Genomic DNA, 115343 nt, shown 5'->3' on the forward strand with positions numbered 1-115343 from the left:
AGAGTTGCCCCATCCCGCCATTTTGTGCCGTATCCACGCCAGGCAGGCGACGCATAACATCCAGGACCGAGGTTGACTGCCAGCGGTCAATATCGGCACGCGTAACCACCGACGTTGCTGCCAGAATAGTTTTTTCAGGTTGTTCAAAACGATTTGCCGTCACCACCAACGAGTCAGCGCTATCCTGCGCCCAGCCCGAAAATGCCGTGACGGACAGCGCCGTCAACAGCGATACTTTTTTAATCATTGTTAAAGCATCCACAATATAAGAAGGATGCCGCAGGCCTCATCTATAGCACGCGATGATGAAACCAAATGCGACGTGATCCCGGCAGGTCTTCGGGCTAGGTGGCGTTATACGGATGAAGACTTCCCATTTTCACAGTGTCTACAACGTTCATCCCGCCAGTCTTTACCGCTGCGCGTCAGCTCCAGATTTTCACTGGATTCCCTTTTCACTCTCAGGAGACCGGAAACAGAATGCTACAATTAGACACGTATAGATGTCCAGACAGCTATTGGCCATTAAATCTGGACATCCCCTGAACAATCCCTACAATCCCCGCGTAATTCTTTATCACTCAGGACGCATCATGACCCCAGAACACCTCCCGACAGAACAGTACGACGCGCAGCTGGCAGAGAAAGTTGTCCGCCTGCAAAGTATGATGACGCCGTTCAACGCGCCCGTTCCCGAGGTGTTCCGCTCCCCTGTCAGCCACTACCGCATGCGCGCTGAGTTCCGCATCTGGCATGACGGTGACGACCTGTACCACATCATTTTCGATCAGCAGACAAAATCCCGCATTCGCGTCGACAGTTTCCCGGCAGCGAGCGAGCTTATCAACCAGCTGATGACGCTGATCATTGAAGGCGTGCGTAATAATCCGGTGCTGCGCCACAAGCTGTTCCAGATTGACTATCTGACCACCCAAAGCAATCAGGCGATTGTCTCTCTGCTGTACCACAAAGCGCTGACCGACGAATGGCGCGAGCAGGCCGAAGCCCTGCGCGATGCGCTGCGTGGGCAGAACATCAACGTGCACCTGATTGGCCGCGCGACCAAAACCAAAATCATGCTGGATCAGGATTACGTCGACGAGCGTCTGCCGGTGGCGGGTAAAGAGATGGTTTATCGTCAGGTGGAAAATAGCTTCACCCAGCCGAACGCCGCGATGAACGTGCAGATGCTGGAATGGGCGCTGAAGGCGACGGAAGGGTCAACGGGCGACCTGCTGGAGCTGTACTGTGGTAACGGCAACTTCTCGCTGGCGCTGGCGCGTAACTTCGATCGCGTCCTGGCAACGGAAATCGCCAAGCCGTCGGTGGCTGCGGCGCAGTACAACATCGCCGCTAACCATATCGATAACGTGCAGATCATTCGCATGGCAGCAGAAGAGTTCACCCAGGCCATGAACGGTGTACGCCAGTTTAACCGCCTGGAAGGGATCGATTTGAAGAGCTATCAGTGTGAGACGATTTTTGTCGACCCGCCGCGTAGCGGCCTGGACAGCGAAACCGAGAAGATGGTGCAGGCGTACCCGCGCATTTTGTACATCTCCTGTAACCCGGAGACGCTGTGCAAGAATCTGGAAACATTAAGCCAGACGCACAAGGTTGAACGTCTGGCGCTGTTCGATCAGTTCCCGTATACGCACCATATGGAGTGCGGTGTACTACTTACCGCGAAATAATGTGGACTTGTAGGGCAGGTAAGCGAAGCGCCACCTGCCAAAAAAGCCGGATGGCGCTTCGCTTATCCGGCCTACAATGACAAAACCCTTTATTCTGGTAACTGGCTCTTACGGCTGCGCATGCGCGAGCCAATCCAGAACACCAGCGCCACAGACAAAACAGCCGGGAAGAAGTTAGACCCGATATCCGGATACTCCGCGCGCACCACCGTGCTATACAGCAATACACCCAGAATAAAGCAGGCAGCGGCCAGCCCCGGTAACCCCACCGGCATGGTGCGGTTCAGGTAACGTTGATGCAGGCAGTAGACCGTCAGCACCAGCGCAATAAGCGGGAAAATCGAAAATGGCACGATGGAGCTAAAAATAGCGGCAAACGTGCCATTAATGGATAAGCCAGCGATCAATGCCAGCAACAGCGTCCCTTTATCCTGACCTGACTGTTTCATTACTCACCTTCACTCTTCGGTTTGATGTGCCAGTTTCTCTTGTTCACGGCGATACCAGTAATACGCGCCTTTGGAGATCATCCTGAGCTGCAATACCAGTCGCTCTTCGAGCTGCTTGCGTTGTTCAATGCTGACATCCAGCGCTTCGGCACCCGCGCTGAATACAATCGTCACCATCGCCTCGGCCTGTGCTTCGGTAAACGCACGCGGCATATGGTTTTCGAGTTCAAGATAGTCGGCAAGTTCCGCGATGAAATGCTGAATTTCCCGCGCGACGGCGGCACGAAACGCTGCCGACGTGCCCGAACGCTCGCGCAGAAGAAGACGAAACGCGTTTGGGTTATTGCCGATAAATTCCATAAAGGTCGACACGGAGGTGCGGATCACGCTGCCCCCTTTGGCGATACGCTGACGCGCCTGGCGCATCAGCTGGCGCAGCATAAGCCCGCTCTCATCGACCATGGTCAGGCCCAGTTCATCCACATCACGGAAGTGACGATAGAAGGACGTTGGGGCAATCCCGGCCTCGCGTGCGACTTCGCGCAGGCTCAAACTGGCAAAACTCCGCTCAGCACTCAGTTGACTGAATGCGGCTTCCACCAGCGAACGCCGGGTTTTCTCTTTTTGTTGTGCTCTTACGCCCATCACGATAGTTGAATCCTTCCAAAGGCCTGATGGCACTATACCAGAGAATAAAATTAATCTGTTTGCCTGGCTTTGTGAATGATTGTTTACGTGCGGTTTGTGCTCCATTGCCGGAAAAAAGCACAACGATAATTGGGTTACTTCTGCAATGATGTTATGATTCTGTTGCTTTTATGTATAAGAACAGGTAAGCCTTGCCATGCCACATTCCTACGATTACGACGCAATAGTTATTGGTTCCGGCCCCGGCGGCGAAGGTGCTGCTATGGGTCTGGTGAAACAGGGAGCCAGAGTAGCGGTCATTGAGCGCTACCATAACGTCGGCGGCGGTTGCACCCACTGGGGCACCATCCCTTCGAAAGCCCTCCGCCACGCCGTTAGCCGCATTATCGAATTCAACCAGAACCCTCTTTACAGCGACCACTCCCGACTTCTTCGTTCCTCCTTTGCCGACATCCTGAATCACGCGGATACCGTCATTAACCAGCAGACGCGCATGCGTCAGGGTTTTTATGAGCGTAACCACTGTGAGATCCTGCAGGGCAACGCGCATTTTGTGGATGAACACACCCTGGCACTCGAATGCCACGACGGGTCGGTTGAGACGATCACCGCTGAAAAATTTGTTATCGCCTGCGGTTCACGCCCGTACCATCCGGCCGACGTCGACTTCTCGCACCCGCGCGTCTACGACAGCGACTCGATTCTGAGCCTGCACCATGAACCCCGCCACGTCATTATCTATGGTGCAGGGGTCATCGGCTGCGAATACGCGTCGATCTTCCGCGGCATGGACGTCAAAGTTGACCTGATCAACACCCGCGACCGCCTGCTGGCATTCCTCGATCAGGAGATGTCAGACTCCCTCTCCTACCACTTCTGGAACAGCGGCGTGGTGATTCGCCACAACGAAGAGTACGAGAAGATCGAAGGCTGCGACGACGGGGTGATCATGCACCTGAAATCTGGTAAGAAGCTGAAAGCCGACTGCCTGCTGTACGCCAACGGTCGTACCGGCAACACCGATTCACTGCAGCTGGAAAATATCGGGCTTGAAACCGATAGCCGCGGCCAGCTCAAGGTCAACAGCATGTACCAGACCGCGCTGCCGCACGTTTACGCGGTCGGCGACGTGATTGGCTACCCGAGCCTGGCCTCCGCCGCTTACGATCAGGGCCGCATTGCCGCTCAGGCGCTGGTGAAAGGCGAAGCAACGGCGCACCTGATTGAAGATATCCCGACGGGGATCTACACCATTCCGGAAATCAGTTCCGTGGGGAAAACCGAGCAGCAGCTGACGTCAATGAAGGTGCCGTACGAGGTGGGTCGTGCGCAGTTTAAACATCTGGCGCGAGCGCAGATCGTGGGGATGAGCGTAGGTACGCTGAAAATCCTGTTCCATCGCGAGACGAAAGAGATCCTCGGCATTCACTGCTTTGGTGAACGCGCGGCGGAAATCATTCATATCGGCCAGGCGATAATGGAGCAGAAAGGGGGTGGTAACACCATTGAGTACTTCGTTAACACCACCTTTAACTACCCGACCATGGCGGAAGCCTATCGGGTAGCCGCGCTGAATGGCTTAAACCGCCTGTTTTAACGCGCTGTCGAAATGGCCATCCATCGAACCACGGATGGCCTCTGCCAGCTGCTCATAGCGGCTGCGCAGCGGTGACCCCGGACGATACACCAGGCCGATCGTGCGACGCGGCTCCGGCTTGATGCACGGCAGGTACACCACGCCATCACGCTTACGCTCGCGCGGCACGGCCAGCGCAGGCAGCAGCGTAATACCGCTTCCCGCCGCCACCATGTTACGCAGCGTTTCCAGGCTGGTTGCGCGGAAATGGGTATCTTCATCGGCACCCGCTTCGAAGCAGAAGCCCATTGCCTGATCGCGCAGGCAGTGGCCATCTTCCAGCATCAGCAGCTTTTCCCCGGCCAGATCGGCCATCGGCACGCGATCGCGGTTCGCCCACGGGTGATCTTCATAGATCGCCAGCATCATCGGCTCGTCAAACAGCGGCACTTCGATAAAAGCCTCGCTCTCTTTCACCAGCGCCAGAATAGCGCAGTCGAGCTTGCCGCTGTCCAGTTGCGCCAACAGCTGATGGGTTTGCGCTTCATGCAGGTACATTTCGAGTTTCGGGAACGTCTGGTGCAGCATCGGAATGATGTGCGGCAACAGGTACGGGCCAACGGTTGGGATCAGGCCAATATGCAGCGGGCCGGACATCGCCTCCCCCTGCTGGCTTGCCATTTCCTTGAGCACTTTGACCTCGCGCAGCACGGTGCGCGCCTGATCCACCAGCAGCAGACCGGCCTGGGTGAACAGCACCTTACGGCTGGTGCGCTCCAGCAGCATCACGCCCAGCTCGTCTTCCAGCTTGCGGATCTGGCCGCTCAGCGTGGGCTGACTGACGTGGCAGGAATCTGCCGCGCGGCGAAAGTGACGATGCTCGGCTAACGCTACCAGGTATTCAAGATCACGAATATTCATTATTCATCCTCCGTCGCCACGATAGTTCATGGCGATAGATAGCATAGCAACGAACGATTATCCCTATCAAGCTTTCTGTTGAATAATACACCACATAGACGAGGCGGCACGTGTTTGACCCTTGACGTCCCCGCACCGTCAGCGAGTTTCTCTCAAAACTCGAACAACTAAAGCCAACGTGAACTTTTGCGGACCCCGTGGTCCGCTTTTTTTTTGCATAAAAAAGCCCAACTCAGGGTTGGGCTGGGGTGTTGTAGGTCGGGTAAGGCGAAGCCGCCACCCGACATTTCAGGCATCAAACCAACCGGTTTTTCGCGTCCGCAATCGCCTGCGCCACCTGCTTCGGCGACACGCCGCCCTTCGCGGCACGCTTATCCAGACAGGACTGCAGCGCCAGAATCGGATACACATCCTCCCCGATAACTGCACTGAATTTCTGCAGGTCGGCCAGCGCCAGATCTTCCAGCGGTTTGCCCTGACGAATGGCCTCCACCACCGCTTCGCCCACAATGTGGTGCGCTTCACGGAACGGTACGCCCTTCGCGACAAGGTAGTCCGCCAGTTCGGTAGAGTTGGCATAGCCCTGCTGCGCCGCTTCCTGGCAGCGCGGGCGTTTCACCTGAATGCCGTCCAGCACCAGCGCGCCCATATGCAGACAGTCCAGCCAGGTGTCGAGCGCGTCGAACAGCCCTTCCTTGTCTTCCTGCATATCTTTGTTGTACGCCAGCGGCAGCCCTTTCAGGGTCATCATCATGCCGGTCAGCGCGCCCTGCACGCGGCCACATTTGCCGCGGATCAGCTCCAGCGCGTCCGGGTTTTTCTTCTGCGGCATCAGGGATGAGCCGGAGGTCACGCGGTCGGACAGCTCCACAAATCCGGCTTCGCCAGAGTTAAAGAAGATCAGGTCTTCGGCAAAGCGTGACAGGTGGACCATCCCGATAGAAGCATTCGACAGCAGTTCCAGCACGTGGTCACGGTCAGAGACGCTGTCCAGACTGTTACGGGTGGCAGACGCAAAGCCCAGCCAGCCTGCCAGCTGCTCGCGGTCAATTTCATATGCCGTACCCGCCAGCGCACCGCTGCCCAGCGGGCTGACGTCCAGACGCTTCAGGGTATCCTGTAGACGGCTTTCGTCACGCGCCAGCATCTCAACGTAGGCCAGACACCAGTGCGCAAAGGTCACCGGCTGCGCGCGCTGCAGGTGGGTATAACCCGGCATCACCGCGTCCTGATTGTTCTGCGCCGTTTCCACCAGCGCGCCCTGAAGCTGACGGTTGGCCGCCAGCAGTTCGCCGACGGTCTCTTTACACCACAGCTTCAGGTCGGTGGCGACCTGGTCGTTACGGCTGCGCCCGGTGTGCAGCTTTTTACCCAGCTGGCCGACTTTGTCGATCAGTTTGCCTTCCACCCAGCTGTGAATATCTTCGGCATCGCTCTGCAGGATTTGCTGCGGATCCAGACGCACCTCTTCCAGCAGGTTGTTCAGCGCTTCTTCCAGCTGTAATTGTTCGTCTGCGGTCAGTACGCCCACCGTCACCAGCGCTTTGGACCAGGCCACAGAGCCGACAATATCCTGTTCGGCCAGGCGGTAGTCGAAGCGCAAAGAGTCGTTGAACTGTTTGAACCGCTGATCCGCTGCCTGTGTAAAACGCCCACCCCAAAGTGCCATAACATCGTTCCTTTATTCGTTAGTTCTGCCGGGTGGCGCTTCGCTTACCCGGCCTACGGTCATTCAATAAAAACTTACGCTAAAATACGCGTGCCAATCGGCGTGCCGTTAAACAGCGCCGGGAGTTGCTCCGCGTGACGCCAGGAGGCGATATCCACCGGGCGGCCCAGCGTGCGCGCCGCATCCAGCGCGGCGTTCACTTTGACAATCATGCCGTCGGTAATAATGCCCTGAGCGATCAGTTGCTCGGCTTTGGCGGCGGTCATTTCTGCAATGCGCTGGCCTTTACCGTCCAGAATGCCGCTCACGTCGGAGAGCAGAATCAGATCCGCACCCAGCGTGGCCGCCAGCGCGGTCGCCGCCTGGTCCGCGTTAACGTTCATCAGCGCGCCCTCTTCGGTCACGCCGATAGAGCTCACCACCGGCAGGAAACCGCCTTCCAGCAGAGTGTTAATCAGCTTAGGCGAACCTGGCTGCGCCAGTCCAACATGGCCGAGCTCTTCGTCGAGCTGGGTCACTTTTACGCTGTCGCCGTCGCCCAGGTAGAGGCCAACGGACGCAATATGGTGTTTCTTCGCCCACGCCAGCAGCGTCTTGTTCGCCGTACCCGCCAGCGCGCCGGTGATGATGTCAATCTGGTCAGCAGGCGTGACGCGCAGGCCGTTCTTCTTTTTCACCGGCAGGTTGAGCCCTTTCATCAGCTCGTCCACCACGCAGCCGCCACCGTGCACAATCACCAGCGGACGCTGGTGTGATTCGCGATAGTTCACCAGCGCGGTAAACAGACGCTCCAGCGCTTCTTCGCTGTCCAGCAGTACACCACCGAGTTTGATAATTAATGGGTTCATCATCACACCTTAAATAAGAGCCTGCGTTTCAGGGAAGCCGAAACGAATATTTGCACATTGCATTGCCTGGGCGGCAGCGCCTTTGAGTAAATTATCTTCCGCGGCGACCACAATCAGATGCTCGCCCTGTACGGCAAAGCCGATATCGCAGAACGGCAGTCCGACCACGTTTTTCAGCGCCGGCACGCCTTTGTCGTACAGACGCACCAGCGGTTTATCCGCATACGCCTGCGTGAAGGCCTCGCTTACCTGCTCTTTGGTCACGCCCGGCTTCAGGCGGCAGGTGATGGTTTCGAGGATCCCGCGCGGGAAGCTGCCCAGGTGCGGGGTAAAAATCACCTCCGCGCCCAGATGGGTGGTGATTTCAGGGTGATGACGGTGATTAAACACGCCATACGGCTGAAGGCTCACTTCGCAGAAGCTGTTGGAGATAGCGGCCTTGCGCCCTGCACCGCTCACGCCGCTGGTGGCGTTGATCACCGGCCACTGGCTCAGATCCAGCAGGTCCGCGTCGATCAGCGGCTTCAGGGAAAGCTGCGCCGCCGTCGGGTAGCAGCCCGGCACGGCAATCAGGTTCGCTTCTTTCAGTTTATCCGCACTCCACTCCGCCAGGCCGTACACCGCTTTTTCAAGCAGATCCGGGTGCTGATGGGTGAAACCGTAATATTTTTCGTAGAACGCGCCGTCGTTAACGCGGAACGCGCCGGAGAGATCGAACACCACGCAGCCGGCCGCCAGGAACTGCGGCGCCAGGTCGTGGCTGACCTCGTGCGCGGTGGCTAAAAACACCACATCGACGCCGTCGGTAAACTCGTTGATGTCAGACATCGGCTGCAGCGGCAGATCGACAATGCCTTTAAGCTGTGGATGCAAATCGGAAATTAACTTTCCGGCATCATTGCTTTGCGCTGACACGGTCAAAGCGGTTATGGTCATATGAGGGTGGCGATTTACGTAGCTTACAAGCTCTGCGCCCGCATAACCGCTAGCGCCTACAATCAGCGTATTCAACATCGGGTTCCTTTATGCTCAACGTTAATGTATTTTTATTCACATTTATTGCATGAATATTGATACTATCACGACCTAAGGTGTGTCAACAATGAAAATGAACTTACCGCCATTTATCGAGATCTACCGCGCCCTGATTGCCACACCGTCCATCAGTGCGACCGAAGAAGCGCTGGATCAGAGCAATGAGTCTTTAATCAATCTGCTGGCGGGTTGGTTTAGCGATCTTGGGTTTAACGTTGAGGTTCAGCCCGTTCCCGGAACCCGCCACAAATTTAACCTGCTCGCGAGCACCGGAACCGGCGCGGGCGGCCTGCTGCTGGCTGGTCACACCGACACCGTGCCGTTTGACGATGGCCGCTGGACGCGCGATCCGTTCACTCTGACCGAGCATGACAATAAGCTCTACGGACTGGGCACCGCCGACATGAAAGGCTTCTTCGCCTTTATCCTTGACGCGCTGCGTGACGTGGACGTGACGAAGCTGAAAAAACCGCTCTACATTCTGGCGACCGCCGATGAAGAAACCAGCATGGCGGGCGCGCGCTACTTCTCTGAAAACACGTCGATTCGCCCGGACTGCGCGATCATCGGCGAGCCAACCTCCCTGCAGCCGATACGCGCGCACAAAGGCCATATTTCTACCGCCGTGCGCGTGCTGGGCCAGTCCGGCCACTCCAGCGATCCGGCGCGCGGCGTGAACGCCATCGAGCTGATGCATGACGCTATCGGCCGCATCATGACCCTGCGCGACGACCTGAAAGAGCGCTATCACTACGAGGCGTTCACCGTGCCGTATCCGACGCTGAACCTCGGTAGCCTGCACGGCGGCGATGCCTCCAACCGTATCTGCGCCTGCTGCGAACTGCATATGGACATCCGCCCGCTGCCGGGCATGACGCTGAGCGATCTCGATGGCCTGCTTAACGAAGCGCTGGCCCCGGTGAGCGAGCGCTGGCCGGGTCGTCTGACGGTCTCCGAACTGCATCCGCCGATCCCGGGCTACGAATGCCCGCCGGACCACCAGCTGGTCGAAGTGGTGGAAAAGCTGCTCGGTGAGAAAACCGACGTGGTGAACTACTGCACCGAAGCGCCGTTTATTCAGACGCTTTGCCCGACGCTGGTCCTCGGTCCTGGTTCTATCAATCAGGCGCACCAGCCGGATGAATATCTGGAAACCCGCTTCATCAAGCCCACCCGCGAACTGATCACCCAGGTTGTGCATCACTTCTGCTGGCATTAAAAAACTGCCCCCTCACCCTAACCCTCTCCCCTCTGGGGTGTACGGTCCGGGGACATGGTAGACAGGTGTTCGGGGACATGGTGAACACTTTTTAACATCCTTTACCCATGGTGATCGACTTTTTCTTCAGGTCGATCACCCCCACTTTCGTGCTGTACCACCACACTTCATAGCTGCCGTCTTCCTGCGTCTCCTTCAGCCCCACCCGTTCTCCCCTGAACGCCTTGCCTGCACTCAGGCTTACCCCTTTCACGCTCAGCTTTCCGCTGATATCCACTTTCCTGACCATCACGCCTTCATCATATTCCGGCGGCGTTACGCTCCCGCTGTACTGCCGGGCAGACGGCTGATACCGCGAGGCCGGTACCGCCATATCCAGCCCCTCATGCGGGCGTTCAAGGTTGTAGACCGTCCGCCAGTGGTCGAAGGCGCGCTGCAGCTCTCCGCTGTCCGCGAACCATTTTCCCTGCAGCACTTCCGACTTCAGGCTGCGGTGAAAACGCTCCAGCTTGCCCTGCGTCTGCGGATGGTAAGGCCGGGAATGCCCCACCCGGATACCGTGGCGCATCAGCCACAGCTCCAGCGCCGTCCAGGTACCGGTGGTGTCGCCCCACGGTGAGCCGTTGTCCATCGTCATCCGGTCCGGCAGGCCGTAGCGTTCAAACACGCTGACCAGCTGCTGCTGCACGGTCTCACGCCGTTCATCGGTACAGGGCGCCAGGCACAGGGAAAAACGGGAGTGGTCGTCCAGCAGGGTGAGCGGATGGCAGCGGCCACCGCCAAAGGGAAAGTGGCCCTTAAAATCCATCTGCCAGAGGCGGTTCGGCGCGTCGTGTTCGAAGCGTCCCGTGGCCGGAATGCCCGGTGAAACGCCCGGCAGCAGGCCATGACGGGCCATCAGGTGATGGACGGTGCTGAAGGCGGGCATGGTGTGCCCCTGGTCCTCGAGCCAGCGCTTAATCTTGCGTGCGCCCCAGCGTTCATGACGGTCATGCGCCATGCGCAGCAGGGCCGTGGTGTCGTCTGACGAGCGGTTCGGGGAGTGATGAGGTGCGCGGGAGCGGTCCTGAAGGCCGGATACGCCTTCCTGAACCCAGCGCTGAAGCCACTTGTAGCCGGTGGCAGGAGAAATGCCGTACTGACGGCAGAGGAAACGGATGTTCGCCCCGTCCTGCGAGGCGAACAAAACAAACTCGGTACGTAATGACATGGTATCTCTCGCATCCCAGGGCATAAGCGACTCCATAAACGGGTTCTTATGCATCAGTTGTAAGTGTCTACCATGTCCCCGAACAAGTGTTCACTATGTCCCCGGACCGTACATGGGGAGAGAGCAGGGTGAGGGGGGTAAATCCCGCGATCTCCGTCACATTCCCATAAGCATCTCTTATCTGACGCAATGCGAATTAAATTTCGTAAATTGCGCGCATTTATTCGTTTGCTGAACCGTTTTCGCAGCAATTGACGACGGGGGTTTTACGTGGCTTTATAAAGGGAGATGACAAAATAATGTCCAGAAGATTCTCGCCTGGGCATAAACAAAAATGATGGGGTGACTGGGTTTTTATGAACGAACAATATTCCGCGTTGCGTAGTAATGTCAGTATGCTCGGCAAAGTGCTTGGAGATACCATCAAAGATGCGTTGGGTGAGAACATCCTCGACCGCGTTGAAACCATCCGCAAGCTGTCTAAATCTTCCCGTGCCGGTAACGAGGCTAGTCGTCAGGAGCTGCTCACCACCTTGCAGAACCTCTCAAACGATGAGCTGCTGCCCGTTGCCCGCGCCTTCAGCCAGTTCCTGAACCTGGCCAACACCGCTGAGCAATACCACAGCATTTCGCCAAACGGCGAAGCGGCCAGCAACCCGGAAGTCATTGCCCGCACCCTTCGTAAACTGAAAGATCAGCCCGACCTCAACGAAGCCACCATCAAAAAAGCGGTGGAGTCGCTTTCGCTGGAACTGGTGCTGACCGCACACCCCACCGAAATTACTCGTCGCACCCTGATCCACAAAATGGTGGAAGTGAACACCTGTCTGAAACAGTTGGATAACAAAGATATTGCCGACTACGAACGCAACCAACTGATGCGCCGTCTGCGCCAGCTGATTGCCCAGTCCTGGCATACCGATGAAATTCGTAAGCATCGCCCAAGCCCGGTCGACGAAGCCAAATGGGGCTTTGCGGTGGTGGAAAACAGCCTGTGGGAAGGCGTGCCTAACTACCTGCGCGAGCTAAACGAACAGCTGGAAGAGAACCTGGGCTACCGCCTGCCGGTCGACTTTGTTCCAGTGCGTTTCACCTCCTGGATGGGCGGCGACCGCGACGGTAACCCGAACGTGACCGCGGAAATCACCCGCCACGTCCTGCTGCTGAGCCGCTGGAAAGCGACCGACCTGTTCCTGAAGGATATTCAGGTGCTGATTTCCGAGCTGTCGATGGTTGAAGCGACGCCGGAACTGCGCGCGCTGGCAGGTGAAGAAGGTGCCAGCGAGCCGTACCGTTTCCTGATGAAAAAACTGCGCGGTCAGCTGATGGCCACTCAGGCCTGGCTGGAAGCGCGCCTGAAAGGCCAGCGCCTGCCAAAACCAGAAGGCCTGCTCAGCCAGAACGAACAGCTCTGGGAGCCGCTCTACGCCTGCTATAAATCACTGCAGGCCTGTGGCATGGGCATCATCGCTAACGGCGAACTGCTCGACACCCTGCGCCGCGTGAAGTGTTTCGGCGTGCCGCTGGTGCGTATCGACGTGCGTCAGGAAAGTACCCGTCATACAGAAGCTCTTGGCGAACTGACCCGCTATCTCGGCATCGGCGACTATGAAAGCTGGTCCGAAGCCGACAAACAGGCCTTCCTGATCCGCGAGTTGAACTCCAAGCGCCCTCTGCTGCCGCGCAACTGGGAGCCAAGCAACGACACCCGCGAGGTGCTCAACACCTGTAAAGCGATCGTTGACGCGCCGAAAGGATCGGTGGCCGCCTATGTGATCTCCATGGCGAAAACCCCGTCCGACGTGCTGGGCGTTCACCTGCTGCTGAAAGAAGCGGGAATCGACTACGCTCTGCCGGTCGCCCCGCTGTTTGAGACCCTCGACGACCTGAACAACGCCAACGACGTCATGACCCAGCTGCTGAACATCGACTGGTATCGCGGCTTTATTCAGGGCAAACAGATGGTGATGATTGGCTATTCTGACTCCGCTAAAGACGCGGGCGTGATGGCGGCATCCTGGGCGCAGTATCAGGCGCAGGACGCACTGATCAAAACCTGCGAGAAAGCCGGTATTGAGCTGACCCTGTTCCATGGGCGCGGCGGCTCCATTGGCCGCGGCGGTGCGCCTGCTCACGCGGCGCTGCTCTCTCAACCACCTGGAAGCCTGAAAGGCGGCCTGCGCGTGACCGAGCAGGGCGAGATGATCCGCTTCAAGTATGGCCTGCCGGAAGTGACCATCAGCAGCCTGTCGCTCTATACCAGCGCGATCCTGGAAGCAAACCTGCTGCCACCGCCGGAGCCAAAAGAGTCCTGGTGCCGCATCATGGACGAGCTGTCAGATATCTCCTGCGATCTGTACCGCGGTTACGTGCGTGAAAACAAAGACTTCGTCCCTTACTTCCGTTCAGCCACGCCTGAGCAGGAGCTGGGTAAACTGCCGCTGGGCTCACGTCCTGCAAAGCGTCGCCCAACCGGTGGCGTCGAGTCCCTGCGTGCGATTCCGTGGATCTTCGCCTGGACGCAGAACCGCCTGATGCTGCCCGCCTGGCTGGGTGCCGGTGCCGCGCTGCAAAAAGTGGTGGAAGACGGCAAGCAAAACGAACTGGAAACCATGTGCCGCGACTGGCCGTTCTTCTCTACCCGTCTGGGGATGCTGGAGATGGTCTTCTCGAAAGCCGACCTCTGGCTGGCGGAATACTACGATCAGCGCCTGGTGAAACCGGAGCTGTGGACGCTGGGTAAAGAGCTGCGCGAGCTGCTGGAAGACGACATCAAAGTGGTGCTGGACATCGCCAACGACTCGCACCTGATGGCGGATCTGCCGTGGATCGCCGAGTCTATCCAGCTGCGTAACATCTACACCGACCCGCTGAACGTTTTGCAGGCTGAACTGCTGCACCGTTCCCGTCTGGCGGAAGAGGAAGGTAAAGAGCCTGATCCGCGCGTTGAACAGGCGCTGATGGTGACGATTGCAGGCGTTGCGGCGGGTATGCGTAACACCGGTTAATGCTTTATGCCGGGCAGGCGTTGTTAGCGCCGCCCGGCACGTTTCGGTAGTCTTCTTATGTATTCCGATATCACCCGAATTTTGGCTGACCTGGTGAACCGTACGTTACCGCTGGGTCAGATTCATTTCTCCGCGCTGGCTGAGCAGCACCCCCGGACATCTCCCTGCCTCGTCATTACCCTGGATAACCCCTGTGAGGCGATATTTTCATCTATTGGACACATCACGCTTCCACCGCCTAACGCCCTGAGCATACATTTCGGTAAGCAGCAGCTGGCTCTCGATTTACAGCGTGACAATGCGCTTTTGCAGCAGCTACAGGTTCCCCGGCGTGGCCCGCGAACGGGTGCTTTTCTTCTGCAAGCGCTCGCCGAATTACAGATGCAGCCAGACGAGCAAGACACAGCCATGCTGGTGGTATTAAGCTTGCTCAGCCACTGCCGGGATCTGCTTGGCAGTGACATCCACACCGCTCACCGCAGCCGGGCGCTATTCGAAGCCGTTCGTAGCTATATCGAAGAAAATTATGCCTCTTCGTTAACGCGCGAATCCGTGGCGCAGGCGTTCTACATCTCACCGAACTATCTTTCCCATCTTTTCCAGAACGTCGGCAGCGTCGGATACAATGAATATTTGACAAAAACGCGCCTGGAACATGCGCGCCAGCTGCTGAAAGGCTACGATCTCAAAATTAAAGATATCGCCGCACGCTGCGGATTTCCGGACAGCAACTACTTCTGCCGCCTCTTTCGCAAGCACACCGAGCGCTCTCCTTCCGAATATCGTCGCCAGTATCACAGCCAGCTTATCGCCAAAAAATAGCATTGTGATCGCTATCGCACTTCGCTAAGGACATTACATTTGTCCAGTATTTGGCAAAATTGACCTGTATCCGACGCACTCAGCCGGGCCTTATCCTTTATTCAACCTTTCTGACTTAAGGAAAAATAATGGAACTGTACCTGGATACCGCGAACGTGGCAGAAGTGGAACGTCTTACGCGCGTCTTCCCCATTGCGGGCGTCACCACCAACCCAAGCATCATTGCCGCCAGCCGTGAATCCATCTGGGATGTGCTGCCGCGCCTGCAAAAAGCCATCGGGCCGGACGGCACGCTGTTTGCCCAGACCATGAGTCGGGATGCAGAAGGCATGGTGGCGGAGGCCAAACGCCTGAGCAATGCCATTCCGGACATCGTGGTGAAAATCCCGGTGACGGCTCAGGGGCTTATCGCGATTAAGGCACTGAAAAAAGAAGGCATTACCACGCTGGGCACCGCCGTTTACAGCGCCGCGCAGGGTTTACTGGCCGCGCTGGCAGGCGCGAAATATGTCGCGCCGTACGTCAACCGCGTCGACGCACAGGGCGGCGACGGTATTCGCATGGTGCAGGAGCTGCAATCCCTGCTTGAACTGCACGCCCCGGAGAGCATGGTGCTGGCCGCCAGCTTTAAAACCCCGCGTCAGGCGCTGGACTGCCTGCTTGCCGGGTGCGAGGCGATCACGCTTCCCTTAGACGTAGCGCAACAAATGCTCGGCACGCCAGCGGTAGAGTCAGCCATAGAGAAGTTCGAGCAGGACTGGAAAAACGCGTTTGGTAACCTCAACCTCTAAGGGAGAAATGTTATGGACCGTATTATTCAATCGCCGGGGAAATACATCCAGGGCGCTGATGTGCTCACCCGTCTCGGCGACTACCTGAAGCCGCTGGCAAATCGCTGGCTGGTTGTGGGCGATAAATTTGTGCTGGGTTTTGCCGAAGAAACTCTGCGTCAGAGTTTTAAACAAGCCGAACTGCATGCCGAAATCGCGCCGTTTGGCGGCGAATGTTCGCAAAATGAAATCGATCGCCTGAAAAAGCTGGCCGATAGTGCCGACTGCCTCGCGGTGCTGGGTATCGGCGGCGGTAAAACGCTGGATACCGCCAAAGCGCTGGCCCACTTTATGGACGTGCCGGTCGCCATTGCACCAACAATTGCCTCCACCGATGCACCGTGTAGCGCCCTCTCCGTGATTTACACCGACAGCGGCGAGTTCGACCGCTATCTGATGCTGCCACACAACCCGAACATGGTTATCGTCGACACCAAAGTGGTGGCGGGTGCGCCGGCACGTCTGCTGGCCGCCGGGATTGGCGATGCGCTGGCAACCTGGTTTGAAGCACGCGCCTGCTCGCGCAGCGGTGCCACCACCATGGCGGGCGGCAAGTGCACGCAGGCGGCGTTAGCGCTGGCGGAACTGTGCTACAACACGCTGGTTGAAGAGGGTGAGAAGGCGATGCTCGCAGCGGAACAGCACGTGGTGACGCCTGCTCTTGAACGCATTATCGAAGCCAACACTTATCTGAGCGGCGTTGGCTTTGAAAGCGGCGGGCTGGCGGCGGCTCACGCCATTCACAACGGCATGACGGCGGTGCCGGATGCGCATCACTTCTACCACGGTGAAAAAGTGGCATTCGGTACGCTGACGCAGCTGGTGCTGGAAAATGCACCGGTTGAGGAGATCGAAACCGTCGCGGCGCTTTGCCACAGCGTTGGTCTGCCAATCACGCTGGCACAGCTGAATATCAAAGAGGATATTCCGGCCAAAATGCGTCTGATCGCGGAAGCCTCCTGCGCCGAAGGGGAAACCATTCACAACATGCCGGGCGGCGTGACGCCGGATCAGGTCTATGCGGCGCTGCTGGTGGCTGACCAGTATGGGCAACGCTTCCTGCAGGAATGGGAGTAAATAGCGTGAATAAAAATCCCCGCATCAGCGGGGATTTTTTTGCCCGTAGGCCGGATAAGCGTTAGCGCCACCCGCCACAATGGTTACTGCAGGTCAAACCGATCCAAATCCATCACCTTCGCCCATGCGGCAACGAAGTCACGGACAAACTTCTCGTGTGCGTCGCTGCTGGCGTAAACTTCGGCCAGCGCGCGCAGGACGGCGTTCGAGCCGAACACCAGATCGGCGCGGGTGGCGGTGTATTTCACTTCACCGCTGGCGCGATCGCTACCGGCAAACAGCTCGTTTGAATCGTCGGTCGCTTTCCACTGGGTGTTCATATCCAGCAGGTTCACGAAGAAATCGTTGCTCAGCACGCCCTCGCGGTCGGTGAACACGCCATTCTTACCGCCATCAAAGTTTGCACCCAGCACGCGCAGACCGCCAATCAGCACCGTCAGCTCAGGCGCGGTCAGAGTCAGCTGCTGGGCCTTATCAATCAGCAGTGACTCGGTGGTGGACACATCCACCTGCGCACGGTAGTTGCGGAAGCCGTCGGCAATCGGCTCGAGCAGGTTAAACATCTCGATATCCGTCTGGTCCTGACGCGCATCGACGCGGCCCGGGGTGAACGGCACGTTGACGTAAACGCCCGCCGCTTTCGCCGCCTGCTCAACGCCCACAACGCCCGCCAGCACGATGATATCGGCCAGTGAGGCTTTATTAGTGGTGCGCTGAATAGCTTCCAGAGCCGGTAACGCACGAACCGCCGCAGCGTTCACATCCCAGTCGCGCTGAGGTGCCAGCGCCAGACGCGCGCCGTTGGCACCGCCGCGCTTGTCGCCGCCGCGGAAGGTTGACGCAGACGCCCAGGCAACGGAAACCAGTTCGCTCACGGAGAGGCCAGAGGCCGCAATTTCCGCTTTCAGGCTTTCAATATCTTCTTTCGTCGGATTGAATACCGCCTGCGGCAGCGGGTCCTGCCAGATCAGATCTTCTTTCGGCACTTCCGGGCCAATGTAACGGGATTTCGGCCCCATATCGCGGTGGGTCAGTTTGAACCAGGCGCGCGCGAAGGCTTCGTTGAAGGCCTGCGGATCGTTCAGGAAGCGGCGAGAAATTTTCTCGAATTCCGGGTCAAAACGCAGCGTCAGGTCGGTGACCAGCATGGTTGGTTTGCGTTTTTTCGACGGGTCGAACGGGTCAGGCATGATTTCCGGTGCATCCACGGCTTCAAACTGAATCGCACCTGCCGGGCTGCGGGTCTGCACCCATTCGTATTTGAACAGGTTCTCGAAGAAGTAGTTGCTCCACTGAGTCGGGGTTTGCGACCAGATGACTTCCAGACCGGAGGTGATGGCGTCAGCGCCAATACCGGTGCCGTGCGTACTTGCCCAGCCCAGGCCCTGCGCTTCAATCGGCGAGGCTTCCGGATCGGTGCCTACGTGCGTGGCTTCACCCGCACCGTGAGTTTTACCGAGCGTGTGACCACCTGCAATCAGCGCGACGGTCTCTTCATCGTTCATGCCCATGTTGCCAAAGGTGGCGCGGATCGCCGCCGCCGCAGACAGCGGTTCACCGCTGGCGTTTGGCCCTTCCGGGTTCACGTAAATCAGGCCCATTTCGGTGGCCGCCAGCGGGCGCTTCGCCAGCGCTTCCGGGTCACGGTGGGTCAGCCAGGCTTTTTCATCACCCCAGTTCACGTCCAGATCCGGTTCCCAGACGTCTTCACGCCCGGCGCCAAAACCAAAGGTGCGGAAGCCGGAGTTTTCCAGCGCCACGTTACCCGCGAGGATAAACAGGTCGGCCCAGGAAATTTTTTGTCCGTATTTTTGCTTGATTGGCCACAGCAGGCGGCGCGCTTTATCCAGGCTGACGTTATCAGGCCAGGAGTTCAGCGGCGCAAAGCGCTGTTGGCCTCGTCCGGCACCGCCGCGTCCGTCCACGGAGCGGTAAGTACCGGCACCGTGCCAGGCCATGCGAATAAACAGACCCGCGTAGCTACCCCAGTCGGCTGGCCACCACGGTTGAGAGTCGGTTAACAGGGCTTTGAGATCGCCCTTGAGGGCGGAATAGTCGAGCTTGCTGAATTCTTTGCGGTAGTCGAAGTCTTCACCCAGAGGGTTCGAACGGTTGGAATGTTGATTTAGAAGATCGATGCGGAGCTGTTTAGGCCACCACTCTTTGCTGCCGGTACCTGCGCCCGCGCTGTGATCGACGCCGCCCTGATGGAACGGACATTTGCCGGCGGATGCCGCGTTATTGGTCTCGTCTGACGTGCTCATCGCTATGCTCCCTTTACAGTGATACCGTTACGATATACACCACTAGCAATAAGATATAGTTGAATTAATCCACAGATTCGATAGTTAATACCTTTTAACTTTTTATCTGATTAAAAAGCCCTCACTTTGTAAGGGCTTTTTGCTGATTACGCCGGACGAACGCCCAGCGTATGACAGATGGCGTAGCTCATCTCCGCGCGGTTGAGCGTGTAGAAGTGGAAATCTTTCACCCCTTCGCGGCTTAAGATCTTCACCATGTCCATCGCGATGTTGGCCCCCACCAGCTTGCGGGTTTCCGCATCGTCGTCCAGCCCTTCGTACATTTTGGACATCCACAGCGGAATGCGTACGTTGGTCATATCGGCAAATTTCTTCGCCTGTTTGAAGTTAGAGACCGGCAGAATGCCCGGGATAATTTCAACGTCGATACCGGCGGAGACGCAGCGGTCGCGAAAGCGCAGGTAGCTTTCCACGTCAAAGAAGAACTGGGTAATAGCGCGGTTGGCACCGGCGTCCACCTTACGCTTCAGGTTAAGCAGATCCGCCTGGGCGCTTTTCGCTTCCGGATGAACTTCAGGGTAGGCGGCCACGGAGATATCAAAGTCGGCCACCTCCTTCAGCAGCCCGACCAGATCGGCCGCATACATTTCTGGCTTGCCGCTGCCGGGAGGGAGGTCGCCGCGCAGGGCAACGATATGGCGAATCCCGTTGTTCCAGTAGTCCTGGGCAATGGCGCGCAGCTCATCACGGGTGGCGTCGATACAGGTCAGGTGCGGTGCCGCTTCCAGACCGGTTCTGTCCTTAATACCTTTAATAATGCTGTGCGTACGGTCACGCTCGCCGGAGTTCGCACCGTAGGTCACGGAGACAAACTTCGGTTTCAGGCTGCTCAGGCGATCGATAGAGCTCCACAGGGTTTGCTCCATTTCACTGGTGCGCGGCGGGAAAAATTCAAAAGAGACGTTAATCTGGCCGTTTACTTCGGCCAGGCTCTGATTCAGTGCTTCCCGCTGGTTGGCGTGAAAAAAGCTCATACCTTACCTCTATCTTTCGCGTGTCGTTGTCTGTTTTGTCGTGAACTTCTATACGTTTAGACGTCCAGATGTAAAAATGACGGAAAAGCGGCGTGACGTCAACAGAAATAATCACATTAACGGTGAGGTTTGCTCAGGAAAGATGAAGAGAGTTCATGATGGGATGAGGAGGCCCCTCACCCCGGCCCTCTCCCCTTTGGGGAGAGGGTTAGGGTGAGGGGGAGAGATTACAGCAGCTTAGCCAGACGGTTAATATCAGACTGGATCGCCCCGGCGGTGACGTCGCGCCCCGCGCCCGGACCGCGGATCACCAGCGGGTTATCGCGGTACCAGCGGCTTTCAATGGCGAAGACGTTATCGCACGGCAGCAGCGCCGCCAGCGGATGGTCAGGACGTACCGCCTCGACACCCACGCGCGCCTTACCGTTCGCCTCGAAACGCGCCACGTAGCGTAGCACCAGCCCCATCTCGTTTGCCGCTTCCAGACGCTGCACCATCTGATCATTCAGCTCGTCGCCGTTTTCAAAGAAGTGATCAACGGACCCTTCCTCGCAGCCCGCAGGCACCAGCGACTCGACGCGTACGGAATCCGGCTCGATGTCATAACCGGCTTCGCGCGCCAGGATCACCAGCTTGCGCATCACGTCTTTACCGGAGAGGTCAACGCGCGGATCGGGCTCGGTTAAGCCCTGCTGCCACGCCTGATCCACCAGGTCGGTGAACGGTACGGTACCGTCAAACTGCAGGAACAGCCAGGAGAGCGTGCCGGAGAAGATACCGCTCAGCGCCAGAATGCTGTCGCCGCTTTCAATCAGGTCGCGCACGGTGTGGTTTACCGGCAGGCCCGCACCAACGGTGGCGTTATAGAGCCAGTGGCGACCCGTTTTTTCAAACGCGTCGTGGATCTGACGGTATTTATCGGTGCTGCTCGCCCCCGCCAGCTTGTTGGCGCTGATGACGTGGAAACCGTGGCTGGCGAAATCCAGATACTGATCGGCAAGCTGTTCGCTGGCGGTGACGTCCAGCACGACCAGATCGTCATACGGGTGCGCGCGCATCCACAGGAACAGCGACTCTTCATCCTGCTCGACCGCTTCATCGTTGAAGAAGGCCAGCGCCCGACTGGCGTCCAGCCCTTCGTAGTTCAGCAGGCTGCGGCGGCTGTCCACCACGCCCGCAAGAATAAATTCAAACCCGGTACGCGCCGAAAGCGTCACCTGCTCACGGGCAAACAGCTCCAGCCAGCGGGAACCGATGTTGCCTTTACCAAACAGCACCAGGCCGATACGTTTTTCCGCTCGGAACAGCGAGGTGTGCAGACCCTGAATCAGGCTTTCGGTTGGGCCTTTACGCAGTACGGCGACCAGGCTGATACCCTCTTCCGACTGCCAGGTGAACTCAACCGGCTGGCCTTTCAGCTGCTGCCAGAAGCGGTGGCAGTGGAGCGGGTTACGGGTGACGCCCGCGCCCACCATCGCCACCAGCGCCAGACCCTGACGCAGGCGAAGCTCGCCCGGCAGACCCGCTTCATCGAGAATTTTCAGCGCGCTGTCCGCCACTTCAGCGGTATAGCAGAACTGCAGCAGCTGACGGTCATTGTGAACGCCAACGGCCAGCGGACGCACCTGGGCGCGTTTCAGAATCGTGTCGATATCTTTATGTGCCAGTTTGAAGTCCTGACCCGCAGGAACCTGGAACTCAATCAGGCAGATGTCGTCGTGGCTGGTGACAATACGCGCGCCCGTGCCGGATGCCAGCACGCGCTCGATGCGGGTGGAACCCTGATCCGGCGTGTAGCTACAGCGCAGCTGCAGGTCGATATCGCTGCCGGAAACCGGCTGCAGCGTGCGGGCGTGCAGCACCGGTGCCGCCAGACGCGCCAGCTCGCTGGCTTCGTCGAGACGCAGCAGCGGCAGAAGGCAGGCATCTTTCACCTTACGCGGGTCCGCGCTGTAGACACCGGCCACGTCGCTCCAGATGGTGACGCGGGATACGCCCGCCAGGGCACCAATTTGCGTAGCCGAGTAGTCCGAGCCGTTACGGCCCAGCAGCACGGTTTCGCCCGCATTGCTACGGCTGATAAAGCCGGTGACGACGATACGTTTACCGGGGTGCTGCACCAGCAGTTGTTGCAGCAGCGGATAGGACAACCCTTCGTCCACCTGCGGCTGCGCGGCACGTTCGGCACGCAGGAAATCACGCGCGTCGAGCCAGGCCGCATCCACCCCGAGATGTTGCAGCACGGCGGCCATCAGGCGCGCGGACCACACTTCACCATGGCCCACCACTTCGGCATAGACCGCGTCGGTAATGCCGCTGTCCAGCAGGGCGGCCAGACGCTCAAGGTCATGCGTGAAGGCGCTGATCAGCCCGTCCGCCACGTCCGCAGGCAGCAGGCCGGCAATCAGCTCGCTCTGGTAACGACGCAGTGACTGTTGCACCTGGTGCGCAGAAAGGCGATCGGTCTGGCTCAGTTTCAGCCAGCTGATCAACTGGTTGGTGGTGCTGCCCGCCGCCGAGACAACCATCATGTCACCCGGCTGTGAATACTCGGTCATGATCCCTGCAACGCGCAGGTAACACTTCACATCAGCAAGACTACTACCACCAAACTTGTGCAGCTGACGACCCTTCGCCCCTGCCTGCGCTATCACACTCATGATTACCCCTTGGCTGCGACCCGGAAGCCATTTTCCAGATCGGCAATTAAATCTTCAGAATCTTCAATACCGGTCGAGATACGCAGCAGCGTCTCGGAAATCCCGGCGGCGGCACGTGCTTCCGGTGCCATACCTGCGTGCGTCATGGTTGCGGCGTGGGAGATCAAGCTTTCAACCCCACCTAATGATTCCGCCAGCGTAAACAATGACAGCCCGCTCAGGAAGCGACGCAGCGTTTGCTCGTCACCGTCCAGTTCAAAACTTAACATCGCGCCAAATCCTTTCTGCTGACGCGCGGCAATCTCGTGCCCCTGATTTTCCGGCAGCGACGGGTGATAAAGCTTCTTCACCAGCGGCTGGGTTTTCAGGAAATCGACAATCGCCTGGGCATTACGCTGCGCTACTTCCATACGCGGCGACAGCGTGCGGATGCCGCGCAACAGCAGATAGCTGTCGAACGCGCCCGCGGTGACGCCAATGTTATTGGCCCACCATGCCAGTTCCGTGACAACGTCGGGATCTTTAGCAATCACCACGCCCGCCACCACGTCAGAATGGCCGTTCAGATATTTAGTACATGAATGCAATACCAGATCCGCACCCAGTGCTAACGGGTTCTGAAGGGCCGGACTGAGGAAGGTATTATCCACTACACTTATCGCTCCCGCATCCCTTGCGAGCTGACAAATTTTCGCAATGTCGACAACGCGCAACAATGGGTTGCTTGGACTTTCCACCAGAACCAGCTTCGGCTTCTCGGCCAGCGCCTGTTTTAGCGCCTGCTCGTCGTTTTGGTCGACAAACAACACGCGGTAACAGCCGCGCTTTGCCAGGCTGTCAAACAGACGGTAGCTGCCGCCGTAGCAGTCGTGCGGCGCAACCAGCAGATCGCCCGGTTTCAGGAATACCGTCGTCACCAGGTGGATGGCAGACATGCCCGTATTGGTTAATACTGCCCCTGCGCCCCCTTCCAGCTCCGCCAGCGCACGCTGGGTCACGTCACGCGTAGGGTTGCCACGACGCGAGTAGTCATGCGCGCGGGGTTCATTAAATCCGGTGAAATTGTAAGTACTGGAAAGATGAATCGGCGGGACAACGCAGCCGTACTGCTCGTCATCGTTCAATCCGCTACGCACTGCGATGGTGGCCTGTTTACGCGTCATGGTGAGGGCTTCCTGGCGAATAAGGTGAAATGTCAGGCACCAGAGTAAACATTGATGATATGGACGTCAATACATCTGGACATCTAAACTTCTTTGCGTATAGATTGAGCAATGCGCAAATAGCCGTTAAAATTATATGCTTTAGGACACGCTGCAGCGGCAATATCCGTGCCACGGTATCGTCTCTACGGTAAACTATGCAGGTTTGCGGTTCAAAATCGGTGGTTACAGGTTTTGCACCTTTAGATTAATGACTGAGAGGATTAAAGGTATCTCATGGCTGAATGGAGCGGCGAATATATCAGCCCATACGCTGAGCACGGTAAGAAGAGTGAGCAAGTAAAGAAAATTACGGTTTCCATTCCTCTGAAGGTGTTGAAGATCCTCACCGATGAACGTACGCGTCGTCAGGTGAACAACCTGCGTCACGCAACCAACAGTGAACTGCTTTGCGAAGCGTTTCTGCATGCGTTTACCGGCCAACCGTTGCCGAACGATGACGATCTGCGCAAAGAGCGCAGTGACGAAATCCCGGAAGAGGCGAAGGTGATCATGCGTGAACTGGGTATTGACCCGGAGACGTGGGAATACTGAGTTGCGGATACAAAAAAGGCACCTTGCGGTGCCTTTTTTTCGGGAAACTTATTTAGCGCCCGGGATGCTGAAACGCTTGTTGAAGCGGTCAACACGGCCACCGGTTGCAACATCACGCTGCTTACCAGTGTAGAACGGGTGGCATTTGCCGCACACGTCCAGGTTCAGATCGTGACCCACGGTGGAGCGGATCTGGATAGAGTTACCGCAAGAGCAGTTTGCAGTAATCATTTCGTATTTCGGGTGAATATCTTTTTTCATGGGAGAACCTCAGTTAAGGCCGCGTCGCTCTTCCAGCCCTAACGCCAGACACCACGCGATGTTGAATGTAATTTCTCTGGCGTAATATACACCAAAGGCGGCGAATCATACAGAATTTGACCTGCGTATGCAAACTGATCCGCACGCCGCTTTCACTAATGTGTATACTAACGCGCCACTTTTCAAGTCAGGAAGATTCGATGCCCGTCGCTCACGTTGCCCTGCCCGTTCCGCTTCCCCGCACCTTTGACTACCTGCTGCCCGACAGCATGAACGCCAAAGCGGGCTGTCGCGTGACCGTGCCGTTTGGCAAACAGCAGCGCGTGGGGATCGTCGTCTCCGTCAGCGACAAGAGCGAACTGCCACTTAACGAACTGAAGTCGGTCGTTGAGGTACTGGACAGCGAGCCGGTTTACTCCACCAGCACCTGGCGACTGCTGCTGTGGGCGGCGGATTATTATCATCACCCGATTGGCGATGTTCTGTTCCACGCCCTGCCGATTATGCTGCGCCAGGGCAAGAGCGCCAGCCATGCGCCGATGTGGTACTGGTTTGCCACCGAGCAGGGTCAGGCCGTGGACATCAACAGCCTGAAACGATCGCAGAAACAGCAGCAGGCGCTGGCCGCACTACGTCAGGGGAAAATCTGGCGGCACCAGGTCGACGAGCTTGAGGTCAGCGAAACCGCGCTACAGGCCTTAAGAAAGAAAGGGCTGAGCGAGCTGGCCAGCGAAGCGCCCGCACTTTACGACTGGCGCGACGGCTTCTCCGTCTCGGGCGATCGCCTGCGCCTGAACACCGAGCAGGCTACCGCCGTAGGGGCGATTCACAGCGCCTCGGACCATTTTTCCGCCTGGCTGCTGGCGGGCGTGACGGGCTCGGGCAAGACGGAAGTCTACCTGAGCGTCCTGGAAAACGTACTCGCGCAGGGTAAACAGGCGCTGGTGATGGTGCCGGAAATCGGCCTGACGCCGCAGACCATTGCCCGCTTCCGCGAACGCTTTAACGCGCCGGTTGAGGTACTGCACTCCGGGCTGAACGACAGCGAGCGCCTTAGCGCCTGGCTGAAAGCGAAAAACGGCGAAGCGGCGATTGTGATTGGCACCCGCTCGTCGCTGTTTACGCCGTTTAAAAATCTTGGCGTTATCGTGATCGACGAAGAGCACGACAGCTCCTATAAACAGCAGGAAGGCTGGCGCTATCACGCTCGCGACCTGGCGGTCTACCGCGCGCACAGCGAGCAGATCCCTATTATTCTCGGATCCGCCACGCCTGCGCTCGAAACGCTGTACAACGTGCGCCAGCGTAAATACCACATGCTGCGCCTGACGCGTCGCGCGGGGAATGCCCGCCCGGCCATTCAGCACGTGCTGGATCTCAAAGGTCAGCAGGTCCAGGCCGGGCTCGCGCCTGCCTTAATTACCCGCATGCGTCAGCATTTGCAGGCGGGGAACCAGGTGATCCTGTTCCTGAACCGTCGCGGATTTGCCCCCGCCCTGCTGTGCCACGACTGCGGCTGGATTGCCGAATGCCCGCGCTGCGACCACTACTACACCTTCCACCAGGCCCAGCGTCATCTGCGCTGCCACCACTGCGACAGCCAGCGCCCGGTGCCGCGCCAGTGCCCGTCGTGCGGTTCCACGCATATCGTGCCGGTCGGTCTGGGCACGGAACAGCTGGAGCAGGCCCTTGCACCCTTCTTCCCGGACGTGCCCCTGTCCCGAATCGACCGGGATACCACCAGCCGCAAAGGCGCGCTGGAACAGCAGCTGGCGGAGGTACATCGCGGCGGCGCGCGCATTTTGATTGGCACCCAGATGCTGGCCAAAGGGCACCACTTCCCGGACGTGACGCTGGTCGCTCTGCTGGACGTTGACGGCGCGCTGTTCTCGGCAGATTTCCGCTCCGCCGAGCGTTTTGCCCAGCTTTATACCCAGGTGGCAGGGCGTGCCGGTCGCGCGGGGAAACAGGGAGAAGTGGTGCTGCAAACGCACCACCCTGAACATCCGCTGCTGCAAACGCTGCTGCACAAAGGCTATGACGCCTTTGCCGAGCAGGCGCTGGCAGAGCGCCAGACCATGCAGCTGCCGCCGTGGACCAGCCATGTCATCATCCGCGCGGAAGACCATAACAACCAGCAGGCGCCGCTTTTCCTGCAGCAGCTGAGAAACCTCCTGCAGGCCAGCCCGCTGGTGGATAATCAGCTGTGGATCCTGGGCCCGGTGCCGGCGCTGGCGCCGAAGCGCGGCGGACGTTTCCGCTGGCAAATCTTGCTTCAGCACCCCTCGCGCATTCGCCTGCAGCACATCGTCAGCGGTACGCTGGCGCTCATCAATACCCTGCCGGAAGCGCGCAAAGTGAAGTGGGTGCTGGACGTCGATCCCATCGAAGGCTGAAGACGGATCGAAAAATTTAACGCGCCTCACACTTTTTATGAAAATTCTGTAACCGATTCCATTAACTATCTGTAAAAATGGTGATGTCCGCAGTTCGGTGTTCAGGCGAGGAGAAGACGTTGAAGTCCAGGAAAGAGGTTGCCACGGCGACCATGAAAGACGTTGCCGAGAAAGCACAAGTCTCAACGGCAACCGTGTCCCGCGCATTAATGAACCCGGATAAAGTCTCCCAGGCGACCCGCAACAAGGTCGAGCAGGCGGCCCTGGAAGTGGGTTATTTCCCGCAGGCTATGGGGCGGAACGTCAAGCGCAATGAGTCGCGGACGATTCTGGTGATTGTGCCGGATATCTGCGATCCCTTCTTCAGCGAGATCATTCGCGGCATCGAAGTAACGGCGGCAGAGAAAGGCTATCTGGTACTGATTGGCGACTGCGCCCACCAGAACCAGCAGGAAAAAACCTTTATCGACCTCATTATTACCAAGCAGATTGACGGCATGCTGCTGCTTGGCTCGCGCCTGCCGTTTGATGCCAGCATCGAAGAGCAGCGCAATTTACCGCCGATGGTGATGGCCAACGAATTTGCACCCGAGCTGGAGCTGCCGACGGTGCATATCGATAACCTGACGGCCGCGTTCAATGCGGTGAACTATCTTCAGGAGCTGGGGCATAAGCGGATTGGCTGCATTGCCGGGCCGGAAGAGATGCCGCTCTGTCACTATCGCCTGCAGGGCTATGTTCAGGCGCTGCGCCGGACCGGTGCGATTGTCGATCCGCACTACATCGCGCGCGGCGATTTTACTTTCGAAGCGGGCGGACAGGCGCTGGAGAAACTGCTGGCGCTGCCGGAACCGCCGACAGCAGTGTTCTGCCACAGCGACGTGATGGCGCTGGGCGCTCTGTCCCATGCTAAACGCCGTGGCTTACGCGTGCCAAAAGACCTGTCGATTATCGGCTTCGATAATATTTCGCTTTCAGAGTTTTGCGATCCGCCTCTCTCTACCGTTTCACAACCGCGCTATCAGATTGGCCGTGAAGCGATGCTGCTTTTGCTGGATCAGCTGCAGGGTCAAACGGTTAGCAGCGGCTCGCGGTTACTGGACTGCGAGCTGATTGTTCGCGGCTCTACCCAGGCATTGACTTAAAGTAAACGCCTTTCGGACACCCTTATCTGGTCAAAGCCCCGCCGCTTAAGTAACATGGCGGGCTGACGAACGAATAAATACAGCGAAACGATAGTGGCACAACGAGATTATGTACGTCGCGGCCAGCCGGCACCTTCGCGACGCAAAAAGAGCAGTTCAAAAAGCAAGCAGCGTAATCTGCCTGCGGTCTCGCCAGCAATGGTCGCTATTGCTGCGGCCGTGCTGGTGGCCTTTATTGGTGGCCTCTACTTCATCACGCACCATAAAAAAGAAGAGTCCGAGGCCCTTCAGGGCAACAAAGTGGTGGGAAATGGTCTGCCGCCGAAACCTGAAGAGCGCTGGCGCTACATTAAAGAGCTGGAAAGTCGTCAGCCTGGCGTGCGTGCACCTACCGAGCCTTCAGCCGGTGGCGAAGTGAAGAATGCCGATCAGCTGACGGATGAACAGCGCCAGCTGCTGGCACAGATGCAGGCCGATATGCGCCAGCAGCCTACGCAGCTGAATGAAGTGCCGTGGAATGAACAAACGCCAGCGCAGCGTCAGCAAACGTTGCAGCTGCAGCGCCAGCGCCAGGCACAAATTCAGCAGCAGCAACAACAGCAGTGGACGCAAAATCAGCCGGTACAGCAGCCGAAGGCCCAGCCATACCAGCAGCCGCAGCAGCAGACGCGCACGGTGCAGTCGCAGCCGGTACAACAGCCAAAAGCGCAGCCGCAAAAACAAGCGGCGCAGCCGTATCAGGATCTGCTCCAGACGCCAGCGCATACCACCGCGCAGCAGCCGAAAACACAGCAGGCCGCACCGGTGACCAAAGAAACCGAAGCGCCGAAGCAGACGGCTGAGAAAAAAGACGAGCGCCGCTGGATGGTGCAGTGCGGTTCGTTTAAAGGTGCCGAGCAGGCGGAAACGGTACGTGCTCAGCTGGCCTTTGAAGGATTTGACTCACGCATTACCACCAACAACGGCTGGAACCGCGTGGTGATTGGCCCTGTCAAAGGCAAAGAAAATGCCGACGGCACTATCTCCCGTTTGAAAGTGGCGGGTCACACAAACTGCATTCGACTCGCCTCCGGGGGTTGAAACCCCCAAATTCCCCCCCATCTATCATTTAATTCAGCCCTGAGCACAGGCTCAGGGCTTCTGTTTCCCGAATTTGTAACCAGGGGGTCTGCTCGTGACAACAATAGTAAGTGTACGCCGTAACGGCCAGGTGGTAATTGCCGGTGATGGCCAGGCCACGCTGGGTAATACCGTCATGAAAGGCAACGTGAAGAAAGTCCGTCGTCTTTATAACGACAAAGTGATCGCCGGTTTCGCAGGCGGCACGGCGGATGCCTTCACGCTGTTTGAACTGTTTGAACGCAAACTGGAAATGCACCAGGGTCATCTGGTGAAAGCCGCCGTTGAGCTGGCAAAAGACTGGCGTACCGACCGCATGCTGCGCAAGCTCGAAGCGCTGCTGGCCGTGGCCGATGAAACCGCCTCGCTGATCATCACCGGTAACGGTGACGTGATTCAGCCGGAAAACGACCTGATTGCCATCGGCTCTGGCGGCCCTTATGCCCAGGCTGCAGCCCGCGCGCTGTTGGAGAATACCGACATGAACGCGCGTGATATCGCGGTGAAGGCGTTGGATATTGCAGGTGATATCTGCATTTATACCAACCACAACCACACCATCGAAGAATTGACCTCCAAAGCGTAAGGATCTCCCATGTCTGAAATGACCCCACGCGAAATTGTCAGCGAACTGAACAAACATATCATCGGCCAGGATAACGCCAAGCGTTCCGTGGCTATCGCCCTGCGTAACCGTTGGCGCCGCATGCAGCTCGACGAAGAGCTGCGCCACGAAGTCACACCGAAAAACATTCTGATGATCGGCCCGACCGGCGTTGGTAAAACCGAAATCGCTCGTCGCCTGGCGAAGCTGGCGAACGCGCCGTTCATCAAAGTGGAAGCCACCAAGTTCACCGAAGTGGGCTATGTGGGTAAAGAAGTGGACTCCATCATCCGCGATCTGACCGACTCGGCGATCAAGATGGTGCGCGTCCAGGCGATTGAGAAAAACCGCTACCGCGCGGAAGAAATGGCGGAAGAGCGCATTCTCGACGTGCTGATCCCACCGGCAAAAAACAACTGGGGGCAGGCTGAACAGCAGGCTGAGCCTTCAGCCGCGCGTCAGGCGTTCCGCAAAAAACTGCGTGAAGGCCAGCTGGACGACAAAGAGATTGAGATCGACCTCGCGGCTGCGCCGATGGGTGTGGAAATCATGGCGCCTCCGGGCATGGAAGAGATGACCAGCCAGCTGCAGTCCATGTTCCAGAACCTGGGCGGTCAGAAACAGAAAGCGCGTAAGCTGAAAATCAAAGACGCGATGAAGCTGCTGATTGAAGAAGAAGCGGCGAAGCTGGTGAACCCGGAAGAGCTGAAGCAGGACGCCATCGACGCGGTTGAGCAGCACGGTATCGTATTTATCGATGAAATCGACAAAATTTGTAAGCGCGGCGGCAACAGCTCCGGCCCGGACGTGTCCCGCGAAGGCGTTCAGCGCGACCTGCTGCCGCTGGTTGAAGGCTGCACCGTCTCTACCAAGCACGGTATGGTGAAAACGGACCACATTCTGTTTATCGCTTCAGGGGCGTTCCAGGTTGCCAGCCCGTCAGATCTGATCCCGGAACTGCAGGGTCGTCTGCCAATCCGCGTTGAGCTGCAGGCGCTGACCACCGAAGATTTCGAACGTATCCTGACCGAGCCAAACGCCTCTGCCACCGTGCAGTACAAAGCGCTGATGGCGACCGAAGGCGTGAACCTCGAGTTCACCGAAGACGGTATCAAACGTATCGCCCAGGCCGCATGGCAGGTCAACGAAACCACCGAGAACATCGGTGCGCGTCGTCTGCATACCGTGCTGGAACGCCTGGTGGAAGATATCTCTTATGATGCGAGCGACCTCAACGGTCAAACCATTACCATTGACGCAGATTATGTGAGCAAACATCTGGATGCGTTAGTGGCAGATGAAGATCTGAGCCGTTTTATCCTATAATCGCGGTTATTGCATTCTCATCACTGTTAATGGGGGCTAAGGCCCCCATTTTTATTGGCTAAATTACTATGACTGATATCAGCCGTACTCAGGCGTGGCTCGAAAGTCTGCGCCCTAAAACGCTTCCTCTGGCCTTTGCCGCGATTATCGTCGGCACCGCCCTTGCCTGGTGGCAGGGTTATTTTGATCCGCTGGTCGCCGCGCTGGCATTGATTACTGCCGGCCTGCTGCAAATTCTCTCCAATCTTGCTAACGACTACGGCGATGCGGTGAAAGGCAGCGATAAGCCCGATCGTATCGGGCCGCTGCGCGGGATGCAGAAAGGGGTGATTACCCAGGCACAGATGAAACGCGCGCTGATTATCACCGTGGTGCTGATTTGCTTATCCGGCCTGGCGCTGGTGACGGTCGCCTCGAAAACCACCAGCGATTTCATTGGCTTCCTGGTGCTGGGCCTGCTCGCCATTATCGCGGCGATTACATACACCGTTGGCACGCGGCCTTACGGGTATATTGGCCTCGGTGATATCTCCGTGCTGGTGTTCTTCGGCTGGCTGAGCGTGATGGGAAGCTGGTACCTGCAGGCGCATACCGTTATCCCTGCCCTGTTCCTGCCCGCCACCGCCTGCGGCCTGCTGGCGACGGCGGTGCTCAATATTAACAACCTGCGCGACATCGACAGCGATCGTGAGAACGGTAAAAACACGCTGGCGGTACGTCTGGGGCCGGTCAATGCGCGCCGCTATCATGCCTGCCTGCTCATCGGCGCGCTGGTGTGTCTGGCGCTGTTTAACCTGATCTCCTTGCAGAGTTTGTGGGGCTGGCTGTTTGTCCTTGCCGCACCGCTGCTGATTAAGCAGGCCCGCTTTGTGATGCGTGAACTCAGCCCATCCGCCATGCCGCCGATGCTTGAACGTACGGTAAAAGGCGCGTTGCTGACTAACCTGTTGTTCGTCATCGGGATTGTCTTAAGCCAGACGCTGCGTTAACTGACAAATATCAATTAACAATTGATGATTTTGCCAACAACGCATTTCGCACGATATACTGAACACATTCGCAGCAACTGAGCGTTAAACCTATGAAATACGATACCTCCGAGCTATGTGACATCTATCAGGAAGATGTCAACGTCGTTGAACCGCTGTTCTCCAACTTTGGTGGACGGTCGTCGTTTGGCGGACAAATCATCACGGTGAAATGTTTCGAGGATAACGGGTTGCTGTACGATCTGCTCGAACAGAACGGCCGTGGCCGCGTTCTGGTGGTCGACGGCGGCGGTTCCGTGCGTCGCGCATTGATTGACGCGGAACTGGCCGGAATTGCCGCCCAGAACGAGTGGGAAGGCATTGTGGTATACGGCTCCGTGCGCCAGGTAGACGATCTCGAAGACCTGGATATCGGAATTCAGGCCATCGCGGCCATTCCGGTAGGCGCTGCGGGTGACGGCATCGGCGAAAGCGACGTGCGCGTTAATTTCGGCGGCGTGACCTTCTTCTCCGGAGATCATCTCTACGCTGATAATACCGGCATTATCCTGTCCGAAGATGCGCTGGATATCGAGTAGCAAGACAGTCAGCGTGAACCATAAAAAAACCGCCATCAGCAATGTGGCGGTTTTTTTGTCCCTCGGGATTCGCGGTCCGTTGGGAAGTCTTGCAACCTTTAACCAGGATTTTTATCTTACCCTGGTTCAAACCTCAGGTAACCCCATCGACCCTTTATAAATTCCTAATTATCTGTGAGGACCTTAACTATGCAGCTATTGCTCATTATGATGCTGCTGCGTCCCTTTCCGCCATCTCGCAAATGGGCATCGGTCCAGGGAAAGGTATATTCACAACCGTATAGCAACCTTTAACCGGGCTTGTGTCCACCGACTTATCACCGGTGGTGAACGGTGGAGCGGTTAGCTGCAGGGACCGCATAATGAAACGCTATTTATGTATCGCGTTCATTGTCGCCAGCGTACTCGTGGTAAAGAGCGATGAACCGAGTGGATTTGTTGCTTTTGTTATGACAGCGCAGGACAAGTAGCGTTAAGGCCGCCTTTGGCGGCCTTTTTTATGGTTGTCGCCGACTGACATCAAACCATAAAAAAAGCCGGGTGGCGGCTTCGCCTTACCCGGCCTGTTCAGTTCATCCCAATGGGAATTAAACCTCTTCCATACGTCCCAGCAGCGCCTGCAGGCGATCCTGCCAGCCGTTCTGCTGTTCGCGCAGCTGGTTGTTTTCGCGCTCCAGTTCTTCACGGCCGTGCTGAGCGTTCTGAACTTCCTGCGCCAGGCTGTTGTTCTTCTCTTTCAGCTCTTCAATTTCCATCTGCAGCAGCGTGATGGTGTCAATCGCCTGCTGTACTTTCGATTCCAGTTTCTCAAACACTTCTAAAGACATGATCCTACCTCTCCTGAATTGCAAGGCGACGCTTTAACGTAAACGCGCACAACATATGTTCCGATTGTATGGAGCCCTGCCGCGCCTGTCCAGCGGCATGCCACGCAGATCGCGGTTTGCAACACTTTTCGGCCTCGTCCTGGTGCGTTCGCGGCATATACCTCTAAGTTGTTAACTCATTCGTTAAAGAAATGATTCAGCTCACGGTTCGTAACTGACGTAAAAACGCGCTTTATGGCGCGAAAACGCTCATTTTATTGACGCAGACCACACATTTTGATTTCGATATTTCTCGTTTTTGCTCGTTAACGATAAATTAACACTATGTCTACAGGACATCGTGGCTGTCACGGGCGGCCACGCTAACAACAAACATCAATTTCTTCAGGATTCCGATTATGAGTCAGACATCAACCTTAAAAGGCCAGTGCATTGCCGAGTTCCTTGGTACCGGGTTGTTGATATTCTTCGGAGTGGGTTGTGTCGCTGCACTAAAAGTGGCGGGTGCCAGTTTTGGTCAGTGGGAAATCAGTATCATCTGGGGTCTGGGCGTGGCGATGGCTATCTACCTGACTGCAGGGGTCTCTGGTGCACATCTTAACCCGGCGGTGACAATCGCACTGTGGCTGTTCGCGTGCTTCGACGGACGCAAAGTTGTTCCTTTCATTATTTCTCAATTTGCCGGCGCGTTTTGCGCAGCGGCGTTAGTTTACGGGCTTTATTACAATCTTTTCATCGACTTCGAACAGACGCATCATATGGTTCGCGGCAGCGTCGAAAGTCTGGATCTGGCAGGCATCTTCTCAACCTACCCTAACCCGCATATCAATTTTGTGCAGGCGTTCGCAGTTGAAATGGTGATTACCGCTATTCTGATGGGCGTTATCCTGGCGCTGACCGACGACGGAAACGGCATTCCGCGCGGCCCGCTGGCACCCCTTCTGATTGGCCTGCTGATTGCGGTGATTGGCGCATCCATGGGCCCGCTGACCGGCTTCGCGATGAACCCGGCGCGTGATATCGGACCCAAAGCGTTTGCCTTTATCGCAGGCTGGGGCGACGTGGCCTTCACCGGCGGCAAAGACATTCCTTACTTCCTGGTTCCGCTGTTTGCGCCGGTTGTCGGGGCTGCGCTGGGCGCATTTAGCTACCGCAAATTAATTGGTCGCCACTTACCGTGCGACACCTGTGTGGACGAGGAGAAGGAGACGACTTCTACCACACAACAAAAAGCTTCGCTGTAATCTGACTACGGGACACATACCATGACCGAAAAAAAATATATTGTTGCGCTCGACCAGGGCACTACCAGCTCCCGCGCTGTCGTAATGGATCATGACGCGAACATTGTCAGCGTGTCTCAACGTGAATTTGAGCAAATTTATCCCCGTCCAGGCTGGGTAGAACACGACCCGATGGAGATCTGGGCGTCACAAAGCTCCACGCTGGTCGAAGTGCTGGCGAAAGCCGACATCAGCTCCGACGAGATTGCCGCGATTGGTATTACCAACCAGCGTGAAACCACGGTGGTGTGGGAACGCGAAACCGGTAAGCCTATTTACAACGCCATCGTCTGGCAGTGCCGCCGTACTTCAGAGATCTGCGAACAGCTTAAGCGCGACGGAATGGAAGAGTACGTGCGTAGCGCCACCGGCCTGGTGGTTGACCCGTACTTCTCCGGCACCAAAGTGAAGTGGATCCTCGACCACGTGGAAGGTTCACGCGAGCGTGCAAAACGCGGCGAGCTGCTGTTCGGGACCGTCGACACATGGCTTATCTGGAAGATGACCCAGGGACGCGTTCACGTTACCGACTACACCAACGCCTCGCGTACCATGCTGTTCAACATCAATACCCTGGAGTGGGATGACAAGATGCTGGACGCGCTGGACATTCCGCGCGCGATGCTGCCTGAAGTGCGTAAGTCTTCAGAAGTGTACGGCCAGACCAACATCGGCGGTAAAGGCGGCACCCGTATTCCTATCGCCGGTATTGCCGGTGACCAGCAGGCGGCACTGTTCGGCCAGCTGTGCGTCAAGGAAGGGATGGCGAAGAACACCTACGGTACCGGCTGCTTTATGCTGATGAACACTGGCGAGAAAGCGGTGAAATCAGAAAACGGTCTGCTGACGACCATCGCCTGCGGCCCGCGCGGTGAAGTGAACTATGCGCTGGAAGGTGCGGTGTTCATGGCGGGTGCATCCATCCAGTGGCTGCGCGACGAGATGAAGCTTATCAGCGATGCGTTCGACTCCGAGTACTTCGCCACCAAAGTGAAGGATACCAACGGCGTGTACGTGGTACCTGCGTTTACCGGTCTGGGCGCACCATACTGGGATCCGTATGCCCGCGGCGCGATTTTCGGTCTGACGCGTGGTGTGAATTCTAACCACATTATTCGCGCCACCCTGGAATCTATCGCCTACCAGACGCGCGACGTACTGGAAGCGATGCAGGCTGACTCCGGCATCCGTCTGCACGCCCTGCGCGTGGACGGCGGCGCGGTGGCTAACAACTTCCTGATGCAGTTCCAGTCCGACATTCTGGGCACCCGCGTTGAGCGCCCTGAAGTGCGTGAAGTGACGGCGCTGGGCGCGGCGTACCTTGCCGGTCTGGCGGTTGGCTTCTGGCAGAACCTGGACGAGCTGCAGGAAAAAGCGGTCATCGAGCGCGAATTCCGCCCGGGCATCGAAACCACCGAGCGTAACTTCCGCTACAGCGGCTGGAAGAAAGCGGTGAAACGCGCCCTGGCGTGGGAAGAGCACGAAGAGTAAGACAAAACACTCACCCCTCACCCCGGCCCTCTCCCCAAAGGGGAGAGGGTTAGGGTGAGGGGCTCCGACCGCACCGGTCCCTCCCCCCTCCCCACTCTGTGATAAACTTCGTGCAATTCCTTTTGACTGTACGAGTCCCTCATGAAACGTGAACTTGCTATCGAGTTTTCCCGCGTCACCGAAGCGGCCGCCCTCGCAGGCTATAAATGGCTGGGTCGTGGCGACAAAAATACCGCAGACGGCGCGGCCGTCCATGCCATGCGCATTGTGCTTAACCAGGTCAACATCGACGGCACCATCGTCATCGGCGAAGGCGAGATCGACGAAGCGCCAATGCTCTACATCGGTGAAAAAGTCGGTACCGGCAAAGGCGATGCCGTGGATATCGCGGTGGACCCGATCGAAGGTACCCGCATGACGGCGATGGGCCAGGCCAACGCGCTGGCGGTGCTGGCCGTGGGCGATAAAGGCTGCTTCCTCAACGCGCCGGATATGTATATGGAAAAGCTGATAGTCGGTCCTGGTGCGAAAGGTGCAATCGACCTCAGCCTGCCGCTGGATGCTAATCTGCGCAATATCGCGGCGGCGCTGGGTAAACCGCTCAACGAACTCACTGTGACTATTCTGGCAAAACCGCGCCACGACGCCACCATCGCGTACCTGCAGGCACTCGGCGTGCGCGTGTTTGCTATCCCTGATGGTGACGTTGCCGCCTCCATTCTGACATGCATGCCGGACAGCGAAGTCGACGTGCTTTACGGTATCGGCGGCGCGCCGGAAGGCGTGGTCTCTGCGGCGGTGATCCGCGCCCTGGACGGCGATATGCAGGCGCGCCTGCTGCCGCGTCATGAGGTGAAAGGTGACAGCGACGAGAACCGTCGTATCGGTGAGGACGAGCTGGCACGCTGCGCAGCGATGGGCATCGAAGCCAATAAAGTGCTGGCGCTGAACGACATGGCGCGCAGCGATAACGTGGTCTTCTCCGCAACCGGCATCACCAAAGGCGACCTACTGGACGGCATCACCCGCAAGGGCAACATGGCGACCACTGAAACCCTGCTGATCCGCGGTAAATCGCGCACCATTCGCCGCATTCAGTCTATCCACTATCTCGACCGCAAAGACCAGAATGTGCAGACGCACATTCTGTAAAACCGTTTGACCGATAGAGCTTTCCGGCCCGAAGGGGCTGGAAATGTTTCCCACAAGTACGGAAGATAGAACAGAGAAACAGCACAGGAGAAGATCATGGCGGACTGGGTAACAGGTAAAGTCACAAAGATAGAATTCTGGACCGATGCGCTATTTAGTCTCACCCTGCATGCTCCCGTGCACCCGTTTAAGGCCGGGCAATTTGCCAAGCTGGGGCTGGATGTCGACGGCGAGCGCGTGCAGCGCGCCTATTCTTACGTTAACGCGCCGGATAACCCGGACCTCGAGTACTATCTGGTCACCGTCCCGGACGGCAAGTTGAGCCCGCGTCTTGCCGCCCTTAAGCCCGGCGACGATGTGCAAATTGTGAGTGAAGCGGCAGGTTTCTTTGTGCTCGAAGAGATCCCGGATTGCGATACCCTCTGGATGCTGGCGACCGGCACGGCCATCGGCCCGTATCTCTCTATCTTGCAGTACGGTAAGGATCTGGAGCGCTTTAAAAACATCGTGCTGGTTCACGCCGCGCGCTATGCCGCAGATTTAAGCTATCTCCCGCAGATGCAGGCGCTGGAACAGCAGTACGGCGGAAAGTTAAAGATTCAGACGGTAGTCAGCCGCGAAACCGTAGCAGGAACGCTTACCGGTCGCGTACCGGCGTTAATTGAGAGTGGCGCACTGGAAGAAGCGGTGGGCTTACCGATGACAGCCGAGACCAGCCACGTCATGCTGTGCGGTAACCCGCAGATGGTCCGAGACACGCAGCAGCTTCTGAAGGATACCCGGCAGATGACGAAACATCTTCGCCGCCGACCGGGCCATATGACCGCCGAACACTACTGGTGATCAGCGGTATTTCACCTCGACGGTGTCTTTACCGTATTTGTTTTCGCTCTGGGTGCCGATAAACGCGCCCAGATCGACAATCATCATCACGAAGATGACCGACGGCAGCAGCCTGCCCACGACCCACGGCAGGATGGACGGCAACATCGACCAGTTCCCTGCCACCAGCATCCACGCCAGTACGATCAGAAATGCCCACGCGCCGGAACGTCCGCGATCGTGCAGGCGCTTCACCACGACAGCCGCCGTTGGCCATAGCAGGCAAACCAGCGCGAAGGCCGCCGTTTGCGTGCTCAGCCAGGCGTTGTAAGCAACGAAAAACAGAAGCAGCATGGCGACGACCCACGTTACCATCCATACCCAGAAATCACGGCGTCCAATACGCCCTTTGAATGAAAACAGCCACTGCTGTATGGTCATGTAAGGTTCCTTATTATCATTTAGCCCGCATTTTACCCTGGAGTTGTGACCTTTTGACAAGCCGACCAGATATCGTTTTAATCATGAGCACTTACGGCCAGGGGCAATGTTGATGAAAAGTTCGGCACACTCTCTTTTCCTGTGTTTAGCGATGCTCGGCGCGGGTTTTCCGCTGCACGCCGCCGACACCGCGGCCCCCACCACCGCGCCGTATTTGCTGGCGGGCGCGCCGTCCTTCGATCAATCCATCAGCCAGTTCCGTGAAGCCTTCAATCAGGCCAACCCAACGCTGCCGCTGGATGAATTTCGCGCCATTGATAGCTCCCGCGATGCCCCTACACTGACCCGTGCTGCGAGCAAGATTAACGAGAATTTGTATGCCTCCACGGCGCTCGAACGCGGTACGTTAAAAATCAAAAGCATGCAGATCACCTGGCTACCGATTCAGGGGCCAGAGCAGAAAGCCGCTAAATCGAAGGCGCTTGATTACATGAGCGCGGTGCTGCAGGCATTTACGCCTGCGCTGACGAAAAAGCAGAGCCAGCAAAAGCTGCAAAAACTGCTGGCCGCCGGTAAAAACAAGCGGTACTACGCCACGACCGAAGGCGCGATCCGCTATGTGGTGGCGGATAACGGCGAAAAAGGACTGACCTTCGCTGTTGAACCGATTAAGCTGGCACTATCTGACACCCTTGGCGGGGCGAATTAATGACAAAAAGCAAAGCCTTTCAGGGGAAAATCTCTATACTGATTCACAGACCATGCTGCCCGACAGGGCGGCCATATTCCTTAATTCGCTTATTTAGCGTGGAGAATTGAAATGCGACATCCTTTAGTGATGGGTAACTGGAAACTGAACGGCAGCCGCCACATGGTAAACGAACTGGTTGCGAACCTGCGTAAAGAGCTGGCTGGCGTGACCGGCTGCGCGGTTGCTATCGCTCCGCCGGATATGTACCTGGATCTGGCTAAACGTGCCGCTGACGGCAGCCACATCGTGCTGGGCGCGCAGAACGTTGACGTTAACCTGTCTGGCGCGTTCACCGGTGAAACTTCCGCTGAAATGCTGAAAGATATCGGCGCGAAATACATCATCATCGGCCACTCCGAGCGTCGCACCTACCACAAAGAATCTGACGAGTTCATCGCGAAGAAATTCGCCGTGCTGAAAGAGCAGGGTCTGATCCCGGTTCTGTGCATCGGTGAAACCGAAGCGGAAAACGAAGCGGGCAAAACCGAAGAAGTGTGCGCACGTCAGATCGACGCCGTGCTGAAAACGCAGGGCGCGGCAGCGTTCGAAGGCGCGGTTATCGCTTACGAGCCAGTCTGGGCGATCGGTACCGGCAAATCTGCTACCCCTGCGCAGGCTCAGGCGGTGCACAAATTCATCCGTGACCACATTGCTAAAGCTGACGCGAAAGTGGCTGAGCAAGTGATCATCCAGTACGGCGGCTCCGTAAACGCGTCCAACGCTGCTGAGCTGTTCACCCAGCCAGACATCGATGGCGCGCTGGTTGGCGGTGCATCCCTGAAAGCTGACGCTTTCGCGGTGATCGTTAAAGCGGCAGAAGCGGCTAAACAGTCGTAATGGCCTTTGTGGCGGGTGGCGCTTGCGCTTACCCGCCGCTACAAACGACCTAATACACTAAACCACAGATAATCCAGCGGCAGCAGCACCAGATACGTCGCTATCGCCAGCGCCAGACAGAGCAGCATCCCCGCCTTCGCAGGCACTTTCCCTAACCCCATCGCTACCACAATCGGCGACGCCTGATACGGCAGCAGCGGCGTGGAATAGCCCAGCACCTGAATCATAATCACCGACAGCAGCGGGAAACCGGTCGCGTCCGAGAAGCTCTGCGCCAGCGTGGTATACAGCGCCGGAACGCCGTTGGCGGTCATAATGAAGTTGAGCGCCGTGGTGATGCCGGTCAGGGCCAGGAAACTGGTTAACGGTTTGTCCGCATCCAGCGGCATAATGCGCAGCAGCGCCTCGCCCACGGCCGTCCCGATACCCGTTTGCGTCACGACGATCGCCAGCCCAAGAATGCCCGCGACGTAGATACAGGTGCGCATGTTCACCCCGGCAGAAAATTCGTCCCCGGTAATGAAACCCACGCGCGGCAGCATGACGATGATCGACGCCGCCAGCCCCGTCCACGCGGGCCCTACGCCGTGCCAGCTCTCCGTCACCCACATCACTAACACCACCGCCAGCAGCCAGGCAAGACGCTTTTCGTCCCGCCCCATGGGTTCAGACGGCATGAGTTCCTTCGGCGGTTTTGGGCTACCGGGAAATAGCCAGCAGATGAGGCCAATCAAAATCAGGCCTTTGAGAATACCGAGCACCGGCGTGTGCAGCAGCAGATACGGAACATAGTTCAGATGAATGCCGTACGAGCCTTCTGCCGCGCCGCTCATCACCAGGTTGGGCACATTAGCGGGCAGAATAGTGGCCGAGAGCTGGAAGGTGCCGAACCCGACGGCCAGCGCAAGTCCGAACCAGGCGCGGGAGCCGTCGGCGATACCGGCGCGCTTTGCCATCGCCGCGACAATGGGCATCAGCAGCGCAATACGCCCCATGTTCGACGGCATCACAAACGCCAGCGCGTAGCTGAGCAATACCACGCTCGCCACCATCATCACCCAGGAGTCGGTGAGCTTTGCCGACAGCGCCCGGGCGGCCCTGTCCGCCAGGCCGGTTTTACGGATCGCCACGCCGAGCACAAAGCCGCTGAAGACCAGCCAGAAAGCCGACGAGGCAAAACCACCAAAAATCACCTCTGGCGGGGCGATTCTGGCAGCCATTGCCGCCGTGAAGAACAGCAGCGCGGTGATAAATTCCGGCAACAGCGACGTCGCCCACAGCACGATGGTGACGCCCACAATCAATGAAGGCAGCAGCAGAGGATGCGTTAACCAGAGCGACATACCTGTCTCCTGTAGAATTTTTCAGCAAGTCTACGGTGACAGGCAGCCCGAGTAAACGCGATTTATGGTGGGGTTACTTCAGGATAGCGCATTGATGATCCTGCAATTGTTCTGCTGACGCGCGGTTAAGCGTGAGCAGGTTACGCTCGGTCGCCAGCAAAACAAACGAACCATCCGACTGCTGGGCCATGGCCAGCGCGAAACGTCCCATATGGTCGCGCGCTTCCGGCAACTCTTCCGCCAGCATCATAAACGGACTGCGCTGGACCAGCTCATTTTCCGTCACCCGACGGGCAAGATACTCATGCCCTTCCAGCCCGCCCGGGAACGGTAGCCACTGGGTGCTGATTTCTCCCTGCGCCGCGTTGAGCTTCTCGCGTACATCCGGGCGCAGGCAGGAGATATGGATATGGAAATGGTTCTGCGTGCGGCCTGTCGGTGAGTTAATCGTCAGCGAAATGGCGCTGTCCGGGACCTCGGAGCCGCGCTTCAGGGTCATAAAGCTGCGCGACTGCCACGCCAGCCAGAAGAAGTTCGGCGTGTGAGACTCGGTCAGGAGCGGGCTTTCAGTGCCGTTGATGCGATACGTTGGCATCAGCAGATACTGCAGCGGCCCGTTGCGGTCCTTAAATACCACATAGCCCGCGTCAGGCTTCACCTGCGCGCAGGGTGCCGGGTTACGATGTTGCTGCTGGTTAGGCAGACACTGGTCGAGAACGATATGACGCAATGCATTCGGATTACCCGCTTTTATCCAGTACACGCCGCCTGCGGCCAGGGCGATGACAATCAGGATCAATAAGATAATTTTTTTCACAACGCGTTCCCTGTTTTTAATAGAGGCAAAAGAGTAACGCAAAATGATGACCAAATAAAAAACCCGGTGGATTTCTCACACCGGGTTGCCGTGTCGTTTGCTAACCTTTAGCGCTGGCTAATCTGGTCGAAGGTGCCGCCATTAGAGAAGTGCTCTTTCTGCGCTTTCGTCCAGCCGCCGAACACATCATCGATGGTGAAGAGCTTCAGTTTCGGGAATTCGCTATCGTATTTCTTCGCGACAGCCGCATCGCGTGGACGATAGAAGTTCTTCGCGGCGATTTCCTGGCCCTCCGGCGAGTAGAGATACTTCAGGTAGGCTTCCGCCACCGCTTTGGTTCCTTTCTTATCAACGACCTTATCGACCACGGAAACGGTCGGCTCGGCGAGGATGGATTCGCTCGGAGTCACGATCTCAAACTTGTCTTTACCCAGTTCGTTGGTCGCCAGCAGGGCTTCGTTTTCCCAGGCAATCAGCACATCGCCAATTCCGCGCTCGACGAAGGTGTTGGTTGCGCCACGCGCGCCGGAGTCCAGCACTTCAACATTTTTGTAGAGGGATTTGACGAACTCCTGTGCTTTCGCCTGATCGCCGTTGTTGTGGTGCAGCGCGTAGCCCCAGGCTGCCAGGTAGTTCCAGCGTGCGCCGCCGGAGCTTTTCGGGTTCGGGGTAATCACAGAAACGCCCGGTTTGATCAGGTCGTTCCAGTCCTTAATCTGTTTCGGGTTGCCTTTACGCACCAGGAAAACGATGGTCGAGGTGTATGGCGCAGAGTTGTCCGGCAGGCGTTTGATCCAGTTTTTGTCGATACGGCCACGCTCGGCGATAGCGTCGACATCGTAGGCCAGCGCCAGCGTAACCACATCGGCTTCAATACCGTTGATGACGGACGTCGCCTGCTTACCGGAGCCACCGTGCGACTGACGAACCACCACGTTATCGCCGGTTTCCTGCTTCCAGTGGGCCGCAAACGCTTTGTTGTACTGCTCGTACAGCTCACGCGTCGGGTCGTACGACACGTTCAGTAACTGGATGTCCTTTGCCAGAACGCTGGTCGATGCCAGCAATAATGTTAACCCCACGCCCCATTTATTCATCGCCCAGCTCTCTTGTGTAGTGTTTTGATGAATGCAGCGTGCCAGAAAGAGAACCAATGATTAAAGAATAAAAAAAGATTGGCTATAACGTGCAGGAATAAAAAGGGGGGTTATGCGCACAAAAAAAGCCCGGTGGCGCTTCGCTTACCGGGCCTACGGATCGTGTTTTTGTAGGCCGGGTAAGGCGAAGCCGCCACCCGGCACGATACCAACGCCGATCAGTACAGTTTTTTCGCGCAGTCCAGCCAGTCACCTTTGAACGGACGCTTCATGTTTTCAATCGCGTCGATGATGTCATGGTGTACCAGCTGTTCGTTCTGAATACCGACGCAACGGCCGCCGTGACCCTGCAGCAGCAGCTCGATAGCGTACGCGCCCATACGGGAGGCCAGGATACGGTCGTACGGGCCCGGGGAACCGCCGCGCTGGATGTGACCCAGTACGGTCGCACGGGTTTCGCGTTTGGTTTCAGTTTCGATGTACTTCGCCAGCTCGTCAACGTCACAGATGTGCTCGGTGATCGCCACAATCGCGTGTTTCTTACCCTTCGCGATACCGGCTTTGATTTCAGCAACCAGATCTTCGCGGCTGAACTCCACTTCAGGAACCACCACGAACTCACAGCCACCGGCGATAGCCGCCGCCAGGGTCAGGTCACCGCAGTAACGGCCCATCACTTCAACGATAGAGATACGCTGGTGAGAAGAAGAGGTGTCACGCAGGCGGTCAATGGCTTCCACAACGGTGCCCAGCGCGGTGAAGTAACCGATGGTGTAGTCAGTGCCTTTGATGTCGTTGTCGATGGTGCCCGGCAGGCCGATGCACGGGAAGCCCATTTCGGTCAGACGTTTTGCACCCATGTACGAGCCGTCACCGCCGATGACCACCAGCGCGTCCAGGCCACGTTTTTTCATGTTCTCAATAGCCACTTCACGGATGTGTTCATCACGGAATTCCGGGAAGCGCGCAGACCCAAGGAAGGTACCGCCACGGTTGATCATGTCAGACACGCTGTAACGGTCGAGCTGAACCATACGGTCTTCGTACAGACCCAGGTAACCATCATAGATACCAAAAACTTCCAGACCTTCCGTCAGCGCTGCACGGACAACCCCACGAATTGCCGCGTTCATGCCCGGCGCATCACCGCCGCTTGTCAACACACCGATTTTCTTAATCATGACTACCTCTGAACTTAGGAATGCAAAATTGAAATCTGTTGCCGGAAGAAACTTATCGACCAACGAATACTGCAAATAGTATATCAATCCCTTCTGGCTGAATTGATTCAGGTCAGACCAAATGGCGGTAATTTATACACAAAATGCTGGTCTGGCTCACTTTTTTACAACGAATTACGAAAGCCCAATATGTCCGGGTACAACCGAGCAGGGATCCTGGTGAATGATGACGTCGGAACCAGGAAAACGCTGCAAAATCGCCTGCTCGACCTGCTCAGCAATCACGTGAGCCTGTACCAGTGGCAGGTTGTCTTCCATTTCAATGTGAATCTGAATAAAGCGGGTCGGCCCTGACTGCCGCGTTCGAAGATCGTGTGCACCGCTGACGCCGGGCCAGGAGGTCACGATAGAAAAAATTTCATTGCGTTCTGAGTCCGGGAGGGCGCGATCGAGCAGTGACTGCACCGCTTCATACCCCATCCGTAAGGCGCTATATAAAATATAGATACCAATCCCTAACGCAAACAACGCATCGGCCCGATGCCAGCCATACCAGGCCAGACCGAGCGCAATAAGAATAGCCCCATTCATCATAACATCAGATTGATAATGAAGCATATCCGCCCGTACGGCCTGGCTTTGCGTTTTGCGAACCACCCAGCGCTGGAACGTTACCAGAACAAGTGTGCTTATAAGTGCAATAACCGTGACGACCACGCCAACGCCGGGATTGTTCATCGGCGAAGGCGAAATAAGGTGCTGAATACCAGTCAAAAACAGGAACAGCGCGGAGCCAGAAATGAACATACTTTGCGCCAGCGCTGCGAGCGACTCCGCTTTGCCGTGACCAAACGTATGCTCTTCATCCGCCGGTTGCAGCGAGTAGCGCACCACCAGCAGGTTGGTCAGCGAGGCGGCAATATCCACCAGTGAATCCACCAGCGCCGCCAGAATACTGACCGAGCCGGTATACCACCAGGCAAAGATTTTAATCAGCAGCAGGCCAGTGGCCATGACGGTCGCCGCAATGGCGGCCCGGCTTACCAGCCTTCCATAGGATTGATTCATAAACGCTCCTGTCATGTCATGCCGCTAGTATAACGGAAGCATGGGGAGGCAAAGGATGAATAAACGGTTAACGAATCAGAATGCGGGACAAAAAAAAACCCCACATCATGTGGGGGAAGACAGGGATGGTGTCTATGGCAAGGAAAACAGGGTTTACTGGTTACTACGGGTACTGCTATTGCTACTGAAAAAAGTCGTTTCTGAGCTTCGCTGCATCCGTGCAACCTCACGCAGCTGGTCCATACGCTGCTGATGTCTGGCATTCAAAACCGCTTGCTGCTCGGGCGTTAGCAGGTGGAACATCTGGTTGCGGACCTTCGCCATCTCTACCTGGCGGGCAACCTGTTCCTGTGCCATTTTTTCGGCCTGAGCGCGCACAGCGCTTTCGTCAAAATTTTCTGCGGTGACAAGGCGATGCATTGTCTCCATTTCGCTAACATTAACAGGGGGCTGGTCGTGTCGTGCCCTCTGCATCAGATCTCGCATCTGTTGACGCTGATGTTCGGTTAAACTTATGCCGTCAAACATATGGCTTTGGCTGCTGTGCTGCGTTGCGCCCTCTTGCGAGGAACCGTTATCGCCGATGATAGCTACAGCAGCCTGGCTAAACGCACTGAACGCCAGCGTTGAGGCCATGACGGCAGCGGTAACTTTGCGCATCACTTGCTCCCAAAATCTTTCGTGTCGCGATTCAACGAGAGACAGTCTACGATTCAGGCTGCAAACATGCGTCAGGGGGTGTAAAACAACGTAAAGTCATGGATTAGATAGCCTTGATGTCGTAATTTCTGCCTCGGAGGTATTTAAACAATGAATAAAATCCTGTTAGTTGATGATGACCGAGAGCTCACATCCCTTTTAAAGGAGTTGCTCGACATGGAAGGTTTCAACGTCCTGGTTGCCCATGATGGCGAGCAGGCGCTGAGTCTCCTTGACGACAGCATCGATCTACTTTTGCTCGACGTAATGATGCCAAAGAAAAACGGTATTGATACGCTGAAAGAGCTTCGCCAGACACACCAGACCCCCGTTATCATGCTGACCGCTCGCGGCAGCGAACTTGACCGCGTTCTCGGCCTTGAGCTGGGTGCGGATGACTATTTACCGAAGCCGTTCAACGACCGTGAACTGGTGGCCCGTATTCGCGCGATCCTGCGTCGTTCCCACTGGAGCGAGCAGCAGCAGAATACCGACAACAGCTCACCAACGCTGGAAGTGGACTCCCTGAGCCTGAACCCGGGCCGTCAGGAAGCGAGCTTTGACGGCCAGACGCTGGAACTGACCGGCACCGAGTTCACCCTGCTGTATCTGCTGGCGCAGCATCTCGGCCAGGTCGTTTCGCGTGAACATTTAAGCCAGGAAGTGCTGGGCAAACGTCTTACCCCGTTTGACCGCGCCATCGACATGCACATCTCTAACCTGCGCCGTAAGCTGCCGGAGCGTAAAGACGGTCACCCATGGTTTAAAACCCTGCGTGGACGCGGTTATCTGATGGTTTCCGCTTCATGATAGGCAGCTTAACCGCCCGCATCTTCGCCATCTTCTGGCTAACGCTGGCACTGGTTTTAATGCTCGTTTTGATGTTGCCAAAACTCGACTCACGCCAGATGACGGAGCTGCTCGACAGTGAGCAACGTCAGGGCGTGATGATCGAGCAGCACGTGGAAGCGGAGCTGGCAAACGATCCGCCGAACGATTTAATGTGGTGGCGCAGGCTGTTTCGCGCTATCGACAAGTGGGCGCCGCCCGGACAACGCCTGCTGCTGGTGACCAGCGAAGGCCGCGTGATTGGGGCCGATCGCAATGAAATGCAGATTATCCGCAACTTTATTGGCCAGGCGGATAACGCCGATCACCCACAGAAGAAGAAATATGGTCGGGTAGAGATGGTCGGTCCTTTCTCGGTACGGGATGGGGAAGATAATTACCAGCTCTATCTGATTCGCCCTGCGAGCAGTTCCCAGTCCGACTTCATCAACCTGCTGTTTGACCGTCCGCTTCTGCTGCTGATTGTCACGATGCTGGTCAGTTCCCCGCTGCTGTTATGGCTGGCGTGGAGCCTGGCGAAACCAGCGCGTAAGCTGAAGAATGCCGCCGATGAAGTGGCGCAGGGTAATTTGCGACAACACCCGGAACTGGAAGCTGGACCGCAGGAGTTCCTTGCCGCAGGGACGAGTTTTAACCAGATGGTGAGCGCGCTGGATCGGATGATGACTGCCCAGCAACGCCTGCTGTCGGACATCTCCCACGAACTGCGCACTCCGCTCACGCGCTTGCAGCTGGGCACCGCCCTGCTGCGTCGCCGCAGCGGGGAAAGCAAAGAGCTGGAGCGTATTGAAACGGAAGCGCACCGTCTGGACAGCATGATTAACGATCTGCTGGTGATGTCGCGCAATCAGCAGAAAAACGCGCTGGTGAGCGAAACGGTGAAAGCCAATCACCTGTGGCACGAGGTGCTGGACAACGCGGCGTTCGAAGCGGAACAGATGGGTAAATCGTTCACCGTCAACTTCCCGCCGGGCCCGTGGCCGCTGTACGGTAACCCCAACACGCTGGAAAGCGCGCTGGAGAATATCGTGCGTAACGCCCTGCGCTACTCGCATACGAAGATTGAGGTGGCATTCTCGGTGGATAAAGACGGGATCACCGTCATTGTCGATGACGACGGCCCGGGCGTGAGTCCGGAAGACCGCGAGCAGATTTTCCGTCCGTTCTACCGTACCGACGAAGCGCGCGATCGCGAGTCTGGCGGCACGGGGCTGGGTCTGGCGATTGTTGAAACCGCCATGCAGCAGCACCGTGGCTGGGTGAAAGCCGACGACAGCCCGCTGGGTGGACTACGGTTAACGCTGTGGCTGCCGTTGTATAAGCGTTCGTAACCCTTCCTTACCCCTCACCCTAACCCTCTCCCCATAGGGGAGAGGGGACGGCTCGGTGCAGTCTTTTCACCCTCGCCCCTTTGGGGAGAGGGCCGGGGTGCGGGGAAGTTACTTCCCCCACAATCGCCGCGAATTATCCTCGATTTTGCCGCTTAAACGCCGCTTCTGCATCGTTCTGGTCCAGCTTGTCGATAACCCCGCCGCAGACAGCAGGCGGTGATACTGCTCGTCGTCAAACGGCATATGCCAGGCAATGGCGCAGGCGTCATAAACAGAGACATCGCTCAGGCGCGACGCCAGCTCAAGCGGCGCGTCCGCTGACACCTGTCCTGCCAGCACCACGCGGTACAGCCAGCCGGTTTTACCCGCGTTTTGCATCTGAGCCGACATGTCATGAATGCCGAAATGGTAGTTAAGCTTGAAGCACGGCGAGCGCGGCTGGGTTACCTGAATCAGGGCATCGCCCCAGCGGTAGATATCACCGATAAACACGTTCTTTTCGATGAGCCCTTCGGTGGAAAGATTCTCGCCAAACGCGGGGGCAACGAAGAGTTCCGCCTGCTCAGGAAACTCGGCTTTCCAGTGCTGATAGTGCTCGCGAGGATAGTGGCACAGCGCGCGCTCGGGCCCGCCGTGGATTTTCTTTTCGGCCTGCTGGTCACCCGCCAGCCCAAGGTCGGTTAACGTCAGCTCCCCGTCGACCTGAATTTTAGCGATGGCGCTCGGTCGGCTGCCGTCGTACTCCCTTACCTTGCCTGTAAACACATTCACCGGGTAATGCATCTCTACTCCTTCAGATACAAAAAAAGCGAGTCATCAGACTCGCTTCTCACAGGCGTCAATGCAACCTTATTTTTTAGCGGCGAAACGCGCTGCTGCTTCGTCCCAGTTCACCACATCCCAGAACGCTTTGATGTAGTCAGGGCGACGGTTTTGGAACTTCAGGTAGTAAGCGTGTTCCCACACGTCCAGACCCAGGATTGGGAAACCGGATGCGCCAGAGATCGCTTCACCCATCAGCGGGGAGTCCTGGTTAGCGGTAGAAACGACCGCCAGCTTTTCGCCTTTCAGAACCAGCCACGCCCAGCCAGAGCCGAAACGGGTTGCAGCGGCTTTTTCGAATTCCGCTTTGAAGTTGTCAACAGAACCGAAGTCACGCTCGATAGCCGCTTTCAGGTCGCCCTGCAGGGTGGTGCCGGTTTTCAGGCCTTTCCAGAACAGGCTGTGGTTAGCGTGACCGCCCGCGTTGTTACGCAGCACGGTTTTCTTATCTGCTGGCAGCTGGTCCAGTTTGGTGATCAGCTCTTCAACAGGCAGGTTAGCGAACTCTGGCAGGCTTTCCAGCGCGGCGTTCGCGTTGTTCACATAGGTCTGGTGGTGTTTAGTGTGATGGATTTCCATCGTCTGCTTGTCGAAATGCGGTTCCAGTGCGTCGTAGGCATACGGCAGGGATGGCAGTGTATAACTCATAATCCTCTCCATTATTGTCGGGCGGCACAGCTGTTAATGCCGCGTAAGCAGTTGGTTCATTATAGTTAATTAAATGATATTGAAAATGATTATCAATGCCGTAGTTTTTATAAGGTTATTAGGATTCTGATAAATGATAAAATTGTGAGTCTGCTCACCCGCTTAACGTGCTGATTGCCATCCTGAACAAAAGTGCGGCAACCTTCTGAAGGTTCCTGAACCGCCTAATTTTTACACTCATCAAGTCGGGGGGAAGCCTCCGGCTATAAAAACGATGAGGACGTAAAAATGAATCATGCGATTACGATGGGTATCTTCTGGCATTTAATAGGCGCAGCCAGTGCAGCCTGTTTCTATGCCCCGTTCAAAAAGGTGAAAGGCTGGTCATGGGAAACCATGTGGTCCGTTGGCGGTACCGTCTCCTGGCTGATTTTGCCGTGGACAATCAGCGCCATGCTGCTGCCCGATTTCTGGGGCTACTTCTCCTCCTTCAACGCCTCCACCCTGCTGCCGGTATTCCTGTTCGGCGCGATGTGGGGCATCGGCAATATCAACTACGGCCTGACCATGCGCTATCTCGGCATGTCGATGGGTATTGGTATCGCGATTGGCATTACGCTGATCGTCGGCACCCTGATGACGCCAATCCTCAACGGCAACTTCGACGTGCTGATCAACACCCGGGGCGGGCGAATGACGCTGCTGGGCGTGCTGGTGGCGGTGATCGGCGTGGGGATCGTCACCCGCGCAGGCCAGCTAAAAGAGCGCAAGATGGGCATCAAAGCCGAGGACTTTAATCTGAAGAAAGGGCTGCTGCTGGCAGTGATGTGCGGCATCTTCTCGGCGGGCATGTCGTTCGCGATGAACGCTGCAAAACCCATGCACGACGCCGCTGCGGCGCTGGGCGTCGACCCGCTGTATGTTGCCCTGCCAAGCTACGTGGTGATCATGGGCGGCGGCGCGCTGGTTAACCTCGGCTTCTGCTTCATTCGTCTGGCAAAAGTGAAAGATTTGTCGGTAAAAGCCGATTTCTCACTGGCAAAATCCTTGATCATCACCAATGTGCTGTTGTCGATGCTAGGTGGCCTGATGTGGTATCTGCAATTCTTTTTCTACGCCTGGGGCCACGCCAGCATTCCGCCGCAGTATGACTATATGAGCTGGATGCTGCACATGAGCTTCTACGTGCTGTGCGGCGGGCTGGTTGGGTTGGTGCTGAAGGAGTGGAACAATGCCGGGCGCCGTCCGGTTGGCGTATTGAGCCTGGGCTGCGTGGTGATTATCATTGCGGCCAATATCGTCGGCCTCGGCATGGCGAACTGATTACGCTGCTTTTCGACTGCGATGACGCCACTGAACCGGCGTCATCGCCACCTCGCGGTTAAACACCACCGAAAAGTAGTTACTGTCCTCAAAGCCGCAGCGCATCGCCACTTCACTTACCATCAGCTCCGTGTGCTGTAACAGATACTGGGCGTGGCAGATGCGCAGCTGGCGCAGATACTGGTTTACCGTCATCCCCGTTTGAGTGCGGAACTGCTGGCGCAGCGCGCGCTCGCTGCACTGCTCCTGCTCGCAGAATTTCTCCAGCACAAAGCTTTTATTCAGGCTGCCCGCAAGCCGGGCGATCAGCTTATCCAGCAGCGCTTCCTGCGTGGTGGCGGAGGGATTATCCGTGGCGTAACGATGACGTTTGAGGGTCATAACCAGCTGGGCGAAAAGCAGCTCCGACATCTGGTTTGCCACCGGATCGCTCTTCTGGCTCTCCTGCTCCAGCTGGGAAATGGTCTGGCGCACCTGAGCCATACCACTGCTGCTTAAACGCCAGTGCGGTTCGCCTCTGGTACCAGGAAAGCCCGAGATGTTGCCCGCCCAGTCGACATTCAGCTTGAGCCTGTCAGGGCAGTAGATGACGTTCTGCAACACCAGATCGTTAACCGAGGCGTAGGAGTGCTTGTCTTCAGCACGAATGTAAAACAGGTCTCCACGCGTGATGCGGTAGGGCCGGTCGTTGAGGATGTGTAAGCCATTGCCGCGCCACACCAGCACCAGCTCGCAGAACTCGTGGGTATGCTCGGCAAAGACATTTTGCGGGTAACGGTCGGCCACCGCGACGGCCTGACTCGCGGAGGAAAAAAAATCATCTTTGCGAAGAATTAACTGAGCGGCCACACCACAACCTCTACGGCGGATAACCGGACATTATTAGCTTTTTTGCGGCCTGAAAACGGTGATTGCCCTCGCGTTACTGAAGCAACGCGTCCTTGCCCTGACGGATATCGCGCGGCGACCAGCTAAACTCCCGGCGAAACAGCGTCGAAAAGTGGTTACTGTCGCCGAAACCGCAGCGATAGGCGATATCCGTAACGCTTTCGTCGGTATGCCGTAAAAGGTGTCGCGCTTTGATCAGACGCAGACGATTGAGGTAACGTTGCGGCGTGAGCCCGGTATGCTGCTTGAGCTGACGATGCAGCGTGCGCAGCGAGAGCGAAAAGTCGTCCGCCAGCGTTTCCCAGCAGACATCTTCAGCGAAATGATCTTCCAGCCAGGCCATCAGCTGATTCAGACGCGCGTCGTTATTTTTCAGCCCTTCCACCAGGCTGCTGCGGCGCAGCAGTACCAGCAGCTGCATAAACAGCAGCTCGCGGGTGGCAATAGCGTGCGTCTCCTGCCCGTCCTCGCTCTGCTCCATCTGGCTCACCAGCTGACGCACCTGCTGCAACGTGGATTGATTCACCCGCCAGTGCGACGGGTAGTGGCCGTCCTTCTCCTGCGGCAACAGCTGATTCAGCCCGGAGAGAAACTGGAACGCATCCGGGGAACGATAGAGCACATTGGTCAGACACAGGTTGTCGGTATGTTCATACAGGTGCCTGTCGTGATCGCGCACGAAGCACACCGTACCGCCGCTGATGGTATACGGCTGACCGTTAAACACGTGGATGCCCGTTCCGTGCTCAACAATCACAATTTCATGAAAATCATGATGATGCTCCGGGAACGCAGCCTGAGGAAGCCGTGGCTCAATCGCGACCGGAGAAGCTCCCGAAGGAAAAAAATCGACGCTGTGCAGTACGGTCATAACGGCCCCCACCAATGAGAAAAGTTCTCAAAATAGTAATTAAGGCCTTCCACGCTCACCTTAAATTTTTGACAGCAAACCGCGCAAAATCTGTCGGTTTTTCAAGAAACAGGCGGAAAGATCGGGAAATGCGGTCAGCGTCACACTGCCTGCAAACCCTGCCATTACTGGAAACTGTGAACTCCCTCACGTTCACCTTTGCTTTCTTGCCAGCGCGAGATTTGGGCTGTCAGTGGCGAGAAGGTGGCTATTTCTTCCCTTTCTTACACTCCTCGCTAATGACTTAAGAAAGGACCCGACCATGACTTTTCGCCATTGTGTGGCTGTCGATTTAGGCGCATCCAGCGGCCGTGTAATGCTCGCCACCTGGGATTGTGACCAGCACACCCTTACGCTTCGCGAAATGCACCGTTTCGCCAATTGTCTGCAAAAACAGGACGGTTTTGTGACCTGGGATATCGATGCGCTGGAGGCGGAGATCCGCACCGGACTTCACAACGTCTGCGAAGACGGTATCCGCATCGACAGTATCGGCATTGATACCTGGGGCGTGGATTACGTGCTGCTGGACAGTCACGGCGAACGCGTAGGCCTGCCCGTCTCCTACCGCGACAGCCGCACCGATGGGCTGATGGCGCACGCCATCGCGCAGCTTGGCAAAGAGAATATCTATGGTCGCAGCGGCATTCAGTTTCTGCCGTTTAACACGCTGTACCAGCTGCGCGCGCTGGTGGAGCAACAGCCAGAACTGATTGAAAAGGTGGCGCATGCGCTACTGATCCCGGACTACTTAGGCTATCGTCTGACCGGCAACATGAACTGGGAATACACCAACGCCACCACCACGCAGCTGGTCAATATCAACACCGATAACTGGGATGAACACCTGCTGGCATGGACGGGCGCCTCGCCGTCCTGGTTCGGCGCGCCAACCCATCCGGGCAATGTCATCGGCCAGTGGGTTTGCCCGCAGGGGAATGAAATTCCCGTTGTCGCCGTCGCCAGTCACGACACCGCAAGCGCGGTCATTGCCTCGCCGCTCGCCAGCAAAGACGCGGCCTATCTCTCCTCCGGCACCTGGTCGCTGATGGGTTTTGAGAGCAAAACGCCTTACACCAGCGACGCCGCGCTGGCCGCCAATATCACCAACGAAGGCGGTGCCGAAGGACGCTACCGCGTGCTGAAGAACATCATGGGCCTGTGGCTGCTCCAGCGGGTGCTGAAAGAGCAGAACGTCACCGACCTGCCCGCACTTATTGCGGAAACCGAAAAGCTGAAGGCCTGCACCTTCCTGATTAACCCGAACGACGACCGCTTTATTAACCCGGTGCACATGAGCGCTGAGATCCAGGCCGCCTGTTTTGACGCGGGGCAGCCGGTACCTTCCCGCCCCGCCGAGCTGGCGCGCTGTATTTTTGACAGCCTCGCCCTTCTCTATGCCGACATCCTGAGCGAGCTGGCGAGCCTTCGCGGTAAACCGTTCACCCAGCTGCACATCGTGGGCGGCGGCTGCCAGAACCAGCTGCTGAACCAGCTCTGCGCCGATGCCTGCGGCATTACCGTGGTGGCAGGCCCCGTAGAGGCTTCCACGCTCGGCAACATCGGCATTCAGCTGATGACGCTGGATGAACTATCAAACGTTGACGATTTCCGTTCGGTGGTGACGGCGAATAACAGCCTGACCACCTTCACCCCCAATCCCTGCCATGACATTGCCCGCTACCGGGCGCAGTTTCAGCAAAAACGACTGACTAAGGAGCTTTGCGCATGACCACTCAACTTGAACAAGCCTGGGACCTGGCTAAACAGCGTTTCGCCGCCGTCGGCGTGGATGTCGAAGAGGCGCTGCGCCAGCTCGACCGTCTGCCCGTCTCCATGCACTGCTGGCAGGGTGATGACGTCGCCGGTTTCGAGAATCCGGGCGGTTCCCTGACGGGTGGCATTCAGGCAACGGGTAACTACCCGGGCAAAGCGCGCAACGCCACCGAACTGCGTGCGGATCTGGAACTGGCGCTGAGCCTGATCCCGGGGCCAAAACGCCTGAACCTGCACGCGATCTATCTGGAGTCCGACGAGCCGGTGGCGCGTAACGCAATCAAACCGGAGCACTTTAAAAACTGGGTGGAGTGGGCGAAAGCCAACAGGCTGGGTCTGGATTTTAACCCGTCCTGCTTCTCGCACCCGCTGAGCGCCGACGGGTTTACCCTTGCGCACGCCAACGACGAAATCCGCCAGTTCTGGATCGACCATGTCAAAGCCAGCCGCCGCGTCTCGGCGTATTTCGGCGAGCAGCTCGGCACGCCGTCGGTGATGAATATCTGGATCCCGGACGGCATGAAGGACATCACCGTTGACCGTCTGGCCCCGCGCCAGCGCCTGCTGGCCGCGCTGGATGAAGCCATCAGCGAGAAGCTGGACCCGACGCACCACATCGACGCGGTGGAGAGCAAGCTGTTCGGCATTGGCGCAGAAAGCTACACCGTCGGCTCGAACGAGTTCTACATGGGTTATGCCACCAGCCGCCAGACCGCGCTGTGCCTGGATGCAGGCCACTTCCACCCAACGGAAGTTATCTCCGACAAAATTTCCGCCGCCATGCTCTACGTGCCGCGTCTGCTGCTGCACGTCAGCCGTCCGGTGCGCTGGGACAGCGACCACGTGGTGCTGCTGGATGACGAAACCCAGGCGATTGCCAGCGAGATCGTCCGTCACGATCTGTTTGACCGCGTGCACATCGGTCTCGACTTCTTTGACGCCTCCATCAACCGCATCGCGGCGTGGGTTATCGGCACCCGCAACATGAAGAAAGCGCTGCTGCGCGCGCTGCTGGAGCCTGTCGCCGCGCTGAAACAGCTGGAGGCTAACGGTGACTACACCGCGCGTCTGGCGTTGCTGGAGGAGCAAAAATCCCTGCCGTGGCAGGCGGTATGGGAGATGTACTGCCAGCGTCACGATGCGCCTGCGGGCAGCCAGTGGCTAGACAACGTGCGGGCGTATGAGAAAGACGTGTTAAGCAAACGCGGGTAACTGGCCCCTCACCCTAACCCTCACCACGATAACTGGAAAAGAAAATTATGCAGACCATCACCACCTCCTGGTTCGTCCAGGGCATGATCAAAGCCACCTCTGACGCCTGGCTGAAGGGCTGGGACGAGCGCAACGGCGGTAACCTGACGCTGCGCCTGGACGACGCGGATATCGAACCGTTCGCCGCCGATTTCCACCAGAAGCCGCGCTATATCGCGCTGAGCCAGCCGATGCCGCTGCTCGCCAACACACCGTTTATTGTCACCGGCTCCGGGAAGTTTTTCCGCAACGTCCAGCTCGACCCGCAGGCCAATCTCGGCGTCGTGAGGGTAGACAGCGACGGCGCGGGCTACCACATCCTTTGGGGACTAACGGATGAAGCGGTTCCCACCTCTGAACTGCCGGCGCACTTCCTCTCCCACTGCGAACGTATCAAGGCGACTGACGGCAAAGACCGCGTCATCATGCACTGCCACGCCACTAACCTGATCGCCCTGACCTACGTGCTGGAAAATAATTCTGATTTCTTTACCCGCAAGCTGTGGGAAGGCAGTACCGAATGCCTGGTGGTCTTCCCGGACGGCGTCGGCATTCTGCCGTGGATGGTGCCGGGTACGGACGAGATCGGCCAGGCGACCGCCAAAGATATGCAAAAACATTCGCTGGTACTTTGGCCGTTCCACGGCGTCTTCGGCAGCGGTCCGACGCTGGATGAAACCTTCGGCCTGATCGACACCGCCGAGAAATCCGCGGAAGTGCTGGTGAAGGTCTACTCCATGGGCCGCATGAAGCAGACCATCACCCGGGAAGAGCTGATCGCGCTGGGCAAACGTTTTGGTGTTACCCCGATGCAGTCGGCCCTGGATTTATACGCGTAACGCCACAGGCGATAGTTAAGGAGAATTATCATGAGCTTTATGTTGGCACTTCCCAAAATTAGCCTGCATGGTGCGGGCGCAATCGGCGATATGGTCAGCCTGGTGGCGACCAGGCAGTGGGGCAGAGCGCTGATTGTCACCGACGGCCAACTGGTGAAACTGGGCCTGCTCGACAGTCTGTTTTTCGCGCTGGACGCCCATCAAATATCGTATCACCTGTTCGATGAGGTGTTTCCGAACCCGACGGAAGCGCTGGTGCAAAAAGGATTTGCGGCTTACCGGGACGCGGAGTGTGATTACGTGATTGCCTTTGGCGGCGGCAGCCCGATTGATACCGCCAAGGCGATCAAAATTCTCACTGCTAATCCAGGCCCGTCTACCGATTACTCCGGCGTCGGTAAGGTGAAAAACGCGGGCGTGCCGCTGGTGGCGATCAACACTACCGCAGGCACGGCGGCGGAGATGACCAGCAACGCGGTCATCATCGACGCCGCGCGTCAGGTGAAAGAGGTGATTATCGACCCGAATATCATCCCGGATATTGCCGTGGACGATGCCAGCGTGATGCTCGATATTCCCGCCCCGGTGACCGCCGCGACCGGTATGGATGCGTTAACCCACGCCATTGAAGCCTACGTGTCCGTTGGCGCGCACCCGCTGACCGACGCCAACGCGCTGGAAGCGATTCGCCTGATTAACCTCTGGCTGCCGAAAGCGGTCGACGACGGCCATAATCTGGAAGCGCGCGAGCAGATGGCGTTTGGTCAGTATCTGGCGGGCATGGCGTTCAACAGCGCCGGACTCGGCCTTGTGCACGCTCTGGCGCACCAGCCGGGTGCGACGCACAACCTGCCGCACGGCGTGTGCAACGCCATCCTGCTGCCGATCATCGAAAACTTTAACCGCCCGAACGCGGTCGCGCGTTTTGCCCGTGTGGCACAGGCGATGGGCGTCGATACGCGCGGGATGAGCGACGAGGCCGCCAGCATGTCAGCGATTCAGGCGATTCGCGACCTGAGCGCTCGCGTCGGCATTCCGTCCGGCTTTAGCCAGCTCGGCGTGACCAAAGCGGACATCGAGGGCTGGCTGGATAAAGCCCTCGCCGATCCGTGCGCGCCATGCAACCCGCGCACCGCCAGCCGCGATGAGGTCCGCGAGCTCTATCTGGAGGCATTATGATCCGCAAAGCGTTTGTTATGCAGGTCAACCCGGATGCCCACGAGGAGTATACGCGCCGCCACAATCCGATCTGGCCCGAGCTGGAAACGGTGCTGAAAGACCACGGCGCGCACCGCTACGCCATTTATCTCGACAAAGAGCGCAACCTGCTGTTTGCAACGGTGGAGATTGAATCGGAGGAGCGCTGGAAAGCCGTGGCGAACACCGACGTTTGCCAACGCTGGTGGAAACACATGCGGGATGTCATGCCGTCGAACCTGGATAATAGCCCAGTGAGTACCGAGCTGAACGAGGTGTTTTACCTGGCGTGAAGACGTTGCCAGCGTCCTCCTGCAGCAAGGATGCCGGATCCCTGTTAGTTTTGTTCCGCCACCAGCAGCGCATACGTGTCTGGCTCCAGGGCCTTAAAGATGTGCGGCTGGTCGGCCGGGTAGCAGATGTAATCCCCGGCGGCCAGCTCTTCCGCCGCGTCGAGCAGGCCGACCAAGGCCCGCCCCTGCGTCACAATAATATGCTCTACTGCGCCAGGCGAATGCGGCTGAGATATGCGATCGGCGCCTGGCTGGGTCATCAGAAGATAGACATCACGGCGCGCGCCCGGTGGGCATGCGGCGAGCAAAATGGCTTCGTAGTTTGCCTGCCCGGCAACCACTTTCGTGCCTTCGCCACGGCGGATCACCTGCGTGGTCGTCAGCTGCGGCTCCAGCAAGCGGGCGAAGGGAATATCCAGCGCCACGCAAAGCGACCATAGCGTTTCCAGGCTCGGGTTCCCGTTGCCGGATTCCAGCTGGGAAAGGGTAGATTTAGCGATCCCGGCACGGCGGGCAATCTCCGCCAGTGAAAGTCCGGTTCGCGTGCGTTCTCGCACCAGACTTTTGGCGATTACGCTAATTGGCTGCGTCATAAAACGGCCTCTTTGTTCTATAAATCGAACGAATCGTTCATCTTGAAAAACAGTTCTGTTGCGTTCATTATAATGGATACCCGTTCGATATGGCTAAAAATGTATGACGCATCATCTCTCCTGCCTGAAAGGCGACACGATAAAAGCAATCATCCTGGTTTGCCTCGCCGTTGGGGTCGTCGGGATGTCCTATGGCTCACTGGCGATGGCCTACGGCTTCCCGCTGTGGGTGCCGTTTGTCCTCTCCCTCACCGTGCTGGCGGGCGCGTCCGAATTTATGTTTATCGGCATCGTAGCAAGCGGCGGCAACCCGCTGGCGGCAGCCGCGGCCGGTTTGCTGGTCAACGCGCGCCATGTGCCGTTCGGCGTGACGGTGCGTGAACTGGTGGGCAAGCGTGGGTTGAGCTATCTGGGCTGTCACATCATGAACGATGAAAGCGTGGTGTTTGGCCTGTCGCAAAAAACGCCCGAGCAGCGTAAAGCGGCTTACTGGCTGTGCGGTTTAGGCGTGGCGATTATCTGGCCGGTGGGCGCGCTGCTGGGTGCCATGGTCGGCAAACTGCTGCCGGACCCGGAAACCATCGGGCTGGATGCGGTATTCCCGGCGATTTTACTGGCGTTAGTGGTACCTGCGTTTAAAAACCGTACCACGCTGATCCGCGCCTGCAGCGGCGCCGCGCTATCACTGGCCGCCGTACCGTTTGCCCCGGTGGGCTTACCGGTGCTGCTCTCATTACTCGGTCTCGCTGCGAGGAAAAAATAATGGGGAACTTGACGGTCTTTATTCTCGGCATCGCTATTTTGTCTGCAGGAACCTATCTGATGCGGCTCGGCGGAGCGAAACTGGGGAGTCGGCTTGCGCTGTCAGAACGCTCTCAGGCGCTGCTTTCGGACGCGGCAACGGTCTTGCTGTTTTCCGTCGCGCTGGCGACAACGTTCTATGAAGGGGAACACTTCGCCGGCATGGCGCGCGTGCTGGGCGTAGCGTTTGCTGTGTTTCTCGCCTGGCGCAAAATGCCATTAATTGTGGTGATCGTGGCGGCGGCGGTGGTAACGGCGCTGCTGCGCCTGGCGGGGATCCACTAGGAGAAATGCCCGACAGAGCGCGTCTGCCGGGCATCAGAGGGTTTATTGCGCAGAAAGGGTGTCCGCGTTTAGCGTCAGCGTCTCGGTAAAGTCCGTGGCGTTGGTCACGCTGAACGCTTTTTCTGAAAGATAGGTCGTGACCATCATGGTCGCGGTGAACTGCTGGCCCGCCACTTCCGTGCCGTTAACAGCCGCCAGCGCTTTCTCCGGCGGCAGCGTCACCTGGGATGCCCCACCCTGAACGGCAACCGCCCCGATATCGACCGCGGCCAGCTGCACCGCGTTGCCGTCTACCCGTCCATCCTTAAACGCGATCTTCATCGCACCGCTATCCGTAAACCGATACGCCAGATTCTGCCGGGCTGCCCCGCTGATGGAGACACGCATTTTGCGCGTATCCGGACACAGTACCGAGACCTGAAACTCCCGCGTGACCGAGCCATAGCCGTTATAGACTTTGCCGACATGCTCGGCCGATCCCTTTTGCATATCCTCTTTACGGTAGCGGCCATAGTCGACCGTCTTTACCGCAGACATCATTTCACACTGACCATCATCGGCGTGCGCTAGCGTCGGTATCCCTGATACCCCGCAGAGTAACGCGATCGTCAGCGCGTACTTCTGAATGTTATTTAGAGACATTTCCCTGTCACCTCTTCATAGAATTTATTCGGCTCCGCTTCTGGCAGGGTATACGTCAGCTTACAACGCCCCTTATCCAGCTTCGCGTACAGCTGCTGGTTGGCGGAGATATCGTTAAGGAAGATCACGCCATCTTCTGGTGCCGTCGTGACGTACTCACCCGTTTCGTCCACAATGGAGACACCTTCCGGCAGCGGCGTACCGTCCGGGCGGCTGATAGCCAACAGCACGCGACGCTGGCTTAACGTTGCAAACTCCCACTTCGCCACGGCACCGTGAGAAGCCTTGATCGCCGTTCTACCGTTTCTCACATCGAGGTTGCCTGGCAGACTTTCCGTGTTGATCTCGATTGTGCTTTCGCGGAACGGTGACAGCGCGGGGATCACCGCCTGGCCCCATTTATCCGTCCATACCGGGCCACGCGTCGTGCCAATCTCAATGTCTGCCACCGGTTTATCCAGTTTGGCGATGGCATAGGTGTCCGCCACGCGGTAAGGCGAGAAGGTCACGCCATCGCTATGCGCCACAATCCCGCCGCTCAGTGCCGCAGAATAGTTCGTGTTGCTGTCGTTATCGCCACCTGCCGCCAGCGCCAGGTTGGTGTAATGCAGGTTGCTGTTCAGCGAGCTATCCCAGCTGGTGGTGTTCTCGTCATGATCCTGAGTCACGCCAACTGTGTACTGGTTCGCATCGTTGAGCGATCCCATCGCACGGGTGCCGTAGGAGCTCTTACCTTCACTTTCACGATACCAGGAGCTGGTGTTGACGCCCGTACGTCCGAGTGGGATCGAGACGTTCACATAGAACATGTCGTTGTCGCTGTCCTCGTTACGGCTGACGTCAGACTCCCAGTTCACGCTCACGTTGAAGTATTTAAAGGTCTGTGACCATGACGTAATAAAGCGGCGGCTGTCGTATTCGCTGTTCCAGCTCTCATTGCGGTAGTAGCTCAGGGAGAAGCGGCCAAGGGCAGGGCTGGACCAGTTGATGCCGACGTTAGTGTCGTATTTGGTCTGCGATATATCGTCTTCGTCACCGTAAAGCTCCGTCATCTCGCGATAATCCGGCGTGCCGTAGCTGCCGCCCATCGAAATACCGATGCCCCATGGCAGAGAATACCCCAGGTCGAGCGTCGTTTTGTTGCCGTCCGTTTGCGTCTGGTTGTCTATTGACGCCAGAAAACCGAGTGAGGCGTACAGGTTCTGCATCGGGACGGTATCCAGGTTGCCGGAGAAACCGTAATAGTGGTTATCCGCCATCACCATACCGGCGAGGAAGTTCATGCGCTTGTTGATGGACCAACCGTTGTTGGCAGACACCACCCACGGATTTTCAAAACGCGATTCCATGTCGTCTTCAACGCGTCCTACCGCCATCGTGAAGCCTGGCGCGCGGCCCACGTGGTTGCTGCGGAAGGTGCTCGCCGCGACGGTAAAGCGGTTTTCGCTACCGTCGGTCTCGGTCACCGTCACGTTCAGGTCGGTGTTGAGGTTAGCCAGCGGCACATCGTCCAGATTAAACGGCCCGGCCGGTACCAGCGTTGAATAGATCAGTTGTCCGCCCTGGCGGATATCCACGCGCGCCTGCGGGTTACGGGCGATACCGGAGACTTCCACACCGGTCCCTGCCTGAGGCAAAAGTGCGGTATCCGGCATCATCTGTACTCCGTAGATAGACGGAATGCTGAAGCGGCTGTTGGCCACGTTAATCTGGCCACCCTGCACCATCACGCCATAATCGGTGAACGTGCGCTGAGCGTAGGTATAAAGGGATTCAACGTCAAAGCTCTGGTCGCTGCCGTCGCTGATGAATTGTGTGCTGCGTACAATCCAGTCCCCGGCGTTAAAGCCCAGTTCAAAGGTAGACTGGAAACGATCTGCGTTATCATCGTCATACTGGTTATGGGTGCCGAACATGGAGTAATTCAGCATCGCCGCACGCCCGCCACGGACTTCCGCGAACTGACGCCCAAAATTGGGATCCAATGCTTCCGGCGGGACCACAACCGATATTTCTTCGATATCCGGCGAAGACTGGATCGTCGAGCCGGACCAGTACTGATGAATTTTTGGGCAGTTGCCTCGTCTGGTTTTTTTAATCAGACCCGCGTTTTCCAGAAAGTCCTCATCAATACAGGGCGTACCTTCTTCATCAAATTTCACCGGCATAAGGGTACGCTGCTTACCGTTAATATTCACGGTCACGTTATGATAGCCGGGAGCAAAACGAGGTGCCATGGAATAGTATTCAGCAATCGCCGGGTCTAACCCTTGGTTTTTTAATGCATCGGTATCAAATATCGCTCTCGCCAATTCTATAGATTCATTTTCTATAGGGGTTACTTCAGCCCGAATACTGAAAGCTAGCGCCGAAAGGCAAAACGCAAGCATTCCCTTTTTACAGGAAACGTTTAACATAACTACTCCATGTGATGTTTGCTTTTTTATTTGAAATCGGCGATATAATTCTTAGCCTTATAGCCGTAACGGGTTGCCGGATATATTTCAATTTTCTTTTCTAATGATGAAAATTTTACATCCGCATTGGCTGTCATTGTTTCACCCGGCAATATATAGGTTTTAGGGAATTTCGCTGCTGTACCGGAGGGTAATAATTTCACTTGTTGCTCCATACGAACAACATAAGGCGTCTTATTCTCGACAGTGACAACGCCATTTTTAACCTGCCAGGTTAAGTCCTTCCAGGGCTCAAGATTAACCGCCAGCCCAGCTGGACGAATAATAACAGGAAGATTCTGGCTAAAGGTGACCTTAACTTTATTCTTTTCCCGCTGCGGAATAGCGCTAAAAACCACACGTTTAAGGTGCTCAACCTTCAAAGGTTCGTTACTGCCTTTCAACACAAAGCGTACACGCTGAGTTTTACCTGCATCCACACGTACCACAGGCTGTGTAACAATCAGTCCAGGTTTTTGATCATCAGCTAAATCGATGACTTTTGTGTAGAGCAATTGTGCATCAGCATCGGTGTTTTTCACATCCATACTGGCGCCCTGTTCATCTTCGTTAACAATCAGCAATGATGTATCTGGCACCATCCCGGCAGCCATCGTGTTGAACGAAGCTAACAGGCAGGCGCAAATGAGCGTTCTTTTCAGACTCAGCATAATATTAATCCATTAATATTAATAAATAACACTCCACGAACATGGAGTGTTTCATTTTCCGGCGGAAAAATTACAGATAAACTAACTCAACGTTTGTTAAGCCATCCAGAGTGGCTTCATCAGTAATACTCAAATCGTTGGTAGGGTTAATCATCGCTGCTACGCCGACATTAAAGTTAACATTAGTCTGCGGAACAGGGTCACCGCCTAAGGTGTCACTGAAAGAGTACATCTCGCTCTTATCAGTCGTTACCTGCAAATAACGAACACCAGATTTATTACCCCAATCCATGTTACCGCCGCTTGCCATGGTATAAGTTGGATACAGTACGTCTCCAGCTTCGTTTGTCACTGCACCACTCGTTTGTTGAATACCAAGTGAGTAAGCGCCAATTTTTTTACCGTTATACATACCCAGACCCGCAGTATACTTCGGCTCGAGAGCAAAATCTAAATCAACAAATGATGTGGGTAAATCTTCTGTAGGTGCAGAATCAGCGTGTGCATCGTTAAAGGTTACGGCAATACGCGTAGCATCTTCACAGGTAATATTGACAGGAACAATTTTAACATCGGCTAATGGGGTTACGGCGGTTGAATTTAACGATGCCACTTTCATCGTGCCAAAATCTGCGATTCCTCCGCCGCTGGTGAATGTCGGCGTGCATGAAGAAGGCAGAATTTTACCCGTAACCTGAATATCAATACTGGATGCCGCCATTGCTGAGGACGCCGCTACAGCCAGCACGGATGCCAGCATCCCTTTTTTAAACATCGCGTTCATTTTATTTCCTTATATAAGTGAAATACAAAATAAACCAGATAATGAATATCTGGCCTGGGGTTATTACTTAAAACAGTTTGTTTTTGGAAAGTAGCATTACAGATAAATTCGATCAATGCTTCAAAAGTCTTTTAGGATTTACGCCTGAGGAATTCCTTAAAACTCAGGATTAATTATATTTTCACTGAATATGAAACCGGTAATATAGCATCAAAAAAACACAATGCATTCTTTTGATAAATACATACAGAAGGCTGGTCTGACCTTATATTTGAAATGTGTATGGAATTGCTTAATTTCAAACAAAAGTGACCAAAGAGGTGAAACATTTACATTTATTGTTTCATTAATCAGGAATAGCTTAGAAGATATGCGAGGAGATAGCGGGAAGGAATAGCAAAAAGTAAACCTGTCCCGGCTCCGAAGAGCAGGGACAGCGGCAACATAGCTTACTTGTTCAGTTCAGCGGTCATATGCACGCGGTTACCGGAAAATGCCTGGGTAATCTTGTAAGAAGACGCGCCCGCTTCCTGAGCCTGAGCAGCGATTTTCGCTTCTGCGCCATCAATGGTAGACGCGGTTGCGGTCACCGTCTGTGCAGCGAAAGAACCGAAAGAAGTAGCCAGAGCGATTACAGCGACAAAAGTTTTGATGCTTTTCATAATATAAACCCTTTCATTAAGTTGTTTAGGTAAGGCACCGTGCCTTGATGAGATAAATATTAGCCCTCATCCTGAACAACTAAAAGCGGAAGGATTTGCTATTATCATTCAAAATTATTGATTAATCATTAATCGCTGTGGATGGGTATAAATCGTCGCCCTTCCCGGCTTGCAGAAGCCCACCAGCGTCAGGTTGCAGCGCTCCGCGACTTCTACCGCCAGCGTGGTTGCCGCCGACACCGCAAACAGAATTTCCACGCCGCACATCGCGGACTTCTGCACCATCTCATAGCTTGCACGGCTGGAAACAAGCGCCGCGCCCTGCTGCCAGAGATCGCTTTCCTGCGCACGACGGCCTAATAGCTTGTCGAGCGCGACGTGGCGGCCTACGTCCTCATGCCCCCCGGCAATATCTCCTGACGGCAATACCCACGCCGCCGCGTGCGTGCAGCCACTCAATTGGCCGATGGGCTGTACGTCGTTGAGATGTTCCAGCGCATAGTCAAGATGCGCCAGATTAAAGGTCTGGGTAAAAGGCAGTGGCGCAACGGGCTTGCCAATATCGTTAAGCTGCTCAACACCACAAACGCCGCACCCGGTACGCCCGGCCAGCGCGCGACGGCGCTCTTTCAGCCCCATAAAGCGGCGGCTGGAGAGTTCAATTTGCACTTCCAGACCGTTACACGCCTGAACCACGTCCATGCCGTAGATCTCCTGCGGATGCGCAATGATGCCTTCCGAGAGGGAAAACCCGATGGCGAACAGTTCGAGATCTTTGGGTGAGGCCATCATCACCACATGAGAAATACCGTTGTAAACGAGGGCAACGGGCACTTCTTCCGCCAGAAAATCGGGCGTGGTATGGGTAATATGGGGCGGTCTGCGTACCGACAGTTCCACAATGCCCGCAGGCAGTGGCGATGAGCGGGTAGCACGGTTTTGTTTAGACACAGCGGTATTCCTGAACAACCACGGAAGTAAGCCTGCTATTGCAGCATAAACCACAGGCCTTACGCATAGTATGGATCAACTTTTCGACACTCATTCTCCTACTCATTAAGAAGGGGTGCAAGCCGACCCCTGCTACACCCTTTTAACATGCAGAGCAGATAACGTGATCAATGTCACACTTTATAATCAACACAGTGATAATACGTTCACTTTGTATTAACGCCGTTGGAACAGGTATACCGACATTGTGGTATTCTGATGATATCCCTCGGAGAAATGAGGGATTAACGCAAATTTTTCTCCTTTGCGGTCAATTCTCAACCGCGAAGTTAAAACTACATATGTAAGCAATGTCGAAACAAGGAGTGACCCATGCAGGTCAGCAGAAGGCAGTTCTTTAAGATCTGCGCTGGCGGTATGGCAGGCACCACGGCAGCGGCACTGGGCTTTGCGCCCGGCGTAGCGCTGGCGGAAACGCGGCAGTATAAACTGCTGCGTACCCGTGAAACCCGTAATACCTGTACGTACTGCTCTGTCGGTTGCGGGCTGTTAATGTATAGCCTCGGCGACGGTGCTAAAAACGCCAAAGCGTCTATTTTCCATATCGAAGGCGACCCGGACCATCCGGTCAACCGTGGTGCGCTGTGCCCGAAAGGGGCCGGTCTGGTGGACTTTATCCACTCCGAAAGCCGCCTGAAATTCCCGGAATACCGCGCGCCAGGCTCCGATAAATGGCAGCAAATCAGCTGGGAAGAGGCGTTTGACCGCATCGCAAAACATATTAAAGAAGACCGCGATGCCAACTTTATTGAGAAGAACGCCGACGGCGTCACGGTTAACCGCTGGCTCTCCACCGGGATGCTGTGTGCTTCTGCCTCCAGCAACGAAACCGGCTATTTAACTCAGAAATTTACGCGCGCACTCGGTATGCTCGCGGTCGACAACCAGGCGCGTGTCTGACACGGACCAACGGTAGCAAGTCTTGCTCCAACATTTGGTCGCGGTGCGATGACCAACCACTGGGTCGACATCAAGAACGCCAACCTTATTGTGGTAATGGGCGGTAACGCCGCTGAAGCGCACCCTGTCGGGTTCCGCTGGGCGATGGAAGCCAAAATCCACAACGGTGCGAAACTGATTGTGATCGATCCCCGCTTTACGCGTACTGCGTCAGTGGCGGATTTCTACACCCCTATTCGTTCAGGTACTGACATCACTTTCCTGTCAGGCGTACTGCTGTACCTGATGACTAACGAAAAATATAACCGCGAGTACACCGAAGCCTATACCAACGCCAGCCTGATCGTGCGTGAGGATTACCACTTCGAAGATGGCCTGTTCAGCGGTTATGACGCGGAAAAACGCAAGTACGACAAAACCAGCTGGAACTACGAGCTGGATGAGAAAGGCTTTGCGAAGCGCGATACCACCCTGCAACACCCGCGCTGCGTGTGGAACCTGCTGAAAGAGCACGTTTCCCGCTACACGCCGGACGTTGTTGAGAACATCTGCGGCACGCCGAAGGCGGACTTCCTTAAGGTGTGCGAGCTTATTGCGGAAACCAGCGCGAAAGACAAAACCGCGTCGTTCCTGTATGCACTCGGCTGGACGCAGCACTCTATCGGCGCGCAGAACATCCGTACCATGGCAATGGTGCAGCTGCTGCTCGGCAACATGGGGATGGCAGGCGGCGGCGTGAACGCCCTGCGCGGCCACTCCAACATTCAGGGTCTGACCGACCTCGGCCTGCTGTCGCAGAGCCTGACGGGTTACATGAACCTGCCAAGCGAGAAACAGCCCGACCTGCAAACCTACCTGACGGCCAGCACGCCAAAACCGCTGCTCGAAGGCCAGGTGAACTACTGGGGCAACTATCCGAAGTTCTTCGTCTCACTGATGAAAGCCTTCTACGGCGACAAAGCGACGGCGGAAAACAGCTGGGGCTTTGACTGGCTGCCGAAGTGGGACAAAGGTTACGACGTTCTGCAGTACTTCGAGATGATGCACCAGGGCCAGGTCAACGGCTATATCTGCCAGGGCTTTAACCCGGTAGCGTCGTTCCCGAACAAGAACAAGGTTGTTGAGTCTCTGTCGAAGCTGAAGTTCCTGGTCACGATTGACCCGCTCAACACCGAGACCTCGACCTTCTGGCAGAACCACGGTGAATCAAACGACGTCGATCCGTCGAAGATTCAGACCGAAGTGTTCCGTCTGCCGTCCACCTGTTTCGCGGAAGAGAACGGCTCTATCGTTAACTCCGGCCGCTGGCTGCAGTGGCACTGGAAAGGCGCGGACGCCCCGGGCATCGCCATGAACGACGGCGAGATCCTGGCCGGTATCTTCTTACGCCTGCGTAAGATGTATGCGGCAGAAGGCGGCGCGAACCCTGAGCCGGTGCTGAACATGACCTGGAACTACTCGACGCCGGAAAATCCTTCCCCGGAAGAAGTGGCGATGGAGAGCAACGGTAAGGCGCTGGCGGACGTTATCGACCCGGCAACCGGTGCGGTTCTGGCGAAGAAAGGCGATCAGCTCAGTACCTTCGCTCACCTGCGTGATGACGGTACCACGTCAAGCGGCTGCTGGATCTTTGCCGGTAGCTGGACGCCGAAAGGCAACCAGATGGCCAACCGCGACAACGCCGACCCGTCGGGCCTTGGCAATACGCTGGGCTGGGCATGGTCGTGGCCGCTTAACCGCCGCATCCTCTATAACCGTGCCTCCGCTGACCCGCAGGGTAACCCGTGGGATCCGAAGCGTCAGCTTCTGAAATGGGACGGCGCGAAATGGGGCGGCGTGGATATTCCGGACTACAGCACTGCCGCACCAGGCAGCGACGTCGGGCCGTTTATCATGCAGCCTGAAGGGATGGGGCGCCTGTTTGCTATTGATAAAATGGCGGAAGGGCCGTTCCCGGAACACTACGAGCCGTTTGAGACGCCGCTGGGCACCAACCCGCTGCACCCGAACGTGGTCTCTAACCCGGCAGCCCGTATCTTCAAGGGCGACTTTGAAGCGCTGGGTAAAAAGGACAAGTTCCCGTACGTGGGCACCACTTACCGTCTGACCGAACACTTCCACTACTGGACCAAGCACGCGCTGCTTAACGCCATCGCGCAGCCGGAACAGTTTGTGGAGATCGGCGAGAAGCTGGCGAACAAGCTCGGCATTGCCCATGGCGATACCGTGAAGGTCTCCTCCAACCGCGGCTACATTAAAGCCAAGGCGGTGGTGACCAAGCGTATTCGCACGCTGAACGTTCACGGTCAGCAGGTGGATACCATCGGCATCCCAATTCACTGGGGTTATGAGGGCGTGGCGAAGAAAGGGTTCATTGCGAACACCCTGACGCCGTTCGTCGGCGATGCGAACACGCAGACGCCGGAGTTTAAGGCCTTCCTCGTGAACGTGGAAAAGGTGTAACGGAGACGACTTATGGCTTATCAATCTCAAGACATTATCCGTCGTTCCGCGACTAACGGTTTCACGCCCGCGCCTCAGGCGCGGGACCACCAGCAGGAAGTGGCGAAGCTTATCGACGTGACCACCTGTATCGGCTGTAAAGCCTGTCAGGTGGCCTGCTCTGAGTGGAACGACATCCGTGACGAAGTGGGTCACAACGTCGGGGTGTACGACAACCCGGCGGACCTGACCGCCAAGTCCTGGACGGTGATGCGTTTCTCGGAAGTGGAGCAGAACGACAAACTGGAATGGCTGATCCGCAAAGATGGATGTATGCACTGTGCGGATCCGGGCTGCCTGAAGGCGTGTCCGTCAGAAGGGGCTATCATTCAGTATGCCAACGGCATCGTCGACTTCCAGTCCGAGCAGTGCATCGGCTGCGGCTACTGCATCGCCGGCTGTCCGTTCGACGTGCCGCGCATGAACCCGGAAGACAACCGCGTCTACAAATGTACGCTGTGCGTTGACCGCGTTAACGTGGGCCAGGAGCCTGCATGCGTGAAGACTTGCCCAACCGGCGCTATCCACTTTGGCTCCAAAGAGGATATGAAAACGCTGGCGGCAGAGCGCGTGGGCGAGCTGAAAACCCGCGGTTACGACAACGCGGGCCTGTACGATCCGGCCGGGGTTGGCGGTACGCACGTAATGTACGTGCTGCACCACGCCGACAAGCCGAACCTGTATCACGGCCTGCCGGAGAACCCTGAAATCAGCGCTACCGTTAAGTTCTGGAAAGGCATCTGGAAACCGCTGGCAGCGGTCGGTTTTGCTGCTACCTTCGCAGCGAGCATCTTCCACTACGTCGGCGTTGGTCCGAACCGCGCGGAAGAGGAAGACGACAACCTGCATGAAGAGAAAGACGAGGTGCGCAAATGAGAAAACGTGACACCATCGTGCGCTACACCGCGCCGGAACGCATCAACCACTGGGTCACCGCCTTCTGCTTCATGCTGGCGGCGATAAGCGGGCTGGGGTTCTTCTTCCCCTCCTTCAACTGGCTGATGCAGGTACTGGGAACGCCGCAGCTGGCGCGCATCCTTCACCCGTTCGTGGGTGTGGTGATGTTTGCCTCGTTTATCATCATGTTTTTCCGCTACTGGCACCATAACCTAATCAATCGGGATGATATCTTTTGGGCGAAGAATATTCGTAAGATCGTCGTCAACGAGGAAGTGGGTGATACCGGGCGTTATAACTTCGGCCAGAAATGCGTATTCTGGGCGGCGATTATCTTCCTGGTCCTGTTGCTGGTGAGCGGCGTGATCATCTGGCGTCCGTACTTTGCGCCTGCTTTCTCAATCCCGGTGATCCGATTTGCGCTGATGCTGCATTCATTTGCCGCAGTGGCGTTAATTGTGGTTATCATGGTGCATATCTACGCCGCCCTCTGGGTGAAAGGCACCATTACCGCGATGGTGGAAGGATGGGTAACCAGTACGTGGGCGAAGAAACATCACCCGCGCTGGTACCGTGAAGTCCGCCAGAAACAGGAAAAGTCATCTGAATGAGTATTCGCATAATCCCGCAAGATGAGCTGGGGTCGAGCGAGAAACGCACGGCGGATTATATTCCGCCGTTGTTATTCCCCAGACTCAAGAACCTCTACAACCGCCGCGCAGAGCGTCTGCGCGAGCTGGCAGAGAACAACCCGCTGGGTGATTTTCTGCGCTTTGCCGCGCTGGTCGCCCACGCGCAGGAAGTGGTGCTGTACGACCACCCGCTGCAAATGGACCTGACCGCGCGCATCAAAGAAGCCAACGCGCAGGGTAAGCCGCCGCTGGACATTCACGTCCTGTCGCGCGATAAGCACTGGCATAAGCTGCTGCATTCGCTGATTGCCGAGCTGAAGCCGGAGATGAGCGGCACCGCGCTGGCGGTCATTGAGAACCTGGAAAAAGCCTCCGATCAGGAGCTGGAAGAGATGGCGAGCGCGCTGTTCGCCTCCGACTTCTCGCTGGTAAGCAGCGATAAAGCACCGTTCATCTGGGCTGCGCTGTCGCTCTACTGGGCGCAAATGGCGAGTCTGATCCCCGGTAAAGCCCGCGCTGAATACGGCGAAGCGCGTCAGTTCTGCCCAGTCTGCGGCTCAATGCCCGTCTCCAGCATGGTGCAGATTGGCACCACGCAGGGGCTGCGCTACCTGCACTGCAACCTGTGTGAAACCGAGTGGCACGTGGTGCGCATCAAGTGCAGCAACTGCGAGCAGACCCGCGATCTGAACTACTGGTCGCTGGAAAATGAAGACGCGGCGGTGAAAGCCGAAAGCTGCGGCGACTGCGGCACTTACCTGAAGATTCTGTATCAGGAAAAAGACCCGAAAGTCGAAGCCGTGGCCGACGATCTCGCCTCGCTGATTCTGGATGCGAAGATGGAGCAGGAGGGCTTTGCCCGCAGTTCGATTAACCCGTTCCTGTTCCCGGGTGAAGGGGAGTAGTCTCCATTTAGCCCGGTAAGCCTCTTTGCTGCCGGGCTACTTATGACTGCGAAAGTGCAGGGATAACATGCTGAGGATCGTTGGCAATAGCCCGCAGTAGCGCTTTAGCCGGTCCTGTTGGTGAGCGCCTGCCTTGTTCCCAGTTACGCAGTGTATCGACACTAACAGAAATTAAATTCGCAAATTTACTCTGCGATAGCCCGGAAGCCTGACGAATTTCTTTAATTTTCATCGCATCGATCTGAAAGGTGCGCGACGGTTCGCGTTTGCCCTCGGCAATTTCGTTCATTTGCGCCATGCTTTGGGTTAAACGCTCAAACAGGGCCTTATCCATTTACCACCTCTCAATCATCTTTTTCAGAATAGCTTTCTCACTCGCGGACAGGTCATCTTTAACTCCTTTGCGATAGATGAGCAGCAACCTGATTTCAAACTCACGCGTACGGTAAAAATAGATAACTCTGACTCCGCCACGCTTTCCCTTTCCGCCAGCAAGCCAGCGAACTTTTCGCAAGCCTCCCGTATTCTGAATAAGATCACCGTGCTCCGGTTGCGTCGCCAGGAATATCTGGAACCTATGATATTCGTCGTCATCCAGTAACGTTTTGACGTCTTCTGTGAAAATGTCCGTTTCAATGAATAGCATTAAACATACGCCATTGGCTTATAGTAACAAATGTCCAATGTACGTCAATGACGTACCCCTTACTGATTACGTTAATGGGATACGCCGAATAAAGCGAAGGATACGTCCTGCTACGTTGTGTATTTGCGAGCCGCCTTCCAGAAGACCCTTACTCCTCCTCGTTCCCCCCCTCTTCATACGCGCCATACGGCTTCGCAGGAAGAACGATGTAAGTTCCTTCAAACACCGCGCCCGGCGTTTCATCGCCGAAAAGCTCAACTTGCATCTGCACGCGCGCTTTGCGGCCACGTGCCAGACGATCAAGGTCACCACCGAGCGCGCCAAGGTCCGCCACCGCGCTCGGCTTACCGCTGATCGGTGCGCTATAGCGAATATGGGCATCGGCCAGAATGATGGTGCCGCCCAGATGGCGCTCGCGCAGCATGAGCCAGATCAGCCCCCAGCCGGTGAGCGTCGCCAGGGAAAACAGACTGCCGGCAAACAGGGTGTGGTGCGGATTTTGATTGCCGGTTTCCGGCATGGTGGTAATGAATTTTTGCCCGGTGTACTGCTGGATGCGCACGCCCATCTTTTCACTTAGCGGGATGTGTTCATACCAGGCCTGCTGCAGTTGCCCGCACCAGTCCGCGCGATGCAAAATATCGTCCAGCGTGGCGATGGGTTTGATCATCAGGAAGTGGCGAATCGGCGTGGTTTGCGGAGCGGTGATTTCGCCCTGGTTAACGAAACCGAGTTTGGCAAAGAACTCCACGGCATCTTCCCGGGCGCTACAGGTGACGCGCTTGACGCCTTCCTGACGGGCGACGGACTCCAGCGTCATCGCCATCAGGGTGCCGAGGCCTTTGTCCTGTACTGACGGGTGAACCGCCATAAAGCGAATAGACGCTTCGTTATCGGCGTTGATATACAGTCGCCCGACGGCGACGAGGTTGCCCTCTTCGTCCATCACCATCTGATGGTGGGCCATCGCGTCCCAGGCGTCGCGTTCAGAGCCTTTTGGCTGATGCAGTGGCTTGCGCAGCATTTCCCAGCGGAACTGGTAATACGCGTTTAACTCTTCTTCCGTTTGCGGTACTCGAAGGTGATACATAGCTGTACTCTCTCTTGTTACCCGCGGCCACGCCGCCAGTTGGCTCATACCTGGAGCCAGAATGTGACGGGGCCATCGTTCACCAGCGAGACCTGCATATCTGCAGCGAATCGTCCGGTTTGCGTATTCATTTCCTGTTGGCGAAAACGCTCAACAAAGTACTCGTAAAGTGCTTCTGCACGATCCGGCGCGGCGCCTTTAGAGAAGCTCGGGCGCATGCCGCGCTCGGTATCCGCTGCCAGCGTAAACTGGGAAACCACCAGCACGCTGCCGCCCGCCTGCTGGACGTTCAGGTTCATCTTGCCTTCCGCATCGCTGAATATGCGGTAGCCCAGCACTCGCTCGCATAAGCGGTTAGCTTTTTGTTCGTCATCATCCTTTTCGACACCTAACAACACCAAAAGTCCTGGGCCAATTTCACCCGTCACCTCTCCCTCCACGGTGACGCTGGCACGGGTTACGCGCTGTATCAATGCAATCATGGTTGGTCTGCTTCTAATTGTTTTTCAGCTTCTGCTGTTTTTTTAAGTTCGCGGTATACGCCGAGAGTGACAGTTATTTCGGCGCCAAGCAAGACGATACACCAGGTCCAGTAAACCCAGACAAACAAAATGGGGATCACCGCCAGCACGCCGTAAATCAGCTGATAAGAGGGGAACATGGTGATGTAGAGGGCAAACCCTTTTTTACCCAGTTCGAAAAGCACTGCCGCCACCAGCGCCCCAACTACCGCATCGCGGTTGGGCACGCGCGTGGTCGGTACAACGCTATAGAGCAGCCAGAATGAGAGCCACGACAGGATCAGCGGAAAAATACGCAACACGTTATCGATAACGCTGTTTAAATCACTCGCCCAGCGCAAGGAGAGAAGATACGAACTGATTGCCAGACTCGCCCCGGCCAGCAACGGCCCCAGCGTTAAAATCATCCAGTAGACGGCGAAGGAATAGACCTTAGGACGGATTTTTTTGCTTCGCCAGATGGTGTTAAGCGCGCTGTCGATGGAGTACATCAGCAGCAGCGCGGTGACGATAAGGCCGCAGGCCCCCACCGCCGTCATCTTGCTGGAGTTGGCAACAAACTGCTCGATGTAGTTCTGGATAACATCCCCGGTGGCAGGAATGAAGTTCGCAAAGACGAAATGGCGAAGCTGCAGGCTAACGTCCGCAAACATCGGGAAAGCGGAAAAGAGCGCAAAGATAACCGCCACCAGCGGTACTAATGAGAGCAACGACACGTAGGCGAGGTTACCCGCCAGCGTGGTCATGTTGTCCTCATCAATGCGATGCCAGAGCAGCTTCAGCCAGGCCCTAAGTGGGCGAGTATGATGCGTGGCTTTTTGATGAACGGTTTTTAGCATAACTGCTTCGCAAAGTAGTTCGGTATCGTCTCTTTTCCGGTCACCAGAATTGACGTGATACCCAACAGGTTAGCTCCCTCTATATTATCGGCGTTGTCGTCGAAAAAGACCGCATCGGCCGCGGTGAATCCCTCTGCCTGCAAAACAGCCTGATAAATTCTTGCTTCAGGCTTACGCATACCCATCTCTTGCGAAAGATAAATCTTATCTGCCGCCGCCTTAACTTCAGGGTATTCCTCTGGCCAGAAGGTCGTGTGCAGACGGTTGGTGTTCGACAGCACAACCACCCGGTGCCCCTGCTCGCGCAGCTTGTGCATAATGTCGATCACTTCCGGACGGATCGCGACGAACACCGCCTGCCAGCCGTGGGAAAACTGTTCATAGCTTAACGAAAGCCCCATCTCCTGGCAGAAGCGTTCAGCAAACTCTTCATCGCTAATCTCCCCGCGCTCGTGCTGATGGAAGGTCTCCCCCATCTCGAAATCCTGCTTTAACGTCGCCAGCGGCACACGGCTAAAGTCGCTCCAGGCCCCCAGCACCCGGTTAAAATCGATATCGACGATTACGTTTCCTAAGTCAAAGATATAAAGCATGTTTATCTCCTTTCGCCGTGGAGAGATAACTGTAGCGGGAATCACGAGATTTGACTATGCGTGCCATCTAAGGTGTGCGATCGATTTTTACGGCGCGTTTTTACGACAGTACAGCGAAGGGACATTCGACGCGGCAAAAAGCCACGCTCCACGGTACTCATCAATCATCAGGCTCAAATCTCTTCCCGGCGTACGATAAAAGCCCGGTAGCGTTGCATTGATATCAGCCTCATCCGCACTATCGGCAAAGGTTTTAACAATACGATCGTTATTTAATACGCGCGCGTTCTGATGATCGCTGTAGTGAAAATAGATGGTACGGTTGACTTCAGAAATCACGTGACCAAACAGTTTACCGTTAATGACAGCGGTCCCTTCCCGATGCTGCATTCGCCAGGAAACCGTACCGACAAACCGGTTTTTACTAATCGTCCACTCCACATCACCTGTACAGCGTATCGGCGCGCTCGAAAAATGCGAATACGCTAACCAGCCGCTGGTAATAGCAGCCCCCAGAAACGCCGCCAGCAAAATAATACGATTTCCGAGTGTCGTCATTGCTCATGCGCCCAAAAATAATGCGTGGTACATAACGCTGCCGCGTCATGTCGCGCATCGTTATTACAGACAAACGCCGCGATTCGCTCCGTTTTACTATAGCCGATAAGAAAAACGTATCGGTTTGCGGCACACAGGCTGGGGTAATTTTTTAACAAGCGCAGGTAATGGTCCTGCATGTGTTCATTAGGTGCATAAAAGAGTTGGCAGGCGTTGGCCGTACTGCCCGTTGAAAGTGGAATGTAGTGACTAAACGGCATGTTATAGTGATGTTTATATAATATGCCTCCGTTAATAAGCGCGATCAGAAAAAGCGTAGCAGTGGCTATTATTAACCACACCGGCTTCTTCATCACGATGCCCTCAGCTATTGCTGCGTCCTTATTGGCAATTACCGGCTCTGCGGTGGGAGTAAATACTTCAACCTGGGTGGCTTCGGAAAGCGTCAGCCCGCGACGTGAGATCGTTTTTACCGTATCGCGCGGTAACCCCACCTCAGCCAGCGCATTGCGCAATGTCAAAATGGCCTGGTAAAAGGTATTCGGTGTCGTTACGTCGTTACGTTCACCCCATCCCACCACCATTAACTGATTTTGCGAAATTATTTCGCCAGGATGGGTGACGAGATAAAGAAAGCAGAGGTTGGCAGGAAGCTGCAATTGTATCGTGCGCCCGGTAATAGGATTCACCAGGGTTTTGTTTTCCGGGTCATACTCGACCAGCTTGTTAATGAGATACAATTTTATTTTCCTCTACAATAACAATATTTAACTCCACACACCCAAAGAACATACGTATATTTAACAACAGTATAGGTCAGAAGGATTAGAGCGCGACACCTCCCTACCTAAGATTAGAAACATCACATTACTTTTCAATTCGTTACAAGGCGTTTTTCTTAGGTGAGCCTCAGCTAAAAGGACATAATGAGATTTCATTACACTTCGCCAGGTCAAATAATTATATTGAGCCACACGTTGAGAAAAGACTGACGTTCAGGCAGATCGAGGGGATGAATCTTTAGCTATTAGTGCTATTTCGTCAATTTCCCTCCGGCGTTGTTTTTGCCGAATAATCTTAATGGTTTGACGAATATTCCTGGGTAACGTCTGGCAACCGATGTTCTGTCGCTATGCCTACGGCCCGCAAGAATAGATACCGCCAGGAATTTATATTCTCTGCCGTTATTTCTCATAAATACGTCAGGATCGCTGGATATGTTTCAAGATTGACACATTTGAAAGGCAGTGAAATATTGATAATGAAAATAAGACAGGAGTGGACTGGATGATAACATCGTCGCAAAAGGTTGTCCGCTGTATAAGCTGCGAACTGTCCTGTCAGTTATTCCCGGATAACACAGTGCGCTCACAATACTGTGGCAGCGCCTCCTTCGCAGTTTGGCCGGTGGGAAATCATTTCCTGCAACTTGCAGTAGAAAATAAAATATTGTCCGGGAACAAGAATCACTTATTACGCGGATTTATTTTTGTAGATTTTTCGATATATAACCTACGCCTGCTTGTCGATCCGCAATGGATTGAACATCTGGCAATGACTAACATGCACATCGTGCTTATCACAGACCGTAAACTGGAGGCGTTGGCCCATTACTTTTTCGCTCACCGCAGCGAAATAAAGGGAATTATTTATTCAGATGACGATGATGCTTTATTGCAGGAAAAAATTAACCATCTTTTTTCCGGCAGGCGAGTGAGTAGCAGGCGAGGAAATACCCTGAACACTGTTGAATTCACTTTACTTAACAGGCTTATTTCAGGGGTGTGCCTCCAGGAGATAATAAAAACAACCAGCATTGATGTAAAAAAAATTTATGTTCATAAAATACGATTAGAGAGGAAGCTAGGCACCAGCATTCATAAAATACTCGTTTCTATTTTGTAATTTTCAAATTCTTAACATACCCACATTTAATGGTGTGGAGGATGTTTTACGCCTGAAATAAAGGGGGCAGTTATGCCATATTTATTGAAACATTCACCTGTCGCCGTTGCGATTTCGCTGGCACTCTCGTCAGCGCTATTTACCGCAAATGCAGCAGTTATCGATTTTGCTAATTTACCTGCCACCGGAGCAGTAACGGATTTGCCTGCAGAAATACAGGCGCTGATTCCTGCAACGGCAAACGCGAGCTTTAGCAAAAATACCAGCGATCCTAACTATGTCTACCAGTACAGCCCGGGCAATATCCCTGTCTACGGAGATGGAATCACTCTCGACGGACCAGGGGCGGAAGCCTTTGAGCATTCGGTCACCGTTATCCAGAATTCCACGTCCGGCAGCCCAGGGGTGATATTTGGTGACGATCTGACTATTCGTACCCAGTCAAAAGTCGCTGCCAATAATGGTAAAGATGTCGACGGTATTCGTACCCATGGTATGAACACGCCGAATAACCCGGTGTTTATCATTACCGGCGACCGTACCCACATTTACGTTAATGGCCAAAGCGGCGATGGCATTAATGCCGGGTACAGCTCCTTCAGTCAGGGCTCTCTCGGCTCCGCCAATATTTATGTGGGTGATGATCTCTATATCGAAACCACCGGCAGTACCGGTCGCGGCATTAGCGCCTATGCACTGAATGATGCCTCGAAGGCCAAAAATAACATCGTCGTCGGCGATCGTGCGCATATTGTGACGCGGGGTACCTACGCCGAGGGGATTCGTACCAACCAGAGCGGCTCATCCGTCAGCCTGGGGGATGAGGCCACCATCGAAACGTACGGCACATCGGCCCACGGCCTGTATACGGGTTCTGCCTCCAGAATCGAGCTGGGAAAAAAAGCGACCATTACCACCGACGCGGCCAGTGCCTCCGGGGTTTATTCTACCGGCTCGTCAACCATCACCCTTGATGAAGGCGCGACCATCACCACCAACGGTGCCAGCGCGCATGGTGTCTATGCGTACACAGGCGCGGTGAATCTTGGAGATAACGTCACCATTGCACTCAACAGCAGCGAGAAAACCAGCAGCTCCGCGCAAGCGCCGCACGGCATGTATGCCTGGTCACGCGGCGTGATAACGCTCGAGGGTGGCGCAACCATTACCACCGCAGGCCAGCGCGACAGCGGAAGCTATGCCCTGAACGCCAGCAACGGTGGAGTGATTGATGCCTCCACGGGCGGCAAATTCATCCTCAACGGCGATATCCTCTCCGCTGGCGGCGTCGCGGCCACCAGCACCCTTCCGGCACAAAACAGCACCATTACGCTGACAATGAATGGCAACTCACTGTGGAACGGAGCGTCCTACATTGAGAGCAATGCCGCAGGCAGCGGTGCCATCGCACTTACGATGAATGATGCCGTGTGGAATATGCGTGACAGCTCCACGCTGACCAGCCTGACCCTGAATGCGGGCGGCACGGTTAATTTCCAGCATGCCGGGGATGCGACGTGGCAAACCCTGACCATCAATGAGGATTACATCGGCAATGGCGGCAAGCTGGTTTTCAATACCGTGCTGTTTGACGATACTTCGGAAACGGACAAGCTGATTGTCGAAGGAAACACATCCGGCCATACCGGCGTGGAAGTGAACAACATTGGCGGTACCGGCGCACAAACCGTAGAAGGAATTGAAATTGTCAGTGTAGGCGGCAACTCTGACGGGACGTTTGAGAAAGCCAGCCGTATCGTGGCGGGGGGTTATGACTATAACGTTGTGCAGAAAGGAAAGAACTGGTTCCTGACCAGCCTGGCTGAACCCGTTGACCCACCTGTCGACCCGGTAGATCCCCCTGTTGACCCTGTCGACCCGCCTGTTGACCCGGTTGACCCCCCTGTAGATCCCGTCGACCCTGTGGACCCGCCAGTTGACCCGGTGATCCCGCCGCAGGAACCGGTACCGCCTGCTGCGCCGCCGAAAAGCGAGCACCAGTACCGCCCGGAATTTGGCAGCTATCAGGCGAACAGCTATGCGGCAAATACGCTATTTATGACCCGCCTGCACGATCGTCTGGGTGAAACGCAGTACACCGACCTGCTTACCGGCGAGAAAAAAGTGACGAGCCTGTGGATGCGTAACGTCGGCGGGCATACGCGTTTCAACGACGGCAGCGGCCAGCTAAAAACGACCGCCAATCGCTACGTGCTGCAGCTGGGCGGCGATGTTGCCCAGTGGAGCACTGATGGCCTGGACCGCTGGCATCTTGGCCTGATGGCAGGCTACGGCAACAGCCAGAGCCGGAGCGCTTCCAGCCTGACCGGATACCACTCACGTGGCGAAGTGAATGGCTATAGCGTTGGTCTGTACGGTACCTGGTACGCAAACGAAGCCGATAAAAGCGGCACCTACGTTGATAGCTGGGTGCTGTATAACTGGTTCGATAATAAGGTGATGGGGCAGGACCAGGCGACTGAGCGTTATCACTCCAGCGGCCTGACCGCCTCTGTAGAAGCGGGTTATAGCGTTAAGGTGGGTGAAAGCGGCCGCAACAGCTACTGGCTCCAGCCGAAGGCGCAGGCCGTCTGGATGGACGTGAAGGCTGACGACCATCGCGAGCGCAACGGCACGCGGGTGAAAGATGAAACTAAAGGGAACCTGATGACGCGTCTCGGCGTGAAGGCCTACATCAGCGGACATAACGCGATGGATGACGGTAAATCCCGTACCTTCCAGCCGTTTATCGAGGCAAACTGGATCCACAATACCCAGACCACGCGCATTCGCATGGATGACGTCAGCAATGAGATGCGCGGTACGCGCAATATTGGTGAGCTAAAGACGGGCGTCGAGGGGCAAATTACGCCGCAGCTTAGCGTCTGGGGCAATGTGGCACAGCAGATTGGCGACAAAGGCTACAGCGATACGCAAGGGATGCTGGGGGTGAAATACAGCTTCAAATAGCAACAAAAAAGCCGCTGAGAAATCAGCGGCTTTTTTTACTACGGATTGACCGTATTAGTCTTCTTTCGCACCGCGCATAGCACGTTTACGATCGTTCTCGGTCAGGTGACGTTTACGGATACGAATTGACTGTGGAGTCACTTCTACCAGTTCGTCATCATCGATGAACTCCAGAGCCTGCTCCAGCGTCATCTTGATCGGTGGAACCAGAACCGTTGCTTCGTCAGTACCGGACGCACGCATGTTGGTCAGTTTCTTACCGGTCAGGCAGTTTACGGTCAGGTCGTTAGAACGACTGTGAATACCGATGATCTGGCCTTCGTAAACTTCAGCACCGTGACCCAGGAACAGCTTGCCGCGATCCTGCAGACCGAACAGCGCAAACGCAACCGCTTTACCCTGACCGTTGGAGATCAGTACGCCGTTGTTACGCTGGCCCACTTCGCCCGGACGAACGTCGTCGTAGTGGCTGAAGGTGGAGTACAGCAGGCCGGTACCGGAGGTCATGGTCATGAACTCAGAACGGAAGCCGATCAGGCCACGGCTTGGGATCACGTAGTCGAGACGTACGCGGCCTTTGCCGTCTGGATTCATGTTTTTCAGGTCGCCTTTACGCTCGCCCAGCGCCTGCATCACAGAACCCTGGTGCTGCTCTTCTACGTCCAGCGTTACGTTTTCGAACGGCTCTTGTTTACGGCCATCGATTTCGCGGAAGATAACTTTCGGACGGGAAACCGCCATCTCGAAACCTTCACGACGCATGTTTTCGATCAGAACAGACAGGTGCAGCTCACCACGACCGGAAACGCGGAATGCATCAGCGTCTTCGGTTTCTTCAACGCGCAGCGCAACGTTGTGCACCAGCTCTTTGTTCAGGCGGTCAAGGATCTGACGAGAGGTAACGAACTTACCTTCTTTACCACAGAACGGAGAGGTGTTGACGTTGAAGAACATGGATACGGTTGGTTCATCAACGGACAGGGCTGGCAGCGCTTCGACGTTCTGCGGATCGCAGATGGTGTCGGAGATGTTCAGTTCACCCAGACCGGTGATGGCGATGATGTCGCCCGCTTCAGCGATGTCGCTCTCGATACGCTCAAGACCCAGGTGAGTCAGTACTTTACCGACTTTACCGTTACGGGTTTTGCCTTCGCTATCGATGATAGTGACCTGCTGGTTAGGCTTCACTTTACCGCGCTTGATACGACCAATGCCGATTACGCCAACGTAGTTGTTGTAGTCGAGCTGGGAGATCTGCATCTGCAGGGTGCCTTCCAGGTCAACGTTTGGCGCAGGAACACGGTCAACAATCGCCTGATACAGCGGGGTCATGTCTTCAGCCATGTCTTCGTGGTCCAGACCTGCAATACCGTTCAGCGCAGAGGCGTAAACGATAGGGAAGTCCAGCTGCTCGTCGGTCGCGTCGAGGTTAACGAACAGGTCGAAGACCTGGTCAACAACCCAGTCAGGACGCGCGCCAGGGCGGTCAACTTTGTTGATAACAACGATTGGCTTCAGACCATGGGCAAAAGCTTTTTTGGTCACGAAGCGCGTCTGTGGCATTGGGCCATCCATTGCGTCAACGACCAGCAGAACGGAGTCTACCATGGACATTACACGTTCAACTTCACCACCGAAGTCGGCGTGCCCTGGGGTATCAACGATGTTGATACGGTAGTCATTCCATTTAATCGCGGTGTTTTTCGCGAGGATGGTAATCCCACGCTCTTTCTCCAAATCGTTGGAGTCCATCACGCGTTCTTGGGTTTCGGCACGCGCATCAAACGTACCGGATTGCTGCAGCAGCTTGTCAACCAGGGTAGTTTTACCATGGTCTACGTGCGCGATGATGGCGATGTTACGCAAATTTTCGATCACAACTTTGCCTCAGGCATTTAGAAATAGCGCGTTATTGTACACGGATTAATCGCACTACAAAACAGGATCACAAACATCCCCCGCAAACAAGTATTGCAGAGATGCTTTGTGATCGCTTTCACGGAGCGGTAAAAGGGCACTTTAACGTAAATTGCACCAATATGGTGCTCAATGTTCACATTGAAGCACTATACTGGTGCAACAAATCCATCATGGTGCAGCCCTTTTGCACTATGGTGCGCATGATAACGCCTTTTTGGGGTGTTTTAAAAGTTGGCACAGATTTCGCTTTATAAAAAATACATGGCAACAGCCAGTACAAACAGAAATTGAAGACCTCGTTACCACGACGACAATGACCAATCTGGAGAGTTAAGTATGTCCGCTGAACACGTTTTGACGATGCTGAACGAACATGAAGTGAAGTTTGTTGATCTGCGCTTCACCGATACCAAAGGTAAAGAACAGCACGTCACAATCCCTGCTCATCAGGTGAACGCCGAATTCTTTGAAGAAGGCAAAATGTTTGACGGCTCCTCCATTGGTGGCTGGAAAGGCATTAACGAATCCGACATGGTTCTGATGCCAGATGCAACCACTGCGGTCATTGATCCGTTCTTCGAAGAACCAACCCTGATCATCCGTTGCGACATCCTCGAGCCAGGCACGCTGCAGGGCTACGACCGCGACCCACGTTCTATCGCAAAACGCGCTGAAGAGTACCTGCGTTCTACCGGCATCGCGGACACCGTTCTGTTCGGGCCAGAGCCAGAGTTCTTCCTGTTCGACGACATCCGCTTCGGCGCCTCTATTTCTGGCTCCCACGTGGCTATCGACGACATCGAAGGCGCATGGAACTCTTCCACCAAGTACGAAGGTGGTAACAAAGGTCACCGTCCAGGCGTGAAAGGCGGTTACTTCCCGGTTCCTCCGGTCGACTCTGCACAGGACATCCGTTCCACCATGTGTCTGGTGATGGAAGAGATGGGCCTGGTTGTTGAAGCGCATCACCACGAAGTAGCGACTGCGGGTCAGAACGAAGTGGCAACCCGCTTCAACACCATGACCAAAAAAGCGGACGAAATTCAGATCTACAAATACGTTGTGCACAACGTTGCGCACCGTTTCGGTAAAACCGCGACCTTCATGCCAAAACCAATGTTTGGCGATAACGGTTCCGGTATGCACTGTCACATGTCTCTGTCCAAGAACGGTACCAACCTGTTCTCTGGCGACAAATATGCCGGTCTGTCCGAGCAGGCGCTGTATTACATCGGTGGTGTTATCAAGCACGCTAAAGCGATCAACGCCCTGGCGAACCCAACCACCAACTCCTACAAGCGTCTGGTCCCGGGCTACGAAGCGCCAGTGATGCTGGCCTACTCTGCACGTAACCGTTCTGCTTCTATCCGTATCCCGGTGGTGGCGTCTCCTAAAGCGCGTCGTATCGAAGTGCGCTTCCCGGACCCAGCGGCTAACCCATACCTGTGCTTCGCAGCACTGCTGATGGCCGGTCTGGACGGTATCAAGAACAAGATCCATCCGGGCGAAGCGATGGACAAAAACCTGTACGACCTGCCGCCAGAAGAAGCGAAAGAGATCCCACAGGTTGCTGGCTCTCTGGAAGAAGCCCTGCAGGCGCTGGACGCAGACCGTGAGTTCCTGACTGCAGGTGGCGTATTCACTGACGACGCTATCGATGCTTACATCGCTCTGCGTACCGAAGAGAACGACCGCGTGCGTATGACTCCGCATCCGGTTGAGTTCGAACTGTACTACAGCGTTTAATTTAGTTGTTTTACCCGGCGTGACAAGCGCCGGGGGTAGTTGCCGTGGAAACTTTTAGCCCATCTCCGGATGGGCTTTTTTCTCCACCAACAACCTGATCTCACGCGCTTTTTACGCCGAAACCGCTATACTGCACTAAAATAGTGCAACCAACTCCAGGAGACTGCTGAATGGCAACTGGCACGCTGCCCGATGCTGGGCAGATCCTCAATTCTTTAATTAACAGTATCTTGCTGGTCGACGACGAGCTGGCCGTCCATTACGCCAACCCGGCGGCGCAGCAGCTGCTCGCCCAGAGCGCGAGAAAACTGTTTGGCACCCCGCTTCCGGAACTTCTGAGCTATTTTTCGCTGAATATTGGCCTGATGCAGGAAAGTTTGCAGGCCGGCCAGGGGTTCACCGATAACGAAGTGACGCTGGTGATTGACGGGCGTTCGCATATTTTATCGCTGACCGCGCAACGTCTTCCTGAAGGCATGATCCTGCTGGAAATGGCACCGATGGATAACCAGCGTCGCCTGAGCCAGGAGCAGCTTCAGCATGCGCAGCAAATTGCCGCCCGTGACCTGGTACGCGGTCTCGCGCATGAAATCAAAAATCCGCTGGGTGGGTTACGCGGCGCGGCGCAGCTGCTGACCAAGGCCTTGCCCGACCCCGCGCTGGCGGAGTACACCAACGTCATCATTGAGCAGGCGGACCGCCTGCGTAACCTGGTTGACCGCCTTCTTGGGCCACAGCAGCCGGGCATGCACGTCTCAGAAAGCATTCATAAAGTGGCGGAGCGGGTAGTGAAGCTGGTCTCAATGGAGCTGCCGGAGAACGTTACGCTGGTGCGAGATTACGACCCCAGCCTGCCGGAACTGGCGCATGACCCTGACCAGATTGAGCAGGTCCTGCTGAATATTGTACGCAATGCGCTGCAGGCACTGGGGCCGGAAGGGGGCGAGATTATTTTACGCACCCGTACCGCCTTCCAGCTCACGCTGCATGGTGTGCGCTATCGTCTGGCGGCACGCATCGACGTTGAGGATAACGGGCCCGGTATTCCTTCTCATCTGCAGGACACCCTGTTCTACCCGATGGTAAGCGGCCGCGAAGGCGGTACGGGACTGGGCTTATCTATCGCCCGCAGCCTGATCGATCAGCACTCCGGAAAAATTGAATTTACCAGTTGGCCGGGACATACCGAGTTTTCGGTTTTCCTGCCGATTAAAAAATAAAGGTGACGTTTATGCAACGAGGGATAGTCTGGGTAGTCGATGACGATAGCTCCATCCGTTGGGTGCTTGAACGCGCACTCACAGGGGCAGGATTAAGCTGCACGACGTTTGAGAGCGGCAGCGAGGTGCTCGACGCACTCACCACCAAAACGCCGGACGTACTGCTCTCGGATATTCGCATGCCGGGCATGGACGGGCTGGCGCTGTTAAAACAGATCAAACAACGCCACCCGATGCTCCCGGTCATCATAATGACCGCGCACTCCGATCTGGATGCCGCGGTAAGCGCCTATCAGCAAGGAGCATTCGATTACCTGCCCAAACCGTTCGATATCGACGAAGCGGTGGCGCTGGTTGAACGCGCGATTAGCCACTACCAGGAGCAGCAGCAGCCGCGCCACGCACCCGATTTTGGGCCTACCACTGACATCATCGGCGAAGCACCGGCGATGCAGGACGTGTTTCGCATTATTGGCCGTCTGTCCCGCTCGTCCATCAGCGTATTGATTAACGGTGAATCGGGAACCGGTAAAGAGCTGGTGGCGCATGCATTGCATCGCCATAGCCCGCGGGCAAAAGCGCCGTTTATCGCCCTTAATATGGCGGCGATCCCGAAGGATTTGATTGAATCTGAACTGTTTGGCCACGAAAAAGGGGCGTTTACCGGCGCGAATACCATTCGCCAGGGGCGCTTTGAGCAGGCTGACGGCGGCACGCTGTTCCTGGACGAGATCGGCGATATGCCGCTGGACGTGCAGACCCGCCTGCTGCGCGTACTGGCCGACGGGCAGTTTTACCGCGTGGGCGGCTATGCGCCGGTGAAGGTGGACGTGCGCATTATCGCCGCGACGCATCAGAACCTGGAGCTGCGCGTGCAGGAGGGGAAATTCCGTGAGGATTTATTCCACCGCCTGAACGTCATTCGCGTTCATTTGCCGCCGCTGCGCGAGCGTCGGGAAGATATTCCCCGACTGGCGCGTCATTTCCTGCAGGTTGCAGCCCGCGAACTGGGTGTGGAAGCCAAGCAGCTTCACCCGGAAACCGATGCCGCCCTCACCCGCCTGGCCTGGCCGGGCAACGTGCGCCAGCTGGAAAACACCTGCCGCTGGTTAACCGTGATGGCCGCCGGGCAGGAAGTGCTGATTCAGGATTTACCGGCCGAGCTGTTTGAGGCCACCGCGCCAGAAAGCAGCACCGGGCACGCGCTGCCGGACAGCTGGGCGACGCTGCTGGCGCAGTGGGCCGACCGCGCGCTGCGTTCCGGTCATCAAAACCTGCTGTCTGAGGCTCAGCCAGAGATGGAGCGCACGCTGTTGACCACCGCGCTTCGTCATACGCAGGGCCATAAGCAGGAAGCGGCGCGCCTGCTGGGATGGGGACGTAATACCCTCACGCGCAAGCTGAAAGAACTGGGAATGGAGTGATCTTACTCCGCTGTGTAAAGGTTATTAATTGAGCGCAAATTGCCGTTATTTTGCGCTTTACTGTTCCGATGAGTTTTGTATGATCGTGCCCGGAAATTGGGGGGAGCATCATGCTGGAATCATTAGTGACTTTACTTTCGAGCGGAGCAGCAGAAAGCCACACGCCACAAACTGCCGTTGCGGCGGTGCTGTGTGCGGCGCTGGTTGGACTGTTTAGCTAGCGGGTTGAAATGTAAAAGCCGGGTGGCGGCTTCGCCTTACCCGGCCTACATTTCGTGCTTTTGCGGCTTAAATCACCCGCGAGAACTGCTGCATACGTGCTTTCTGACGCAGATACGCGTCAAAGCACATGCAGATATTACGGATCAACAGACGCCCTTTCGGCGTGACCTCAATCGCGCTCTCAGACACATCCACCAGCCCGTCTTTCGCCAGCGGCGCCAGAAGCTTCAGGTCTTCCGCAAAATAATCGCTGAATGTCAGATCCCACTGCGCTTCCACGTCGCTAAAATCAAGACGGAAGTTGCAGATAAGCGCCTTAATCACATCGCGACGTATACAGTCGTCACGGGTCAGCGCAATACCACGCCACAGCGCGTTGCCGGTTTCATCTACCTGCTGGTAGTAGAGCTTCAGCTCTTTCTGGTTCTGCGCGTAGCAGTCGCCAATCATGCTGATCGCCGAGACGCCCATCCCCAGCAGATCGGTGTCGCCCTGGGTGGTATAACCCTGGAAGTTACGGTGCAGGACACCTTCGCGCTGAGCAACAGCCAGCTCGTCATCCGGACGGGCAAAGTGATCCATGCCGATAAACTGATAGCCGGTTTCGGTCAGCGAGGTGATGGTTTCCTGCAGGATATCCAGCTTCTGCTGGGCAGAAGGCAGATCGGCATCTTTAATTTTGCGCTGGGCGGCGAACAGCGTCGGCAGATGTGCATAGTTAAAGACGCTGAGGCGGTCCGGGTTGAGCTCGGCCACGCGCTTCAGGGTGAAGGCGAAGCTCTCCGGCGTCTGCTTTGGCAGGCCGTAAATCAGGTCGATATTGGTCGAGGTAAAGCCGATGTCACGCGCGTGGTTGAGTAAGGCGAAGATAAACGCTTCGTCCTGCTCGCGGTTGACCAGACGCTGCACCTCTTTATTGAAATCCTGCACGCCCATGCTCAGACGGTTGAAGCCCTCGGCGCGTAAGTGATCCAGAACATCCAGCTCAATTTCACGCGGATCGACTTCGATCGAGATTTCAGCGTCGTCGTTAAAATTGAAATTTCCGCGCAGCAGCGTCATCAGGCGGCTTATTTGCGCCTTATTCAGATAGGTTGGCGTGCCGCCACCCCAGTGAAGCTGGCTGACGTGACGCCCTTTAAACAGCGGCGCGCGGTGCACAATTTCCTGTTCGAGCGCATCGAGGTATTGGTCAGCTTTATGCTGCTGACGGGTCACGATTTTATTGCAGCCGCAGAAGTAGCAGAGCTTGTGGCAGAACGGAATATGGACGTAGAGCGACAGCGGACGCTCTGGATAGCGCGCGACGGCCTGCTGAAAATCCGCCTCGCCGAAGGCATCGGAGAACTCCAGCGCGGTGGGGTATGAGGTATAACGCGGCCCGGAATAGTTATACTTCTGGATTAGGGCCAAATCCCAGTCGATAGTTGGTGCTGACATGCTCACTCCTTCCGTTGGTGTCGCGTTCGTATACGGCGGCCCGTTCTGGCCCCATCGCGGGCCATCATTCGGGTGCGCAGCCACTTCTGTCGCCGCGACAACCGCCGTAGTTTAACGAATAACCACACCAGATAACATATAACCGGAAGGGTTATAAGCAGGACTATCCTACCTGCCGGATGCAAATGTTAGTTTCCACCCTTCAGAAGACGCATCATGTCTTCCTGCTTTTCTTCTTCCTCTTCGTCGTCTTCGTCATCGTAAGACAGACCAAGCTTCTGCATCAGTTCATCAATGCGGTCCAGTTTGGCATCCACCCATGACTGCTCTTCGGCGGTCAGGGTTTCACCCTCTTCAAGACGTTCCAGCAGCGCGTCCAGGCGCTCATCGTTCTCCAGCATATCCAGCTCAGCCTGCGGTGAAAGCATAGGTTTCTCGCTCTTTGGTTTGTGCTGCTTAGTGACCGGGGTGTCTGTCACGCCCAGTGGAATGGGAGTTTTACTGCCGATACGAGGATCTTTCTGCTGTTTGCCTTTTGCAGAAGTGCCTGCTGCCGCACCGCCGTTTGCACGGCTACCCGCAGCATGGCCACGATGTTTTTTATCGCGTTTGCGATCGCGCGCTTCCTGATTCAGTTCTTCGCGCGTTTTGCGGCGTGCTTTTGCCGGGCGTTTCGTGCCCGCTGCGGTGGTCGGTTTTTTCATGATGTTTTATCTTTAAATCGTTTTCTTCAGTATAGAATTGCGGCGAAATCTAGCAGAAAGCAAGCAAAGAAAAAAGGCGACAGAGCAATCTGTCGCCTTTTTTCCTGACTCACAACCCTTAACGGGTCAGACATTCCATGTTTACCAACAACACACCCTGTTTATCCTTTGGCTGATACCGTCCGTGTATGGTTCCATTTCCTGTTAAAACGCCTCCAGGCGCTGGTCGTCCTGACTGTCCTGCGTCTTCGCCTCCTGGCGCTCCTGACCCTAATCCTTAAGTCTGATTCCTGTTGGCTTCCTCGCCCTGACGCACACTTTACCTTGTTCAGTTAAACTGACAAGCAACGAAACGGTACAAAATGAGATTTTCAGACAATTACCCGGAAATAAGCTTATGATTTAAAACAGTTTGGCTTTTTTGACATCTGCGAATTCTCTGAAATCTCCCATAGCAACATTAGCCGATCTCTCACAACGGTTTGGGCATTCGCCTGCAAGCCCTGTGCAATGAGAAAAGCCTTTTGCCCGCATTCGGGTATAATCCCCTCAGATTACGATTTTTGGAGACGACCACGTGACTACCTGGAACTACCAACAGACGCATTTTGTCACCAGTGCGCCCGATATTCGCCACCTGCCTTCTGATACCGGTATTGAAGTGGCATTTGCTGGCCGCTCTAATGCGGGTAAATCCAGCGCCCTGAATACGCTGACCAATCAGAAGAACCTGGCGCGTACCTCAAAAACACCTGGCCGTACCCAGCTGATTAACCTTTTTGAAGTCGCTGAAGGCAAACGCCTCGTCGACTTACCGGGATACGGTTATGCGCAGGTTCCGGAAGAGATGAAGATCAAATGGCAGCGTGCGCTGGGCGAATACCTGGAAAAACGCATGTGCCTGAAAGGTCTGGTGGTGCTGATGGATATTCGTCACCCGCTGAAAGATCTCGATCAGCAGATGATCGACTGGGCTGTAGCAAGCGATATTGCCGTGCTGGTCCTGCTGACCAAGGCCGATAAGCTGGCGAGCGGCGCGCGGAAAGCGCAGGTGAATATGGTTCGTGAAGCGGTACTGGCCTTCAATGGCGATGTACAAGTGGAACCCTTCTCTTCGCTGAAAAAGCAGGGCGTGGACAAGCTGCGCCAGAAGCTCGATAGCTGGTTTAACGAGCTGGAACCCGCGACGGAAGCGGAAGAAGAGTAATACCGAGCGCGGCGAAGTCCGCGCTTTTTTTTGCCTGAACTTTTCTTTGCCGCAATAAAAAACGCCCCAGTCATTACTGACTGGGGCGGCTAAAATATTCAGCCAAATCCGATTACGTGAAGTAAAAGGTCTGAAAGATAGAACATCTTACCTCTGTACCCTACGTCGATAACTCTACCCCTTTTTTTGCTGCAGAAAAAGCACTTTTTGTAGTTTTTTTTCATTCTTTACATAGGGAATTCTAATGATCGTCACAAAACACGCGTTGTTATGTTGCTAACTTACATAAAAAGCGTGTTATTCATATAACGCTTAGTGAGCCTGATCCCAGTTTTCACCACTTCCCACTTCCACCAGCAACGGCACGTCAAGCGTCATGCTGCTTTCCATCAGTTCATGGATCTTTTTCGACACGGAATCGAGATCGTCCTTGTGCACTTCAAATACCAGTTCATCGTGTACCTGCATGATCATTTTCACGCGCGGCTTCTCTTTCTCGAGCCAGGCATCCACGGCTATCATGGCACGCTTGATGATGTCCGCCGCGGTACCCTGCATTGGGGCGTTGATCGCCGCACGCTCTGCGCCAGCGCGGCGCGCCGCGTTGCTGGATTTGATGTCCGGCAGATAGAGACGACGGCCATCCAGGGTTTCGACGTAACCTTTTTCCTTCGCCTGCGCGCGGGTGCGTTCCATATATTCCAGCACGCCCGGATAACGCTCGAAGTAAAGGTCCATATACTTCTGCGACTCTTTACGCGGAATATTGAGCTGGCGTGAAAGACCAAACGCGCTCATGCCGTAGATCAGACCGAAGTTGATCGCCTTAGCACTGCGGCGCTGTTCGTTGGTCACGCTTTCCAGCGGCAAACCAAAGACCTCTGCCGCGGTTGCACGGTGGATATCTTTCCCTTCCGCAAAAGCGGTCAGCAGACCTTTGTCGCGGGACAGGTGCGCCATGATGCGCAGTTCAATTTGCGAGTAGTCAGCCGAGACAATCAGATAGTCATCAGGAGCAATAAAGGCCTGACGAATGCGACGTCCTTCCTCATTACGCACCGGAATGTTCTGCAGGTTAGGATCGGTTGACGAGAGACGCCCGGTTGCCGCTACCGCCTGATGATACGACGTGTGCACACGGCCCGTTTTCGGGTTGATCATCAGCGGAAGTTTGTCCGTATAGGTAGACTTCAGCTTCGCGAGACCACGATACTCCAGAATCACTTTTGGCAGCGGGTAGTCCAGCGCCAGCTCTTCAAGCACCTCTTCAGACGTTGACGGCGCGCCGCCTGGGGTTTTCTTCAGTGGCTTGATGCCCTGCTTTTCAAACAGGATGGTTTGCAGCTGTTTCGGAGACGAAAGGTTAAACGGCTCACCGGCAAGCTCATGCGCTTTTTGCTCAAGCTCGGTCAAACGCTGTGCGAGCTCGCCAGAGTGGTTATGCAGCACCGTTGGATCGATCTTCACGCCATTGCGTTCGATACGGGACAGCACGGGCACCAGCGGCATCTCAATATGCTGGAACACATTCAGCGGACCTTCGTGCTTCTGCAGTTTTGGCCACATCTTCAGGTGCAGCTGCAGCGTGACGTCGGCATCTTCCGCCGCGTAGCGAACTGCTTCTTCGAGAGCAATCTGGTTAAAGGTGAGCTGATTTTTCCCTTTACCGGCAATCTCTTCAAAGGTAATGGTTTTGTGCTTGAGCCAGCGGTCAGATAAGGAATCCATATCATGACGGCCCGCCACGCTGTCCAGAATGTAGGATTCGAGCATGGTGTCGAAGGCAATCCCGCGCAGTTCAATGCCGTAGTTTTGCAGAATGCCGCGGTCGTACTTGAGATTTTGCCCAACCTTCAGCGCCTTTTCGTCTTCCAGAATCGGCTTCAACAGCTCAAGCGCGCGTTCACGGGAGATCTGCTCCGGCGCATCGAGGTAGTCGTGCGCCACAGGAACGTAAGCAGCAATACCCGGTTCTGTCGCAAATGACAGGCCCACCATATTGGCTGAGATGTTGTCGAGGCTGTCAGTTTCGGTGTCAAAGGCAAAGACCGGCGCTTTTTTCAGTTTCTCGATCCAGGCGATCAGCTGCGACTCGTCAAGAATGGTTTCGTAGTTATCGAAGGAGAGCGCTACGGCTTCTTCTTCCGCCTGCTCTTCGGCATCAACGACGATCGTCTCCTTCGGTTTTGCGGCAGGTTTCGCCCCTTTTGCCTGCAGCCATTTACCGGCTTCCACGTCAGTGGTCCATCGCTTGAATTCGTATTTCTTAAACAGGCTCAGCAGATCGTCAGCGGAAGGCTGTTGTACTTCAAGCTGTTCACAGCCCAGTTCCAGTTCCACATCGGTTTTGATCGTTGCCAGCTTATAGGAGAGATAAGCCACCTCTTTGTTCTCTTCCAGCTTCCCGGCCATGGTTTTTGCGCCACGGAAGGAAAGGCCGGCGATCTTGTCTGATTCCGCGTAGAGCGTATCCAGACCACCCAGCCCCTGGAGCAGCGCCTGCGCGGTTTTTTCACCGACGCCAGGGACACCAGGAATGTTATCCGAGGAGTCGCCCATCAACGCGAGGAAATCGATAATCAGCTCTGGCGGCACGCCATACTTAGTGACCACTTCTTCTGGACCCAGAATGGTGTTGGTCATGGTGTTGATCAGGGTAATACCTGGCGTCACCAGCTGCGCCATATCTTTATCACCGGTGCTGATCAGCACCGGACAGCCCATTTTTTCTGCTTCACGCGCCAGCGTACCGATGACGTCGTCAGCCTCCACGCCAGAGACGGCCAGCAGCGGCAGGCCCATTGCTTTCACCATGGCGTGCAGTGGCTCAATCTGCGCACGCAGATCGTCAGGCATTGGCGGACGGTGAGATTTGTAATGCTCAAACAGCTCATCGCGGAAGGTTTTGCCTTTCGCATCAAAAACGACAGCCGCATGGGTTGGCTGATACTGAAGGATCAGGCTGCGCAGCATATTGAGCACGCCGTACATTGCGCCGGTAGGTTCCCCTGCGCTATTGGTCAGAGGAGGAAACGCATGGTACGCCCGATACAGGTAAGAAGAGCCGTCGACGAGAATAAGTGGGTTTTCTGGGATCTGAACCATAATGTCCGTGCCTTTAATCAATTTATGGGTAAAGGATGCCACAGAAGGATGAAAACATCAGTTATTCGCGCCAGATACAGGAAAAGATTTTGCGATCGTGAGGATCGCTCGCAAAATTCAAACTGTGGATAAGTTTGTGTATATTTTCACTTCATATATAAAAAAGACGCTTAACGCAGACGCCAATCACAAATAAAACATTAAATATCATACAGTTGATTGGCATTGCACACTCAAAATTGCATGCTGATGGCTATTTAGCCTATGTGGATATAACTCCTGATTAGCGCTCAATATTAGAGAAATCTTCTGTGTCCGGATAAAAGCCGCCGATTGACGGTGTGAAAGCGCCATTACTTTGCCTGTTTTCTGGTAAAATCAGCGCCCTGCGCCGAATAGCCGGTCGCTCACTTACAGCTAACTACCTGAAAAAGCTCATCATGTCGAGATTGCTCGCTGCAATAACATTACCGCTAAGCATCATTTTAACTATTCTGGTGACGATTGCCTGTTCTGTGCCGATCATTGTCGCCGGGATCGTTAAACTGCTGCTGCCTGTCCCCGCGGTGTGGCGAGCCGTATCTGCGTTTTGTAATTTCATGATGTACTGCTGGTGCGAAGGACTGGCGATCCTGCTGTGTCTGAACCCGCATCTTAAGTGGGATGTTGAAGGGCTGGAGAGCCTCAACAAAAAGAACTGGTATCTGCTGATCTGCAATCACCACAGCTGGGCGGACATCGTGGTGTTATGCGTGCTTTTCCGCAAACACATCCCGATGAACAAGTACTTCCTGAAACAACAGCTTGCCTGGGTGCCCTTTATCGGGCTGGCCTGCTGGGCGCTTGATATGCCGTTTATGAAACGTTATTCGCGCAGCTATCTGATTCGTCATCCGGAGCGTCGCGGTAAGGATGTGGAGACTACTCGTCGTTCCTGTGAAAAGTTTCGCGCGCATCCAACGACCATCGTGAACTTTGTTGAAGGCTCACGGTTTACCGAAGAGAAACGTCAACAAACTCGCTCCCCTTATCAGAACCTGCTTCCGCCAAAGGCGGCGGGTATCGCGATGGCGCTTAACGTGCTGGGTACACAGTTTGATAAGTTACTTAACGTCACGCTCTGCTATCCGGAAAACGATAAGACGCCGTTTTTCGACATGCTCAGCGGCAAACTGACGCGCATTGTGGTTCGGGTAGATTTAGTTCCGATCGATGCCGGGCTGCATGGTGACTACGTTAACGATAAGAATTTTAAACGTCGTTTCCAGCAGTGGCTTAATACGCTCTGGAAAGAGAAAGACGAACAGATAGACAGCATTAAATCTTCATACAAAAACGCCGGTCAGTGACCGGCGTTTTTACATCAACGAACTTACTTTTTCTCGACCAGGTATTTCACGGTATCAGCATACTGTTGTACGAAGATATCCATGCTGCTGGTGTCCATGCCCTGCATGTTCAGCTGATATTTGCCGTTAACAAACATCGCCGGAACGCCCTGAAGCTGCAGGTCAGCGGCCGCTTTTTCCTGCTGAGCGACCAGTGATTTCACTACAAAGCTGTTCCACGCGGCGTCGTACTCTTCACCTTTCACACCGGCATCAACGAACACTTTGCGGATATCCGCAGTGGTCTGAACGGTCTGGGTTTTCTGTACGGCTTCGAACATTGGAGCAGTGATTTTATCTTCCACGCCCAGCGCCATCGCAACCGCCCACGCCTGAGTCAGGTCTTTACCCAATGGGCCCAGGAACTCAACGTGATACTTGGTCATTTTGGTGCCTTCTGGCAGCTTTTTCTTCACGTTGTCAGAAACATGCAGCACTTCTTCAAACTGATAGCAGTGCGGGCAGTAGAACGAGAAGAACTCCAGAACCTGTGGCTCACCAGCAACCGGCTTTTCCAGCGTGATAAACTGTTTACCGTCGGTAAACTGCGCAGCAGAAGCGCTAAATGCCAGAATCATACCTGCCAGCGCCAGCCAAATTTTTTTCATGATTAACTCTCTCCTGGGTGTGTCCAATTAATACATCGGCGTTAATTGCAGAGGAGGTTCCTGAAGAACCTTGACCTGCTCAGTAAATGTAGATATCTGGCTGCGCCAGTAATCTTCTCCGGTAAGCCACGGGAAATTACGGGGAAATGCGGGATCGTCCCAACGCCTGATTAACCATGCGAGATAATAAACAAAACGCATCGCACGTAAAGGCTCAATCAGGGCAATTTCGTCTGAATTAAACGGGCTAAATTCTTCATAGGCTTCAATAATCGTTTCAAGCTGCATGCGCTGCTCGGCTTTGTCCCCATTCAGCAGCATCCACAGATCCTGAACCGCTGGGCCCATGCGCGCATCGTCGAGATCGACAAACAGCGGGCCATCGCGCCAGAGAATATTTCCGGCGTGACAATCGCCGTGCAGGCGCAGAACTGAAATATCATCACGCCAGCAGGTTTTCACCGCAGCAATGAGCTTATCGGTGGCGTTAAGGAAATCATCCTTTAACGCTTTGGGGATCATTGCAGATTTTTCGAATACCTCGCGCGGTTCAAGAAGGTATTCCTGAATACCGATAGTCGGACGAGCAATAAAGTCTTTTTTGCGCCCCGTCTGGTGTATACGTCCCAGATAGCGAGCAACCCACTCCATCTGATCGATATTATCCGCTTCAAACTGACGACCACCCAGACTGGGGAATACGGCGTAGTAAAACCCTTCATGCGTGAGCAACGTTTGGTTATGGAACTTTATGGGTGCGGCAACGGGGACGTCATCTTCCAGCAGATCGTGAGCAAACTGGTGTTCTTCCTGAATTTGCTGTGCAGACCAACGTTCAGGGCGATAGAACTTTACGACGAAGCGCTGACGATCCTCGTCCTGAAATTGGTAGACGCGGTTTTCGTAGCTGTTTAACGGAGTTAGCCCGGAATCCACACGAATACCCTGTTCAAACAGCGCATCCATAATGGTATCCGGGTGTAGTGTCTGGAAAGTAAAAGCCTGGCCGTTCATCCGATCATCCGGAAATTATACGAATGATTCAGGATATCATCTTGTGGCGATTTCGGTGGCTCCGCTTACAAGCTTTTACTCTTTAATTACGCCCCGGGCGCGCAGCAATGCGGTTTTAAAGTCTTCCTCATAATCCTTCTGAATACCAGGAATAACAGCATCTTTGGCAGAGTCGCGCATTTTGAGGTGGTAGATCAGGATGTCATCAGAAAGGTCTGCCAGTTCGCCGTCAAAACCTGACTCTTTTGCCAGTTTCTGTAAGAATTGCATCAGATTCAGCTCAGGCTCTTTTTGCCAGGCTGGCTGGAGGAGTTCAATGACTTCATTCAGACGTTTACATTTCATGGTGGTGCTCCTTTCATTTAGAGTGACACGTTAGCAGGGTCAATCCCACAATAAAAGAGGCGATATTCGTGAATCTTAGCCAGGAAATCATCGGCGTCGTTCTCGCAGGCGGCAAAGCAACGCGGATGGGCGGGGAAGATAAGGGATTACAGCTCCTGAAGGGCAAGCCATTATGGCAGCATGTCGCTGATACGCTTGTCGATCAGGTATCGGCAATGGCGCTGAGCGCAAATCGCCATATCGATATTTACCAGCGCAGCGGGTTTCCCGTTTATCAGGATAACCTCGCAGATTATCCGGGGCCGCTGGCCGGCATGCTTTCGGTGATGCAGCAGTCGCAGGGCGAGTGGTTTCTCTTTTGTTCGTGCGATACGCCATTAATACCCACCTGCCTGGTGGAGCGAATGGTGCAACAGCGAGGTGATTCACCCGTGGTCTGGGTGCATGACGGCGAGCGCGACCACCCAACTATCGCGCTCATTAACAGATCGTTGATTCCTGCTTTGAGCGACTATCTGGCTGCCGGAGAACGAAGAGTGATGGTGTTTATGCGTAAGGCCGGTGGACATGCTGTTGATTTTAGCGACATGAAAACATCGTTCGTGAATGTAAACACAACGGAAGATTTACAGGCCATGCAGGAGAAGAGATGACCTCTGTTTTAGCCATTTCCGCCTGGAGTGGGACAGGAAAAACCACGTTGCTGAAAAAACTGATACCCGCGCTGTGCGCCCGCGGTATTCGCCCAGGCTTGATTAAGCATACTCACCATAATATGGATGTCGATAAGCCGGGCAAAGACAGCTATGAGCTGCGCAAAGCGGGTGCCGCACAGACAATGGTGGCAAGCAACCAGCGCTGGGCTTTGATGACAGAAACGCCGGATGAGGCGCCGCTGGATCTCGCGTACCTGGTGAGCCGGATGGATCACTCCACGCTGGATCTGGTGCTGGTTGAGGGGTTTAAGCATGAGGCAGTGCCTAAGATCCTGCTGTTCCGAAGCGATGCCGGGCACGATATCAGCGAGTTAACGCTGGATGAGCATGTGATTGCGGTGGCCAGCGATGTTGCTCTCGATGCTGAGGTTCCGGTGCTGGATTTAAATGATGAGGATGGGATTGCTGAGTTTATTGTGAGGTGGTGCGCGGTCTGACTTGCCGGGTGTCGGCTTCGCCTTACCCGGCCTGCCGTTTTTCAGCGCAGAAACGCAAAAAGGCCATCCTTTCGGATGGCCTCTTCACTTGTTTGATGCCTGGCAGTTCCCTACTCTCACATGGGGAGACCCCACACTACCATCGGCGCTACGGCGTTTCACTTCTGAGTTCGGCATGGGGTCAGGTGGGACCACCGCGCTAAAGCCGCCAGGCAAATTCTGTTAATCTGTATCAGGCTGAAAATCGTGTCTCTTCGCCAAAACATCTTCGGCGTTGTAAGGTTAAGCCTCACGGTTCATTAGTATCGGTTAGCTCAACGCATCGCTGCGCTTACACACCCGACCTATCAACGTCGTCGTCTTCAACGTTCCTTCAGGAGACTTAAAGTCTCAGGGAGAACTCATCTCGGGGCAAGTTTCGTGCTTAGATGCTTTCAGCACTTATCTCTTCCGCATTTAGCTACCGGGCAGTGCCATTGGCATGACAACCCGAACACCAGTGATGCGTCCACTCCGGTCCTCTCGTACTAGGAGCAGCCCCCCTCAATTCTCCAGCGCCCACGGCAGATAGGGACCGAACTGTCTCACGACGTTCTAAACCCAGCTCGCGTACCACTTTAAATGGCGAACAGCCATACCCTTGGGACCTACTTCAGCCCCAGGATGTGATGAGCCGACATCGAGGTGCCAAACACCGCCGTCGATATGAACTCTTGGGCGGTATCAGCCTGTTATCCCCGGAGTACCTTTTATCCGTTGAGCGATGGCCCTTCCATTCAGAACCACCGGATCACTATGACCTGCTTTCGCACCTGCTCGAGCCGTCACTCTCGCAGTCAAGCTAGCTTATGCCATTGCACTAACCTCCTGATGTCCGACCAGGATTAGCTAACCTTCGTGCTCCTCCGTTACTCTTTGGGAGGAGACCGCCCCAGTCAAACTACCCACCAGACACTGTCCGCAACCCGGATCACGGGTCTACGTTAGAACACCAGCCATTAAAGGGTGGTATTTCAAGGACGGCTCCACGCAGACTGGCGTCCACGCTTCAAAGCCTCCCACCTATCCTACACATCAAGGACCAGTGTTCAGTGTCAAGCTATAGTAAAGGTTCACGGGGTCTTTCCGTCTTGCCGCGGGTACACTGCATCTTCACAGCGAGTTCAATTTCACTGAGTCTCGGGTGGAGACAGCCTGGCCATCATTACGCCATTCGTGCAGGTCGGAACTTACCCGACAAGGAATTTCGCTACCTTAGGACCGTTATAGTTACGGCCGCCGTTTACCGGGGCTTCGATCAAGAGCTTCGCGTTGCCGCTAACCCCATCAATTAACCTTCCGGCACCGGGCAGGCGTCACACCGTATACGTCCACTTTCGTGTTTGCACAGTGCTGTGTTTTTAATAAACAGTTGCAGCCAGCTGGTATCTTCGACTGATTTCAGCTCCACCCGCAGGGGCTTCACCTACATATCAGCGTGCCTTCTCCCGAAGTTACGGCACCATTTTGCCTAGTTCCTTCACCCGAGTTCTCTCAAGCGCCTTGGTATTCTCTACCTGACCACCTGTGTCGGTTTGGGGTACGATTTCGTGTTACCTGATGCTTAGAGGCTTTTCCTGGAAGCAGGGCATTTGTTACTTCAGCACCGTAGTGCCTCGTCATCACACCTCAGCGTTAAAAGGTACCGGATTTACCTGGAACCTCCGCCTACATGCTTAAACCGGGACAACCGTCGCCCGGCTAACATAGCCTTCTCCGTCCCCCCTTCGCAGTAACACCAAGTACAGGAATATTAACCTGTTTCCCATCGACTACGCCTTTCGGCCTCGCCTTAGGGGTCGACTCACCCTGCCCCGATTAACGTTGGACAGGAACCCTTGGTCTTCCGGCGAGCGGGCTTTTCACCCGCTTTATCGTTACTTATGTCAGCATTCGCACTTCTGATACCTCCAGCAACCCTCACAGGCCACCTTCAACGGCTTACAGAACGCTCCCCTACCCAACAACACATAGTGTCGCTGCCGCAGCTTCGGTGCATGGTTTAGCCCCGTTACATCTTCCGCGCAGGCCGACTCGACCAGTGAGCTATTACGCTTTCTTTAAATGATGGCTGCTTCTAAGCCAACATCCTGGCTGTCTGTGCCTTCCCACATCGTTTCCCACTTAACCATGACTTTGGGACCTTAGCTGGCGGTCTGGGTTGTTTCCCTCTTCACGACGGACGTTAGCACCCGCCGTGTGTCTCCCGTGATAACATTCTTCGGTATTCGTAGTTTGCATCGGGTTGGTAAGCCGGGATGGCCCCCTAGCCGAAACAGTGCTCTACCCCCGAAGATGAGTTCACGAGGCGCTACCTAAATAGCTTTCGGGGAGAACCAGCTATCTCCCGGTTTGATTGGCCTTTCACCCCCAGCCACAGGTCATCCGCTAATTTTTCAACATTAGTCGGTTCGGTCCTCCAGTTAGTGTTACCCAACCTTCAACCTGCCCATGGCTAGATCACCGGGTTTCGGGTCTATACCCTGCAACTTAACGCCCAGTTAAGACTCGGTTTCCCTTCGGCTCCCCTATACGGTTAACCTTGCTACAGAATATAAGTCGCTGACCCATTATACAAAAGGTACGCAGTCACCCCATAAAGAGGCTCCCACTGCTTGTACGTACACGGTTTCAGGTTCTTTTTCACTCCCCTCGCCGGGGTTCTTTTCGCCTTTCCCTCACGGTACTGGTTCACTATCGGTCAGTCAGGAGTATTTAGCCTTGGAGGATGGTCCCCCCATATTCAGACAGGATACCACGTGTCCCGCCCTACTCTTCGAGTTCACAACCTGTGTGCTTTCGTGTACGGGACTATCACCCTGTACCGTCGGACTTTCCAGACCGTTCCACTAACACACAAGCTGATTCAGACTCCGGGCTGCTCCCCGTTCGCTCGCCGCTACTGGGGGAATCTCGGTTGATTTCTTTTCCTCGGGGTACTTAGATGTTTCAGTTCCCCCGGTTCGCCTCGTTAACCTATGTATTCAGTTAACGATAGTGCAACGGATTGCACTGGGTTTCCCCATTCGGACATCGCCGGGTCAAAGGTTCATATCACCTCGCCGGCGCTTTTCGCAGATTAGCACGTCCTTCATCGCCTCTGACTGCCAGGGCATCCACCGTGTACGCTTAGTCGCTTAACCTCACAACCCGAAGATGTTTCACTTCTGATTGCGAAAATTTGAGAGACTCGAACACACATAACATGTGTGTCGTTTCAATTTTCAGCTTGATCCAGATTTTTAAAGAGCAAATATCTCAAACATGACTCGCAAGTCAGTTTTGAGATATGACGGCAGGTGACTTTCACTCACGAACCAGCAAGTGGCGTCCCCTAGGGGATTCGAACCCCTGTTACCGCCGTGAAAGGGCGGTGTCCTGGGCCTCTAGACGAAGGGGACACTGAAGTCTCAATCGCAAGACGCCTTGCTGCTTACTTTTCATCAGACAATCTGTGTGGACACTACAAAGGCAGGTTCTTTAAGGTAAGGAGGTGATCCAACCGCAGGTTCCCCTACGGTTACCTTGTTACGACTTCACCCCAGTCATGAATCACAAAGTGGTAAGCGCCCTCCCGAAGGTTAAGCTACCTACTTCTTTTGCAACCCACTCCCATGGTGTGACGGGCGGTGTGTACAAGGCCCGGGAACGTATTCACCGTGGCATTCTGATCCACGATTACTAGCGATTCCGACTTCATGGAGTCGAGTTGCAGACTCCAATCCGGACTACGACGCACTTTATGAGGTCCGCTTGCTCTCGCGAGGTCGCTTCTCTTTGTATGCGCCATTGTAGCACGTGTGTAGCCCTACTCGTAAGGGCCATGATGACTTGACGTCATCCCCACCTTCCTCCAGTTTATCACTGGCAGTCTCCTTTGAGTTCCCGGCCTAACCGCTGGCAACAAAGGATAAGGGTTGCGCTCGTTGCGGGACTTAACCCAACATTTCACAACACGAGCTGACGACAGCCATGCAGCACCTGTCTCAGAGTTCCCGAAGGCACCAAAGCATCTCTGCTAAGTTCTCTGGATGTCAAGAGTAGGTAAGGTTCTTCGCGTTGCATCGAATTAAACCACATGCTCCACCGCTTGTGCGGGCCCCCGTCAATTCATTTGAGTTTTAACCTTGCGGCCGTACTCCCCAGGCGGTCGACTTAACGCGTTAGCTCCGGAAGCCACGCCTCAAGGGCACAACCTCCAAGTCGACATCGTTTACGGCGTGGACTACCAGGGTATCTAATCCTGTTTGCTCCCCACGCTTTCGCACCTGAGCGTCAGTCTTTGTCCAGGGGGCCGCCTTCGCCACCGGTATTCCTCCAGATCTCTACGCATTTCACCGCTACACCTGGAATTCTACCCCCCTCTACAAGACTCTAGCCTGCCAGTTTCGAATGCAGTTCCCAGGTTGAGCCCGGGGATTTCACATCCGACTTGACAGACCGCCTGCGTGCGCTTTACGCCCAGTAATTCCGATTAACGCTTGCACCCTCCGTATTACCGCGGCTGCTGGCACGGAGTTAGCCGGTGCTTCTTCTGCGGGTAACGTCAATCGACAAGGTTATTAACCTTATCGCCTTCCTCCCCGCTGAAAGTACTTTACAACCCGAAGGCCTTCTTCATACACGCGGCATGGCTGCATCAGGCTTGCGCCCATTGTGCAATATTCCCCACTGCTGCCTCCCGTAGGAGTCTGGACCGTGTCTCAGTTCCAGTGTGGCTGGTCATCCTCTCAGACCAGCTAGGGATCGTCGCCTAGGTGAGCCGTTACCCCACCTACTAGCTAATCCCATCTGGGCACATCTGATGGCAAGAGGCCCGAAGGTCCCCCTCTTTGGTCTTGCGACGTTATGCGGTATTAGCTACCGTTTCCAGTAGTTATCCCCCTCCATCAGGCAGTTTCCCAGACATTACTCACCCGTCCGCCACTCGTCACCCGAGAGCAAGCTCTCTGTGCTACCGTTCGACTTGCATGTGTTAGGCCTGCCGCCAGCGTTCAATCTGAGCCATGATCAAACTCTTCAATTTAAGTTTGATGCTCGTGAATTAAACTTCGTAATGAATTACGTATGTTCACTCAGAGACTTGGTATTCATTTTTCGTCTTGCGACGTTAAGAATCCATGTCACTTTGAGTGCCCACACAGATTGTCTGATAAATTGTTAAAGAGCAGTGCCGCTTCGTTTTCGCTGCGGCGCGGGGTGTGCATATTACGCTTTCCCGCTTCAGAGTCAAGCGTTTATTTCGCTTTTCTCTGTTGACCCGGCGGCGTGTGTGCCGTTGTTCCGTGTCAGTGGAGGCGCATTATAGGGAGTTATTCTGAAGTGACAAGAGGAAATTTAAAAAAAGTTTCCATACGTGTTTTTTTTCACCAACAGCGGTGAAATCAAGCTACAAATTGTTCTATTTGATGTATCTGCAACCACAAACACATCCGAGGTGGCATAATTATCAGCATGAAACATTAAGGAATAAAAGCGATGCCATTAAGCGCACAACAGCTGGCCGCCCAAAAAAATCTGTCGTACGTGCTGGCAGAAAAGCTGGCGCAGCGGATTTTAGCGGGCAAATATGCCCCGGGTAGCATCCTGCCGGGTGAAATGGAGCTGGGTGAGCAGTTTGGAGTTAGCCGCACCGCCGTTCGCGAAGCGGTGAAAACGCTGACGGCAAAAGGCATGGTGCTTCCGCGCCCTCGTATTGGCACACGCGTGATGCCACAGAGTAACTGGAATTTTCTCGATCAGGAGCTGCTCTCCTGGTGGATGACCGAGGATAACTTTCACCAGGTCGTCGATCACTTTCTGGTGATGCGCAGCAGCCTTGAACCTCAGGCATGCCTGCTTGCTGCCACGCTTGGCACAGCAGAGCAGAAAGCGCAGCTTAACGCCTTGATGGAAGAGATGGTGTTCCTGAAAAAGCACTTCAACCGGGAACGCTGGGTAGAGGTTGATATGGCCTGGCATGAACATATCTATATGATGAGCGCCAATCCGTTCCTCACTTCCTTTGCCTCGTTGTTCCATTCGGTGTACCACACCTACTTTACCTCTATTACTCAAGACGAAGTGGTAAAGCTGGATTTGCACCAGGCAATCGTAGATGCCATTCAGGAAAGCGACGGGCAGCGAGCCCTGACAGCATGCCAGGCATTGCTCACCGCGCCAACCCACCAGCAGGTAGCTAAATGACAGAGAAAAAAGCGCGCAGTATGGCCGGATTGCCATGGATTGCAGCCATGGCGTTCTTTATGCAGGCATTGGATGCCACTATCCTCAACACAGCGCTCCCCGCAATAGCGCAAAGCCTTAACCGTTCTCCGCTGGCGATGCAGTCCGCCATCATCAGCTACACCCTGACGGTGGCGATGTTGATCCCGGTAAGCGGCTGGCTGGCCGACCGTTTTGGCACCCGCAGAGTCTTCATGCTGGCCGTAACGCTCTTTACGCTGGGTTCGCTGGCCTGCGCACTCTCCACTTCATTAACGGAACTGGTAATCTTCCGCGTGCTGCAGGGAATAGGCGGCGCGATGATGATGCCGGTGGCGCGCCTCGCCTTGCTGCGTGCCTACCCGCGCAGCGAACTGCTCCCCGTGCTCAACTTTGTCACCATGCCGGGGCTGGTTGGCCCAATACTTGGCCCGGTCCTCGGGGGGGTACTGGTTACCTGGGCAAGCTGGCACTGGATATTCCTGATCAATATTCCGATTGGCGTGGCAGGGCTGATCTATGCCCGCAAATATATGCCGAACTTCACCACGCCAAGACGCAGCTTCGATATGGGCGGTTTTTTCCTGTTTGGCCTGAGCCTGGTGCTGTTCTCCAGCGGAATGGAGCTGTTTGGCGAGAAAATCGTAGCGACGTGGCTGGCGCTGGCCGTCATTCTCAGCGGTATTCTGCTGTTCCTTCTTTATATACGTCACGCGCGCCGTCACCCGACGCCGCTAATCTCACTCGGGCTCTTTAACACCCGAACCTTTTCCGTCGGGATCGCGGGCAATATTGCCTCACGTCTGGGCACGGGCTGCGTACCGTTCCTGATGCCGCTGATGCTGCAGGTCGGTTTTGGCTACCCGGCGCTGATTGCGGGCTGCATGATGGCACCCACGGCGATGGGCTCGATCCTGGCGAAATCAACGGTTACGCAGGTACTGCGCTGGTTTGGCTATCGTAAAACGCTGGTTGGCGTGACGGTCTTTATCGGATTGATGATTGCACAGTTCTCGCTGCAATCCGCTGCGTTACCGGTCTGGATGCTGATCCTGCCGCTGTTTGTACTGGGGATGGCGATGTCGACACAGTTCACGTCAATGAACACCATCACCCTTGCGGACCTCACCGACGAGAACGCCAGCAGCGGCAACAGCGTACTGGCCGTCACACAGCAGTTATCAATTAGCCTTGGGGTTGCCGTGAGCGCGGCGGTACTGCGGTTTTATGAAGGGTTTGACGGTACAAATACCGTTGAGCAGTTCCACTATACCTTTATCACCATGGGCGCGCTTACCGTGGTATCGGCGCTGGTCTTTATGCTGTTAAAACCGAAAGATGGCCGAAACCTGATTAAAGAACGTCACAAAGAAAAGGCTAAACCGAACCGCGTTCCATCAGAACAGGAGTAAGCTGCAGACGTTGCTGCTGCAGCGTGGGCTGCGCCATACGGTGGATGAGCACATCGATGGCCAGCTCACCCAGTTCATCCTTCGGCTGATGGATCGTGGTCAACGGCGGCGTCATATAGCGCGCCAGTTCGATATCATCGTAGCCCACGATCGCCATATCGTCCGGAACGCGTAACCCTGCCTGATACAGCGCCTGATAGGCGCCAAACGCCATCGCATCGTTACCGATAAACACCGCCTGCGGGCGCGGCTCTTGCGCCAGCAGCTTCTGCATCGCCTCGAATCCACCGTTAAACTCGAAATCGCCGGTGATCCGATAGCCATCAGGAATGGCAAGCCCTGCCCGCGCCATTGCAGAGAGATATCCTTCCAGACGCAGGCGCGCCGGGGTTTTATCCAGCGGACCGGTAATACAGGCGATGCGGGTATGACCTTTATCGATCAGATGCTGAGTCGCCATATCGCCGCCCAGCAAGGAGTTATCCTGAATCAGATCGCTGGTACCGTCGAACGGTGCCCAGTCCATCATCACTGTGGGAATTGAAGGGTAGCGCTGGATGATCTCTTTCGAGGGTTGGTGCGTTTCGGTACAGAGCAGCAGCAGCCCGTCGACGCGTTTTTGCATCAGCGTTTCCAGGTTGCGGTTCATGCGCTGCTCATCGCCTTCGGTATTGCACAGCACCAGGCTGTAGCCACGCTCGAAGCAGCTGCGCTCCACGCCGCGCACCAGTTCAGAATAGAAAGGGTTCGTACTGGCCGTGATCAGCATGCCGATGGTGCGCGTCTGGTTGAGCTTGAGACTGCGCGCCAGCGCCGACGGCGCATAGTTGAGATCTTTTACTGCGGCTTCGACTTTCTCCCGAATCGCCTCGCTGACGAAACGATCGTTATTAATAACGTGAGAGACGGTCGAAGTAGAAACGCCCGCCATACGGGCGACATCTTTCATTGTAGCCAAGCGTTACCCCTGCTGACTTAAGAATTCATCGATCTCTTTACGCCACGGAACGGAAGGCTGTGCGCCTTTGCGCGTCACCGCGATAGCCGCAGCCGCATGCGCAAAGCGGATGGCATCATCCATCGCTTTTCCTTCCAGCAGCGCCGTCACCAGCGCACCGTTAAAGGTATCTCCCGCTGCGATGGTATCAATGGCTTTCACCTTAAAGCCCGGCACGCGACGTCCTTCGCCGTTTACGCTTGCCCACACGCCGCGGCTGCCGAGGGTAATGATAACGGTGCCGATACCTTTATCGTGCAGCGCTTTTGCCGCACGCGCTGCATCACCGTCATTTTCGACGCGAATACCCGTCAGCTTTTCCGCTTCGGTTTCGTTTGGCGTGATGATGTCCACCAGCGCCAGCAGCTCGTCTGATAATACACGGGCTGGGGCCGGGTTAAGTACGACAGTGGTGTGATTTTCATGCGCAATTTTCGCGGCAGCCAGCACGCTTTCAACCGGAGATTCCAGCTGCATCAGCAGGGCTTCCGCTCCGGCGATGATACCGCGCTGCGCGTCGACGCGTTCTGTCGTTAACGCAGCATTAGCCCCCGCATGAATACCGATAACATTCTCACCTTCCGCGTTGACGAAAATCAGCGCCACGCCGGTAGATTCCCCTGCAACTACGCTGACCGGCGCAATATCAATACAATCGCTGACCAGCTGTTTGCGAACGCGCTCGCCCGTATCGTCATCACCTGTACAGGCGATAAACGCGATATTCGCTCCGCTGCGTCCGGCGGCGACGGCCTGATTTGCGCCTTTACCGCCAAATGCCACCTGATACTGATTACCGGTGACGGTTTCGCCCGGCGTAGGGAACGATTCAAGGTTAAGAATGTGATCGGCATTGATACTGCCAAGAACGACGAGGTTGCCTGCGGTTTTCATGGTTGGGTTGTCCATCTGAGAGCGCCACCGGTATTACCCGGTGGCGTATGCCACACTTTTCTTTATTGGTGTCCCTCAGGCAGCCAGCGACTGCCTGATTCGCCTTTTACTGCTTAATGACCAGCTTCAGGTCAACCGGGTATTTGGCCTGAACTTTTTCGCCCTTCAGCACTTTGTCGGCAGTTTCAACGCCAGTCGCGCCAATCTGCTCAGGCAGCTGAGCGATGGTCGCCGCCAGTTTGCCATCATTTACTGCTTTTTCACCATCCGGCGTACCGTCAAATCCGACAACCATCACATCAGATTTACCTGCGGTCTGCAGGGCACGCAGCGCGCCCAGCGCCATTTCGTCGTTCTGTGCGAATACCGCCTGCACGTCAGGATGCGCGGTCAGCAGGTTCTGCATAACGTTCAGACCTTTAGTACGGTCAAAGTCTGCCGGCTGGCTCGCCAGCACGTTGAATTTGTGCGCAGCCACAGCCTGCTGGAAGCCTTCACCACGCTCACGCGCTGCGGATGTCCCGGCAATGCCCTGCAGTTCGATAACCTTCGCGCCTTCACCGGCTTTCTTCGCAATGTAGTCACCCGCGATTTTGCCGCCCAGTACGTTATCAGACGCAATATGACTCACTACTTCGCCCTTCGTTGCCTGACGGTCCAGGGTAATGACCGGGATCTTCGCCTGGTTTGCCATTTTAACGGCGTTACCTACGGCGTCGGAATCGGTTGGGTTGATCAGCAGAATTTTAGTACCACGCACGGTCAGATCCTGAACGTTCGCCAGCTCTTTCGCCGGGTTGTTCTGAGAATCCAGCACCACCAGGTTGTAGCCCAGCTTATCCGCTTCTTTCTGCGCACCATCCTTCAGGGAGACGAAGAACGGGTTGTTCAGGGTAGAGACAACCAGCGCGATGGTGTCTTTCGCCATGGCGTTAGCACTTACGGTTGCGCTCAGCGCGACAGCAGAAACCAGGGTAGCCAGTTTTTTCATGTTCATATCTAAGATGTCCTGTAGTGTCGTCAGTTACTGTTTTTTGTTGTCTACCAGGACCGCCAGCAAAATCACCACTGCCTTAACGATCATCTGGTAATAGGAGGAAACACCTAACAAATTCAAACCATTATTCAGGAAACCAAGAATCAGTGCGCCGATCAATGTCCCAACAATGCGACCTTTACCGCCCGCAAGACTCGTACCGCCCAGAACCACTGCCGCAATGGCATCCAGCTCATAACCCGTACCTGCCGTTGGCTGCGCAGAGGAGAGACGCGCCACTTCAATGATGCCCGCCAGCGACGCCAGCAGGCCGCACAGGGAGTAAACGATAATTTTGACTTTATTGACGCTGATACCGGACAGGCGCGTTGCCGCTTCGTTACCGCCCAGCGCGTAGATATAACGGCCCAGACGAGTGTGGTGCAGCATGTACCACGCCGCCAGGAAGACGATAGCCATGATCCAGACCGGCGTCGGAACCCCCAGCGGGCGACCGATACCGAACCAGCCAAACAGATCCGCGTTATCGGTGAAGCCGGTATTAACCGGGCTGCCGTTGGTGTAAACCATGGTCACACCGCGCAGCAGCAGCATCATCACCAGCGTGGCGATGAACGCCTGAACGCGGCCTTTTGCCACAATCACGCCGGTTACGGCACCAATCGCCGCGCCAGCGGCCAGCGCAGCGGCAACGGCCACCAGCGCGTTGACTTCAATGCCAACAATCGAAGCGGCGATCGCACCGGTGAGCGCCAGCAGGGAACCGACGGACAGATCGATACCCGAGGTCAAAATCACCAGCGTCATGCCGACCGCCATAATGGCGTTCACCGACGTCTGCTGCAGAATGTTGAACAGGTTATTCACGGTGAAGAAATTCGGGCTCATGGTCGACACAATCGCGATCAGCACCAGCAGGGCAATCAGCGATTTTTGTTCCATCAGCCATGCCTTTGTGAAATAGCGGCGACCAGAAACAGCCTGGGTAGTCATCTTCTTACTCCTGATTCACGCGATTAAGCTTGCCCACAGCGGCAGCCATCAGAACTTCCTGGGTGGCCTGCTCGCGAGTGAATTCACCGCCGAGATGCCCTTCATGCATGACGATAATGCGATCGCTCATGCCTAATACCTCTGGCATCTCGGAAGAGACCAGAATGATGCTCAGACCGTCGGCCTTAAACTGGTTAATCAGCTGATAGATCTCTTTCTTCGCGCCCACGTCTACGCCGCGGGTTGGCTCATCGAGGATCAGCACTTTCGGGCGCGTCATCAGCCCGCGGGCAATCGCCACTTTCTGCTGATTCCCGCCGGACAACAGGCCAATCGCCTGCTCCATTGACGGGGTTTTGACGTTAAAGAGACGGATAAAATCGCTGACCGCCTGCTGTTCGTCTTTATGCTTCAGGCTACCGCCGCTATGGCTGAAATAGCGCAGCGCGGTCAGGGACATGTTCTCTTTTACCGACATGCCCAGCACTAAGCCGTCGCGCTTACGGTCTTCAGAGATATAGACGATGCCGTTCGCCAGGCCGTCCTGCGGCGAGCGGGTCACCACTTCATGACCATCAAGGGTGACGTAACCGCTCGTGCGCGGCAGTGCGCCGTAGAGTACTTTCATCAACTCGGTACGGCCCGCGCCCATCAGGCCCGCCACACCCAGGATCTCGCCCTGACGCAGGGTAAAGGTCACATCATTCACACCCGGACCGCAGAGGTTGTCCACCTTCAGGCGGATCTCACCCGGCGCTTTCTCCAGATGCGGATACTGATCTTCAAGCTTACGTCCCACCATCATTTCGATAAGCGTATCTTCGGTCAGCGTCGCCACTTCGCGCTCGGCAATAAACTGCCCGTCGCGGAAGACGGTAACGTCGTCGCAAATTTCGAAGATCTCTTTCATACGGTGGGAGATATAGACAATCCCGCGCCCCTGCGATTTCAGCTCGCGGATAACGCGGAACAGGGATTCGGTTTCGGTATCGGTCAGGGCGTCGGTAGGTTCATCCATAATGATGACCTTCGATTCAAAGCTCAGCACCTTCGCAATTTCCACCATCTGCTGATCGCCGATGGAGAGTTCGCCCACCAGGCGGTCACTCTTAAAGCGCAGATTCAGCTTCGCCAGCAGCTTGTCCGCTTCGGCGTACATGGTTTTCCAGTCGATTTTACCGAACCGGTTCACAAACTCGCGGCCGAGGAAGATATTCTCGGCAATGGTGAGCTGCGGGATGAGGTTCAGCTCCTGGTGGATAATGCCGATACCCGCTTCCTGAGAGGATTTCGGGCCGTTAAAGGTGGTCTCTTTACCCAGCCATAAGAGCGAACCGGCATCGCGTTGGTAGATACCGGTCAGCACTTTCATCATGGTGGATTTGCCGGCACCGTTTTCGCCCACCAGCGCCATCACGCGTCCTGGGTAGACGTTCAGCGCCGCACCGGAGAGGGCTTTTACGCCCGGGAACGATTTATCGATCCCTTTGAGTTGCAGTAATGCGTCCATGATGGCCTCAGAAGGTGACGCCAGCACAGAGAATGATATTCGCATACGGGGAACACTCCCCGCTGCGAATCACCGCCTGACTGTCTGCGGTTTGTTGTTTGAACTGTTCGTGCGTTGTGTAACGAATTTCTATGGTGTTTCCCTGGTGTTGTTGCAGTTGCTCAATATGGCTGAGCAACGTTTCGTGGAGTTGCGGATTATGTTGTTTGATTTCCGCCGCGAGAATGGCTGCCTCAACCTGCATCTCCGCCGTCACGACTTCCAGTACCTGCATAAACGAAGGGACACCCTGCGTTAACGCCATATCAATACGGGTTGTGCTGCGCGGAACCGGTAAGCCTGCATCGCAAACTACCAGCGTATCGGTATGCCCAAGACGGGAAATAACCGATGAGATTTCTGAGTTGAGAACCGTGCCTTTCTTCATTTTCTTGCTCCACTAGCGAAACGTTTCGCTACAAAGAGTGTAGACGCAAGAGTGTTCAGAAAACCACCATGACGTAACGGATTTGTGATCAACGTCGAAACGTTTCGCTAAGTGAAATGGAGTGGAGGTAAATGCAAAACGGTAACCCCAAGGTTACCGTTTTTTATGTTTGCGCCCTCTCCCACAGGGAGAGGGTCGGGGTGAGGGCATCAGGCCGCACAAAGACTTAAATCTCAACCTGCGTCCCCAGCTCAATCACGCGGTTAGGCGGGATCTCAAACTGGTCAGGCGCGCGCAGGGCGTTACGTTGCAGAATGAGGTACAGCTTGCCGCGCAGGCGCAGGTACCACGGACGCTTGCCGATGATCAGCGACTCGTGCGACATAAAGAATGACGTCTCCATCATCCGGCAGCTTAACCCTTCCAGACCGCAGCGGTGGAACACCTCTTCCACGTTCGGCGTTTCGCGCCAGCCGTAGCTTGCCACCACGCGCCAGAAGGTTGGCGATAGCTGCTCGATCTGCACGCGACGCACGTTGTGAACATACGGCGCATCTTCTGTACGCAGCGTCAGCAGGATCACGCGCTCGTGCAGCACCTTGTTGTGCTTAAGGTTATGCATCAGCGCAAACGGGATCACGTTCAGGGCGCGAGACATATAAACCGCGGTACCCGGCACGCGCACCGGCGGGGATTTCTCCAGCGATGCGATCATCGCCTCCAGAGAATTCCCGTGCTCATGCATGCGGCGCAGCAGACGGAAGCGCTCGCTCTTCCATGTGGTCATCACAATGAACATCAACAGGCCCAGCGTCAGCGGCAGCCAGCCGCCGGAGACAATTTTGTCGAGGTTCGCTGAGAACAGCGGTACGTCGATGCACAGGAAGCCGACCAGAATCATCGCCACGAGGAATTTATTCCAGTGCCAGTTGCGGTACGCCACCGTGGTGGAGAGAAGCGACGTCAGCACCATCGTACCGGTCACGGCAATACCATAGGCTGCCGCCAGATTACTGGAGTGCTCGAAGCTGACGATCACAATCACAACAGCAAAGTAGAGCAGCCAGTTAACGAACGGGATGTAAATCTGACCCGACTCCATTTCTGAAGTATGGATAATGCGCATTGGCGAGAGATACCCCAGACGCACGGCCTGGCGCGTCAGAGAGAAGACGCCGGAAATCACCGCCTGAGACGCAATAACCGTCGCCAGCGTAGCGAGGATCAGCATAGGCACCAGCGCCCAGTCAGGTGCCAGCAGGAAGAACGGGTTCTTAATTGCCTCCGGGTTTTTGAGTAACAGCGCGCCCTGGCCGAAGTAATTCAGTACCAGCGACGGCAGCACAACCATAAACCAGGCCACGCGGATAGGCAGCTTCCCGAAGTGCCCCATATCGGCATACAACGCCTCAACGCCGGTGATGGAAAGCACGACCGCACCCAGCGCCACGAAGGAAACCACTTTGTATTCCAGGAAGAAATGCACTGCCCAGTATGGGTTCAGCGCCTGAAGGACTTCCGGGTTAGCGATGATGCTACGCAAACCGAGCGCGGCCAGGATCAGGAACCAGGCCAGCATAATCGGCGCAAACAGTTTCCCCACCAGCCCGGTACCATGCTTCTGGATCATAAATAGCAGCGTCAGAACGATGATTGCCAGCGGGACAACCCAGGTATCAAGCTGCGGGGCAATAATTTCCAGCCCTTCAATCGCCGAGAGCACCGAGATAGCTGGCGTTATAACCACTTCCCCGTAGAAGAAGCTGCCGCCTATCAGGCCGATGATCACCAGCACAGACGTCATTCTGGCCGAGGTATTGCGCCCTGCAAGGGACATCAGGGTCAGGATACCGCCTTCACCCGCGTTATCAGCGCGCATAACGAAGGAGAGATATTTAACGGAAACGACCAGGATAAGCAGCCAGAAGATGAGGGACAGGAAGCCAAATACGGCATCGCGCTCAACTCCAAAGCCAAACTGGCCGGACAAACATTCACGAAGCGTATAAAGCGGGCTGGTGCCGATATCACCGTAGACAACCCCGATCGCCGCAAGCGTAATTGCGGGTAATGATTGCTTATTATCAGTGCTCATAGACTAGTCTTTTCGTTTAAATAACAAATGTGTTCCTGATCCCTTGGTCCACAAAAAGCGCACAGTATGCACGATTCATTGCAAAATCGTACCCCTAAATGCAACCGCATTAATGTAGCGCAAAGAAAATTGCGCCGCACTTCAGCCTATTACCAGCCCTGACTGAAACGTCTATACTCGCTTCAATTAGCCGCCACGACGGCGAAAGGATGCAAAACTATTATGGCTCACTCACATTTATTAGCAGAAAGAATTTCCCGCCTCAGCAGCGCGCTGGAGAAAGGCCTTTACGAGCGTAGCCACGCCATTCGCCTTTGCCTGCTGGCAGCGTTGAGCGGTGA

General features: G+C 55.6%; 102 protein-coding genes, 1 tRNA gene, 3 rRNA genes and 1 riboswitch (2 of these 107 running past the window's edge). Of the genes, 48 read left to right on the plus strand and 58 right to left on the minus strand.

Annotated elements, in window-relative coordinates; genetic code table 11:
• Window positions 1-247 carry the beginning of a TonB-dependent vitamin B12 receptor BtuB gene (btuB, locus tag MX657_RS21670; RefSeq protein ID WP_346806766.1) on the minus strand. It extends 1601 nt beyond the left edge of the window, so the window shows 247 of its 1848 coding nt (coding positions 1-247); it begins with the start codon at window positions 245-247; its stop codon lies off the left edge, out of view.
• Window positions 248-313: 66 nt separating this feature from the next.
• Window positions 314-489: riboswitch (cobalamin riboswitch) on the minus strand.
• Between the two features lie 104 nt (window positions 490-593).
• Between btuB and trmA the strand changes: the two genes are divergently transcribed.
• Complete coding sequence (trmA, locus tag MX657_RS21675; protein ID WP_080330346.1) at window positions 594-1694, plus strand: tRNA (uridine(54)-C5)-methyltransferase TrmA; 1101 nt, start codon at window positions 594-596, stop codon at window positions 1692-1694.
• A gap of 89 nt (window positions 1695-1783) precedes the next feature.
• Here the strand turns inward: trmA and MX657_RS21680 are convergent, their stop codons facing one another.
• Window positions 1784-2143, minus strand: a complete 360-nt coding sequence (locus MX657_RS21680; protein WP_008501783.1) for a YijD family membrane protein — start codon at window positions 2141-2143, stop codon at window positions 1784-1786.
• 9 nt (window positions 2144-2152) lie between these two features.
• Window positions 2153-2791 carry an HTH-type transcriptional repressor FabR gene (gene fabR / locus MX657_RS21685; RefSeq protein WP_008501784.1) on the minus strand — a complete coding sequence of 213 codons (639 nt, stop codon included), beginning with the start codon at window positions 2789-2791 and terminating at the stop codon, window positions 2153-2155.
• Window positions 2792-2987: 196 nt separating this feature from the next.
• Here fabR and sthA point away from each other — a divergent pair, with 196 nt between their 5' ends.
• Entirely contained in the window at window positions 2988-4388 is a 1401-nt protein-coding gene (gene sthA, locus MX657_RS21690) for a Si-specific NAD(P)(+) transhydrogenase (RefSeq protein ID WP_008501785.1), read from the plus strand.
• Here sthA and oxyR read toward each other — a convergent pair.
• The 4 genes from oxyR to argC all read right to left on the minus strand — a co-directional run bounded on the left by oxyR (window position 4371) and on the right by argC (window position 8819).
• A complete protein-coding gene (oxyR, locus tag MX657_RS21695; protein WP_023309664.1) occupies window positions 4371-5288 on the minus strand; it encodes a DNA-binding transcriptional regulator OxyR in 918 nt (305 codons plus the stop codon). The genes sthA and oxyR overlap by 18 nt on opposite strands.
• Before the next feature lie 295 nt (window positions 5289-5583).
• On the minus strand, window positions 5584-6957 hold the full coding sequence (gene argH, locus MX657_RS21700; RefSeq protein ID WP_346806770.1) for an argininosuccinate lyase: 1374 nt from the start codon (window positions 6955-6957) through the stop codon (window positions 5584-5586).
• A gap of 74 nt (window positions 6958-7031) precedes the next feature.
• Entirely contained in the window at window positions 7032-7808 is a 777-nt protein-coding gene (argB, locus tag MX657_RS21705) for an acetylglutamate kinase (RefSeq protein WP_119916897.1), read from the minus strand.
• Between the two features lie 6 nt (window positions 7809-7814).
• The gene (gene argC, locus MX657_RS21710) at window positions 7815-8819 is read right to left on the minus strand and encodes an N-acetyl-gamma-glutamyl-phosphate reductase (protein WP_119916898.1); all 1005 of its coding nucleotides are present in this window, start codon (window positions 8817-8819) and stop codon (window positions 7815-7817) included.
• An 88-nt stretch (window positions 8820-8907) separates the two neighbouring features.
• Here argC and argE point away from each other — a divergent pair, with 88 nt between their 5' ends.
• Complete coding sequence (argE, locus tag MX657_RS21715) at window positions 8908-10059, plus strand: acetylornithine deacetylase (protein WP_008501790.1); 1152 nt, start codon at window positions 8908-8910, stop codon at window positions 10057-10059.
• Between the two features lie 91 nt (window positions 10060-10150).
• Here the strand turns inward: argE and MX657_RS21720 are convergent, their stop codons facing one another.
• The gene (locus MX657_RS21720; RefSeq protein WP_429844099.1) at window positions 10151-11293 is read right to left on the minus strand and encodes an IS481 family transposase; all 1143 of its coding nucleotides are present in this window, start codon (window positions 11291-11293) and stop codon (window positions 10151-10153) included.
• 332 nt (window positions 11294-11625) lie between these two features.
• Here MX657_RS21720 and ppc point away from each other — a divergent pair, with 332 nt between their 5' ends.
• The 4 genes from ppc (at window position 11626) to gldA (ending at window position 17006) form a co-directional block, all read left to right on the plus strand.
• The gene (gene ppc, locus MX657_RS21725) at window positions 11626-14277 is read left to right on the plus strand and encodes a phosphoenolpyruvate carboxylase (RefSeq protein WP_080330342.1); all 2652 of its coding nucleotides are present in this window, start codon (window positions 11626-11628) and stop codon (window positions 14275-14277) included.
• Window positions 14278-14334: 57 nt separating this feature from the next.
• Window positions 14335-15099: an AraC family transcriptional regulator gene (locus tag MX657_RS21730; protein WP_346806772.1), complete on the plus strand. Its 765-nt coding sequence runs from the start codon at window positions 14335-14337 to the stop codon at window positions 15097-15099.
• 128 nt (window positions 15100-15227) lie between these two features.
• Entirely contained in the window at window positions 15228-15890 is a 663-nt protein-coding gene (gene fsa, locus MX657_RS21735; RefSeq protein WP_080330335.1) for a fructose-6-phosphate aldolase, read from the plus strand.
• A 12-nt stretch (window positions 15891-15902) separates the two neighbouring features.
• Window positions 15903-17006, plus strand: a complete 1104-nt coding sequence (gldA, locus tag MX657_RS21740) for a bifunctional L-1,2-propanediol dehydrogenase/glycerol dehydrogenase (protein WP_218727877.1) — start codon at window positions 15903-15905, stop codon at window positions 17004-17006.
• Between the two features lie 83 nt (window positions 17007-17089).
• On the opposite strand, the gene katG is transcribed toward gldA, so the two are convergent.
• From katG to metB, 4 genes are all read right to left on the minus strand, one after another.
• The gene (gene katG / locus MX657_RS21745) at window positions 17090-19270 is read right to left on the minus strand and encodes a catalase/peroxidase HPI (protein ID WP_346806774.1); all 2181 of its coding nucleotides are present in this window, start codon (window positions 19268-19270) and stop codon (window positions 17090-17092) included.
• A gap of 146 nt (window positions 19271-19416) precedes the next feature.
• Window positions 19417-20304 (minus strand): methylenetetrahydrofolate reductase, encoded by an 888-nt coding sequence (metF, locus tag MX657_RS21750; protein ID WP_080330332.1) that lies wholly within the window; start codon window positions 20302-20304, stop codon window positions 19417-19419.
• A 227-nt stretch (window positions 20305-20531) separates the two neighbouring features.
• Window positions 20532-22964 carry a bifunctional aspartate kinase/homoserine dehydrogenase II gene (locus tag MX657_RS21755; RefSeq protein WP_080330331.1) on the minus strand — a complete coding sequence of 811 codons (2433 nt, stop codon included), beginning with the start codon at window positions 22962-22964 and terminating at the stop codon, window positions 20532-20534.
• A gap of 2 nt (window positions 22965-22966) precedes the next feature.
• On the minus strand, window positions 22967-24127 hold the full coding sequence (metB, locus tag MX657_RS21760) for a cystathionine gamma-synthase (RefSeq protein WP_014885697.1): 1161 nt from the start codon (window positions 24125-24127) through the stop codon (window positions 22967-22969).
• 276 nt (window positions 24128-24403) lie between these two features.
• Between metB and metJ the strand changes: the two genes are divergently transcribed.
• Window positions 24404-24721, plus strand: coding sequence for a met regulon transcriptional regulator MetJ (metJ, locus tag MX657_RS21765; RefSeq protein ID WP_003862042.1), 318 nt, complete (start codon window positions 24404-24406; stop codon window positions 24719-24721).
• A 48-nt stretch (window positions 24722-24769) separates the two neighbouring features.
• Here metJ and rpmE read toward each other — a convergent pair whose 3' ends face one another.
• A complete protein-coding gene (gene rpmE, locus MX657_RS21770) occupies window positions 24770-24982 on the minus strand; it encodes a 50S ribosomal protein L31 (protein WP_003862040.1) in 213 nt (70 codons plus the stop codon).
• Between the two features lie 200 nt (window positions 24983-25182).
• Between rpmE and priA the strand changes: the two genes are divergently transcribed.
• From priA to rraA, 7 genes are all read left to right on the plus strand, one after another.
• Window positions 25183-27378, plus strand: a complete 2196-nt coding sequence (gene priA, locus MX657_RS21775) for a primosomal protein N' (protein WP_346806778.1) — start codon at window positions 25183-25185, stop codon at window positions 27376-27378.
• A 119-nt stretch (window positions 27379-27497) separates the two neighbouring features.
• Window positions 27498-28523 (plus strand): DNA-binding transcriptional regulator CytR, encoded by a 1026-nt coding sequence (cytR, locus tag MX657_RS21780; protein WP_346806779.1) that lies wholly within the window; start codon window positions 27498-27500, stop codon window positions 28521-28523.
• 93 nt (window positions 28524-28616) lie between these two features.
• Window positions 28617-29603 carry a cell division protein FtsN gene (gene ftsN / locus MX657_RS21785; protein WP_346806781.1) on the plus strand — a complete coding sequence of 329 codons (987 nt, stop codon included), beginning with the start codon at window positions 28617-28619 and terminating at the stop codon, window positions 29601-29603.
• Window positions 29604-29697: 94 nt separating this feature from the next.
• Window positions 29698-30228, plus strand: coding sequence for an ATP-dependent protease subunit HslV (hslV, locus tag MX657_RS21790; RefSeq protein WP_014072345.1), 531 nt, complete (start codon window positions 29698-29700; stop codon window positions 30226-30228).
• Between the two features lie 9 nt (window positions 30229-30237).
• Window positions 30238-31572: an HslU--HslV peptidase ATPase subunit gene (gene hslU / locus MX657_RS21795; protein ID WP_028014840.1), complete on the plus strand. Its 1335-nt coding sequence runs from the start codon at window positions 30238-30240 to the stop codon at window positions 31570-31572.
• A 68-nt stretch (window positions 31573-31640) separates the two neighbouring features.
• Window positions 31641-32561, plus strand: coding sequence for a 1,4-dihydroxy-2-naphthoate polyprenyltransferase (gene menA, locus MX657_RS21800; RefSeq protein WP_119916912.1), 921 nt, complete (start codon window positions 31641-31643; stop codon window positions 32559-32561).
• A 92-nt stretch (window positions 32562-32653) separates the two neighbouring features.
• The gene (gene rraA, locus MX657_RS21805; RefSeq protein WP_048210859.1) at window positions 32654-33139 is read left to right on the plus strand and encodes a ribonuclease E activity regulator RraA; all 486 of its coding nucleotides are present in this window, start codon (window positions 32654-32656) and stop codon (window positions 33137-33139) included.
• A 587-nt stretch (window positions 33140-33726) separates the two neighbouring features.
• On the opposite strand, the gene zapB is transcribed toward rraA, so the two are convergent.
• A complete protein-coding gene (gene zapB / locus MX657_RS21810; RefSeq protein WP_010436935.1) occupies window positions 33727-33966 on the minus strand; it encodes a septal ring assembly protein ZapB in 240 nt (79 codons plus the stop codon).
• 398 nt (window positions 33967-34364) lie between these two features.
• Between zapB and MX657_RS21815 the strand changes: the two genes are divergently transcribed.
• From MX657_RS21815 to fpr, 4 genes are all read left to right on the plus strand, one after another.
• Window positions 34365-35210: an MIP/aquaporin family protein gene (locus MX657_RS21815; RefSeq protein WP_080330325.1), complete on the plus strand. Its 846-nt coding sequence runs from the start codon at window positions 34365-34367 to the stop codon at window positions 35208-35210.
• A gap of 21 nt (window positions 35211-35231) precedes the next feature.
• Window positions 35232-36740 (plus strand): glycerol kinase GlpK, encoded by a 1509-nt coding sequence (gene glpK / locus MX657_RS21820; RefSeq protein ID WP_062936027.1) that lies wholly within the window; start codon window positions 35232-35234, stop codon window positions 36738-36740.
• A 141-nt stretch (window positions 36741-36881) separates the two neighbouring features.
• Window positions 36882-37892, plus strand: a complete 1011-nt coding sequence (gene glpX / locus MX657_RS21825; RefSeq protein ID WP_346806784.1) for a class II fructose-bisphosphatase — start codon at window positions 36882-36884, stop codon at window positions 37890-37892.
• Between the two features lie 96 nt (window positions 37893-37988).
• On the plus strand, window positions 37989-38735 hold the full coding sequence (fpr, locus tag MX657_RS21830) for a ferredoxin--NADP(+) reductase (RefSeq protein ID WP_346806786.1): 747 nt from the start codon (window positions 37989-37991) through the stop codon (window positions 38733-38735).
• Here fpr and MX657_RS21835 read toward each other — a convergent pair whose 3' ends face one another.
• Entirely contained in the window at window positions 38736-39155 is a 420-nt protein-coding gene (locus tag MX657_RS21835; RefSeq protein ID WP_119916913.1) for a DUF805 domain-containing protein, read from the minus strand.
• A 112-nt stretch (window positions 39156-39267) separates the two neighbouring features.
• Between MX657_RS21835 and MX657_RS21840 the strand changes: the two genes are divergently transcribed.
• Complete coding sequence (locus tag MX657_RS21840; protein ID WP_080330321.1) at window positions 39268-39864, plus strand: DUF1454 family protein; 597 nt, start codon at window positions 39268-39270, stop codon at window positions 39862-39864.
• Between the two features lie 111 nt (window positions 39865-39975).
• On the plus strand, window positions 39976-40743 hold the full coding sequence (gene tpiA / locus MX657_RS21845) for a triose-phosphate isomerase (protein ID WP_119916915.1): 768 nt from the start codon (window positions 39976-39978) through the stop codon (window positions 40741-40743).
• Window positions 40744-40781: 38 nt separating this feature from the next.
• Here the strand turns inward: tpiA and MX657_RS21850 are convergent, their stop codons facing one another.
• The 6 genes from MX657_RS21850 to cpxP all read right to left on the minus strand — a co-directional run bounded on the left by MX657_RS21850 (window position 40782) and on the right by cpxP (window position 46909).
• Window positions 40782-42086 (minus strand): SLC13 family permease, encoded by a 1305-nt coding sequence (locus MX657_RS21850; protein WP_346806788.1) that lies wholly within the window; start codon window positions 42084-42086, stop codon window positions 40782-40784.
• 73 nt (window positions 42087-42159) lie between these two features.
• Window positions 42160-42903: a CDP-diacylglycerol diphosphatase gene (locus tag MX657_RS21855; RefSeq protein WP_119916917.1), complete on the minus strand. Its 744-nt coding sequence runs from the start codon at window positions 42901-42903 to the stop codon at window positions 42160-42162.
• Window positions 42904-43010: 107 nt separating this feature from the next.
• A complete protein-coding gene (locus MX657_RS21860; RefSeq protein WP_080330317.1) occupies window positions 43011-44000 on the minus strand; it encodes a sulfate ABC transporter substrate-binding protein in 990 nt (329 codons plus the stop codon).
• Between the two features lie 218 nt (window positions 44001-44218).
• Window positions 44219-45181: a 6-phosphofructokinase gene (gene pfkA, locus MX657_RS21865; protein ID WP_028014852.1), complete on the minus strand. Its 963-nt coding sequence runs from the start codon at window positions 45179-45181 to the stop codon at window positions 44219-44221.
• Window positions 45182-45355: 174 nt separating this feature from the next.
• Entirely contained in the window at window positions 45356-46249 is an 894-nt protein-coding gene (gene fieF, locus MX657_RS21870) for a CDF family cation-efflux transporter FieF (RefSeq protein WP_119916918.1), read from the minus strand.
• Window positions 46250-46402: 153 nt separating this feature from the next.
• Window positions 46403-46909, minus strand: a complete 507-nt coding sequence (gene cpxP, locus MX657_RS21875) for a cell-envelope stress modulator CpxP (RefSeq protein WP_080330314.1) — start codon at window positions 46907-46909, stop codon at window positions 46403-46405.
• A gap of 150 nt (window positions 46910-47059) precedes the next feature.
• Here cpxP and cpxR point away from each other — a divergent pair, with 150 nt between their 5' ends.
• Together cpxR and cpxA are read left to right on the plus strand one after the other, a co-directional pair.
• Entirely contained in the window at window positions 47060-47758 is a 699-nt protein-coding gene (gene cpxR, locus MX657_RS21880; protein ID WP_006179159.1) for an envelope stress response regulator transcription factor CpxR, read from the plus strand.
• On the plus strand, window positions 47755-49128 hold the full coding sequence (gene cpxA / locus MX657_RS21885) for an envelope stress sensor histidine kinase CpxA (protein WP_014885717.1): 1374 nt from the start codon (window positions 47755-47757) through the stop codon (window positions 49126-49128). Before cpxR ends, cpxA begins: the two co-directional genes overlap by 4 nt.
• A 108-nt stretch (window positions 49129-49236) precedes the next feature.
• Here the strand turns inward: cpxA and yiiM are convergent, their stop codons facing one another.
• On the minus strand, window positions 49237-49911 hold the full coding sequence (gene yiiM, locus MX657_RS21890) for a 6-hydroxyaminopurine reductase (RefSeq protein ID WP_346806793.1): 675 nt from the start codon (window positions 49909-49911) through the stop codon (window positions 49237-49239).
• Window positions 49912-49977: 66 nt separating this feature from the next.
• Window positions 49978-50598 carry a superoxide dismutase [Mn] gene (sodA, locus tag MX657_RS21895; protein WP_346806795.1) on the minus strand — a complete coding sequence of 207 codons (621 nt, stop codon included), beginning with the start codon at window positions 50596-50598 and terminating at the stop codon, window positions 49978-49980.
• A 288-nt stretch (window positions 50599-50886) separates the two neighbouring features.
• Here sodA and rhaT point away from each other — a divergent pair, with 288 nt between their 5' ends.
• Window positions 50887-51921 carry an L-rhamnose/proton symporter RhaT gene (gene rhaT / locus MX657_RS21900; RefSeq protein WP_119916920.1) on the plus strand — a complete coding sequence of 345 codons (1035 nt, stop codon included), beginning with the start codon at window positions 50887-50889 and terminating at the stop codon, window positions 51919-51921.
• Here rhaT and rhaR read toward each other — a convergent pair whose 3' ends face one another.
• Entirely contained in the window at window positions 51922-52770 is an 849-nt protein-coding gene (gene rhaR / locus MX657_RS21905; protein WP_119916921.1) for an HTH-type transcriptional activator RhaR, read from the minus strand.
• A 73-nt stretch (window positions 52771-52843) separates the two neighbouring features.
• Complete coding sequence (gene rhaS, locus MX657_RS21910) at window positions 52844-53680, minus strand: HTH-type transcriptional activator RhaS (RefSeq protein WP_080330310.1); 837 nt, start codon at window positions 53678-53680, stop codon at window positions 52844-52846.
• Window positions 53681-53981: 301 nt separating this feature from the next.
• Between rhaS and rhaB the strand changes: the two genes are divergently transcribed.
• Genes rhaB through rhaM form a run of 5 tightly spaced genes read left to right on the plus strand, consistent with a single transcriptional unit; the run spans window position 53982 to window position 59075 of the window.
• The gene (gene rhaB, locus MX657_RS21920) at window positions 53982-55451 is read left to right on the plus strand and encodes a rhamnulokinase (RefSeq protein ID WP_346806800.1); all 1470 of its coding nucleotides are present in this window, start codon (window positions 53982-53984) and stop codon (window positions 55449-55451) included.
• Complete coding sequence (gene rhaA / locus MX657_RS21925; protein ID WP_119916923.1) at window positions 55448-56707, plus strand: L-rhamnose isomerase; 1260 nt, start codon at window positions 55448-55450, stop codon at window positions 56705-56707. Before rhaB ends, rhaA begins: the two co-directional genes overlap by 4 nt.
• Window positions 56708-56754: 47 nt before the next feature.
• On the plus strand, window positions 56755-57585 hold the full coding sequence (rhaD, locus tag MX657_RS21930; protein WP_346806801.1) for a rhamnulose-1-phosphate aldolase: 831 nt from the start codon (window positions 56755-56757) through the stop codon (window positions 57583-57585).
• A 30-nt stretch (window positions 57586-57615) separates the two neighbouring features.
• The gene (gene fucO, locus MX657_RS21935; protein ID WP_346806803.1) at window positions 57616-58764 is read left to right on the plus strand and encodes a lactaldehyde reductase; all 1149 of its coding nucleotides are present in this window, start codon (window positions 57616-57618) and stop codon (window positions 58762-58764) included.
• Window positions 58761-59075: an L-rhamnose mutarotase gene (gene rhaM / locus MX657_RS21940; protein WP_346806805.1), complete on the plus strand. Its 315-nt coding sequence runs from the start codon at window positions 58761-58763 to the stop codon at window positions 59073-59075. The genes fucO and rhaM overlap by 4 nt, the downstream gene beginning before the upstream one ends.
• Before the next feature lie 44 nt (window positions 59076-59119).
• Here the strand turns inward: rhaM and MX657_RS21945 are convergent, their stop codons facing one another.
• On the minus strand, window positions 59120-59668 hold the full coding sequence (locus MX657_RS21945; RefSeq protein WP_346806807.1) for a helix-turn-helix domain-containing protein: 549 nt from the start codon (window positions 59666-59668) through the stop codon (window positions 59120-59122).
• 103 nt (window positions 59669-59771) lie between these two features.
• Between MX657_RS21945 and MX657_RS21950 the strand changes: the two genes are divergently transcribed.
• Complete coding sequence (locus MX657_RS21950) at window positions 59772-60431, plus strand: AzlC family ABC transporter permease (RefSeq protein WP_080330303.1); 660 nt, start codon at window positions 59772-59774, stop codon at window positions 60429-60431.
• Window positions 60431-60754: an AzlD domain-containing protein gene (locus tag MX657_RS21955; RefSeq protein WP_346806809.1), complete on the plus strand. Its 324-nt coding sequence runs from the start codon at window positions 60431-60433 to the stop codon at window positions 60752-60754. The genes MX657_RS21950 and MX657_RS21955 overlap by 1 nt, the downstream gene beginning before the upstream one ends.
• Before the next feature lie 42 nt (window positions 60755-60796).
• Here the strand turns inward: MX657_RS21955 and MX657_RS21960 are convergent, their stop codons facing one another.
• From MX657_RS21960 to fdhD, 6 genes are all read right to left on the minus strand, one after another.
• The gene (locus MX657_RS21960) at window positions 60797-61396 is read right to left on the minus strand and encodes a hypothetical protein (protein ID WP_080330301.1); all 600 of its coding nucleotides are present in this window, start codon (window positions 61394-61396) and stop codon (window positions 60797-60799) included.
• A complete protein-coding gene (locus tag MX657_RS21965; RefSeq protein ID WP_346806810.1) occupies window positions 61387-63813 on the minus strand; it encodes a fimbrial biogenesis usher protein in 2427 nt (808 codons plus the stop codon). Before MX657_RS21965 ends, MX657_RS21960 begins: the two co-directional genes overlap by 10 nt.
• 26 nt (window positions 63814-63839) lie before the next feature.
• Entirely contained in the window at window positions 63840-64523 is a 684-nt protein-coding gene (locus MX657_RS21970; RefSeq protein WP_119916930.1) for a fimbria/pilus chaperone family protein, read from the minus strand.
• Between the two features lie 70 nt (window positions 64524-64593).
• On the minus strand, window positions 64594-65307 hold the full coding sequence (locus MX657_RS21975; protein ID WP_119916931.1) for a DUF1120 domain-containing protein: 714 nt from the start codon (window positions 65305-65307) through the stop codon (window positions 64594-64596).
• A 449-nt stretch (window positions 65308-65756) separates the two neighbouring features.
• Window positions 65757-65969 carry a DUF1471 domain-containing protein gene (locus MX657_RS21980; protein WP_014072382.1) on the minus strand — a complete coding sequence of 71 codons (213 nt, stop codon included), beginning with the start codon at window positions 65967-65969 and terminating at the stop codon, window positions 65757-65759.
• A gap of 114 nt (window positions 65970-66083) precedes the next feature.
• Window positions 66084-66920, minus strand: coding sequence for a formate dehydrogenase accessory sulfurtransferase FdhD (gene fdhD / locus MX657_RS21985; RefSeq protein ID WP_346806813.1), 837 nt, complete (start codon window positions 66918-66920; stop codon window positions 66084-66086).
• Window positions 66921-67292: 372 nt separating this feature from the next.
• Between fdhD and fdnG the strand changes: the two genes are divergently transcribed.
• The 4 genes from fdnG to fdhE are packed head-to-tail and all read left to right on the plus strand — an operon-like array spanning window position 67293 to window position 72816.
• The gene (gene fdnG, locus MX657_RS21990) at window positions 67293-70343 is read left to right on the plus strand and encodes a formate dehydrogenase-N subunit alpha (RefSeq protein WP_218727899.1); all 3051 of its coding nucleotides are present in this window, start codon (window positions 67293-67295) and stop codon (window positions 70341-70343) included.
• Between the two features lie 12 nt (window positions 70344-70355).
• On the plus strand, window positions 70356-71258 hold the full coding sequence (fdxH, locus tag MX657_RS21995; protein ID WP_003861960.1) for a formate dehydrogenase subunit beta: 903 nt from the start codon (window positions 70356-70358) through the stop codon (window positions 71256-71258).
• Window positions 71255-71890 carry a formate dehydrogenase cytochrome b556 subunit gene (gene fdoI, locus MX657_RS22000; RefSeq protein WP_010436852.1) on the plus strand — a complete coding sequence of 212 codons (636 nt, stop codon included), beginning with the start codon at window positions 71255-71257 and terminating at the stop codon, window positions 71888-71890. The genes fdxH and fdoI overlap by 4 nt, the downstream gene beginning before the upstream one ends.
• The gene (gene fdhE / locus MX657_RS22005; protein WP_346806816.1) at window positions 71887-72816 is read left to right on the plus strand and encodes a formate dehydrogenase accessory protein FdhE; all 930 of its coding nucleotides are present in this window, start codon (window positions 71887-71889) and stop codon (window positions 72814-72816) included. The genes fdoI and fdhE overlap by 4 nt, the downstream gene beginning before the upstream one ends.
• Window positions 72817-72856: 40 nt before the next feature.
• On the opposite strand, the gene nadS is transcribed toward fdhE, so the two are convergent.
• The 8 genes from nadS to MX657_RS22045 form a co-directional block, all read right to left on the minus strand.
• Window positions 72857-73150 carry a NadS family protein gene (gene nadS / locus MX657_RS22010; protein WP_346806818.1) on the minus strand — a complete coding sequence of 98 codons (294 nt, stop codon included), beginning with the start codon at window positions 73148-73150 and terminating at the stop codon, window positions 72857-72859.
• Window positions 73151-73462 (minus strand): type II toxin-antitoxin system RelE/ParE family toxin, encoded by a 312-nt coding sequence (locus MX657_RS22015; protein WP_346806819.1) that lies wholly within the window; start codon window positions 73460-73462, stop codon window positions 73151-73153.
• 148 nt (window positions 73463-73610) lie between these two features.
• Window positions 73611-74552, minus strand: coding sequence for a fatty acid biosynthesis protein FabY (fabY, locus tag MX657_RS22020; RefSeq protein WP_165853358.1), 942 nt, complete (start codon window positions 74550-74552; stop codon window positions 73611-73613).
• 44 nt (window positions 74553-74596) lie between these two features.
• On the minus strand, window positions 74597-75034 hold the full coding sequence (dtd, locus tag MX657_RS22025) for a D-aminoacyl-tRNA deacylase (RefSeq protein WP_346806822.1): 438 nt from the start codon (window positions 75032-75034) through the stop codon (window positions 74597-74599).
• On the minus strand, window positions 75031-75912 hold the full coding sequence (locus tag MX657_RS22030; RefSeq protein WP_252003117.1) for a virulence factor BrkB family protein: 882 nt from the start codon (window positions 75910-75912) through the stop codon (window positions 75031-75033). The genes dtd and MX657_RS22030 overlap by 4 nt, the downstream gene beginning before the upstream one ends.
• The gene (gene yihX / locus MX657_RS22035) at window positions 75906-76505 is read right to left on the minus strand and encodes a glucose-1-phosphatase (protein ID WP_346806823.1); all 600 of its coding nucleotides are present in this window, start codon (window positions 76503-76505) and stop codon (window positions 75906-75908) included. Before yihX ends, MX657_RS22030 begins: the two co-directional genes overlap by 7 nt.
• Window positions 76506-76592: 87 nt before the next feature.
• On the minus strand, window positions 76593-77063 hold the full coding sequence (locus MX657_RS22040; protein ID WP_346806825.1) for a hypothetical protein: 471 nt from the start codon (window positions 77061-77063) through the stop codon (window positions 76593-76595).
• Window positions 77060-77803, minus strand: a complete 744-nt coding sequence (locus tag MX657_RS22045; protein ID WP_346806826.1) for a winged helix-turn-helix domain-containing protein — start codon at window positions 77801-77803, stop codon at window positions 77060-77062. The genes MX657_RS22040 and MX657_RS22045 overlap by 4 nt, the downstream gene beginning before the upstream one ends.
• Window positions 77804-78350: 547 nt before the next feature.
• Between MX657_RS22045 and MX657_RS22050 the strand changes: the two genes are divergently transcribed.
• Entirely contained in the window at window positions 78351-78968 is a 618-nt protein-coding gene (locus MX657_RS22050; protein WP_217480736.1) for a helix-turn-helix transcriptional regulator, read from the plus strand.
• Window positions 78969-79040: 72 nt separating this feature from the next.
• Window positions 79041-81938 (plus strand): autotransporter outer membrane beta-barrel domain-containing protein, encoded by a 2898-nt coding sequence (locus MX657_RS22055; protein WP_346806828.1) that lies wholly within the window; start codon window positions 79041-79043, stop codon window positions 81936-81938.
• Window positions 81939-81992: 54 nt separating this feature from the next.
• On the opposite strand, the gene typA is transcribed toward MX657_RS22055, so the two are convergent.
• The gene (typA, locus tag MX657_RS22060; protein ID WP_028014891.1) at window positions 81993-83816 is read right to left on the minus strand and encodes a ribosome-dependent GTPase TypA; all 1824 of its coding nucleotides are present in this window, start codon (window positions 83814-83816) and stop codon (window positions 81993-81995) included.
• Window positions 83817-84194: 378 nt separating this feature from the next.
• On the opposite strand from typA, the gene glnA reads away from it, so the two are divergent.
• From glnA to MX657_RS22080, 4 genes are all read left to right on the plus strand, one after another.
• Window positions 84195-85604, plus strand: coding sequence for a glutamate--ammonia ligase (glnA, locus tag MX657_RS22065; RefSeq protein WP_008501856.1), 1410 nt, complete (start codon window positions 84195-84197; stop codon window positions 85602-85604).
• Between the two features lie 170 nt (window positions 85605-85774).
• The gene (gene glnL / locus MX657_RS22070) at window positions 85775-86824 is read left to right on the plus strand and encodes a nitrogen regulation protein NR(II) (RefSeq protein WP_080330278.1); all 1050 of its coding nucleotides are present in this window, start codon (window positions 85775-85777) and stop codon (window positions 86822-86824) included.
• A gap of 11 nt (window positions 86825-86835) precedes the next feature.
• Window positions 86836-88248 carry a nitrogen regulation protein NR(I) gene (gene glnG / locus MX657_RS22075; RefSeq protein WP_028014893.1) on the plus strand — a complete coding sequence of 471 codons (1413 nt, stop codon included), beginning with the start codon at window positions 86836-86838 and terminating at the stop codon, window positions 88246-88248.
• A gap of 110 nt (window positions 88249-88358) precedes the next feature.
• Entirely contained in the window at window positions 88359-88469 is a 111-nt protein-coding gene (locus MX657_RS22080; protein WP_017382667.1) for a YshB family small membrane protein, read from the plus strand.
• Window positions 88470-88536: 67 nt separating this feature from the next.
• Here the strand turns inward: MX657_RS22080 and hemN are convergent, their stop codons facing one another.
• Both hemN and yihI read right to left on the minus strand, forming a co-directional pair.
• Window positions 88537-89910, minus strand: a complete 1374-nt coding sequence (gene hemN, locus MX657_RS22085) for an oxygen-independent coproporphyrinogen III oxidase (RefSeq protein ID WP_119916939.1) — start codon at window positions 89908-89910, stop codon at window positions 88537-88539.
• Between the two features lie 188 nt (window positions 89911-90098).
• Window positions 90099-90614 carry a Der GTPase-activating protein YihI gene (gene yihI / locus MX657_RS22090; protein WP_119916941.1) on the minus strand — a complete coding sequence of 172 codons (516 nt, stop codon included), beginning with the start codon at window positions 90612-90614 and terminating at the stop codon, window positions 90099-90101.
• A gap of 577 nt (window positions 90615-91191) precedes the next feature.
• Here yihI and yihA point away from each other — a divergent pair.
• Window positions 91192-91821: a ribosome biogenesis GTP-binding protein YihA/YsxC gene (gene yihA, locus MX657_RS22095; protein ID WP_014885764.1), complete on the plus strand. Its 630-nt coding sequence runs from the start codon at window positions 91192-91194 to the stop codon at window positions 91819-91821.
• 312 nt (window positions 91822-92133) lie between these two features.
• On the opposite strand, the gene polA is transcribed toward yihA, so the two are convergent.
• Window positions 92134-94926 carry a DNA polymerase I gene (polA, locus tag MX657_RS22100; protein WP_346806830.1) on the minus strand — a complete coding sequence of 931 codons (2793 nt, stop codon included), beginning with the start codon at window positions 94924-94926 and terminating at the stop codon, window positions 92134-92136.
• A gap of 440 nt (window positions 94927-95366) precedes the next feature.
• On the opposite strand from polA, the gene MX657_RS22105 reads away from it, so the two are divergent.
• Window positions 95367-96275, plus strand: a complete 909-nt coding sequence (locus MX657_RS22105; protein WP_080330273.1) for an acyltransferase — start codon at window positions 95367-95369, stop codon at window positions 96273-96275.
• Window positions 96276-96298: 23 nt separating this feature from the next.
• Here the strand turns inward: MX657_RS22105 and dsbA are convergent, their stop codons facing one another.
• The 3 genes from dsbA to MX657_RS22120 form a co-directional block, all read right to left on the minus strand.
• Window positions 96299-96922, minus strand: a complete 624-nt coding sequence (dsbA, locus tag MX657_RS22110) for a thiol:disulfide interchange protein DsbA (RefSeq protein ID WP_028014899.1) — start codon at window positions 96920-96922, stop codon at window positions 96299-96301.
• Between the two features lie 27 nt (window positions 96923-96949).
• On the minus strand, window positions 96950-97936 hold the full coding sequence (locus tag MX657_RS22115) for a serine/threonine protein kinase (protein WP_346806833.1): 987 nt from the start codon (window positions 97934-97936) through the stop codon (window positions 96950-96952).
• A 75-nt stretch (window positions 97937-98011) separates the two neighbouring features.
• Window positions 98012-98281, minus strand: coding sequence for a YihD family protein (locus MX657_RS22120; protein ID WP_003861904.1), 270 nt, complete (start codon window positions 98279-98281; stop codon window positions 98012-98014).
• 68 nt (window positions 98282-98349) lie between these two features.
• On the opposite strand from MX657_RS22120, the gene mobA reads away from it, so the two are divergent.
• Together mobA and mobB are read left to right on the plus strand one after the other, a co-directional pair.
• Window positions 98350-98934, plus strand: a complete 585-nt coding sequence (gene mobA, locus MX657_RS22125; RefSeq protein ID WP_346806836.1) for a molybdenum cofactor guanylyltransferase MobA — start codon at window positions 98350-98352, stop codon at window positions 98932-98934.
• Complete coding sequence (gene mobB, locus MX657_RS22130) at window positions 98931-99434, plus strand: molybdopterin-guanine dinucleotide biosynthesis protein MobB (RefSeq protein ID WP_346806838.1); 504 nt, start codon at window positions 98931-98933, stop codon at window positions 99432-99434. The genes mobA and mobB overlap by 4 nt, the downstream gene beginning before the upstream one ends.
• A 97-nt stretch (window positions 99435-99531) precedes the next feature.
• Here the strand turns inward: mobB and rrf are convergent.
• From rrf to MX657_RS22150, 4 genes are all read right to left on the minus strand, one after another.
• Window positions 99532-99647: ribosomal RNA gene (gene rrf / locus MX657_RS22135) — 5S ribosomal RNA — on the minus strand.
• Between the two features lie 65 nt (window positions 99648-99712).
• A 23S ribosomal RNA gene (locus MX657_RS22140) occupies window positions 99713-102616 on the minus strand.
• 182 nt (window positions 102617-102798) lie between these two features.
• Window positions 102799-102874: transfer RNA gene (locus tag MX657_RS22145), tRNA-Glu, on the minus strand.
• A gap of 85 nt (window positions 102875-102959) precedes the next feature.
• A 16S ribosomal RNA gene (locus tag MX657_RS22150) occupies window positions 102960-104499 on the minus strand.
• The 16S, 23S and 5S rRNA genes sit together here with 1 tRNA gene alongside, the layout of an rRNA operon.
• Window positions 104500-104951: 452 nt before the next feature.
• Here MX657_RS22150 and MX657_RS22155 point away from each other — a divergent pair.
• Window positions 104952-105659, plus strand: coding sequence for a FadR/GntR family transcriptional regulator (locus MX657_RS22155; protein WP_080329726.1), 708 nt, complete (start codon window positions 104952-104954; stop codon window positions 105657-105659).
• Entirely contained in the window at window positions 105656-107089 is a 1434-nt protein-coding gene (gene mdtD, locus MX657_RS22160) for a multidrug transporter subunit MdtD (protein WP_080329727.1), read from the plus strand. Before MX657_RS22155 ends, mdtD begins: the two co-directional genes overlap by 4 nt.
• Here the strand turns inward: mdtD and rbsR are convergent.
• The 7 genes from rbsR to kup form a co-directional block, all read right to left on the minus strand.
• Entirely contained in the window at window positions 107055-108047 is a 993-nt protein-coding gene (gene rbsR, locus MX657_RS22165; protein ID WP_139784202.1) for a ribose operon transcriptional repressor RbsR, read from the minus strand. The genes mdtD and rbsR overlap by 35 nt on opposite strands.
• 3 nt (window positions 108048-108050) lie before the next feature.
• Window positions 108051-108980 (minus strand): ribokinase, encoded by a 930-nt coding sequence (rbsK, locus tag MX657_RS22170; RefSeq protein ID WP_252002792.1) that lies wholly within the window; start codon window positions 108978-108980, stop codon window positions 108051-108053.
• Window positions 108981-109086: 106 nt separating this feature from the next.
• A complete protein-coding gene (gene rbsB, locus MX657_RS22175) occupies window positions 109087-109977 on the minus strand; it encodes a ribose ABC transporter substrate-binding protein RbsB (RefSeq protein WP_010426610.1) in 891 nt (296 codons plus the stop codon).
• 27 nt (window positions 109978-110004) lie between these two features.
• Entirely contained in the window at window positions 110005-110970 is a 966-nt protein-coding gene (gene rbsC / locus MX657_RS22180) for a ribose ABC transporter permease (protein ID WP_006808742.1), read from the minus strand.
• A gap of 4 nt (window positions 110971-110974) precedes the next feature.
• A complete protein-coding gene (rbsA, locus tag MX657_RS22185; RefSeq protein WP_346808584.1) occupies window positions 110975-112480 on the minus strand; it encodes a ribose ABC transporter ATP-binding protein RbsA in 1506 nt (501 codons plus the stop codon).
• 7 nt (window positions 112481-112487) lie between these two features.
• Window positions 112488-112907 (minus strand): D-ribose pyranase, encoded by a 420-nt coding sequence (gene rbsD / locus MX657_RS22190; RefSeq protein ID WP_003862392.1) that lies wholly within the window; start codon window positions 112905-112907, stop codon window positions 112488-112490.
• Between the two features lie 226 nt (window positions 112908-113133).
• The gene (kup, locus tag MX657_RS22195) at window positions 113134-115002 is read right to left on the minus strand and encodes a low affinity potassium transporter Kup (protein ID WP_080329730.1); all 1869 of its coding nucleotides are present in this window, start codon (window positions 115000-115002) and stop codon (window positions 113134-113136) included.
• 222 nt (window positions 115003-115224) lie between these two features.
• Between kup and ravA the strand changes: the two genes are divergently transcribed.
• Window positions 115225-115343, plus strand: the 5' portion of a protein-coding gene (ravA, locus tag MX657_RS22200; protein ID WP_346806842.1) for an ATPase RavA. It continues 1378 nt past the right edge of the window; only the first 119 of its 1497 coding nucleotides appear in the window; it begins with the start codon at window positions 115225-115227; the stop codon falls past the right edge of the window.

Source organism: Enterobacter chuandaensis (assembly GCF_039718975.1).
Taxonomy (GTDB): domain Bacteria; phylum Pseudomonadota; class Gammaproteobacteria; order Enterobacterales; family Enterobacteriaceae; genus Enterobacter; species Enterobacter chuandaensis.

Excerpts from the sequence above, each read along its gene's own strand:
- oxyR (WP_023309664.1), bottom strand. The coding sequence starts at position 5,288 with ATGAATATTCGTGATCTTGAATACCTGGTAGCGTTAGCCGAGCATCGT.
- argC (WP_119916898.1), bottom strand. The coding sequence starts at position 8,819 with ATGTTGAATACGCTGATTGTAGGCGCTAGCGGTTATGCGGGCGCAGAG.
- MX657_RS22030 (WP_252003117.1), bottom strand. The coding sequence starts at position 75,912 with ATGCTAAAAACCGTTCATCAAAAAGCCACGCATCATACTCGCCCACTT.
- MX657_RS22105 (WP_080330273.1), top strand. The coding sequence starts at position 95,367 with ATGTCGAGATTGCTCGCTGCAATAACATTACCGCTAAGCATCATTTTA.
- MX657_RS21840 (WP_080330321.1), top strand. The coding sequence starts at position 39,268 with ATGAAAAGTTCGGCACACTCTCTTTTCCTGTGTTTAGCGATGCTCGGC.
- MX657_RS21850 (WP_346806788.1), bottom strand. The coding sequence starts at position 42,086 with ATGTCGCTCTGGTTAACGCATCCTCTGCTGCTGCCTTCATTGATTGTG.
- MX657_RS21720 (WP_429844099.1), bottom strand. The coding sequence starts at position 11,293 with ATGCCCTGGGATGCGAGAGATACCATGTCATTACGTACCGAGTTTGTT.
- MX657_RS22050 (WP_217480736.1), top strand. The coding sequence starts at position 78,351 with ATGATAACATCGTCGCAAAAGGTTGTCCGCTGTATAAGCTGCGAACTG.
- rhaD (WP_346806801.1), top strand. The coding sequence starts at position 56,755 with ATGCAGACCATCACCACCTCCTGGTTCGTCCAGGGCATGATCAAAGCC.
- MX657_RS22120 (WP_003861904.1), bottom strand. The coding sequence starts at position 98,281 with ATGAAATGTAAACGTCTGAATGAAGTCATTGAACTCCTCCAGCCAGCC.
- fabY (WP_165853358.1), bottom strand. The coding sequence starts at position 74,552 with ATGTATCACCTTCGAGTACCGCAAACGGAAGAAGAGTTAAACGCGTAT.
- kup (WP_080329730.1), bottom strand. The coding sequence starts at position 115,002 with ATGAGCACTGATAATAAGCAATCATTACCCGCAATTACGCTTGCGGCG.
- glpX (WP_346806784.1), top strand. The coding sequence starts at position 36,882 with ATGAAACGTGAACTTGCTATCGAGTTTTCCCGCGTCACCGAAGCGGCC.
- fdoI (WP_010436852.1), top strand. The coding sequence starts at position 71,255 with ATGAGAAAACGTGACACCATCGTGCGCTACACCGCGCCGGAACGCATC.
- metJ (WP_003862042.1), top strand. The coding sequence starts at position 24,404 with ATGGCTGAATGGAGCGGCGAATATATCAGCCCATACGCTGAGCACGGT.
- trmA (WP_080330346.1), top strand. The coding sequence starts at position 594 with ATGACCCCAGAACACCTCCCGACAGAACAGTACGACGCGCAGCTGGCA.
- nadS (WP_346806818.1), bottom strand. The coding sequence starts at position 73,150 with ATGGATAAGGCCCTGTTTGAGCGTTTAACCCAAAGCATGGCGCAAATG.
- rbsK (WP_252002792.1), bottom strand. The coding sequence starts at position 108,980 with ATGAAAACCGCAGGCAACCTCGTCGTTCTTGGCAGTATCAATGCCGAT.
- MX657_RS21955 (WP_346806809.1), top strand. The coding sequence starts at position 60,431 with ATGGGGAACTTGACGGTCTTTATTCTCGGCATCGCTATTTTGTCTGCA.
- cpxP (WP_080330314.1), bottom strand. The coding sequence starts at position 46,909 with ATGCGCAAAGTTACCGCTGCCGTCATGGCCTCAACGCTGGCGTTCAGT.
- MX657_RS22080 (WP_017382667.1), top strand. The coding sequence starts at position 88,359 with ATGCTGGAATCATTAGTGACTTTACTTTCGAGCGGAGCAGCAGAAAGC.
- glpK (WP_062936027.1), top strand. The coding sequence starts at position 35,232 with ATGACCGAAAAAAAATATATTGTTGCGCTCGACCAGGGCACTACCAGC.
- menA (WP_119916912.1), top strand. The coding sequence starts at position 31,641 with ATGACTGATATCAGCCGTACTCAGGCGTGGCTCGAAAGTCTGCGCCCT.
- gldA (WP_218727877.1), top strand. The coding sequence starts at position 15,903 with ATGGACCGTATTATTCAATCGCCGGGGAAATACATCCAGGGCGCTGAT.
- yihI (WP_119916941.1), bottom strand. The coding sequence starts at position 90,614 with ATGAAAAAACCGACCACCGCAGCGGGCACGAAACGCCCGGCAAAAGCA.
- cpxA (WP_014885717.1), top strand. The coding sequence starts at position 47,755 with ATGATAGGCAGCTTAACCGCCCGCATCTTCGCCATCTTCTGGCTAACG.
- rhaB (WP_346806800.1), top strand. The coding sequence starts at position 53,982 with ATGACTTTTCGCCATTGTGTGGCTGTCGATTTAGGCGCATCCAGCGGC.
- glnL (WP_080330278.1), top strand. The coding sequence starts at position 85,775 with ATGGCAACTGGCACGCTGCCCGATGCTGGGCAGATCCTCAATTCTTTA.
- MX657_RS21945 (WP_346806807.1), bottom strand. The coding sequence starts at position 59,668 with ATGACGCAGCCAATTAGCGTAATCGCCAAAAGTCTGGTGCGAGAACGC.
- yihX (WP_346806823.1), bottom strand. The coding sequence starts at position 76,505 with ATGCTTTATATCTTTGACTTAGGAAACGTAATCGTCGATATCGATTTT.
- fdxH (WP_003861960.1), top strand. The coding sequence starts at position 70,356 with ATGGCTTATCAATCTCAAGACATTATCCGTCGTTCCGCGACTAACGGT.
- MX657_RS22155 (WP_080329726.1), top strand. The coding sequence starts at position 104,952 with ATGCCATTAAGCGCACAACAGCTGGCCGCCCAAAAAAATCTGTCGTAC.
- argH (WP_346806770.1), bottom strand. The coding sequence starts at position 6,957 with ATGGCACTTTGGGGTGGGCGTTTTACACAGGCAGCGGATCAGCGGTTC.
- argB (WP_119916897.1), bottom strand. The coding sequence starts at position 7,808 with ATGATGAACCCATTAATTATCAAACTCGGTGGTGTACTGCTGGACAGC.
- rhaM (WP_346806805.1), top strand. The coding sequence starts at position 58,761 with ATGATCCGCAAAGCGTTTGTTATGCAGGTCAACCCGGATGCCCACGAG.
- MX657_RS21835 (WP_119916913.1), bottom strand. The coding sequence starts at position 39,155 with ATGACCATACAGCAGTGGCTGTTTTCATTCAAAGGGCGTATTGGACGC.
- mdtD (WP_080329727.1), top strand. The coding sequence starts at position 105,656 with ATGACAGAGAAAAAAGCGCGCAGTATGGCCGGATTGCCATGGATTGCA.
- zapB (WP_010436935.1), bottom strand. The coding sequence starts at position 33,966 with ATGTCTTTAGAAGTGTTTGAGAAACTGGAATCGAAAGTACAGCAGGCG.
- MX657_RS21860 (WP_080330317.1), bottom strand. The coding sequence starts at position 44,000 with ATGAATAAATGGGGCGTGGGGTTAACATTATTGCTGGCATCGACCAGC.
- argE (WP_008501790.1), top strand. The coding sequence starts at position 8,908 with ATGAAAATGAACTTACCGCCATTTATCGAGATCTACCGCGCCCTGATT.
- MX657_RS22040 (WP_346806825.1), bottom strand. The coding sequence starts at position 77,063 with ATGACGACACTCGGAAATCGTATTATTTTGCTGGCGGCGTTTCTGGGG.
- rhaS (WP_080330310.1), bottom strand. The coding sequence starts at position 53,680 with ATGACCGTACTGCACAGCGTCGATTTTTTTCCTTCGGGAGCTTCTCCG.
- glnA (WP_008501856.1), top strand. The coding sequence starts at position 84,195 with ATGTCCGCTGAACACGTTTTGACGATGCTGAACGAACATGAAGTGAAG.
- pfkA (WP_028014852.1), bottom strand. The coding sequence starts at position 45,181 with ATGATTAAGAAAATCGGTGTGTTGACAAGCGGCGGTGATGCGCCGGGC.
- yiiM (WP_346806793.1), bottom strand. The coding sequence starts at position 49,911 with ATGCATTACCCGGTGAATGTGTTTACAGGCAAGGTAAGGGAGTACGAC.
- MX657_RS22015 (WP_346806819.1), bottom strand. The coding sequence starts at position 73,462 with ATGCTATTCATTGAAACGGACATTTTCACAGAAGACGTCAAAACGTTA.
- sodA (WP_346806795.1), bottom strand. The coding sequence starts at position 50,598 with ATGAGTTATACACTGCCATCCCTGCCGTATGCCTACGACGCACTGGAA.
- fieF (WP_119916918.1), bottom strand. The coding sequence starts at position 46,249 with ATGAATCAATCCTATGGAAGGCTGGTAAGCCGGGCCGCCATTGCGGCG.
- dtd (WP_346806822.1), bottom strand. The coding sequence starts at position 75,034 with ATGATTGCATTGATACAGCGCGTAACCCGTGCCAGCGTCACCGTGGAG.
- polA (WP_346806830.1), bottom strand. The coding sequence starts at position 94,926 with ATGGTTCAGATCCCAGAAAACCCACTTATTCTCGTCGACGGCTCTTCT.
- mobB (WP_346806838.1), top strand. The coding sequence starts at position 98,931 with ATGACCTCTGTTTTAGCCATTTCCGCCTGGAGTGGGACAGGAAAAACC.
- rhaA (WP_119916923.1), top strand. The coding sequence starts at position 55,448 with ATGACCACTCAACTTGAACAAGCCTGGGACCTGGCTAAACAGCGTTTC.
- metF (WP_080330332.1), bottom strand. The coding sequence starts at position 20,304 with ATGAGCTTTTTTCACGCCAACCAGCGGGAAGCACTGAATCAGAGCCTG.
- hemN (WP_119916939.1), bottom strand. The coding sequence starts at position 89,910 with ATGTCAGCACCAACTATCGACTGGGATTTGGCCCTAATCCAGAAGTAT.
- cpxR (WP_006179159.1), top strand. The coding sequence starts at position 47,060 with ATGAATAAAATCCTGTTAGTTGATGATGACCGAGAGCTCACATCCCTT.
- priA (WP_346806778.1), top strand. The coding sequence starts at position 25,183 with ATGCCCGTCGCTCACGTTGCCCTGCCCGTTCCGCTTCCCCGCACCTTT.
- tpiA (WP_119916915.1), top strand. The coding sequence starts at position 39,976 with ATGCGACATCCTTTAGTGATGGGTAACTGGAAACTGAACGGCAGCCGC.
- rpmE (WP_003862040.1), bottom strand. The coding sequence starts at position 24,982 with ATGAAAAAAGATATTCACCCGAAATACGAAATGATTACTGCAAACTGC.
- fucO (WP_346806803.1), top strand. The coding sequence starts at position 57,616 with ATGAGCTTTATGTTGGCACTTCCCAAAATTAGCCTGCATGGTGCGGGC.
- MX657_RS21975 (WP_119916931.1), bottom strand. The coding sequence starts at position 65,307 with ATGAACGCGATGTTTAAAAAAGGGATGCTGGCATCCGTGCTGGCTGTA.
- MX657_RS21965 (WP_346806810.1), bottom strand. The coding sequence starts at position 63,813 with ATGTTAAACGTTTCCTGTAAAAAGGGAATGCTTGCGTTTTGCCTTTCG.
- rbsD (WP_003862392.1), bottom strand. The coding sequence starts at position 112,907 with ATGAAGAAAGGCACGGTTCTCAACTCAGAAATCTCATCGGTTATTTCC.
- MX657_RS21815 (WP_080330325.1), top strand. The coding sequence starts at position 34,365 with ATGAGTCAGACATCAACCTTAAAAGGCCAGTGCATTGCCGAGTTCCTT.
- rbsB (WP_010426610.1), bottom strand. The coding sequence starts at position 109,977 with ATGAACATGAAAAAACTGGCTACCCTGGTTTCTGCTGTCGCGCTGAGC.
- MX657_RS21730 (WP_346806772.1), top strand. The coding sequence starts at position 14,335 with ATGTATTCCGATATCACCCGAATTTTGGCTGACCTGGTGAACCGTACG.
- MX657_RS21950 (WP_080330303.1), top strand. The coding sequence starts at position 59,772 with ATGACGCATCATCTCTCCTGCCTGAAAGGCGACACGATAAAAGCAATC.
- rbsA (WP_346808584.1), bottom strand. The coding sequence starts at position 112,480 with ATGGACGCATTACTGCAACTCAAAGGGATCGATAAATCGTTCCCGGGC.
- MX657_RS22115 (WP_346806833.1), bottom strand. The coding sequence starts at position 97,936 with ATGAACGGCCAGGCTTTTACTTTCCAGACACTACACCCGGATACCATT.
- rhaT (WP_119916920.1), top strand. The coding sequence starts at position 50,887 with ATGAATCATGCGATTACGATGGGTATCTTCTGGCATTTAATAGGCGCA.
- MX657_RS22055 (WP_346806828.1), top strand. The coding sequence starts at position 79,041 with ATGCCATATTTATTGAAACATTCACCTGTCGCCGTTGCGATTTCGCTG.
- metB (WP_014885697.1), bottom strand. The coding sequence starts at position 24,127 with ATGACGCGTAAACAGGCCACCATCGCAGTGCGTAGCGGATTGAACGAT.
- dsbA (WP_028014899.1), bottom strand. The coding sequence starts at position 96,922 with ATGAAAAAAATTTGGCTGGCGCTGGCAGGTATGATTCTGGCATTTAGC.
- MX657_RS21980 (WP_014072382.1), bottom strand. The coding sequence starts at position 65,969 with ATGAAAAGCATCAAAACTTTTGTCGCTGTAATCGCTCTGGCTACTTCT.
- glnG (WP_028014893.1), top strand. The coding sequence starts at position 86,836 with ATGCAACGAGGGATAGTCTGGGTAGTCGATGACGATAGCTCCATCCGT.
- fsa (WP_080330335.1), top strand. The coding sequence starts at position 15,228 with ATGGAACTGTACCTGGATACCGCGAACGTGGCAGAAGTGGAACGTCTT.
- sthA (WP_008501785.1), top strand. The coding sequence starts at position 2,988 with ATGCCACATTCCTACGATTACGACGCAATAGTTATTGGTTCCGGCCCC.
- MX657_RS21970 (WP_119916930.1), bottom strand. The coding sequence starts at position 64,523 with ATGCTGAGTCTGAAAAGAACGCTCATTTGCGCCTGCCTGTTAGCTTCG.
- rbsC (WP_006808742.1), bottom strand. The coding sequence starts at position 110,970 with ATGACTACCCAGGCTGTTTCTGGTCGCCGCTATTTCACAAAGGCATGG.
- MX657_RS21755 (WP_080330331.1), bottom strand. The coding sequence starts at position 22,964 with ATGAGTGTGATAGCGCAGGCAGGGGCGAAGGGTCGTCAGCTGCACAAG.
- hslU (WP_028014840.1), top strand. The coding sequence starts at position 30,238 with ATGTCTGAAATGACCCCACGCGAAATTGTCAGCGAACTGAACAAACAT.
- MX657_RS21680 (WP_008501783.1), bottom strand. The coding sequence starts at position 2,143 with ATGAAACAGTCAGGTCAGGATAAAGGGACGCTGTTGCTGGCATTGATC.
- ppc (WP_080330342.1), top strand. The coding sequence starts at position 11,626 with ATGAACGAACAATATTCCGCGTTGCGTAGTAATGTCAGTATGCTCGGC.
- rraA (WP_048210859.1), top strand. The coding sequence starts at position 32,654 with ATGAAATACGATACCTCCGAGCTATGTGACATCTATCAGGAAGATGTC.
- katG (WP_346806774.1), bottom strand. The coding sequence starts at position 19,270 with ATGAGCACGTCAGACGAGACCAATAACGCGGCATCCGCCGGCAAATGT.
- MX657_RS21960 (WP_080330301.1), bottom strand. The coding sequence starts at position 61,396 with ATGTCTCTAAATAACATTCAGAAGTACGCGCTGACGATCGCGTTACTC.
- fdhE (WP_346806816.1), top strand. The coding sequence starts at position 71,887 with ATGAGTATTCGCATAATCCCGCAAGATGAGCTGGGGTCGAGCGAGAAA.
- fpr (WP_346806786.1), top strand. The coding sequence starts at position 37,989 with ATGGCGGACTGGGTAACAGGTAAAGTCACAAAGATAGAATTCTGGACC.